The sequence below is a fragment of the Bartonella sp. CR84HXZ genome, from assembly GCF_042194535.1.
GTDB lineage: Bacteria > Pseudomonadota > Alphaproteobacteria > Rhizobiales > Rhizobiaceae > Bartonella > Bartonella grahamii.
Genome location: NZ_JBHIMY010000004.1, coordinates 57,672 through 140,754, shown reverse-complemented (window position 1 = coordinate 140,754; position 83,083 = coordinate 57,672). Strand labels below are relative to the sequence as shown.

At 36.7% G+C, this 83,083-nt stretch carries 69 protein-coding genes and 1 tRNA gene (1 of these 70 running past the window's edge); 28 read left to right on the top strand and 42 right to left on the bottom strand.

The window, feature by feature from the left end; all coding sequences use genetic code 11:
- Positions 1-561 precede the first annotated feature (561 nt).
- The 5 genes from ACFIKD_RS03330 to ACFIKD_RS03310 all read left to right on the top strand — a co-directional run bounded on the left by ACFIKD_RS03330 (position 562) and on the right by ACFIKD_RS03310 (position 3,150).
- The gene (locus tag ACFIKD_RS03330; RefSeq protein ID WP_375647220.1) at positions 562-807 is read left to right on the top strand and encodes a hypothetical protein; all 246 of its coding nucleotides are present in this window, start codon (positions 562-564) and stop codon (positions 805-807) included.
- Positions 804-1,346, top strand: coding sequence for a hypothetical protein (locus tag ACFIKD_RS03325; RefSeq protein ID WP_375647219.1), 543 nt, complete (start codon positions 804-806; stop codon positions 1,344-1,346). The genes ACFIKD_RS03330 and ACFIKD_RS03325 overlap by 4 nt, the downstream gene beginning before the upstream one ends.
- Entirely contained in the window at positions 1,343-1,783 is a 441-nt protein-coding gene (locus ACFIKD_RS03320; protein ID WP_375647218.1) for a hypothetical protein, read from the top strand. The genes ACFIKD_RS03325 and ACFIKD_RS03320 overlap by 4 nt, the downstream gene beginning before the upstream one ends.
- Positions 1,784-1,858: 75 nt before the next feature.
- Positions 1,859-2,107: a hypothetical protein gene (locus ACFIKD_RS03315; RefSeq protein WP_015857131.1), complete on the top strand. Its 249-nt coding sequence runs from the start codon at positions 1,859-1,861 to the stop codon at positions 2,105-2,107.
- A gap of 2 nt (positions 2,108-2,109) precedes the next feature.
- Entirely contained in the window at positions 2,110-3,150 is a 1,041-nt protein-coding gene (locus ACFIKD_RS03310) for a tyrosine-type recombinase/integrase (protein ID WP_375647217.1), read from the top strand.
- Positions 3,151-3,206: 56 nt separating this feature from the next.
- On the opposite strand, the gene ACFIKD_RS03305 is transcribed toward ACFIKD_RS03310, so the two are convergent.
- The 3 genes from ACFIKD_RS03305 to ACFIKD_RS03295 all read right to left on the bottom strand — a co-directional run bounded on the left by ACFIKD_RS03305 (position 3,207) and on the right by ACFIKD_RS03295 (position 4,080).
- Complete coding sequence (locus ACFIKD_RS03305; protein WP_026500666.1) at positions 3,207-3,506, bottom strand: HigA family addiction module antitoxin; 300 nt, start codon at positions 3,504-3,506, stop codon at positions 3,207-3,209.
- An 18-nt stretch (positions 3,507-3,524) separates the two neighbouring features.
- Entirely contained in the window at positions 3,525-3,806 is a 282-nt protein-coding gene (locus ACFIKD_RS03300) for a type II toxin-antitoxin system RelE/ParE family toxin (RefSeq protein WP_004865366.1), read from the bottom strand.
- A gap of 199 nt (positions 3,807-4,005) precedes the next feature.
- Positions 4,006-4,080 (bottom strand) — tRNA-Gln (locus ACFIKD_RS03295).
- Positions 4,081-4,970: 890 nt separating this feature from the next.
- Between ACFIKD_RS03295 and ACFIKD_RS03290 the strand changes: the two genes are divergently transcribed.
- A complete protein-coding gene (locus ACFIKD_RS03290; RefSeq protein ID WP_375647215.1) occupies positions 4,971-5,573 on the top strand; it encodes a superoxide dismutase in 603 nt (200 codons plus the stop codon).
- 83 nt (positions 5,574-5,656) lie between these two features.
- On the opposite strand, the gene ACFIKD_RS03285 is transcribed toward ACFIKD_RS03290, so the two are convergent.
- Entirely contained in the window at positions 5,657-7,750 is a 2,094-nt protein-coding gene (locus ACFIKD_RS03285) for a S9 family peptidase (protein ID WP_375647214.1), read from the bottom strand.
- 864 nt (positions 7,751-8,614) lie between these two features.
- Between ACFIKD_RS03285 and ACFIKD_RS03280 the strand changes: the two genes are divergently transcribed.
- The gene (locus ACFIKD_RS03280; protein WP_012754848.1) at positions 8,615-9,052 is read left to right on the top strand and encodes a MucR family transcriptional regulator; all 438 of its coding nucleotides are present in this window, start codon (positions 8,615-8,617) and stop codon (positions 9,050-9,052) included.
- A 98-nt stretch (positions 9,053-9,150) separates the two neighbouring features.
- Here the strand turns inward: ACFIKD_RS03280 and ACFIKD_RS03275 are convergent, their stop codons facing one another.
- Together ACFIKD_RS03275 and ACFIKD_RS03270 are read right to left on the bottom strand one after the other, a co-directional pair.
- Positions 9,151-9,561 carry a SufE family protein gene (locus ACFIKD_RS03275; RefSeq protein ID WP_012754847.1) on the bottom strand — a complete coding sequence of 137 codons (411 nt, stop codon included), beginning with the start codon at positions 9,559-9,561 and terminating at the stop codon, positions 9,151-9,153.
- Between the two features lie 166 nt (positions 9,562-9,727).
- A complete protein-coding gene (locus ACFIKD_RS03270) occupies positions 9,728-10,045 on the bottom strand; it encodes a DUF5330 domain-containing protein (RefSeq protein WP_375647213.1) in 318 nt (105 codons plus the stop codon).
- 1,134 nt (positions 10,046-11,179) lie between these two features.
- Here ACFIKD_RS03270 and ACFIKD_RS03265 point away from each other — a divergent pair.
- Positions 11,180-12,004, top strand: coding sequence for a peptidoglycan-binding protein (locus ACFIKD_RS03265; RefSeq protein ID WP_375647222.1), 825 nt, complete (start codon positions 11,180-11,182; stop codon positions 12,002-12,004).
- Positions 12,005-13,753: 1,749 nt separating this feature from the next.
- Here ACFIKD_RS03265 and ppdK read toward each other — a convergent pair.
- The 3 genes from ppdK to ACFIKD_RS03250 all read right to left on the bottom strand — a co-directional run bounded on the left by ppdK (position 13,754) and on the right by ACFIKD_RS03250 (position 17,837).
- On the bottom strand, positions 13,754-16,420 hold the full coding sequence (ppdK, locus tag ACFIKD_RS03260; protein ID WP_375647212.1) for a pyruvate, phosphate dikinase: 2,667 nt from the start codon (positions 16,418-16,420) through the stop codon (positions 13,754-13,756).
- Between the two features lie 171 nt (positions 16,421-16,591).
- Entirely contained in the window at positions 16,592-17,254 is a 663-nt protein-coding gene (locus ACFIKD_RS03255) for a DsbA family protein (protein WP_375635754.1), read from the bottom strand.
- A gap of 82 nt (positions 17,255-17,336) precedes the next feature.
- Entirely contained in the window at positions 17,337-17,837 is a 501-nt protein-coding gene (locus ACFIKD_RS03250; RefSeq protein WP_375635755.1) for a DUF721 domain-containing protein, read from the bottom strand.
- Between the two features lie 142 nt (positions 17,838-17,979).
- On the opposite strand from ACFIKD_RS03250, the gene mutY reads away from it, so the two are divergent.
- Positions 17,980-19,038, top strand: coding sequence for an A/G-specific adenine glycosylase (gene mutY / locus ACFIKD_RS03245; protein WP_375647210.1), 1,059 nt, complete (start codon positions 17,980-17,982; stop codon positions 19,036-19,038).
- Positions 19,039-19,811: 773 nt separating this feature from the next.
- Here the strand turns inward: mutY and ACFIKD_RS03240 are convergent.
- Complete coding sequence (locus tag ACFIKD_RS03240; RefSeq protein ID WP_372440009.1) at positions 19,812-20,900, bottom strand: site-specific DNA-methyltransferase; 1,089 nt, start codon at positions 20,898-20,900, stop codon at positions 19,812-19,814.
- Between the two features lie 371 nt (positions 20,901-21,271).
- Between ACFIKD_RS03240 and ACFIKD_RS03235 the strand changes: the two genes are divergently transcribed.
- The 7 genes from ACFIKD_RS03235 (at position 21,272) to ACFIKD_RS03205 (ending at position 31,018) form a co-directional block, all read left to right on the top strand.
- The gene (locus tag ACFIKD_RS03235; protein ID WP_375635757.1) at positions 21,272-21,967 is read left to right on the top strand and encodes an HAD family hydrolase; all 696 of its coding nucleotides are present in this window, start codon (positions 21,272-21,274) and stop codon (positions 21,965-21,967) included.
- 913 nt (positions 21,968-22,880) lie between these two features.
- Positions 22,881-23,237: a hypothetical protein gene (locus ACFIKD_RS03230; RefSeq protein WP_375644573.1), complete on the top strand. Its 357-nt coding sequence runs from the start codon at positions 22,881-22,883 to the stop codon at positions 23,235-23,237.
- Between the two features lie 181 nt (positions 23,238-23,418).
- Positions 23,419-23,781: a hypothetical protein gene (locus tag ACFIKD_RS03225; RefSeq protein WP_375635759.1), complete on the top strand. Its 363-nt coding sequence runs from the start codon at positions 23,419-23,421 to the stop codon at positions 23,779-23,781.
- Positions 23,782-23,998: 217 nt separating this feature from the next.
- A complete protein-coding gene (locus tag ACFIKD_RS03220; RefSeq protein ID WP_375635760.1) occupies positions 23,999-24,361 on the top strand; it encodes a hypothetical protein in 363 nt (120 codons plus the stop codon).
- 615 nt (positions 24,362-24,976) lie between these two features.
- On the top strand, positions 24,977-26,374 hold the full coding sequence (gene thrC, locus ACFIKD_RS03215; protein WP_375635761.1) for a threonine synthase: 1,398 nt from the start codon (positions 24,977-24,979) through the stop codon (positions 26,372-26,374).
- Positions 26,375-26,457: 83 nt separating this feature from the next.
- Positions 26,458-27,732 carry a M16 family metallopeptidase gene (locus ACFIKD_RS03210; RefSeq protein ID WP_375635762.1) on the top strand — a complete coding sequence of 425 codons (1,275 nt, stop codon included), beginning with the start codon at positions 26,458-26,460 and terminating at the stop codon, positions 27,730-27,732.
- Between the two features lie 400 nt (positions 27,733-28,132).
- A complete protein-coding gene (locus tag ACFIKD_RS03205; protein WP_375647209.1) occupies positions 28,133-31,018 on the top strand; it encodes an EAL domain-containing protein in 2,886 nt (961 codons plus the stop codon).
- A gap of 42 nt (positions 31,019-31,060) precedes the next feature.
- Here ACFIKD_RS03205 and ACFIKD_RS03200 read toward each other — a convergent pair whose 3' ends face one another.
- Complete coding sequence (locus ACFIKD_RS03200) at positions 31,061-31,645, bottom strand: YqgE/AlgH family protein (protein WP_012754832.1); 585 nt, start codon at positions 31,643-31,645, stop codon at positions 31,061-31,063.
- Between the two features lie 71 nt (positions 31,646-31,716).
- On the opposite strand from ACFIKD_RS03200, the gene ACFIKD_RS03195 reads away from it, so the two are divergent.
- Positions 31,717-32,595: a protein-disulfide reductase DsbD domain-containing protein gene (locus ACFIKD_RS03195; protein WP_375635764.1), complete on the top strand. Its 879-nt coding sequence runs from the start codon at positions 31,717-31,719 to the stop codon at positions 32,593-32,595.
- Between the two features lie 27 nt (positions 32,596-32,622).
- Here ACFIKD_RS03195 and rnhA read toward each other — a convergent pair whose 3' ends face one another.
- From rnhA to cyoE, 4 genes are all read right to left on the bottom strand, one after another.
- Complete coding sequence (gene rnhA, locus ACFIKD_RS03190) at positions 32,623-33,090, bottom strand: ribonuclease HI (protein ID WP_375647208.1); 468 nt, start codon at positions 33,088-33,090, stop codon at positions 32,623-32,625.
- Between the two features lie 5 nt (positions 33,091-33,095).
- Positions 33,096-34,055 (bottom strand): homoserine kinase, encoded by a 960-nt coding sequence (locus ACFIKD_RS03185; RefSeq protein WP_375635766.1) that lies wholly within the window; start codon positions 34,053-34,055, stop codon positions 33,096-33,098.
- On the bottom strand, positions 34,055-35,110 hold the full coding sequence (gene ispH / locus ACFIKD_RS03180) for a 4-hydroxy-3-methylbut-2-enyl diphosphate reductase (protein WP_375635767.1): 1,056 nt from the start codon (positions 35,108-35,110) through the stop codon (positions 34,055-34,057). Before ispH ends, ACFIKD_RS03185 begins: the two co-directional genes overlap by 1 nt.
- Before the next feature lie 182 nt (positions 35,111-35,292).
- Positions 35,293-36,228, bottom strand: coding sequence for a heme o synthase (gene cyoE, locus ACFIKD_RS03175; protein WP_375635768.1), 936 nt, complete (start codon positions 36,226-36,228; stop codon positions 35,293-35,295).
- A 308-nt stretch (positions 36,229-36,536) separates the two neighbouring features.
- On the opposite strand from cyoE, the gene ACFIKD_RS03170 reads away from it, so the two are divergent.
- Entirely contained in the window at positions 36,537-37,118 is a 582-nt protein-coding gene (locus ACFIKD_RS03170) for an invasion associated locus B family protein (RefSeq protein WP_375647207.1), read from the top strand.
- A gap of 109 nt (positions 37,119-37,227) precedes the next feature.
- Entirely contained in the window at positions 37,228-38,652 is a 1,425-nt protein-coding gene (tldD, locus tag ACFIKD_RS03165; protein ID WP_375644568.1) for a metalloprotease TldD, read from the top strand.
- A 541-nt stretch (positions 38,653-39,193) separates the two neighbouring features.
- Here the strand turns inward: tldD and ACFIKD_RS03160 are convergent.
- The 8 genes from ACFIKD_RS03160 to ACFIKD_RS03125 form a co-directional block, all read right to left on the bottom strand.
- On the bottom strand, positions 39,194-40,447 hold the full coding sequence (locus tag ACFIKD_RS03160; RefSeq protein ID WP_375647206.1) for a class I SAM-dependent RNA methyltransferase: 1,254 nt from the start codon (positions 40,445-40,447) through the stop codon (positions 39,194-39,196).
- Positions 40,444-41,187: a TlyA family RNA methyltransferase gene (locus ACFIKD_RS03155; RefSeq protein ID WP_375647205.1), complete on the bottom strand. Its 744-nt coding sequence runs from the start codon at positions 41,185-41,187 to the stop codon at positions 40,444-40,446. Before ACFIKD_RS03155 ends, ACFIKD_RS03160 begins: the two co-directional genes overlap by 4 nt.
- Positions 41,188-41,203: 16 nt before the next feature.
- Positions 41,204-43,111 (bottom strand): 1-deoxy-D-xylulose-5-phosphate synthase, encoded by a 1,908-nt coding sequence (dxs, locus tag ACFIKD_RS03150; protein ID WP_375647204.1) that lies wholly within the window; start codon positions 43,109-43,111, stop codon positions 41,204-41,206.
- Between the two features lie 236 nt (positions 43,112-43,347).
- A complete protein-coding gene (locus ACFIKD_RS03145; protein WP_375647203.1) occupies positions 43,348-43,602 on the bottom strand; it encodes an exodeoxyribonuclease VII small subunit in 255 nt (84 codons plus the stop codon).
- Positions 43,603-43,609: 7 nt separating this feature from the next.
- Entirely contained in the window at positions 43,610-44,713 is a 1,104-nt protein-coding gene (ribB, locus tag ACFIKD_RS03140) for a 3,4-dihydroxy-2-butanone-4-phosphate synthase (RefSeq protein ID WP_375635775.1), read from the bottom strand.
- 15 nt (positions 44,714-44,728) lie between these two features.
- Positions 44,729-45,817 carry a chorismate synthase gene (aroC, locus tag ACFIKD_RS03135; protein ID WP_375635776.1) on the bottom strand — a complete coding sequence of 363 codons (1,089 nt, stop codon included), beginning with the start codon at positions 45,815-45,817 and terminating at the stop codon, positions 44,729-44,731.
- A 148-nt stretch (positions 45,818-45,965) separates the two neighbouring features.
- The gene (gene fabI / locus ACFIKD_RS03130; protein WP_273787904.1) at positions 45,966-46,784 is read right to left on the bottom strand and encodes an enoyl-ACP reductase FabI; all 819 of its coding nucleotides are present in this window, start codon (positions 46,782-46,784) and stop codon (positions 45,966-45,968) included.
- Positions 46,785-46,912: 128 nt separating this feature from the next.
- Positions 46,913-47,815, bottom strand: a complete 903-nt coding sequence (locus ACFIKD_RS03125; protein WP_375647201.1) for a DnaJ C-terminal domain-containing protein — start codon at positions 47,813-47,815, stop codon at positions 46,913-46,915.
- Between the two features lie 293 nt (positions 47,816-48,108).
- Here ACFIKD_RS03125 and pdxH point away from each other — a divergent pair, with 293 nt between their 5' ends.
- On the top strand, positions 48,109-48,732 hold the full coding sequence (pdxH, locus tag ACFIKD_RS03120; RefSeq protein WP_273787902.1) for a pyridoxamine 5'-phosphate oxidase: 624 nt from the start codon (positions 48,109-48,111) through the stop codon (positions 48,730-48,732).
- 252 nt (positions 48,733-48,984) lie between these two features.
- Here the strand turns inward: pdxH and ubiA are convergent, their stop codons facing one another.
- Complete coding sequence (gene ubiA, locus ACFIKD_RS03115) at positions 48,985-49,989, bottom strand: 4-hydroxybenzoate octaprenyltransferase (protein WP_375635778.1); 1,005 nt, start codon at positions 49,987-49,989, stop codon at positions 48,985-48,987.
- 90 nt (positions 49,990-50,079) lie between these two features.
- Here ubiA and purD point away from each other — a divergent pair, with 90 nt between their 5' ends.
- The gene (gene purD, locus ACFIKD_RS03110; RefSeq protein WP_375635779.1) at positions 50,080-51,354 is read left to right on the top strand and encodes a phosphoribosylamine--glycine ligase; all 1,275 of its coding nucleotides are present in this window, start codon (positions 50,080-50,082) and stop codon (positions 51,352-51,354) included.
- A 1,162-nt stretch (positions 51,355-52,516) separates the two neighbouring features.
- On the opposite strand, the gene ACFIKD_RS03105 is transcribed toward purD, so the two are convergent.
- The 7 genes from ACFIKD_RS03105 to ACFIKD_RS03075 all read right to left on the bottom strand — a co-directional run bounded on the left by ACFIKD_RS03105 (position 52,517) and on the right by ACFIKD_RS03075 (position 59,377).
- Positions 52,517-53,044: a DUF6101 family protein gene (locus ACFIKD_RS03105; protein WP_012754813.1), complete on the bottom strand. Its 528-nt coding sequence runs from the start codon at positions 53,042-53,044 to the stop codon at positions 52,517-52,519.
- A 144-nt stretch (positions 53,045-53,188) separates the two neighbouring features.
- Positions 53,189-54,598: an FAD-binding oxidoreductase gene (locus tag ACFIKD_RS03100; protein ID WP_375644562.1), complete on the bottom strand. Its 1,410-nt coding sequence runs from the start codon at positions 54,596-54,598 to the stop codon at positions 53,189-53,191.
- The gene (locus ACFIKD_RS03095; RefSeq protein WP_375635781.1) at positions 54,583-55,563 is read right to left on the bottom strand and encodes an L-threonylcarbamoyladenylate synthase; all 981 of its coding nucleotides are present in this window, start codon (positions 55,561-55,563) and stop codon (positions 54,583-54,585) included. The genes ACFIKD_RS03100 and ACFIKD_RS03095 overlap by 16 nt, the downstream gene beginning before the upstream one ends.
- Positions 55,560-56,201: a ribonuclease HII gene (locus ACFIKD_RS03090; RefSeq protein ID WP_375635838.1), complete on the bottom strand. Its 642-nt coding sequence runs from the start codon at positions 56,199-56,201 to the stop codon at positions 55,560-55,562. Before ACFIKD_RS03090 ends, ACFIKD_RS03095 begins: the two co-directional genes overlap by 4 nt.
- Before the next feature lie 198 nt (positions 56,202-56,399).
- Entirely contained in the window at positions 56,400-57,308 is a 909-nt protein-coding gene (locus tag ACFIKD_RS03085; protein ID WP_375635782.1) for a 4-(cytidine 5'-diphospho)-2-C-methyl-D-erythritol kinase, read from the bottom strand.
- Between the two features lie 240 nt (positions 57,309-57,548).
- Positions 57,549-58,397, bottom strand: coding sequence for a S49 family peptidase (locus ACFIKD_RS03080; protein WP_375635783.1), 849 nt, complete (start codon positions 58,395-58,397; stop codon positions 57,549-57,551).
- A 191-nt stretch (positions 58,398-58,588) separates the two neighbouring features.
- A complete protein-coding gene (locus ACFIKD_RS03075; protein WP_375647200.1) occupies positions 58,589-59,377 on the bottom strand; it encodes a tRNA1(Val) (adenine(37)-N6)-methyltransferase in 789 nt (262 codons plus the stop codon).
- Between the two features lie 180 nt (positions 59,378-59,557).
- Here ACFIKD_RS03075 and ACFIKD_RS03070 point away from each other — a divergent pair, with 180 nt between their 5' ends.
- The 4 genes from ACFIKD_RS03070 (at position 59,558) to glyS (ending at position 65,680) form a co-directional block, all read left to right on the top strand.
- Positions 59,558-60,634 carry a polyprenyl synthetase family protein gene (locus ACFIKD_RS03070; protein ID WP_375644561.1) on the top strand — a complete coding sequence of 359 codons (1,077 nt, stop codon included), beginning with the start codon at positions 59,558-59,560 and terminating at the stop codon, positions 60,632-60,634.
- A gap of 95 nt (positions 60,635-60,729) precedes the next feature.
- Positions 60,730-62,424: a tetratricopeptide repeat protein gene (locus ACFIKD_RS03065; RefSeq protein WP_375647198.1), complete on the top strand. Its 1,695-nt coding sequence runs from the start codon at positions 60,730-60,732 to the stop codon at positions 62,422-62,424.
- 92 nt (positions 62,425-62,516) lie between these two features.
- Positions 62,517-63,458, top strand: coding sequence for a glycine--tRNA ligase subunit alpha (locus ACFIKD_RS03060; protein WP_375635787.1), 942 nt, complete (start codon positions 62,517-62,519; stop codon positions 63,456-63,458).
- On the top strand, positions 63,458-65,680 hold the full coding sequence (glyS, locus tag ACFIKD_RS03055) for a glycine--tRNA ligase subunit beta (RefSeq protein WP_375647197.1): 2,223 nt from the start codon (positions 63,458-63,460) through the stop codon (positions 65,678-65,680). Before ACFIKD_RS03060 ends, glyS begins: the two co-directional genes overlap by 1 nt.
- Before the next feature lie 119 nt (positions 65,681-65,799).
- On the opposite strand, the gene ACFIKD_RS03050 is transcribed toward glyS, so the two are convergent.
- From ACFIKD_RS03050 to ACFIKD_RS03015, 8 genes are all read right to left on the bottom strand, one after another.
- Positions 65,800-66,294 (bottom strand): F0F1 ATP synthase subunit B, encoded by a 495-nt coding sequence (locus tag ACFIKD_RS03050; RefSeq protein ID WP_375635789.1) that lies wholly within the window; start codon positions 66,292-66,294, stop codon positions 65,800-65,802.
- A gap of 11 nt (positions 66,295-66,305) precedes the next feature.
- Positions 66,306-66,872, bottom strand: a complete 567-nt coding sequence (locus ACFIKD_RS03045; protein WP_012754801.1) for a F0F1 ATP synthase subunit B — start codon at positions 66,870-66,872, stop codon at positions 66,306-66,308.
- Positions 66,873-67,003: 131 nt separating this feature from the next.
- Entirely contained in the window at positions 67,004-67,234 is a 231-nt protein-coding gene (locus tag ACFIKD_RS03040) for a F0F1 ATP synthase subunit C (protein WP_005773968.1), read from the bottom strand.
- 54 nt (positions 67,235-67,288) lie between these two features.
- Entirely contained in the window at positions 67,289-68,047 is a 759-nt protein-coding gene (locus tag ACFIKD_RS03035; RefSeq protein ID WP_375635839.1) for a F0F1 ATP synthase subunit A, read from the bottom strand.
- Positions 68,048-68,054: 7 nt separating this feature from the next.
- The gene (locus ACFIKD_RS03030) at positions 68,055-68,489 is read right to left on the bottom strand and encodes an AtpZ/AtpI family protein (protein WP_375635790.1); all 435 of its coding nucleotides are present in this window, start codon (positions 68,487-68,489) and stop codon (positions 68,055-68,057) included.
- A 1,078-nt stretch (positions 68,490-69,567) separates the two neighbouring features.
- Entirely contained in the window at positions 69,568-70,992 is a 1,425-nt protein-coding gene (gene der, locus ACFIKD_RS03025; protein ID WP_375644557.1) for a ribosome biogenesis GTPase Der, read from the bottom strand.
- 4 nt (positions 70,993-70,996) lie between these two features.
- Positions 70,997-71,668 carry a tetratricopeptide repeat protein gene (locus ACFIKD_RS03020; RefSeq protein ID WP_012754797.1) on the bottom strand — a complete coding sequence of 224 codons (672 nt, stop codon included), beginning with the start codon at positions 71,666-71,668 and terminating at the stop codon, positions 70,997-70,999.
- Between the two features lie 583 nt (positions 71,669-72,251).
- Complete coding sequence (locus ACFIKD_RS03015) at positions 72,252-74,024, bottom strand: SLC13 family permease (protein ID WP_375647196.1); 1,773 nt, start codon at positions 74,022-74,024, stop codon at positions 72,252-72,254.
- A gap of 364 nt (positions 74,025-74,388) precedes the next feature.
- On the opposite strand from ACFIKD_RS03015, the gene ACFIKD_RS03010 reads away from it, so the two are divergent.
- Complete coding sequence (locus ACFIKD_RS03010; protein ID WP_375647194.1) at positions 74,389-76,095, top strand: hypothetical protein; 1,707 nt, start codon at positions 74,389-74,391, stop codon at positions 76,093-76,095.
- A 146-nt stretch (positions 76,096-76,241) separates the two neighbouring features.
- The gene (nhaA, locus tag ACFIKD_RS03005) at positions 76,242-77,600 is read left to right on the top strand and encodes a Na+/H+ antiporter NhaA (protein ID WP_375635794.1); all 1,359 of its coding nucleotides are present in this window, start codon (positions 76,242-76,244) and stop codon (positions 77,598-77,600) included.
- Between the two features lie 2,850 nt (positions 77,601-80,450).
- Here the strand turns inward: nhaA and ACFIKD_RS03000 are convergent.
- Positions 80,451-81,707 carry an aspartate kinase gene (locus ACFIKD_RS03000; protein ID WP_375647193.1) on the bottom strand — a complete coding sequence of 419 codons (1,257 nt, stop codon included), beginning with the start codon at positions 81,705-81,707 and terminating at the stop codon, positions 80,451-80,453.
- Positions 81,708-81,896: 189 nt separating this feature from the next.
- Between ACFIKD_RS03000 and ubiG the strand changes: the two genes are divergently transcribed.
- Positions 81,897-82,640, top strand: coding sequence for a bifunctional 2-polyprenyl-6-hydroxyphenol methylase/3-demethylubiquinol 3-O-methyltransferase UbiG (gene ubiG, locus ACFIKD_RS02995; protein ID WP_375628238.1), 744 nt, complete (start codon positions 81,897-81,899; stop codon positions 82,638-82,640).
- Positions 82,641-82,660: 20 nt separating this feature from the next.
- Here the strand turns inward: ubiG and grxC are convergent, their stop codons facing one another.
- Both grxC and ACFIKD_RS02985 read right to left on the bottom strand, forming a co-directional pair.
- Positions 82,661-82,915, bottom strand: a complete 255-nt coding sequence (grxC, locus tag ACFIKD_RS02990) for a glutaredoxin 3 (RefSeq protein ID WP_273787883.1) — start codon at positions 82,913-82,915, stop codon at positions 82,661-82,663.
- A 47-nt stretch (positions 82,916-82,962) separates the two neighbouring features.
- A protein-coding gene (locus tag ACFIKD_RS02985; RefSeq protein ID WP_012754790.1) for a ComF family protein crosses the window boundary here: on the bottom strand, positions 82,963-83,083 show its 3' portion. The gene runs 665 nt beyond the window's last position; only the last 121 of its 786 coding nucleotides appear in the window; its start codon lies off the right edge, out of view; its stop codon occupies positions 82,963-82,965.

Sequence of the window (83,083 nt, the reverse complement as noted above, 5' to 3'; positions counted from 1 at the left end):
GCGGTCGAAATCTTTTTAGGGGAAATAGAACAAGAGATGCAAAAGATTTTGGCAAAAGCTGCTTAAACCTATGGGGGTGCTCTCTCCTCCCAGCACCCCCACCCTTTTCTAACACTTTCAACACATGCGTGATTCACGCCACGGGTGGATTGTACGCAAATCAAGGAAATAAACCATGAAAAATAAATATGAACTGACTGATGAAACAACTGAGGTTGATGGCAAAACTCTCCACCGCATTCGTGCCTTACGAGACTTTGGTGGTATTAAAGCAGATGACCTAGGCGGTCTTATAGAGCATGAAGGCAACTTATCCCATGAGGGCAATTGTTGGATTTGGTATAAGGCTTGTGTTTTTGGAGATGCCCGTGTTTATGGCAATGCACTTGTTTTCGATGAAGCAAAAGTTTCCGATAATGCACATGTTTACGGTTATGCATATGTTTCCAATAAAGCAGAAGTTTATGGCAATGCAAAAATTAAAGACGGACATGTAGGCGATAGTGCAAGAATTTATGGTGATGCTAAAATTTATGATCATGCACACGTTTACGGTGAGGCATGCGTTCCCATAATGCAGAGGTTTATGGTTATGCCAAGGTTTTTGGTGATGCCTTGGTTTTTGGCAATGCACATGTTCATGGGCGTGCAAAAGTTTACAATGATGCACGCGTTTACGATGAAGCACGTGTTTACGATAAGGCAGAAATTTACGGAGAAGCAAAAGTTTACGGTGATGCAGAAGTTTACCGTAGCGCACACGTTGATGACTATAACGCCATATCAACTGGAGAAAAGACCAGATGAAAAAATATGAACTGACAGATGAAACAATCGAAATTGGGCGCAAAACGCTCCGCCGCATTCGTGCATTGAGAGATTTGGGGGACGTCAAGAAAGGTGATCTTGGCGGCTATATCGAGAAAGAAGACAACCTATCGCATCATGGTAATTGCTGGATTGGGGGTTATGCCAAGGTTTATGATGATGCTAAGGTTTACGAAAATGCACAAGTTTACGGTTATGCACATGTTTACGGCAATTCTCGTATTTATGGCAAAGCAGAAGTTTTCGATGAACCATGCATTTACGGTCATGCAGAAGTTTACGGTGATGCATATATTTGCGGTGAACCGCATGTTTTTGATAATGCAGAAGTTTATGGCAATGCACAAGTTTACGAAGAGGCATACATTTACGATAGGGCGCGTGTTTACGGCAATGCGCAAGTTTACGGTGATGCGCATGTTTACGGTCATGCAAAAATTTACGGTGAAGCATGTGTATGTTGGGACGACTGGATTGATGACGATAGAAGAATCTCAACTGGAGAAAAGACCCGATGAGAAAATACGAACTTACTGATGAAACAATTAATGTTGATGGATTTACGCTTCACCGAATTAGAGCATTAAGAGATTTTGGTGGCGTCAAGAAAGGTAACCTTGGGGGCTTTATAGAGGATGAGGACAACCTAAGTCATGAAGCCGACTGTTGGGTTAGTAATGAAGCTATGGTTTATTGTGGTGCCGAAGTTTACGACAGCGCTAAAGTGTTTGGTAACGCGAAAGTTGCTTATTTTGCACGCGTTTATGGCAATGCACAAGTTTATGATAACGCAAAAGTATATGGGGGGGATATTTTTGGGGACGCACAAATTTACAAATATGCAATTATTGATGGTAATCCAAGAATTTATGGCGACGCACAAATTTATGCCGATTACAAAATTGTTTACAAGGAAAAGACAGAAAACTTAACAGGGGACGACGTCCCTTTCTAACCACACAAACAAACTTTTAACACCAGCGTGATTCACGCCACGGGTGAATTACATCTAAAATGAAGGGGAATAAACATGCCACACCGCCCACCCACTATCACGCAACCAGCTATTGCTCGTGCTTTAAGAGAAGCTAAAAAACAAGGATGTGAACTCATAGAAATCAAACCTACAGGGGAATTATTAATTCATATCAATAAAACCATAACACCAACAACGACAGATAATACTTATAGCATTGATGATTTTCCACCGCTTGAAAATGAACAAGAAGACTACGAGACCAGCAAAAGCTGCCCCTCTGTCGACGGTATAAAGTTTTAGCCATGTCAAAACGCCGTCCACCGCATCTTGTTCGTGAACGTACACGCCATGGTAAAGTTATATGGTATGTACGTATTGGTCATGGACCACGGTTTCGGATTGAAGGAACCTATGGAACGCAAGAGTTTGTTGACAATTATACACTGGCTATTAAACAAGCGCAAAATGGCTCCTCCAAAACAAAGAGGCGTACCAGACTCACAGAAGGGTCTTTCGATTGGTTGTTGCATCAGTATTTACAAAGCATGCAATGGCATAATCAATCAGAATCTACTAAAAAAGTTAAATATCGAATTCTGAATAATGTTTCTAAACATATCGGTGATCGTGCATATAAAAGCATAAACAAACAACACATTCTTGACGCAGTAGAAAGAAGACGAGAGACTCCCGCGGCGGCAAGACATTTTTTAACGGCTTTAAATGGTCTTTTCAATTGGGCAGTTGATAACGATCTTTTAAATAGAAATCCTGCTTTTAATATAAAGCCGCCAAAATCCTTTAACGCAGAAGGATTCATACCATGGTTAGAAGAAGATATTGATAAATATTATTACCGTTGGTCACATGGTACACATGAACGTGTATGGATTGACGTCCTTTTATATACAGGTTTACGTCGTGGTGATGCCGTTCGTATCGGCTGGAAAGATATCACAACAGATAATATTATTCATTTAAAAACAGAAAAGAGCCAATTTAAAACAGATGTTTTTCTCCCGATTTTGCCTGAACTCGCAGAAACACTTAAAATTGGACCTATTGGAGATGAAATATTTATTTGCGGTAAAGAAGGTAAAAAACTGACCAAAGAAAGTTTTGGTAATCTGTTTCGTAAAGCTTGTAATGCAGCAGGTATTAAAAAATCAGCGCACGGATTGCGAAAATTAGCAGCAACACGTGCAGCAAATGCAGGTGCGACAGTTTCGCAAATGAAAGCGCTTTTTGGCTGGACAGAAGATAACATGGCATCCCTCTATACCAAAACAGCCGACAGAAAACGACTTGCAATAGAAGCAATCAAAAAACTTCAAAAAAGTTAGGACAATGAGTGGCTGCTAAAAAACAAACTAAAGCCCCGTCAAAATTATGAATGAAATTAATGCGGCATTTGAGGTGCATCAGAAACCAGAGGAGAAATAGGTGGTTGTGTCTGTTGCATTGTTTGCCATAAATTATAATTCGTTTGCATATCCAGCCAAAATTTTGCTTTACTAAAACCAGCTAATTCTAATTTCACTGCAAGTTCGGTACTCATAGAGGCATGTCCGTTAATCACTCTTGATAGAGAAGCTCTTGTCATATGGAGATGATCAGCTAACTTTTGTATTGTTATCCCCATTTCTTCTAAGAAAGCTACTTTTAGAACTTCGCCCGGATGTGCGGGGTTATGCATCATTTGTTTTCGTTCCTTTCATCAATGGTAATCTTGATAATCAACAAGCTCCACATCTGTTCCTATAAAGCGAAAAGTAACACGCCAATTTCCATTCACCCATATAGAATAGTATCCTGTAAGTTCACCTTTAAGAGGATGCATTTTAAAGGCAGGCGCTTTCAACATTTCAGGCGTCGTAGCACTTGTTAAAGCCGTCAAGATAACGCGTAATTTTTTCACGTGATCTGATTGAATAGCTTTTGTAGAACCTGTTGTATAAAATAATTTTAAGCCCTTATGTTTGAAACTCACAATTGCCATTACCGCCCCTTATCGTATATCATCACTATACGATCAATAAAAATAAGAGTCAAGCGCCCTGCTAGCAAATCCAGTTATCTAGATAAAATGATTGGGTATAAGCTATAAAAAAGTTAGGGATAGGTAGAAAATAAGTTAAAAGAATCAACGGAATCAAAATTCCCGAACTTTTATATAACCTATTGATTTTACTAAACATTGGCTGGGGTACCTGGATTCGAACCAGGGAATGCCGGTACCAAAAACCGGTGCCTTACCGCTTGGCTATACCCCAAAAAAACACGCTCTATAGCGACTCTTGCACCTTATAGCGATTCCTGTGATTGGACGCAATATCTGAAAATCAAAGACCTTACTTTTTTATCATAAAGTGCCTGATTTATCATAAAGTGCCTGAATCTTGTATGGCATTGCATCAATACAAATTCGTAGCAGAAACTGATATACAGTTGTGCTTTTAACACAAATAGAAAACATTTATCCACCAATTATTTTGCTCTTTGTATTGATTTTTTAGGAACAGAAAATGAAAATCTTGTAGTTTACTCATGTATCAATAAATTAGCATATGATTTACTTTTCTTGATATATTCCAATCTCATCTTGCTTCATTAAGATAAAAGCTGTCACCATATTGGAAACTGGTAAAGTATGTGATAGTTGCTGTGCTCTTTCATTAAGCGTAAAGATGATAATGTCCACTGGTTTTTACATTATATTATTCATGAATAGCGTCATAAAATGAAATCAAGCACATTGAAAAATATCTCCTAAAAATAACACTTAAATATTCTATTGCAAACACTATGATACACCTAAACAGGTTAGAAGAGTTTTGCAAAAATTAAAAATATTTTATCTGGTATTTGAAAAAATAAAGATATAAGAACGAGGGATAATAGCTATTTCTATTTACTTTTTATTCAAAAGATAATGATATTTTTATCGGTTCATAGATGTAAAAAATCTTCAGAAACAATCTTTATATAGACCAATGCCTTTTTTGATTGATTAGCATACATTTCCTAAAAGCTCCTTTTACAAAAAGAGAGATATTAAAATTAATTTCACACAAATAGGTATTCAACATTTGCTTTTCAATTCTGTAAATGGCAAATTAGACTTATGAAATAAGCTTAACAATTAGAATCGAGGAGATTTTTAATGGCTTTTGAATTGCCCCCGTTGCCTTATGATTACGATGCCCTTTCACCTTATATGTCACGCGAAACGCTTGAATATCATCATGATAAGCATCACCTCGCTTATCTTAACAATACCAATAATTTTGTGAAAGAGTTAGGCTTAGAAAATGAAAGCCTTGAAGATATTGTTAAAAAAAGTTTTGGAAAAAATATTGGTTTGTTTAATAATGCAGCACAGTATTACAATCATAACCACTTTTGGCTTTGGATGAAAAAAGATGGGGGTGGCCAAAAACTTCCTGAAAAGTTAGCAAAAGCTATTGACACTGATCTAGGTGGTTACGACAAATTCCGCGCTGATTTTATTGCTGCTGCTAGTGCCCAATTTGGTTCTGGATGGGCATGGGTTGCTGTTAAAAATGGCAAGCTTGAAATTATGAAAACGCCTAATGGCGAAAATCCCTTAATTCACAATGCTCGACCTATTTTGGGTGTCGATGTGTGGGAACATTCCTATTACATTGATTATCGCAATGCTCGACCGAAGTACCTCGAATCCTTTGTAGACCATTTAATTAATTGGGACTATGTTTTGAAACTTTATGAAGAATGTGAATTTTAAGCTATCTAGATAATTTTTTTAGTGTATGAAAGTCCCTATAATCCAATAAATTATCGGGGACTTTCAAACAAAGATATTATGGATTAGCAACAGCCTTTTCCTGCTATCTTGAGAATATATGCATAGATATAGGCAACTTCTTCTAGCTTTGAAAAACGTCCAGCTGCACCAGCGTGCCCCGAATCCATATTAATACGTAATAAAATTGCATTATCGTCTGTTTTTAAGTCTCGTAATTTTGCCACCCATTTTGCAGGCTCCCAGTAAGTTACACGAGGATCTGTTAATCCTGCCATCACAAGTATAGGGGGATAGTTTTGAGCTTTGACATTATCGTAGGGTGAATAGGAAGCAATAAGCTTATAATCTTCTTCTGATTCAAGAGGATTCCCCCATTCGGCCCATTCTGGAGGTGTGAGTGGCAATGAAGCATCTAACATTGTCGCTAAAACATCAACAAAAGGCACATTCGCTACGATTCCAGCAAAATCCTGTGGAGCTATATTGGCAATGGCTCCCATCAACATCCCCCCTGCTGAACCACCATAAGCAATAAGCCGGTTGTGAGAAGTGAATTTATTGTTTACAAGGTAACGTCCACAAGCAATAAAATCTGTAAATGTATTGTGCTTAAAGAGATGTTTTCCTTTCTCATACCATTCTACTCCCTTTTCTTTTCCTCCGCGAATATGAGCAATCGCGTAAATAAACCCCCTGTTTACTAGAGAAAGTACATTACTATTAAAACTGGCAGGAATAGAGATTCCATAAGCACCATAACCGTAAAGAAGACAAGGCGCACCACCATCAAGAGGAGTGTTTTTGTGATAAAAAAGTGAAATAGGAATCTTCTCACCATCGTCTGCTATTGCTGTAATACGTCGTGTTACATATGCATCTTTATTATGCCCAGAGGGAATTATTTGCGTTTTTAAAAGCATTCGTTTACGACTTTTCATCTCATAATCAAACACTTGATCAGGTGTTGTCATAGATGAATAGGAAAAACGAATAGTTGGACTGTTATATTCTGCAACCCCTTGTAGACCTAAAGAATAAGCCTCTTCAGTAAAAGCAATGGAAGTAACTTTTTTAGTGGTACGTTCCATTACTTTTATACGTGGAAGCCCCTCAAAACGTTCGATCCAGACAAGAAAATCTTGATAAGCATCATGGGATAATATTAGGCACCCAAGCTGATGTGGGACAAACTCAGACCAATTTTCTGATTGTGGAGATGTATATGGCGCTACCATAATTTTGAAATCTTTTGCATTATCTAGATTGGTCAGAATATAAAAGACATCACCACCTTCTGTAAGTGAATATTCAATACCTTTTTGTCGTTTCCGTACACATTGGGGAATAGTAAAAGGCGCCTCAGCAGGAATCAACCAGATCTCTGATGTTTCATGATCATGAATATTAATATAAATAATATCATTAAGCTTAGAGCCGCTTACATCTAAGAAAAAACCTGGATTGTCTTCGCGAAAAATAAGCTTATCTTGTGATTGATCAGTGTTTAATCGGTGATAATAGAGCTCTGAAGGTCGGTGATTTTTATCCATTTTAGTATAGAAAAAACCTTCAGATCTAGCATCCCATACAATTTGACCAGATGTATCAGTAATTGTATCCATACAGTCAGACAATGTCTCAAAATTACGAATTTTAGCTGTATAGAATTCTGATCCTTTGTCATCATAGGTCCATACCACATGTGTATGGTCAGGAGATTCTTGAACTGAACCAAATTTGAAATATTCTTTGCCTTCTGCCAAGACATCACCGTTAAGGTAAACGGTTTTTTCTCCGCCATTCCTTGGTGTCCGAAAATAATGCGGTTGTTGACCTCCGGTAACATAAGAGAATCCGTAAGCAAAAGGACCATGTTTTATAGGAACAGAACTATCATTCTCTTGGATCCTGTTTTTCATTTCGGTAAAAAGCAAATCTCGTAATGGTTTTGTATCAGCCATTTGAGCTGATTGATAAGCATTTTCTTTTTCAAGATAATGTCGAATATTTGGATCAAGACAGTTAGGATTTTTAAAAACATCTTGCCAGTTAGACGCACGTAGCCAATGATAGGGATCATCACGAAAAATACCATGATATATTTCCTTATGAGTGATTCTAAATGCTTTGGGAGGAATTGCAAAAGTGCGGGTCATACACAATCCTATATTAAAATATGTTAACAGCTTCGTTTATTCGTTTATATGTTAGAATCATAATTATTGATGCAAGTGTAAAAATCTATAAGTTCTATTCACTTGTAAAAATAGCGCCATGATAATTTTTAAAACTAATACCTTTCTGTCCATTACATATCACAGCTATTGTTTTCTAGGGATATAATACCACTTTTATAATGAAAGTGATTGGTAAGACAATTAAACTATGAGAAAAAGAATTGATTTTTTTTGAAACAGTATAATCTTATAATTTTATAGAAAGTAATAACTATATTTAAAGTATTTTTATTAATGTATAAAACATAAAAATATTCTATGTCGTTTTAATGAATAGTTTTATATTATAAGTAATGCTGTTGTGTCTTATTTATAATATAGTATGTTCTTTATTATTAAATTTAATAAATATAAATAATAAAAACAAATTTAAAATTTAGTAAAAATAAAATTACTAAATTATAAGTATTCAAAATAAAAAATACTAATTTATATATTATATTTTTATAATTAGTAATTTTATTTTTACGTTCTCAAAAAAAAATAAATAAATTTTATCCTATATTTTTTTATATTTGTGATGTATTATATGTCATGTATGATATGTTATAGGATAAAAATATATTTTAGCATGTAATAATTTCGTTTTTCTTATTTTATATTATGACAAAAAAGAGGTATTTATTTGATTTTTTTGTGTTTTGGCAATTTTATAGAATAATTGAATTGACAAAAAAGATTTTTGTACAATATGAAGCTCATGTGCATGAGATCTTTATATCATGAGTATATGCACTATATCTCGATTTTGAATTACTCAATTTTAAATTAAAGGAAACAAGAATGGAACATCGTGCAGTCTTAGAGACTGAAAGCAATTTAGTTATTACATTGGTTGCTGATATTGTTGCTGCCTACGTGAGTAATAATTCTATTCGACCGACTGAAGTGCCAAGTTTAATTGCTGATGTCCATGCTGCTTTTCGTAAAGCAGGGAATTTAGAGTTAACAGAAGTCGAAGTTGAAAAACAAAGGCCTGCCGTTAATCCAAAGCGTTCAGTATTTCCTGATTATCTCATTTGCCTTGAAGATGGGAAAAAATTTAAATCTCTAAAGCGTCATCTCATGACACATTATGGAATGTTGCCAGAGGAGTATCGTGAAAAATGGCAGTTAGATAGTTCTTATCCTATGGTGGCGCCTAATTATGCAAAAACACGATCAGCTTTGGCCAAAGAAATGGGTCTTGGACGCAAAAGTAAACGGAAAAAAACTAAATAATCTTATTTTGCGAAAAAATGGTTTCGTGTATAAATTTGATTTCAGTATACATGTTTTGTGTGAAGCTTTTGTATATATAGCAATTTCTATCAAGGGGATTATACATAGCTTTCGTTACGAATCCGTTTAATCATTGATTTCAGACCATTTGATCGTTGTGGTGTAAGATTTTCATTTAAACCAAGTTTTTCAAAGAGCTCTTGAGCATCGGAATTGCGAATTTCAGAAGCTTTTTTGCCTGAATAAAAAGCAAGAAGTATGTAAATGAGTCCACGCACAATATGAGCATCGGAATCACCTTGAAACGTCAATATTGGATCTTCTGAGTTATTACGTGAAGATAAAAGCCACACTTGGCTAACACAACCAGGAACTTTGTGAGCATCGTTTCGAGCGCTTTCCGGAAAAGGTGGCAATTCATGGCCAAGCTCAATGACATAACGATAACGGTCTTCCCAATTATCCAAAAGCGAAAAGTTCTCTATGATATTACCGATTGTTTCCGCCATTATTTTAGTCCTGTTTTGTTTGAATAATCATTCTTAAATACACTTATAAAAAATAAATATTTATTCTTCCTAACATAAATAACACGAAGAACGTTAAAAATCCTTATTTCAAGATAACATTGTATGGTTTTGTAAGAACTCTTGTATTGCGATTTTGCAAGAAACATTAAGGGAAATCTCTGATATTATTGTTGTTCCCTAATATGTTGCCTAAATATTCATAAGCAGCTCTTGCACCGTAATATGCGCGTTCACCAAGTGAACTTAAAAATGATTTTCCTACTTTGCAGGTTTCTATATTACGGTCACAAAATGCTCCTAGGTCATTTAAAGCTTCTTTAAATGACCTAATCACATCGCTCGTTGTTGTCTCATTATTTTTGGGGCTAGAAGAATAGTCACTGCTTGGATTTGCTACAAAAAATGAAATAATGACAAAAATAAAAAATAAAAAAAATGATAATTTGATTAAAAAACGTATCATGGGCAATCAATGTACCGCAGTGGTAAATACAATAAAAGAAGCATTTTATACACTGTTTCTTTATAAACAATTTATAAAATTTGTTTTTTATAAAATTGAGTATTCATTTATTGGATCTATATCATTGGCTTTTTTATAAATATGGCACAATGCCGCTGTATAAAATGGGATACATTGTCTATTCAGTAAAAATTTAACATCCCAATTATACACTTACAGGCTGATCATATTAATGAACATACCATGATAAAAAATGAGAGATATAACCATGATCGTGCATAAGAGTTAAGAAATGTACCCCCCACATTTATAATCTTTTATTCCACAAGAAAGTGTAGCAATGAGATAAGGATTAAACACAGAGTCCAATTTCTTTTCCATATTGTGTACATACTTATTTTAAATAATAGTTCATCATCTTAGCTTAGTTGAAAAGGCTAAAAAGAGTCAGACTCTGTTATTCTGACTCTAGTAGTGATAAAATATTTATATTATCTATAAAATTTTTACTAGAACATCACCAACATGATCAATATGTCGATCAAAAGATCAAACAATAGCTTCATCTCTTATAACTCCATCTCAAGATCTCAAGACAAGTTTTTCTATAACATTGTAAACATCAATTTAATTGATACAAAAGTAGCTCCACTAAAATATAATAACCTTAAGAGACCACTATTCTCACCAAACCGTTTACAGAAAAGTAACCCTATATATGTAAATTGTAAAGAATATAATGACTCTTATCTTTTTAACGTTATAGAAAAATAGTCTCTAACTTGTTTTTAAATGATAGGCAAACATCTGCGCCAAAAATGAAGAATAACGCGATATTATTATTGAGATGATTATATGTGATAATGCAGTTTGCAAACACTAAAATGCTCTTGAACGTTAATCATTCGATGTTCTCTTTATACATATTGAAAGATTTGTAAAATCTGAAATTAATAAAAATTGATAAGAGCTCTTGTTGATTGATCAACTTATACATTGATAGAATGAAGCTGCTTATTCTAGGAGTTTGAAAGGAAAAAACAATAATGTAAATGCATTTCTCTCTAGCGAAAAGTAAGAACTAATTTGCATTCGTTTCTTTGTGAAACATAAACGCAACTGAAAATAAAAATGATGACAACAAAACGAAAGACGACCCGAAAAAAAACTGTAAAACACCGTAAATACTATAGTAGTATTGTTATAACACTTCTTCTTATAATTTTTCATTTTATTTTTTGGATAGCAAAAACTCTTTATTTCTATACACGAAAAAATACTTTATTTTTTGTTGGATCTCTTCTTTTTAGCATTAGTTTTTTATTTATTTCATTTAATGCTTTATTTTCGCAAATGACAACGCATCAAAATATTTTAACTCAAATGAAATTTTCCTCCGTTCAAAGTATAGGGAAGAGCTCTACTTTATTGGAAAAAGAAGCAAAATCACAAGAACTCTCTCGTGTAACTTCTCTACATTCTCCAAGTCATCACCATACAAATTCACCTTTACCTCCTCAATCAGCAAGCATTCTGGAAAAACAAAAAGAACTAGTAAAATTAGGACTTTATGATGGACCTTTAGATGGACTGGAAGGACCTAAAACACGCCGAGCTATCACTTTATGGAAACAACAAACTGCTCAGAGAATGCAAAAGAATGCTCTATCTAATCCCGCAACAGATGAAATTGCGATATTAATTAAGCAGAGCGAAATAGAAACAAAAAATATGACGCACTTAAAAGAAGCTATTTCAGAGCCTTCTGTCGAAGATATTATACAAGTGCAAAAAGCTTTACATATTTTTGGGAATGAAGAGGTTATTATCACCGGAATAGAAGATCAAAAGACGATAGAAGCCTTAAAACAGTTTCAAAAAATGTTTGATCTTCCTGTAACAGGTAAAATTAATCACACAATTTTAATGAAAATGCGCGAAATTGGTTTATTAAATTGAGGCTAATCATCTATACTATAAAAATAATCTCTTAATTTATAATGATAATTCATCTTTCGCTTGTTTAATGCCCCCCCCAAACATTCCTTCATCTCAAGCCCTCTTATATTCAATCAATCAGAATGGTTTTCTTACACATTATATATTGCGCCATACAATCTGCTGTAAGAAAACCACAACCAATTGCAGAAAAAAGAAATATTGCAAAATAACAAACGCGCTTGTTCTAGCATTTTTATTACTTCTGATAATAAAAGGACACGAAATTTTATTGTAGTATCATGTAAACCTTTCATATTCTCGAGCCACGAATTGTCCACATCTTATCGTCAATTTGATCTTTATAAATATGACGCAAAGAATTTGTGCAAACACCTGTAAGGATAAGTAGATGTAAAGCTAGTTATGTTATGCTTGTTGTTTCGCAAAGTGTCTGATAAAAAACCGGCACTTCTCTCCAATCTATTGCTGGAAAGTTTTGTGTTTTATGACGTTGTTTTCTAAGAGAGCGTGTGCTTTTGGTGTCGTCTATAAATCAACATCCGAACCTAACGCAGCAGTATGTTTGAAGCAAATGTTAAGACAGTGTAGTGCTTTCTCAACTGTTATAGCTTTTGTATGCCAAATGGAGGCAAGGGCATTGCGCATCTCTGTTTATATAATCTCTGCAACAGAGAGACAGTCTAATTTGGGAAGAATATGAAATTTTAAGGGTAGAAACCAGTTTTTATCTTTGCCATTTCCTTTTAATTCAGCTTTACGACTTTTAAAGACATCTAAAACAATGTCTTTAAAATAATGGAGATTACCTATTGCCTCATGCCTTTATTTAGCTCGTGTATTTTTGGGCTTCCCCCTCACGTAAAACAAAATGTCCTAAACGGAATATACGTGGATTGCCATTCACGATCTTTCTTAAAAAAACATTTTTAAAGCACCCAAGCCCATTTCGCAACAACGGCCCGTGAATAATAATAGCAGCCTTCTCTGTGCGCTATCATCTTTACGCTTGTGAAGAAGCAAACCAGCACCATTACACACTACCTACCTTCAATTTGTGACAGCTCTTGACACTTGAAGAAGCATATCCTTGCTTTATTTTTTTATCCATAGACGCTAATTCCGCCTGTAATATGCAAAAAACATGGTTTTAATTGATTCATTATCAAAGAAGTTGAAATGAGACAATCTTGTGATATTTACAGCTTTCGTTCAATATGAGAAATAAAAAATTATCATTATAAATCAACATATTGTATAACTTTGATATTCCTTCAGGAATGTAAAGATGATAGCGCATAGTAGAGTTTATATACTTTGGGAAGATTTTTATAAACTTACGGGGAGTTTTACATAATCCCCATTCCACGAATGTCAATGTGAAATGGGGCATCCACTGAGAGATGTCTATCTCAAACAGCATAATGTGCAAAAAAAATGCATTTGTTTGGAGCATTCTATTTTGCGTGAGGAGTCCATTACCCTATAAAAAAGCAAACGTGTAAATTGACTGCACAATAACACGTTTCTCTCTATCAAGAGGTTCGTCAATAGAAAGTGTATTAATAATACATCTTTGTCTATCCTGCTTTATATTTTCTCTCATAAACCTCTCAAAAATACACTTTCTCGCGTAACACAACTTATCGTGCATTTTAGAAGCAATTTTATTTCCTTTATTAAAGAAAATAAAAGAATATATAAAAAATTATTTCAGTAATAACTATACAACAAAAAAATATTAACCCATTATATCCTTTTTGCTATTGCGGCCTGGGCTGCTGCTAAACGAGCAATTGGTACTCGAAAAGGAGAACACGAAACATAATCTAGGTTATTTTCTTCGCATAAAGCAATAGAGGCCGGATCGCCTCCATGTTCACCGCAAATTCCTAATTTTATTTTTGCACGCTTTGATCGTCCACGCTGTGCAGCAATGGTAATAAGTTCTCCTACTCCATCACAGTCAATAGACACGAAAGGATCTTGCTCTAAAAGACCTTTTTGAAAATAGGTTGCCAAAAAAGGAGCAGCATCATCACGGGAAATCCCAAAAGTGGTTTGTGTCAAATCGTTTGTTCCAAATGAAAAAAATTCAGCAGTTTCAGCAATTTCATCTGCTCGAAGCGCCGCCCTTGGAAGCTCAATCATCGTCCCAACCATATATTGAATAGTGCTTCCCTTTTCTTTCATCACTTCCTCAGCAACCTGATCAATACGTGCTTTTACAAAATCGAGTTCAGATTTAAGCGCAACAAGTGGCACCATAATTTCAAGCATAACAGGAGATCCAGATTTTTGGGCAGCTTCTGCTGCTGCTTCAAAAATCGCCCGCGCTTGCATTTCTGCAATTTCAGGATAAGTAATAGCTAAACGGCATCCACGTAATCCAAGCATAGGATTAAATTCGTGCAACTGCTGAGCGCGTTCAGCAAGCACTTCAGCAGAAACACCCATAGCTGTTGCAACATCAAGAATTTCTGTTTTCGTTTTAGGTAAAAATTCATGTAATGGTGGATCTAGCAAGCGGATAGTAACAGGTAAACCACACATAATTTCAAATAATTCACTAAAATCTGAACGCTGCATTGGCAAAAGCTTATCTAGTGCTTTACGACGACCATTTTCATCATGACTTAAAATCATTTCACGCATGGCAACGATACGTTCATCAGAAAAAAACATATGCTCCGTACGGCAAAGACCTATACCTTCAGCCCCAAAGGAACGCCCCATACGGGCATCAGATGGTGTATCAGCATTAGCGCGAACTTTGAGACGCCGCATTCCATCAGCCCATTCCATTAATTTTGCAAAGTCTCCGCAAAGCTGAGGTTGCAACATTGCAACTTTCCCTTTGAAAATTTCTCCACTTCCACCATCAATTGTAATAATATCACCTTTTTTAAAGCTTTCTCCTGAAGCAAACAGCGTATTTGTGTTATAATCAATCCGCACACTTCCAGCACCAGAAATACATGGTTTCCCCATCCCCCGCGCAACAACAGCAGCGTGACTTGTCATACCGCCACGCGTTGTTAAAATTCCTTCTGCAGCATGCATACCATGAATATCTTCTGGGCTTGTTTCTACACGGACCAAAATAACTTTGCGACCTTCCGCCGACACCGTTTCTGCCTCTTCTGAAGTAAAAACAATTTCACCAGTTGCGGCTCCAGGAGAAGCAGGTAAACCACGTCCTATAATAGAACGTTCTGCTTTGGGATCAAGTGTTGGATGCAAAAGTTGGTCCAGCGACTTTGCATCAATACGCATCACAGCCTCTTCATGGTTTATTAACCCCTCTTCAACCATTTCAATTGCTATCTTGAGAGCCGCACGAGCCGTGCGTTTTCCTGAACGAGTCTGAAGCATCCATAATTTACCTTTTTCAATGGTAAATTCGAGATCTTGCATATCCCGATAATGCTGCTCAAGCTTCTGCGCTATCTGACATAATTTCAAAAAAGCCTCAGGCATAATTTTTTCTAATGACGGCCTATTTGAACCAGCAACAATACGCGCATTTTCTGTAATATTTTGAGGTGTTCGAATGCCCGCCACAACATCTTCCCCTTGCGCATTAACTAAAAATTCACCATAAAGTTCTTTTTTCCCTGTCGATGGATTGCGTGTAAAAGCAACACCTGTTGCCGAATCTTCACCCATGTTGCCAAAAACCATAGCTTGCACATTAACTGCCGTTCCCCAACTTTCAGGAATATTATGTAAACGGCGATAGGTAACTGCACGTGCTGTCATCCAACTTGAAAAAACGGCTCCAATTGCTCCCCATAACTGCTGTTCAGGATTTTGTGGAAAAGGTTTTCCTAATTTTTCTTCAACATATGCTTTATAGGAAGTAATAATATTCTTCCAATCACCTGCTGTCATTTCTGTATCAATAGTGTAACCATTGCGTACTTTTGCTTCATCAAGAATTTCTTCAAAATACGCATGATCTAACCCCAAAACAACGTTAGAATACATTTGGATAAAACGCCGATAACTATCATAAGCAAAACGTTCATTATTAGCTTGTAAAGCAATGGCTTTTACAGTCTCATCATTCATGCCAAGGTTAAGCACTGTGTCCATCATCCCTGGCATAGAAGCCCTAGCCCCTGAACGAACAGAAAGCAAAAGTGGCTTTTGCTCACTCCCAAATTCACGTCCTGTTTGTTCACCAATGCGTCTTAGTGCTTGATTAACAGATTCCTGTAGCTCTTCTGGATATGATTTGTCATGGGCATAATAAAAATTACAAACTTCTGTTGTCAGCGTAAATCCGGGTGGTACGGGCAAACCAAGATTACTCATTTCTGCCAAATTAGCCCCTTTACCTCCGAGAAGATTACGCTCACTTGCACTTCCTTCTGCCTTTCCATCTCCAAAACTATAAACCCATTTTTTCATTGTACAAATCCTCCCATATCAGCATCAAAACATCATTCAACCTAGGCTCACTTAAAAGCAATGACTTGATTCAAAATCGGCTCAACAAAAAATATTGCTTCATAAATGCATAATATTAATCCTTCCAAAAGCGATAATGACTAAAAGTATCACTATCTATCTTCTGGAAGATTAAGATTCATTTTTAAGAAAACTATCAATCACCGAAAAAAAGTCTTCTACTTTCATGGCACCTTCATATTTACTACCATTAATAAAGAAAGTAGGCGTTGCTGTAACACCAAGTTTTTTACCACGCTCAAAGGATGCATTCACTTCATCTAAAATGGCTTGATTTTTCAAACATGCAGTAAAACTTTCATCTGTAAAACCAGCCATTAAGCCAATTTTTTTCAATGGTGTTAGAGCATCTTTTCCGAAAGCCCATTCATTTTGTTTTTGAAATAAAACTTCTATTAAAGGAAAATAGCGATCTTCTGGTGCACACTGTGCCAACATAAAACCTGCTGTTGCCCGAGGATCAAAAGCATAATCGCGGAAAATCAGTTTTACTTTTCCTGTTTTGATATATTTTTTACGAATTTGAGGAAGTATATCATTATAAAAATGCGCACAATGGGTACATGTCAACGAAGCATACTCAACAATGACGACTGGTGCATCCGCCTCTCCCTCAAAGCGATCCTTTACTTTACCCGATTGGAGAATCTCTTCCATATCAACAGTTGCCACTGGTTTGGGATCACGCGCTAAAGCAACTGTTACACTGTTTTGTACAATCGTTATGAAGAGAAAAATTATCCCGAAAGATAAAAAAGAACGATATTTTACCATAAATAATACTTTTCTGTTGTTATTAACGAATAAGAATCCAACGCTTTCTCATATATTAAAGAAAAATATATAAAATATCTTGCTATTTATTATTTTTTTCCAAAAAAATGCAACAGCCAAGTTTATAAAGTGATTGGCGCAAGCTTTTATCTTCAATTCCTTCAAGCATTTCTCCCACGCATTTTTTGTCTTGTTCACTCAAAGACGATTTTAGAGGCAAGTGATTCATAAAAACCGTCATACTCCTTTGCTCAATCTTGATGCGATCAATAGCAATATAGCCAAAAAATCCGTTAATTCTATGAAGTAATTCCTCTGTTTCATGCATCAATTTTAACGCAGCAAATCCTTCACATGCGACAACAAGTGTTGCTGGCTGAAAAACATCATCTTGATCTGCACGACGTTTCCAAATAATTTTAAGCGGCATTGTATGTTCACTGATATCATAGCCCGCAATTTGTGGCCAATGTTCTATAAGCGCTACATTAAGCCCTGTCCGTTTGCGTAAAACTGGATCAAGTATTTTGTATACCGTCTCAGAAAGAGAATAAAAGATATGTTTTTTAAGTTGTTTTCTCATTTTTAGATCATTGTTCAATCGCTTACTAAATTAAAATCATTTGTTTCATCTAAAAATTATTGCCTCCTCAATTTATGAAAGATCAACAAAATAAATAATTTTTTCTTTTGCATTTTATATCTTCCTATGCTTGAAAACAATCATGTATGAAATTTCTTCGCACCTCCTTGCTTGGTACGATCAAAATCACAGACATCTCCCATGGCGGATTACCCCCGAAAAGCAAAAACAAGGTATCCGTCCTGATCCTTATCAAGTTTGGCTTTCTGAAATCATGCTTCAACAAACAATCGTTGAAACAGTTAAGCCTTATTTTAAAAAGTTTCTGAAACTATGGCCTGATCTTTCCTCTTTAGCAAAAGCCTCACAAGATGACATCATGAAAGCATGGGCTGGACTTGGTTATTATTCACGCGCACGTAATCTTAAAAAATGTGCGCAACAGCTTGTTGAAAACTACGCGGGACAATTTCCACAATCTGTAAAAGAATTGCGAACTCTAGCCGGTATTGGAGATTATACTGCCGCAGCCATTGCTTCAATTGCTTTTAATCACCCTGTAGCAGTGGTTGATGGTAATGTCGAACGTGTGGTAGCGCGCCTTTTTGCTATCACTTCAATATTACAAAAAGCAAAAGTTGAAATTAAAGAAAAAACACAAAAAATTACTGCTTTAAATCGTCCTGGTGACTTTGCTCAAGCAATGATGGATTTAGGAGCAACAGTTTGTACTCCACGCAAACCATCTTGTTATACCTGCCCTCTTCAATGTTTATGTAAAGCAGCAAAGACGCAACAACCGGAATCTTTTCCAGTCAAAGCCCCTAAAAAAGAACGCCCTTCAAAAACAGGTATTGCTTTTGTGGCTCTTAATAAAAAGAGACAAATTTATTTGGAAAAACGACAGACGCAAAAGCTCCTTGGTGGAATGACCCAAATTCCTAACAATATTGGCATAAACAACGAAAATGGGCTCCAAAATGCACCCTTTACTGCCAATTGGCAATTCAAAGGACAAATTACGCATGTTTTTACTCACTTTTCTCTAAAACTCGATGTTTACTATACTGAGGATATTCATGAAATGAATTGTGAAAATGGTTGGTGGTGTAACATTCAACATCTTGCCGAAGAAGCACTACCTACTGTTATGAAAAAAGCCATTTCCGTAGCACTTCCCAATTCTTTCAGATTTAAATAACCTTCCCTATTCGTAAAAATGTTTTCTAACGGAGACTTTTGTATCTCTAACGATCATTTATTAAGTCATTTATTAATCTGTAAAAGAAAAACTTAAAAAAATGAAATAACCAATTTTTTCTACAGATAAGAATTAAGGAGGGGTAAAAAAGCTTAGAAAGCTTAGATTTAAATTTCAGAATCTATCCTTTTTTGCTTATGAAGGAGCAAGTCAGCACCATCATTATATTTACCAGTCCCCTACAACAACCCTTGGCACTTGAAACGGTTCATAAAAGGTACTTTTTAGTTCTTTCTTTAACAATTTTATTCACACGCCAACCCCGCTTATGACATGCAAGCAAGTAAATTTTATTGATTCAATATGAAACAGGTCTGAAATAAGAAAATTTGACGATATTCGGGGGGAACTCAATATGAATAACGCTAAATTATCTTGATAAACCAATACATTTTACGCACTTTATAGATGCACATATTACCTCAAAAAAGCACTTAATTTTGAGCTTCTGAATGAGCCTTTTAATTTTGATATTTCATTTTTATAAGATTATATTAAAATTTTACTGTTTTGGAACTAAAATCAGAACATAGAGTGAAAGTTTCTCATTTTAATTTCTTCTACAAGAAGCAAAAAATACTCGCTTGCCGCTTACAAGCGAGATTAGTGTGTTAATAAAAAACATCTAAGAAAGGCATAAAATGCCCTCACGTCCATCTCAATCAAGATCAGGTACATTGATGATCACTCTAGAATGAAGCGATCAGCTTAGTTCATAAAACACCCGTTTTTAACATTTGTGAACGTATGATCATTCTTAAATGATCTATGGACTTCAACCGTCCATTTTCCTCATAATACCAAAATGTCCAACCATTACAACTCTGCGAATCTTGAGCCTTTCTTCCCATTGCGTGAATTGAGCCCGCTTCACCACCATGCATAATCGTACCATCAGCTCTTACAATAGCAGACACTTGCTTCTTACGATCATAAAGAACTTCTCCAGGATAGAGTAAACCTGCTTCAAGCAAACTGTTGAATGCTACGCGCGGTTCTGCTTTTTTTCTATCCAAAATCGCTAGTTCTGGTTGCGCTAAAGGTTTAACCGCTGCAATTCTCTCACATGCTGCATCAATGTAATCTTGCTCGCGTTCAATCCCAACAAAATCACGCCCTAAAAGCTTGGCAACAGCACCTGTTGTTCCCGAACCAAAAAACGGATCAAGAATAACATCACCAGGTTTACTAGAAGCCATAATAATACGCGCTAATAACGCTTGCGGTTTTTGTGTTGGATGTAATTTACGCCCTGAATCATCCTTTAAACGTTCAGCTCCAGTGCAGAGAGGGAAAAGCCAATCTGAACGCATTTGTAGATCTTCATTGGCCGCTTTTAAGGCATCATAATTAAATGTGTACTTTTTATCTTTTTGATCTCGCACGGCCCAAATAAGCGTCTCATGAGCATTTTGAAAACGGCGCCCTCGAAAATTAGGCATCGGATTATTTTTGCGCCAAATAATATCATTAAGCATCCAAAAACCTAAATCTTGTAATGCCGTCCCAACTCGAAAAATATTATGGTAAGATCCGATAACCCAAAGTGTTCCGTTGGGTTTTAATACACGACGACAAGCAAGCAACCATGCACGGGTAAAAGCATCATACGCAGCAAAACTCTCAAACTGATCCCATGCATCATCAACCGCATCAACAAGCGAATGATCTGGACGGTATAAAGCTCCGTCCAATTGCAAATTATAGGGTGGGTCCGCAAAAATCATATCAACGGAATGTTTTGGAAGTTTTTCTAGAACGGAAACACAATCTCCTTTAAAAATTTTATTGCGCCATGGCATCTGTGAGGGAGTACGAAGAAAATCTTTTTGAAGCTGAATAACTGTCATGAAAAACCCAACAAAATTAACTGAATTTGCCCTATAATCAACCAAAATAGTTTATAGGCCCGCATTACCAATCCATATTTACAAAATAGCGTAAACGTATCGTTAAATTTCTACAAAATTGATAATTGTTTTTGTTTTTTTAAGTAAAAAAACTTTCATATGAATGAAACCTTATTTTTCTTTTTTTCAATGTACTGTTCCCATATCATTTATTTCGTAAAAGAATTAAGAATCATTTTCAAAGCGTATTTTTATGAAATAAGATCTTCTCAATATCGTTTTCATAAAAGTTGTCCATCTCGTAACATGTAAAGGAATATCTTATGCCTCAGATAGATCTTATTATTTTTGATTGTGACGGAGTTCTCGTCGACTCTGAATATCTTGCAGCAAAAATTGGATCTCAATTGCTCAAACAAACAGGATATGAAATATCATCCGAAGAATTGAGTGAGCGTTTTGCAGGACTTATCTTTCCCGATATTCTTAAACACGTTGAACAGGAAACAGAAAAACCAATTTCTGCTCATCTCATAGATCAGATGACTAATATTTTTCGTACACAAATAAAAACTAAATTACGGGCTATTGATGATGTAAGAGAAGCCGTAGAAATTATTCAAACACGCTATCCCTACTGTATCTGCTCTAATGCAAAAAGCGTAGATATAAAAGAGATGCTCACCACGGTTGATCTCTATGACCTTTTTGAAGGTAAAATATTTTCAGCACCTGAAGTTGGAACAAAAAGAACGAAACCAGCCCCTGATGTTTTCCTTTTTGCCGCACAACAATTACAGGCAGAGCCCCAAAACACTATCGTTATAGAAGATTCACTTCATGGTGTACACGCAGCCATAGCAGCAGGCATGCGTGTCATCGGCTTTACGGGAGGATCACATAGCTATCTTGGCCACTCCAATGCACTTGCAGAAGCTGGAGCAGAAACAGTTATCGCAAAACATGCTCATTTAGGAGAAGTCTTAGAAGCAATGGCAGTATGGCGAGATCTATTATAAAAAATCTCTTGAATATATCAGTTTGTAAACTCTTGTAAGAAGCATTTTTACTCAAATGCCCTTCTCTTCTCGCTACTTCTTTTATAATAACTTTAGTAAATGCGTAATTCAGGACATCTTTCTTCTTTATAAACGTCAAAGATTCTGATGCCCTAAGAATTTTATATTATGGGGCTTTATCATCATATCTATTAATTGCAAAATAGACTTGAGTACCTTGAGAAGGATTTCTTAAAAAAGCACATAAATATGAAACATAGAACAACGTAAAGAGATACCTGTAGTTGCTCAAAATTTTCTGAAAGCACTTGTATAGATTTTTTAAATAAGCAATGAAATCAGATCTTTTCAAAAGTAATCCAACTTTAGGAAAGGCATCCTTTCTAAAAATAAAAGTGGCTTTTCGGTTTGGAAAGAAGAAAATGTTGAAAAATATTATCTAATGCCGATCTTTCAGCACTCATAAATGTCTCTGAATTGATATTCTGCTATACACTGCTTTACATCACAGTAATATGCTGTTCACATTGGCGAGAAAATGATAATATCATTTATCTCTATCCAATTCGAGCTCTACTTTATACTATGAGCGAAATGTATATTTTTAGTATCTATAAATGTATTTAAAAAAATAATATTAATATCATTTTATAAAAATTATGCGATCACCACATGTTATTTATATATAACACATAACGAAATATTTCATAAAATTTTAAAAAATATTTTTGTAATTATTACTGTTACATTTTTACAATAATGTTTATAAAAAATTATATTTATATTTTTATATGTATTTTTATTATTGACTAAAAATACATATTGAAATATCTAAATTATATATAGTGTGAGATATATAAACATTATGTATATTTTCTTACATATATAACTTAAAAATATTTGAGGTAAAGTTATGGTCAAAATATTTAAAAATTATATCTTAAGCACTTTTATAGCGAGCACTTTTTTTATTTCACAAACTGTAACTGTTAATGCAAACTATTTGAAAAACGATACTCCAAAAGAGGAACTTTCTGTTTCCCCAATGGAACAAGTAAAGTATGCGAAATCTGATGTAGTTTCTACGACTGCTTTCTATGTTCCATCTGTAAATTATCAAACAGAAAATGGAACAACAGGTGAAGGGAAAATTGAAAAGGTCGTTGAGCCTATGACTGTAGGAGTGGGACTATTGTTTGCTGGATATGCAATGAGCTTTATAGGATCGATAATAAGTTGGATAAAGGACATAGTGTTGATGTTCAAATAATTCAACCTCGTCTAGAACTCTAGAACTATAGCTTCATAATGAAGCTATAGTTCATTGTAAGTAATTACATAATGGAGCTTATCTTGCTACAAAATATAAATGTTGTAGATTATATCCAAATATCCAAAGTATAAATTTACGCATATATATATTGAATAGTATAAAATATTTGAGGTAAATTATGATTAAATTGTTTAAAAATCATATGTTAAGTATTTTCATTATGTCTGCCTTTTTTCTTTCACAGGTTGTAAATGTGCATGCAAACTATTTGCAAAATAATACTCATCGTGAAAATATTTTTGTTTCTGCAATAGAGCAGAAAAAACAGGATGCAGTCCATACCGTTTCTCTCTATAGCCCCATTCTAAGTCGTGGAGTGGATAATGAACCTACTATTGAAGGAAAATTTGAAAAGGTCGTTGAACCTCTTACACTCGGAACCTTTGGTGTTGGGATGGCAATTGGATATGCATCAAGTACGATAGGCATGTTTTTAGGATGGATAATAGGTAAAATAATATCGTATTTTAAATCTCGTTAAAATTGAAATCTTATCAGAATAAAACCTTCTCATACGAAATATAAACTATGGATATATTCTGTGTTTATCCATTGTTGATGACAAAAAACTAATGAATTAGTGCACATTAAGAATGAAAAAGCTTTAAATGCTTCTGTTTCTCTTAATGCGCACTAATTCTGCCGATGCATCTATTCAATTCAGAGTAAAATAAAAGTAAAAGTATTGGTGATAAATTATGATTAAAGTATTGAAAACTTACGTATTAAATATTTTTATAGCAGTTTCTTTTTTGCTTTCACAAGTTATAAATGTTCATGCCAATCATTTGAAAAATGATTTTCAATGGGAAACTGTCTCTCTAATAGAACAAGGAAAGAAAAAAGCTATCAATATAGCTACTCTTTATGTACCAAGTTTCACTCATGGAGCAAAAAGTGAAACTGCCATTGAAGGAAAATTTGAGAAAGTGTTTGAACCAATTACGTTAGGAGTTTTTTCTACAGCAGGAGCTTTGGGTTTTGGATTCTTGACTGGATCTATTATGGCCATATTTAGCGGGATAATCGGATGGGCAATAGGAAAACTTAAAGGCAAATAATTCAAAGATACTCAGTTATTTTTTCTATTTAAAATAAGAATATTTTACAGCCTGCTTCACATCATTTAGCAGGCTGTCGTATGTTTTCTATGGATAAAAGTTAGGTTACCATACTGTATAGAACAAATATAATATCTATAATAATAATTAAGCTAAACAAAAATTATTCAAAGTATAGATTTGCGCACGCAATGCCATAAAATTACCTTACAAATCTTCCAGTGTGAATTTTGATCTGTATCATTTCAATATTCATTTTAGCAGATTTAATTGTTACAAAGTATAAGAGCATAAAATAACTATAAATGATTGAGTTTTACAAAAAAAAGTTCTTCAATAAATACCATTCTATCTATTTGATTTTATTATTTAAGAAGATGCACAAGTGAAGATACGTTGTAAAATTTAAGTAAATGAATAATAGAGGGAAAATTTTCGACTTTAACAGATTTTCTGTGAACATTTGACGTTTATATCTCAAAAATAAAAATGCTTAAGAATATTTCCTTTCATTATTGAGTTAAAAACTCTATCCATTTAATAATTTAAATATTATGAAAAACGTGAAATAAATAACTTCACCAATTTGCCAGAAATAAAAAAAGGATAAAACGTATGGAATATATCAGCACGAGAGGTGAAGCTCCTGCTTTAAGCTTTACGGAAACGATCATGACAGGATTGGCAATTGATGGGGGACTTTATCTGCCAGATAAATTTCCTCAGCTATCATTTGATGCGTTACGAGCACTTCGTGGTCAGTCCTATACAACAATTGCTAAAACTATTCTGTGGCCCTTTGTGAATAACGAAATCGAATATACAGCTTTTGAAAATATGATCGCTGAATCTTATGCAACCTTTCACCATCCAGCAATCTGTCCGTTACGACAAACTGGAGCAGATGAATTTATCCTTGAACTCTTTCATGGTCCTACTTTAGCTTTTAAAGATGTCGCAATGCAGTTTCTTTCTCGACTGATGGATTATGTTTTGACTGAAAAAAATAGATGTGCAACGATTATTGCTGCAACATCAGGTGATACAGGAGGGGCTGCGATACAAGCTTTTGCTGGAAAAGAACACTCAGATATTTTTATTTTATTTCCTAAAGGACGTGTATCACCTGTTCAACAACGGCAAATGACAACCAATCAATGTTCAAATGTTCATGCCATTGCCATTGAAGGAAATTTTGATGATTGCCAAGCTCTTGTCAAAGCAATGTTTAATGACCACAATTTTCGTAAAAAAAGAGCGCTTTCAGGTGTTAACTCTATAAATTGGGCGCGTATCATGGCGCAAATTGTTTACTATTTTTCATCTGCACTTTCCTTAGGGGCTCCTGATAGAGCTGTTTCATTTACTGTTCCTACTGGAAATTTTGGTGATATTTTTGCAGGTTATGTTGCAGCCCGTATGGGATTACCCATTGCTCAACTGGTCATCGCAACGAATGATAACGACATCCTTGCACGTACATTGACCAGCGGTACTTACGAAACACAACCAATAGTCCATACAACATCACCTTCTATGGATATTCAGGTCTCTTCTAATTTTGAACGTTTGCTCTTTGAAAGTGGTAATCGTGATCCAATGTGGATTCGCAATGCAATGGACAACTTGAAACAATCAGGACGTTTTACTCTTGATGAAAAGCAACTCAAAAATATTCGTTCCCTATTTTCTGCTGGGAAAAGCAACATGGCTGCAACAGCTCAAACAATTAATAGTGTCTATAAGGAAAGTGGCTATCTTGTTGATCCACATACAGCCGTCGCTCTTCAAGTAGCGCGTAAAAACAAAAAACCGCATATTCCAATGATCGTCCTTGCCACGGCTCATCCAGCTAAATTTCCTGATACTATTAAAAGTGCTTGTGGACTTCATGCCCCATGGCCATCTCATCTCAATGATGTAATGAAACGCAAAGAACACTTTATAAGTCTTGCTAATGATGAAAAAATAGTAAAAGATTATATCTCTTTAAAATCGCATGCATCTTATTAAAGTTAGCTGCATTAACTTAAATCAAGAATATTCTAATACCCTTACAATGAGGTATTTAACTTATTTAATGGAGTTGTAAATACATGGATGTAGATATATGTCGCCTTAGTAATGGCTTGACTATCGCCACACATACAATGCAACAAATTGATAGTGTTGCCCTCGGAATATGGGTTAAAGTGGGCTCACGCAATGAAACCTCCACACAGCATGGTATTGCTCATCTTCTTGAGCATATGGCTTTTAAAGGAACCGAAAACCGCACTGCTTTTCAAATTGCAACCGATATTGAAGATGTTGGCGGTGAAATCAATGCCACCACCAGTATTGAAACAACAGCTTACTTTGCACGTGTACTTAAAAGCGATATCCCACTTGCTATAGACATTTTAGCCGATATTTTAATGCATTCAAAATTTGACGACAATGAACTAGAACGAGAAAAACAAGTAATATTTCAGGAAATTGGTGCCGCTCATGACACTCCTGATGATATTGTTTTTGATCACTTTACAGAAACAGCCTTTCGTCATCAATCCCTTGGACGCTCTATTTTAGGAACAGCTAAAACTATCCAATCATTTACATCTACTGATCTCCATGATTTCATCAATAAACAATATAGTGCAGATCGTATGATTGTCGTTGCTGCAGGAGCTGTAAAACACGAAAGTTTCTTGCGAGAAGTTGAAAGTCGTCTTGGTACTTTTCGCTCCCATTCAACCGCACCTCTTACTAATCTTGCAAATTATGTTGGTGGCGACTTTCGTGAATATCGCGATTTAATGGATACACAAGTTGTTCTGGGGTTTGAAGGGCGTGCTTATCACGCGCGTGATTTTTATGCGGCCCAAATTCTTTCAATCATTCTTGGTGGTGGTATGTCTTCACGTCTTTTTCAAGAGGTAAGAGAGAAACGTGGATTATGCTATTCTATTTATGCTTTTCATTGGGGATTTTCAGATACTGGTCTTTTTGGTGTTCACGCAGCTACCGGACAAGAAGGGCTCAAAGAACTTATTCCCGTGATTCTTGATGAACTTTCCAAGGTCAGTAAAAACATTCACGCCAATGAACTGCAACGAGCACAAACGCAATATCGTGCGAATCTGACAATGTCACAGGAAAATCCCTCTAGTCAAGCACATCTCATTGCTCGCCAAATACTCCTTTATGGTCGACCAATTCCAATATCGGAAACAATTGAACGCCTCAATCTCATCACTCCTAAAAGATTAACTGATTTAGCACATCGTCTTTTTACAAATTCCACTCCAACACTAACTGCTGTCGGACCTGTAGGACCCCTCATAAATTTTGATGATTTAACGTCAACTCTTTCATACAAGCTAAAGTAAAAAACTTCTTTTCAAAACAGCATCACAATAACATACACATATTTTATCGTAAAATTTACCACAAAAGCTCTTCTCATTAAATAAGTTTTGGAAATATTGGGCAAAGAAGCGTACAAAACTACCCAATTCATACTTCATGTGATAAAGATTCTAATGAGTGAAGGTATATCCATGAAATCTGGAAATTCATGGTTTAACTTTGCCCTTTTAACATATAAAACTTCATTCGCTTCAAGTTCCATTGAAGCAAATGGACATGTGGTCTATTTGTATACAAAACCACATAACTTAAGAAAAAGTGATAACAATTTATTATGTAAATAAATTATAAAAGGTGGACGTTTTTTCTCAAAAATCGAAATGAAAATTAAACATCCTAAAATATTGAGAGTGGGACATTGTGAAGAGTTTGCGTAAAATAATTGATATCATTTTCATTGTAGTCGTTAGTTTTCTTGTCCATCTTACATCAGCACAAGCAATTGAGCCAGTTAAAATTTCTTCTCAGGATGCTGCTCTTGATCTCTCAAAAGCAATTGAAATTCACCATACAAACAGCTCTATTTTTCAAACAAGTACAGCGCCAGGACCAGATGGTATTGTATGGCGTATTGAAGTGCAGGCAAAAAATGAAAAATTTTCCGGAAATTGGGCAGTCTTTTCTCTTGCAAATCCAACAGATGAACAAGTCGATCGTCTCATCGTTGCCCCCCATTACCGCATGGCGCGTTCTGGATTTTTTTGGCCAGATCTTGGATCAGAAAGGATTCAATCCATAACGCCAAGCGAAGGGTTTTCCCTCGATCGTCAACTTAGTGCAAACTCTGACATCTTTCGTATTACCCTTAACCCTGGTGCTGTTGTTACATTTGTGGCCGAACTTAACTCTGCAAATCTACCGCAAATCTATTTATGGCAACCTGAAGCTTATAAAGATGCAATTAATTCTTATACGCTTTATCATGGTATTCTTCTTGGTATATCTGGTCTCTTAGCGCTTTTGTTAACTGTTCTCTTCGTCGTCCGTGGAACAGGGCTGTTTCCTGCAACAGCAGCTGTTGCTTGGGCTGTGCTTTTTTATATTGGTATTGACTTCAACTTTTTAAATAAATTCTTTGCAGTTACACTCACAACACAACCAATCTGGCGTGCTGGTACAGAAGTAGCACTTACTGCTACACTCTTCATTTTTCTTTTTACCTATCTCAGCCTTAACCGCTGGCATTATCATTTTAGTTACGGTGCTATCGCTTGGACCATTGCCTTTTGCAGTCTAGGAGCCTTTGCTATTTATGATCCAATCAGAGCAGCTGGAATTGCGCGTTTGTCTTTTGGTCTTACCGCTGTGCTTGGTATAATATTAATCATCTATTTCTCAATCAGAAGCTATGACCGCGCCATTATGCTTATCCCAACATGGTTGCTCATTAGCTTTTGGTGTGTTGGAGCCTATGCCTGCATAGCTGGATATTTAAACAATGATATTATCCAGCCAGCATTAGCGGGAGGATTAGTGCTCATTGTTCTTCTCATCAGCTTTACTGTCCTGCAACAAACTTTTTCTAATGACGCTTTCCATGAAGGAATATTTTCCGATCTTGAACAACAAGTACTCGCAGCAAAGGGAGCTGGAAATATTATTTGGGATTGGAATATTGAGCGTGACCGTATTGTTGTACATCCAAACATGGCAACCCTTTTTGGTACTGAAATTCATAACCTCAATGGACCTATGCGCAACTGGATTTCAGCCTTGCACCATGATGATCGTGAACGCTTTCAAGCCGTATTAGATATCATTCTTAAAAATAAAAAAGGGCGCATTGATCAAATTTTTCGGCTTTCTTCCGGTGGTGGTTATTATCATTGGTTTTCTCTTCGTGCACGTCCGGCTATGCAAAAAGATGGGAAAATCACACGTGTCATTGGAACCATTGTCAATATTACTAACCACAAAAAATCCGAAGAACGCTTATTGCATGATGCAATCCACGACAGCTTAACCGGCCTTCCTAACCAACAAATTTTCTTCGATAGACTACAAAATTATACCTCTTTGGCGAAAGCAAATATCAAAATTAGACCGACTGTCTTTATGATTGATTTTGACAATTTTCGCCAAATTAATCGCAAATTAGGCATAGCAGTTGGGGATACTGTACTGCTTATAATCGCACGTCGTTTAAACCGTCTCATTAATTTTCAAGACACCTTATCGCGCCTTTCAGCAGACCGCTTTGCAATTATTTTACTCAGTGAAACTGAACCACAAAAAATTGCAGCATTTGCAGATCATTTGCACAAAACAATTTCAGCACCTATTTCACTTTCAGAAAACAAAATAATCCTTTCAACGTCTATCGGATTGGTTACATGGAGTGAAAGCCGATCGACGGCTAAAGATATTTTTAATGATAGTGAATTAGCGATGATTCGTGCAAAACAAATGGGTGGAAACCATATTGAACCTTTTCGTCCTAATTTTCGCACTTTGGGTCTCGAACATAATACTCTGGAGAAAGATGTTCATTATGCCATAAAACGTAATGAGATAAAAATCCTCTACCATCCTATTCTTAATTTATCAGACGGACATATTATTGGTTTTGAAACAATTGTAGAATGGCATCATCCCACTTATGGAAATTTAAATGTCTCTGATTTCATAAAAATCGTAGAAAACGAAAAAATTGTTATGAATTTGTCACAATTTATCATCGATAATGCCATTATCGATCTTATAAATGTACAAGAAAAGTTTTCCCAACAATCTTTCTTTATTTCAATTAATTTACCAAGCGCAGAAATGATTCATCCTCGTTTTATCAGTCAATTGCGCGCCGCTTTGCTTCGTCATCCGCTCCACAAAGGACGTTTGATGATTGAAATATCTGAATTTGTCTTAAGAAATAATCCTGAACAATCAGCGCACTTTCTCGAACAAATTAAAACACTTGGAATGAATCTCGCACTCGATAATTTTGGAACAGGTTATTCGTCTCTGACCTATCTCGTACGTTATCCATTTGATATGGTTAAACTTGATCGTTCACTTATTTCAATCGACTCCCTTAAGAAGAAAATTGTTCTCAAGTCTATCATTAATATGGCAACAGATCTTAATTTGCAAATTATCGCAGAAGGTGTTGAAAATGAAAAAGAAGCGATCTTCCTCCGTCAAGAAGGCTGTAAATATGTTCAAAGCACACTTGTAACGAAACCGATTGCCATAGAAGAATTAATTACGCTCGTTCAGAGCCATTTCCCTTATAAAGTAAAAACATAAGGGATAAAATAACGTGTAAAGTTAAAAAGCTTAGAAAAAACTCTATGCGTGTCCCATTTCAGAAGCAAGATAAGTTGGATCGATACCCATGCGTGTTAAACTTTTATCATACTTGCAGCTTAAATCGCTTTCAAAAAGAAAACTAGGTGATGTAGAACTGATTAGCCAACCATTTGTAGAAATTTCTGCCTCAAGTTGCCCCGCTTTCCATCCAGCATAACCTAATGCTACCAGTGCATGTTGCGGACCTTGTTCGCAACTGATCGCTTTTAATATATCAATTGTCGCAGTAAAACAGACCTTATCTGCAATAAAAACAGTTTCTTCACAAGCATAATCATCTGAATGAAGGACAAAACCACGCGAAGGATCAACAGGACCACCATAGCGAACTGGAAACTGTTTTATTGGTTCAGAAAGACTTTTTTTTTGGCCACTGTCTATGACTCCCAAGTGAAGCAAAAGCTCTGGAAAATCAATATGATGCAATTGATTGAGAATAATGCCCATCGCACCGGCATCAGAATGCGCGCAAATGTAAATAACAGAACGAATAAAGCGTTTGTCATTCATCCCAGGCATTGCTATGAGTAATTGTCCACCTAAAAAGCCATTACACCGCTTCATTAATTTGTTATTCTCCATAATTTACATGATAAAAGTTTGTTCATTTAGTACACTAGGAAAATAAAACTCCAATGAAAAAAAGTCATATATTTACAAATTTACAAAATATCGCAACTTTCTTTTATAAAAATCTTTTAGTTACTTTAAGCTTAACATTCATAGTTTTAGAATTACTTAACATTCCTGTAAATGCTCAAAAAGGACAAAAACTCCAGCTTTTCGCAACATCTTGGTATGAATCAGATGGTGGTCGTATCCGATTAGCGATCACCGAACCTTCTCTTTCTGGAATAAGAGAAGGCATTATTGAGATTGTGCTTAAACCAGGATGGAAAACTTACTGGCGTAATCCAGGTAATTCTGGCATGGCACCGTTTTTTAATTTCAACCAACAGGTTTCTTATGAAATCTTTTATCCTACCCCACAGCTTTTTGAAACAGAAAATGATTGGTCATTAGGCTATAAAGATAAAGTAATATTGCCCTTCAATCTTTCTGGTTCAAGCAAAAATTTAAGTGGTGCTTTCACTCTTGGATTATGTAATAAAATCTGTCTTCCATTTACTGTTAACTTTGATTTTTCGCCATCTGCTCTTAAAAATAAACATCTTCCTGCTTCCTTCTTAAAAAATGCCCAAGATTCTTTGCCCCGCATGATGCAGAATGCACTAAAAATAAGTGCCGAAAAAAATAACAGTACCCTTCTTATAAAAATACAAAATAACAACAAAACCACTCCTTCCTCTCTCTTTTTAGATGGAGGAGAAATGCAAATTGGAGCAGCAAAAAAAGTCAGTGATAACGCAGAATATACACTCTTCAGTGCTCCACTCTATTTCGCTCCAGAAGAAATAAACCAAAAAATTTTTTATACAGTTTCTTTTAAAGATTACGCCTTAAGTGGAACATTCATATTCCATACGCAGCCAACCCCTCTTGTGACTCCGTAATAAAAGAAAAAAGCTATCAAACAGCAATTATGCTGTAAAATGTCCATTTTCGCGATATTGAGTAATTGCTTTGCGAGCAAGGCCATCTGCGCGTTCATTTTCTGGATGTCCCGCATGCCCTTTTACCCAGTGCCATCTGACTGTATGACAAGAACAAGCATCCTCAAGAGCTTGCCATAGCTCCATATTTTTAACAGGCTTTTTTGATGCGGTGCGCCAATTATTCTTTTTCCAATCTTCAATCCACTTAGATATACCGTTACGCACATAAACTGAGTCTGTATAAAGGTCGACCAAACAGGGCTCTTTAAGCGCCTTTAATGCACAAATTGCCGCCATGATTTCCATTTGATTGTTTGTCGTATGGACCTTACCACCATAAAGCTCACGTTCATGACCATTCCAGCGTAAAATTGCTCCCCATCCTCCAATTCCAGGGTTCCCTGAGCAAGCACCATCTGTATAAATTTCAACGACTTTTTGTTGAGTTGCCATAAAATTTAAAAACCTAATTCACTTAGCGAATTTACATTACTGAAAAAACAAAGCTTGTGCCAATACTCCCATGGATCTTTCTTAATAACAAAGCTATTAGGCGGTGTATTAAACCAATCATAAAGACGTGTGAGTAAGAAACGTAAAGACGCACCACGAGCTAACAAAACAATCTTGTCCAATTCTAAAGGGATCAATGGTCTTATTTTTTGATAATTTTCCAATAACTTACGTGCTTTGGCCAGATTATAGGAATGATCAGGCTCAAAGCACCAAGCATTTAAACAGATCGCTAAATCATAAGCAAAAAAGTCATTACAAGCAAAATAGAAATCTATCATCCCAGAAAGACGATGATTCACAAAAAAGACGTTATCATTAAATAAATCTGCATGGATAATGCCTATTGGTAAATTGAGCGGCCAATTTTCCTGTAAAAAAGCCAATTCAAACTCAATTTTTTGTCCAAATTCTTTTAATAATGCATCTTCTTTTGTTTGACAACGTTGCCACAATACCTGCCAATCCATAACAGAAAGAGTATTTTTACGACTGAGTGTAAAATCCTGTCCTGCTAAATGTAATTGTGCGAGCCCCGTCCCCACTTCACCACAATGATCTATAGTGGGCTGGCGGACCCACTCTCCTTCCAGAAAAGTAATAATAGCAGCAGGGCGTCCTGCTAATTCACAGATCATCATTCCATCATTTTGAATAACAGGTTGAGGACAAGGAATTCCACGCTGTCCTAAATGCTGCATCAAGCGACAAAAAAAAGGTAAATCATCTTTTGAAATACGTTTTTCATAAAGTGTTAAAATAAATCGCCCTTGTGTTGTCTCTAACATAAAATTAGAATTTTCAATCCCCTCCTCTATACCTTGATAAGACAAAAGTGACCCTATTGCATAACGTGTTAAAAACACTTTTAAATCATTTGAATGAATATCTGTATAAACGGCCATTATTCTGCTTTCGTTGTAGACATGTCTGTATTCTGATTTTCATTTTTTGCATTATTTGCTTGACCATTGACGAAAGCCATATCTTGAGACGTTAAAATGACGTCACGTAATTCGCGACTCACTAAAAATTTTTCCGTTTCTACCGCTGTTTCAGCTAATTCTATTGTGACATCATAACGCTCACGAAACGCTGAAATAATTTCATCAATAATAATTTCAGGAGCCGAAGCCCCTGCTGAAAGACTGACAATAGAAAGAGCTTTTAGGTTTTCAAAATTAATTTCATCAGCGCGCTGAACTAAAATAGCTTGCCGCGCACCAGACTTTTCGGCAACCTCTACTAAACGTCGTGAATTAGAAGAATTTGGCGCTCCAACAATCAAAAACAAATCACTCCCCTTTGCTGCTGCCTTAACCGCATCTTGTCGATTCGTTGTAGCATAGCAAATTGACTCAGCCGCTGGGGCCGCTAATGTAGGGAAACGTTGTTGTAATATATCGAGAATTCCTGCAGTATCTTCAACAGAAAGCGTTGTTTGTGTAACAAATCCTAATTTATCTGGATCATTGGGTTGGTAATGCAAAGCATCTTCTATCGTTTCAATAAGCGTCACAGCCCCTTCTTCAAGCTGTCCCATTGTCCCTATCACCTCAGGATGACCAGCATGACCAATCAATATAACATGACGACCATGACGTTGATGTCGTATCGCTTGTTTATGAACTTTCGAGACCAACGGACATGTTGCATCGAGATAAAACAAATTATAGCATCGTGCTTCTTCTGAAACAGATTTTGGTACACCATGAGCAGAAAAAACAACCGGTTGATTGCGATGTTCTTCTGGAATCTCATCAAGTTCTTCAACAAAAACGGCTCCCCGTTGTTGTAATCCCTCAACCACGTAGCGGTTGTGTACAATTTCATGACGAACATATACTGGAACACCATATTTTTTTAATGCAAGGAGAACAATCTGGATAGCACGATCAACCCCTGCACAAAATCCACGTGGACCACAAAGACGTATCGTTAAAGGGGGAAGTCCAGACATAAATCATCCTTAATCTCTACAGTTTTAGCTATATATTCAAACAACCTATCGTTATACACGAATAAGCAATGTAAAAAAACTGGCAATACCATCTTTTGCATAAGAACACACTCTATCGTGTTTTCTTACAATATGTTCTTGCAACAAAGCTCTTTTAAAATTTGTTCTTTCATTTTACGCGACTAAAGAGCGATAAAATACCAAACAAGAGATTCAATCAAAAGAACTCCAAAGATAGCTGCCAAATAAAGTAATGAAAAGAAAAACAGTTTTTTTGCCATCAAAATAGTTTCATTATGTGTATCAGCTTTCCACAAACGATAGGCAAAATAAACAAAGATAATGCTTAAAATTGTTGAAAAAATACCATAAAAAATTCCACCAAGACCAGTAAAGCAAGGAGCAGCTGCGCATAATGCCATCAAAATAGTATAAAATAAAATCTGTTTTTTTGTTGAATGTTCACCTCGTACATTAGGCATCATAGGGATACCTGCTGCCTCATAATCAAGAGATGAAAATAAAGAAAGAGACCAAAAATGAGGGGGGGTCCACATAAAAATGATTAAAAATAATAAAAAGCTATCAATACTCACTGTCCCTGTTGTCACGGCCCATCCAATCATTGGTGGAAAAGCCCCAGAAGCACCACCAATAACAATATTTTGTGGTGTGATACGCTTTAACCAAATTGTATAGATAACAACATAAAAGAAAATCGTAAACGCAAGAAAAAATGCCGCAAACCAATTAATGAAGCTCCCCATAACCAATACCGAAAGCATAGAAAGAACCATGCCAAAAATAAATGCTTTTCGGGAACTGATTTTACCCATAGGAATAGGACGCTTTTTGGTCCGTTCCATCACGGCATCAATGTCAGCATCATACCACATATTCAGTGCTCCCGCACCGCCACCACCGATAGCAATACATAAAATCGCTAAAAAACCATACAACGGATTGATAGGAACAGGCGATACAAGCAAACCAACCAGAGCCGTAAAGACCACAAGAGACATAACACGTGGCTTTAATAACGTGATATAATCACCAATACCGGATTTTGGTGGCGTTGATTTACCATTCACAACCGATAACTCTCCTGAAACTGACATTCCGCTCAAAGCCCTTTTCCATTTCTGTCATTCACAAACCAATATTATCTGACAAATATTATCTAGCGTATGGAAATGATCAATTAAGACCAATCGTATTTTTGAGAAAATATGAAACACCTCGTTCGCACGTATCCCCTAAAAATAGACGGAAATATTGGCAACAAAAATACATTTTTTCAATCAACATTCTCTCCTACATTACAAATGTATCATAAAAATATATCCTATGGATTAATATATTTGGGTAAATACTGATTTTGTGTTATAGTTTTTATGTGGGGAATTCATTTTTTTTATGTAAATCTATGCATGGTTGTGTGTGTTTGTTGAGTCGGATAGGATTTTCTGTGATACTTCATAAATTACTCAAAAAAAGTTTTGTTATTGGTGCTGTTCTTTACACACTTTATAGTAGTTTTATCAATCATGCATTTGCACAAACACCCTATGCGCAAAATGTCCCTGCTCCACAAACCTATGGTGCATGGACAAAAGTTTGTGCTCTACCGCCAGGTACACCTAACATGCAGTGTGAAGTTGTACAAAACGTTCATACACAAGGTCGTCATGATATTACCTTGCGCGTTACATTTTATAAACTTCCTCAAAAGCAAGGTGCTTTGATGCGTGTTTTTGTTCCAATTCGCGTTGAATTACGTCCTGGCGTTGGAATTAAAATTGACGATAAAAATATGGGCAGAATGGAATATCGTCGTTGTCTTGGTGATAATTGTGTTGCTGAAGCCTTTCTTAAAGAAGACATATTGCAGCTCTTTTTAAAAGGAAAAATGGCAACCTATTTTATTTTTACAACTCCTGAACAAGGGATTGGAGGTTTCGTTGACCTTCATGGTCTTGCCGACGCCTATACAACCTTACCTACATGAATGAAATCGATACACTTTAGACGATTAAAATCTCATTGTATATTTTGAAAGCTTCTTAAATTAGATTAATAAAAATCTTCTAAGTCCCCATAAAAATAGGATAATTCTTATGAAATCGCTGATTGATCATTTTGATATTACTTCCTCTAAAGTGCAATCACTTGTACAAGAAACGCTTCATCATGCTGATGACGGTGAGCTTTACCTTGAGTATACAGAAAGCGAAGCTCTTTTATTTGATAATGGACAGCTTAAAAACGGCTCTTTCCATCAAGATATGGGATTTGGTCTGCGTGTCGTTGCTGGAGAAGCTACCGGATATGCATATTCTAGTGAATTATCAGCTGCTGCACTCAAACGTGCCAGTGAAGCAGCTAAAGCTATTACCTATAATAATCATGCAGGGACTTATAGCATAGCACCTCAACAAACAAACAAGAGACTTTATCAACCGCATAATCCCCTTGATGCTCCATCATTTGAAGAAAAAAGTGCTCTTTTGCAAAAAATTGATGCCTATTTACGTGCTAAAAATGATAAATTGCATCAAGTGACTGCTTCTCTTTCCGGCTCGCTACAACATGTTGAAATTTTACGTGCAGATGGTTATTTGGTTCGTGATATTCGTCCCCTTGTGCGACTTTCTATCTCTGTAGTCGCAGCTGAAGGCAATCGGCGTGAAAATGGTTTTTATGGATGTGGAGGGCGACAAGCATTTGACCAATTTATTCATGAAGACAATTGGAAAAAAGCTGCGGATGAGGCCTTACGTATGGCTTTAACAAATTTAGAAGCAGAAGCAGCACCTGCAGGATCTTTTGATGTTGTCTTAGCCAATGGATGGCCTGGCGTTATGCTCCATGAAGCCGTAGGTCATGGTTTAGAAGGTGACTTTAACCGTAAAAAAACATCCGCTTTTGCTGGACTTTTAGGACAACAAGTTGCAGCAAAAGGTGTTACAGTTGTTGATGACGGAACAATTCCACAATGCCGTGGCTCTCTCACTGTCGATGATGAGGGGACCCCTTCAGGATATAACGTCCTTATTGAAGATGGAAAGCTCGTTGGTTTTATGCAAGACAGGCTTAATGCACGGCTTATGGGAGGTAAATCAACTGGAAATGGACGGCGTGAATCTTATGCTCATGCACCAATGCCACGAATGACCAATACAATCATGCTAGGAGGAGATAAAACACCTGAAGAAATCCTTTCTTCACTCAAACATGGTATCTATGCTGTTTCATTTGGTGGAGGACAAGTTGATATTACTTCTGGAAAATTCGTCTTTGAATGTACTGAAGCATACCGAGTAGAAAATGGTAAAATTGTAGCACCAATCAAAGGCGCAACTCTTATTGGAAATGGACCGGATGCTATGAAGCGTATTACAATGATTGGTAATGATAGTAAACTTGATAATGGTATCGGTCTCTGTGGAAAAGCTGGCCAAAATGTCCCTGTTGGTGTTGGTCAACCTCATCTTCGAATCAATAATATGACAATCGGTGGAACTGCGCTTATAAAGGAATAAGCGTTCTCATTCCTTCCCAATATTGCCTCCTTCTCGTCTATCACGACCACTTTGTGAGGGGGGTACAATGCGTTGATTTATAAAGATAATCTATCGTTTTTCATATTGAATTAGAACCTTGAATACCATAAGATTCTCTCATTTCAAATCTGTTCCATGTTGAATCAATCAAAATCTTTCGTTTGTACGTTACAGGTGGGGGGAGTTATATGAATAAAAACTGTAAAAGACAGGACCAAAGATTCCTCTTATGTCCCCTCTCAAGTACCAAGAGTTGTAGAAACATTGAGAGATGGCAAATATAACACTGGCACCGGCTTGTTCAGATACATCTTCTTCGTAATACATTAGTCTTTTGTGTGGGGTAATTTACCTTTTATATTTCATAATAAAAAAGTTTAAAATAAAAAACACTTTCTACATTCAGTGCTCTTAATTCAACGAGCAAAAGGTTATTATTATAGAGAAATTTTGGAGAGATTTTTATAATAATACTCAAGTAAACTTTAAAAAAATCTTCATGGCATTAAAAAATTTTAGGCTAAAGCTTCCAAGCTTTCTTTTTTTTCTTTTTGCTCAAAACAGCAACAATTTCGACATGTGGTGACCATAAAAATTGATCAATCGGTATGATTTTTTCTACTGTATACCCCCCTGCAACAAGAAGAGATAAATCACGAGCAAATGTAGTAGGATTACAGGAAATTGCCACAACACGTGATACTGTTGTCTTCGCTAATTCACGTACTTGTTGCTCTGCACCAGCACGGGGAGGGTCAAAAACAACACTCTCAAAACCCTCAAGTTCCTTTACAGAAAGGGGATGTCGGAAAAGATCACGTTTTTCACAAGTGACCGTTTTTAAACCAGTTGCAAAACGTGCTGCTGTATTTAGATTTCTTAATGCATCTTCATTATTTTCTACTGCATGAACATTCATCTTTTTTGCCATGCGCAAGGTAAATGTTCCTATCCCTGAAAACAAATCAACAGCATTCTTTGCTTTTTTTAAATGAGTCAAAATAATATTGCCCATTATATTTTCAGCTTCGCAGGTTGCTTGAAGAAAACCACCAGAAGGAAATTCAACACAGACATCTCCAAAGTAAATCTCTGGTTTTTCTCGTTCAACCAAAACTTCACCGTCAACAGATAAACGTATAATCCCATATGAAAGAGCAGCACTGATCATTTTCTGACGAAGTGATTCATGGTGTACAATGCAACCGCTTAAAGCAACATCTAAACCATTTTCAACACGTGTTATTGTAACATGAAACCGTTTGGCAGAGCTGCTTAGAAAAGCACAGAGCTCTCTGATATTATGCAACTGAGAAATAAGCTCTGGACGGCTTACTGGACATTCCTCAAGAGCTACAATCTCATGAGAGAGATAACGGTTAAAACCAACTTTTTGCCCCTGTGGGGTCATAGATGCTGTTAGAGTAATCCGCCGTCGGCTATAAGGTTTACATTCTATTAAAGGCGCAACAACATTATTAAGTCCATACTTTTTAAGCGCATCAACAACCAATTGTTGTTTCCATACGCGATAAGCATCCATATGCCAATGCTGAAGAGTACACCCTCCACATTCTCCAAAATGCTGACAAAGAGTATCAATGCGTTCTAATGATTTTTCTTTTAATGCTATACATGTTGCATATTTTCCATGAACAGTAATTTCAGCACACTCTCCTGGTAAAGTAAAAGGAACATAAACGAAGCCGTGAGACGTCCTAGAAGTACCATACCCATTTGCTCCGATATGGTCGATTATGACATTGTCACTCACTCTTGTTTTTCTCCGAATAGTAAATATTCCACGTTGCCATCACCACCTGTAATAGGGGAAGAAATTAAACCTTTTGCACTCCACCCTGTTTGTGTATTTAACCAAACAAAAAGCGCCTCAGCAGTTTCTTTAGCTATTGATGGATTTAATATTCCCCTCTTGCTAAAGTGTTTACGACCAACCTCAAACTGAGGCTTTACCAGTAAAACAGCTTGGGCACCCTTCTTGGCTAAAGACAAAACGGGAGGCAATGCAAGTTTGAGAGAAATAAAGCTAACATCTGAAACGATAAGATCAATTTCTCGCCCACCTAAATGTTTATGTTGAAAATCTCTAACATTCAAGCCTTCTAATAACGTTATAGCACTGTTGCCCAATAAACGTTTATCAAATTGATGATGCCCAACATCAACGGCAATTACATGAGCCGATCCACGCTCTAAGAGAACTTGTGTAAAACCACCTGTTGATGCGCCAACATCAATGGCCGTCACTTTATCTGTTATAATCGGAAATGCATCAAGTGCAGCAATCAATTTTAACGCTGCCCGAGAAACATAATTCTGCGCTGGATCATAAACAGCAATCTCTGCATCATCAAAAACGATTTGCCCAGCTTTAAAAACGATTTCGCCGTTAACTTTAACGGTTTGACGCATGACAGCATCACGTGCGCGTGAACGTGTCGTAAAAAAGTTTTTTTCAACTAAGAGAATATCGAGCCTTTTTCTGGCAGCCATATCATACTCGAATTTTTTATCCTGTTCGAATCTCGCGGCCTAAAGCAGCAAAAACCGTGTTGACAATACCCATAGCATCAAGCCCGATACGTGAAAGAACTTTTTCTGGTGCACCATGATTCAAATACTCATCAGGAAGTTTTAGTGTACGAGCTTTCAAACCATGCTCTAAGAGCCCTTCTTGCGCTAAAAATTGTAATATGTGCGCTCCAAAACCACCGATTGCCCCTTCTTCAATTGTCACCAATACTTCATGCTCACGTGCCAAACGACACATCAAATCCTTATCTAAAGGTTTCGCAAACCGTGCATCTGCAACCGTCGTAGATAATCTTTCAGCCTCCAATGCATCAGCAGCTTGTAACACTTCTGACATCCGCGTTCCAAAACAAACCAAAGCGATCCTATTTCCTTCACGCAGAACACGCCCTTTTCCAATTTCTAATAACTCACCACGTTGCGGTAAATCTATACCAATGCCCTCACCACGTGGATAACGAAAAGAAATTGGTCCCTGATCATAAGCTGCAGCTGTACGCACCATATGCATCAGTTCAAGCTCATCAGAAGGTGCCATAACAACAAACCTAGGAAGAGTGGACAAAAAAACAATATCAAAACTTCCAGCATGTGTTGCACCATCTGCCCCCACAAAACCTGCACGGTCAATAGCAAAACGTACCGGTAATTTTTGAATTGATACATCATGAATAATTTGATCATAAGCACGCTGTAAAAAAGTAGAATAAATTGCAACAAAAGGCTTGTACCCTTCACAAGCAAGACCTGCCGCAAAAGTTACGGCATGTTGCTCAGCGATACCAACATCAAACATTTTTTCAGGAAATTTTTTCGCAAAAGAATCAAGACCTGTCCCTGTTGGCATCGCTGCTGTTATGCCAACAATCTTATCATCATGGCGAGCTTCTTCTATTAAAGCTTTAGAAAATACCTTGGTATAGGGTAGAATATTACTTGATGCTTTAACCTGTTTTCCTGTCATGACATCAAAACGATTAACACCATGATATTTATCAGGTGAGGCTTCTGCAGGTGGATATCCCTTTCCCTTATGTGTGACAACATGCACCAAAACAGGACCACTAGGATATTCACGAACATTTTTTAAAACAGGCAATAAATGCCCCAAATTGTGCCCATCTATGGGGCCAAGGTAATAAAAGCCAAGCTCATCAAATAAAGTTCCCCCAACCAAAAGTCCACGCGCAAATTCCTCTGAACGACGCGCCTTATCCAAAAAAAACTTTGGCAATTTTTCGCTCAACATCTTTACGCGTTCACGCAAATGACGATAAGAAGGACGAGATACTAATCGTGCAAGATGTGCTCTCATAGCACCTGTAGGTGGTGCGATAGACATATCGTTATCATTAAGAACAACAATCAAGCGTGCATCCAAAGCACCAGCATTGTTCATTGCTTCATAAGCCATGCCCGCAGACATTGCACCATCACCGATGACAGCTATGATATTGCGTCTTGTCTCTGCTTTCAAAGCACTTGCCACCGCCATGCCAAGCCCCGCTGAAATAGAAGTAGACGAATGACCCGCTCCAAATGGATCATACACACTTTCTGAACGTTTTGTAAAACCTGATAATCCGCCCTCTTGACGTAATGTGCGAATTTTTTCTCTACGCCCCGTTAAAATCTTGTGTGGATAGGTTTGATGACCAACATCCCAAATAATCCTATCCTCTGGTGTATTAAAAATATAATGTAATGCAACAGTGAGCTCAACAACACCAAGTCCCGCCCCAAGATGACCACCTGTTACAGAAACCGCATCAATTGTTGCAGTCCGCAACTCATCAGCCAACTGTACCAAATCAGACTCAGGCAATGCCCGCAAATCTTGCGGAAAACAAATACGGTCAAGCAATGGTGTTAAGACCTGAGACAAAAAAAACCTTTCTATTATCTTAACTCAAGAAAACGAAACGATAAAAATATATCTTCTCTACTCTTATCTACAGTTTTGCATCTTTTTTACTGAAAAATGCTCTTTTCTATTTGAGATGAGCTATACTTTTCTCATTTTTTACTTATTTTATAAAAAAGAAATCAATCGATTTAATTTTCTATAAAAAAGGTTATTATATCTCCTCGTTTCACAATAAATATCCAAAATATTTAATATTATTTAGCATCAAGTGGTTCTACTCCTTCTGGAAAACCGTCTTCTGAAAGCTGTATTTTTTCAACTTTAGCTTCAGCAACTCTTAAGAGTTTTTCACAATGCTTTTTAAGCGCTTCACCGCGTTCATAAATATCAATGGATTGTTCCAAAGGCACATCGCCACGTTCCAAATTTTCGACAATAACTTCAAGTTGCTTAAGCGCTTGCTCAAAGCTTAAGGTCGTAATATCCCCCTCTTGTATCTCTTTTTTCATATGAACCTCAAAAAATATCTGTTCTAGATATACGAATTCCAAAACCTTCTAAACCTACATGATGATGCTCTTTAGCAGCATAAACAATAACAGAGCCTATTCCTAGATATTTTAAAATTTGTGATCCTAAACCAATTTTGCGCCATTCTTCTTCGCGTTCAATCGCCTGCACATGGTTTTCTGAACTGTCTCTTGCCATATTTTGAATATCAATAGTTGATTGCATAACAGATCCTTTACGCAAATAAATAAATACGCCACGTTTTTCTTTTTCCATCATACGCCGCATCACCACCATAATATCTGAAGATTGACAAAAAACGTCATTTATAATGTTTTCATGATGTAAATACACAGGAATATCCTCACCCTCACGGACATCACCAAAAACAATTGCAATATGCTGAACGGCTTCCCAAGGAAATTGATAACTTTGAACAATAGCGGGACCTACAGATGTTTCAATAGGCATTTCTCCAACATGCTTGATCAATATTTCCTTACGTTGGCGGTAAGCAATTAAATCTGCAACCGTTATCATATGTAACCGATGTTCTTGTGCAAATTTCATGATCTGATCGCCATGTTTAACGCTGCCATCATCATTGACCAACTCACCAATAACACCAACTGGTGGCAAACCAGCTAATTTACATAAATCAACAGCGGCCTCCGTGTGACCTGAACGCATGAGCACCCCCCCTTCATGCGCAATCAAAGGAAAAATATGTCCTGGACGGACAAAATCGTGAGCACCAGCATTTGGATTAGCAAGATTACGAACTGCCAATGTGCGGTCATGTGCAGAAATACCCGTTGTTATCCCATGTTTAAAATCCACAGTAACAGTAAATTGCGTCCCATGTGCAGAGTTATTATCTGGTACCATAGGAGCAAGATTAAACCGTTGTGCTTCTTTTTTTGGCATAGGTGTACACACAATACCTGTTGTGTGACGAAGAATAAACGCCATCTTTTCTTCTGTACAATACGCTGCAGCAACAGTTAAATCACCCTCATTTTCACGGTCATCATCATCTGTCACCACAACAATTTCACCGCGTTCAAAAGCTTTAAGTGCAGAAACAATTTTTTTTTCATCATACGCCATTGTTCACCTTTTCAATCACCCAATTTGACCGCGATGTCTTAGATAATGGTCAGCAATAGCACAAGCAACCATCGCTTCACCAACAGGAACGGCACGAATCCCAACACATGGATCATGACGTCCCTTCGTTATAACATCTATATCATGACCATCAACATCAATGGAGCGACGAGGCGTTAAAATTGATGAAGTAGGCTTTACAGCAAAACGTGCAACTATTGGCTGTCCACTCGATATTCCCCCTAAAATACCACCAGCATGATTGGATAAAAAAAGCGGTTTTCCATCATTTCCCATTCGCATTTCATCGGCATTTTCTTCTCCCCTCAGGCGGGCTGCCGCAAAACCATCACCAATTTCCACACCTTTTACCGCATTAATCGACATAAGTAACGATGCAATATCTTGATCAAGCTTTGCATAAATAGGGGCTCCTAAACCTGCCGGAACATTTTCTGCAACGATCTCAACAACCGCACCAACAGATGTTCCCTCTTTACGGAGTTTACTGATATAATCACTAAAAATGGGAACCATCTCTGCATCAGCTGTAAAAAAAGGATTATTATCAACCTCTGACCAATCCCACCGATCACGATTAATATTATGAGGACCAATTGCTATCACTGCTCCTCGTACAATCAAACCAGGAACGATTTTACGAGCAAATGCACCAGCTGCAACACGTGCTACCGTCTCCCGTGCTGAAGCACGTCCCCCACCTCGAAAATCACGAATGCCATATTTAATATCATAAGTATAATCCGCATGTCCTGGACGATACTGATGAGCAATCGAGCTATAATCCTTCGAACGCTGATCTGTGTTTCGAATCAACAGAGAAATTGGTGTACCTGTCGTCACCAATGTTGTCCCATCGTCTTGAACAACAACTCCTGAAAGGACCTCTACTTCATCTGGTTCTCGGCGCTGCGTTGTATATTTTGATTGTCCTGGTTTGCGTTTATCAAGATAAGCTTGAACTTCTGCAAGAGTAAAAATAATTCCAGGTGGACAACCATCAATGACACAACCAAGAGCAGCACCATGACTTTCACCCCATGTTGTTACACGAAACAAATGACCAAATGTATTATGCGACATGAAAAAAGATCCGTTTCTCTGTCAAATATATACAACGACAACGTATGTTGTGTGCTATACACAAGGTAGCTCGTTGCTCCCAAATACCCTTAGCCACTTTAAATTTGGTCAAATTACTGCTGTCCAATAAAATCCCATAAACCAAACTTTATTCTTTAACGACAGAAATGTCTGGTGCATCAACTGCTTTCATACCTATGATATTATAACCCGAATCGACATGATGGACTTCACCGGTAACAGAACGAGACAAATCTGAAAGAAAATAAAGCGCAGAATCACCAACCTCTTCAATTGTTACCGTACGACGTAATGGAGCATTATATTCATTCCATTTTAAAATATAACGAAAATCACCAATACCAGAAGCCGCTAACGTTTTAATTGGTCCAGCAGATATAGCATTAACACGAATATTTTGAGGACCTAAATCTACCGCTAAATATTTCACGCTCGCTTCAAGAGCTGCTTTGGCAACCCCCATTACATTATAATTGGGAACAACCTTTTCTGCACCATAATAGGTCAGTGTCAAGATTGACCCACCATCTGGCATCAATTTCTCTGCACGCTTCGTTAGAGCTGTTAGGGAATAAACGGAAATATTCATGGTCATCATAAAATTTGATTCGCTGATATCAATATAACGACCACTTAATTCGTCTTTATCAGAAAAACCAATAGCATGAACTAAAAAATCGAGTTTTCCCCATTTCTTCTCTATTTCTCTAAAGACCGTATCAATAGAGACACTGTCAGAAACATCACAATGTCCACAAACAAACCCCTTTAATTCTTCAGCCAAAGGCTCAACACGCTTTTTCATTGCTTCACCCTGATAGGTAAAAGCAAGCTCTGCCCCTGCGCTACTTGCCGCTTTAGCGATTCCCCAAGCGATGGAGCGATTATTGGCCAACCCCAAAATTAAACCACGCTTACCGTACAACAAACCATTACCCTTAGCCATCAGCACTGCCCCATTGTTACTTAAAATTAATATTATTCATCTGCCTATGACACAGGTCAACTTTTTCTTCAAGCAATTGGTTTAAAATCAAACAAAAACTACGCTTTTGTATATAAAAATTTTTAAAATTAATCTTGTTGCATTTGCAAAAACTGTTCTAGCGCGGCATTTTCACCTTCCGGCAACATAATGCGAACATGCACATAAAGATCATCTCTTGTACCATTTTTTAAACGAAGCCCTTTTCCTTTCAACCGTAAAACGCGATCAGAACTTGACCAAGCAGGAATCGTTAAAACCACACGTCCCTCCAACGTCTCAACTTCTTCTTTTGCTCCCAAAACAGCATGTTTAAGAGAAACTGGTAAATCAAGATGAAGTGCTCTTCCTTCAACCCGAAAACGAGGATGTTTTTGAATCTGAATGGTTATCAACGCATCTCCTGCTTGCCCGAGAGGTACCTCTTCTCCCTGACCTTTTAAACGAATAGTCTGTCCGTCTTCAATATAATCTGGAAGTTTAATTTTTAACTTTTTTCCATTTGGAAAAACAGCTTCCACCTTTTCTGCGCCAACCATCTGCTCTAATGTTATGGCAAGATTAGCACGAACATGTGCTCCTTGTTGGGAACGGTTATAGTGTGTGGAATTCGAAAAGCTACTACCTCCTCCAAACAGATCCCGAAAAATATCACTCGCATCAAAACCTGAACCACCTGAAGAGGAAAAATCAAATCCCTTTGCTCTTCCTGAAAAGGGATTTTGTTTATTGCTAAAATTTTCACCAGTACCATAAGCTTGATAAAGCGGTTTTCCTTCCATATCAATTTCACCGCGGTCAAATTGTGCCTTTTTATCCTTATCACCTATAATTTCATAAGCTTGATTAATTTCAGCAAATTTTTCTTTAGCCTTTGTATCATCTTTATTATGGTCTGGATGATACTTCTTTGCTAATCTTCTAAATGCCGATTTAATCTCTTGCGATTTTGCGGTACGTGCCACACCCAGAATCGTGTAGGGATCACGCATATTGCCCTCTTTTCAATTTTTTCGTTTTCAAAATATCAACTGATCCGTTGCTCAATATCCCTTATATCTTCATCAGTCTATTCTAGAGAATAATTTCTTCTTTCCTTTTTATATGTCTATCAATAAACTAAAATACCAGATAAAATGAGACATTTATTTAATATAGCTCATTGTAGCCTATGCTAAAGTAAAAATAATTAAACTACCATAGAAATACACAATAGCATTGGCTTTTTGATGATAAAGTAAATGAGAAAATGCCTCGCCCATACTCACTGATATTTGGAGAAACTATGAGCAACAAAATACCAACAGATGATCATTTTATGAAAATGCAAAAACCTTTTGAACTTTTCGCAAAGTGGCTTGAAGAGGCAACGATAAGTGAAATAAATGATCCAAATGCTATGGCATTAGCAACAGTTGATGAAACAGGACTCCCTAATGTTCGTATGGTTCTCCTCAAAGACTACAGTCCCCAAGGCTTCGTCTTCTATACCAATTATGAAAGCTGTAAAGGACAAGAAATTTTAAAATCAATGAAAGCATCTTTAGGTTTTCATTGGAAATCGCTCCGTCGTCAGGTCAGAATTAGAGGAATTGTTGAAAAAGTAAGTCAACAGGAAGCCGATGCCTATTTCCAATCGCGACCACGTGGTAGTCGAATTGGTGCATGGGCATCTAAACAATCTCAACCTTTAGACAATCGTTTTGTGCTCGAAAAAGCAATTGCTCAATATACTGCGCGTTATGCTCTAGGCAATATTCCACGACCACCTTATTGGTCTGGGTTTCGTGTTAAACCCCTTTCTATAGAGTTCTGGTGCGATCGCCCATTTCGTTTACATGATCGTCTGCTTTTTACACGCGATTGTGTTGAACACAGCGATTGGAAAAGACAAAAACTTTATCCCTAATCCTTCAAACTTCATCGTTATAAAGATTTTTTCTTCCCAACAGTTAAACAAGTATTTTTTATTTGAAAAATTCTAAAAGAAGATGATTTATTTTATTTAAATAGAAGAAATTCATTTTCACTGTAATTCATTTTCACTGTAAAAGTTGATTGGTAATATTTTCTACTGTATTGCTTAAAACAGATTAGCAACAAGCTTATTTAAAAGAAAATACTGTATTCAGCAGAAACTATGATTTTAGCTAACTTATTTTTAGACCGCAGGATAAAATATCGTCCATATACCCCCACATACCAAACCAGCAAAAATCACAAAACCAATAAGCGAATTAGATTTGAAAAGCCTGAGGCATTGTGAACTGTCATCTATATCAATGACTTTAATTTGAATAAACATATGGATGCTTGCCACAAAAATCCCCAAAAAACTAAGAACAGGGACTCCAGCTAAATAAAATGCTAAACTAACGAACACCACAAAACCACCATACAAAAATACTAAAGCACGCTTGGTTCCTTTACCAAAGAGAAGGGCCGTAGAACGGACACCAACAGTAGCATCATCTTCTTTATCTTGATGTGCGTAGATTGTATCGTATCCTATGGTCCACAAGATTGATCCCACATAAAGCAAGATTGGTGCCCAGCTTAAACTTCCAAAGACAACAGCCCACCCCATTAATGCCCCCCAATTAAACGCAACGCCTAAAAAAAACTGCGGCCAATATGTTACGCGTTTCATAAAAGGATAAAATGCAACAGCTATCAATGACGAAATACCTAGAAAAAAACTAAACCTATTAAATTGTGATAAAACGACTAAACCAACCAAACATTGCATAAGTATAAAAACTCTTGCTTGAAACCGACTCACATGACCTGTCGGCAATGGGCGAGAACGTGTCCTTTCTACCTGAGCATCAATTTTATGGTCAATAAGATCATTCCAAGTACATCCTGCCCCTCGCATAGCAATAGATCCCAGAAAAAAAAGAAAAAGATACCAAACCCAGTGAAGAAACATTGATAAAAGAGTATCGTAATGCATGTTATAAGAGAAAAAAGCCATTGTTGTTGACCAAAAACAAGGCCACATCAACAATTGCCATCCGATAGGCCGATCCCAACGCGCCAATTGCGCATAAAACCATAAAGAACAGGGAAGGAAATTGTAGACCCATTGTTTGGAAGATGCATCCATAACCCGTCCCTGACTCTCACAGGATTGAACATGCGCGATATTTTTATTTTTTTTCATCAAATGATTTACCTTTGGTCTTGCGATAGAGACATTTCATTCTTATGAGAAGGAGATGAGATTAATCATCTTTTATGAGAGGAGCAAGCAATGAATATTCTTCTTATTGGCTCAGGTGGACGAGAACATGCTTTAGCATGGAAAATAGCTGCATCACCACTGCTAACAAAGTTATATTGTGCTCCTGGAAACCCTGCAACAACAGAATTTGGTGAAAATATTAATTTAAACATTGATGACCATCCCCTTGTTATTGATTTTTGTAAAAAACATTCTATTGATCTTGTGATTGTAGGACCAGAAGCACCATTGGTTGCGGGTATAACAGACTCTCTTAATAGCGCTAACATCTGTGTATTTGGTCCTACTCAAAAAGCTGCTCAACTAGAAGGTTCTAAAGCTTTTACAAAAGATTTATGTCGTAAGAATAACATTCCTACAGGAAGTTACCAATGCTTTAATGATGCCTCTAAAGCTAAAGCTTACATTCATCAACAAGGTGTTCCCATTGTTATTAAAGCTGATGGCTTAGCAGCTGGCAAAGGTGTCGTGGTTGCAACAACTATGGAAGAAGCATTTAACGCAGTCGATGCCTGCTTCAAAAGTGCATTTGGAGATGCAGGAAACAAAATTGTTGTAGAATCTTTTCTTGAAGGTGAAGAAGCAAGCTTCTTCTGCCTTTGTGATGGTAAAGTTGCTCTTCCTTTTGGTTCTGCTCAAGACCATAAACGTGTAGGTGATGGCGATATTGGAGCAAACACCGGTGGTATGGGTGCTTATTCACCAGCGCCCATCATGACCCAAGAAATAGTGAATCGTACCCTCAAAGAAATTGTTGAACCAGCTTTAAAAAGCATGAAAGAAATGGGCGCCCCCTTTAAAGGTATTCTCTTCGTCGGATTAATGATAACGCAAAAAGGACCCGAATTAATTGAATTTAACGTACGATTCGGTGATCCTGAATGTCAAGTTTTAATGATGCGCCTCAAAGATGACATTTTGCCAATTTTTCTTGCTGCAGCTCAAGGAAAACTTGAAAATAAGCCTCTTCGGTGGTCTGAAAAAACTGCTCTCACCGTTGTTATGGCTGCCAATGGTTATCCAGACTCTCCCCAAAAAGGTACTGTTATCCGTAACGTTGATAAAGTAAACAATCTTCCCGATGTGAAAGTTTTTCAAGCTGGTACAGTATTGCGTGATGGAGAACTCATTGCAAATGGTGGACGTGTCCTCAACATAACAGCAACAGGAAAAACGATTACGCACGCACAAAAACGTGCTTATGAAGCTGTTGATTGTATTGATTGGCCAGAAGGTTTTGTTCGTCGTGATATCGGATGGAGAGCCATTGCGCGAGAAAACTAAATCCTTTGAATATTCTTTTTTCCGATTTGATTATTTTATATAAGAGCATGATACACAAATTTTCTTACTGTTTTACGTTGACCATAATTTTGAAAAAATGAGTGTGCTTTCCTTTGAACAATCAAATATTGTAAATAGGATATCTACTCATGATAAAATAGGAAATTTCTCTGAATATAACACTGTGATATAAACTGATCATTTTACTGTTGTATTTAATTTAAACGTATTTTCTCATCATCTTTATAAATACTTTCTTTCTTATAAAACCCTGAAGAAAAACATATATACTATCATTTCTCTTATTTATTGCGTTTTTTAATGAAATTCCGCTTTTACGAAAAATAAAATGCCAAAAAAAAGATACTGATGTTATTCACGTACAAATTCTTAAACAATATCTCTCATGCTCGTCACTCCCATTTTACGACACTACCTGCAAATAGTATAAATCCATTCTGCCATCTTTCTGAAATAAAGATAAAAACCGATACTATCATTGTATTTTCCAACTCCCAATATTACGATAACCCTTTCTATCTAAACGCTTTATCAGAGAGTGTTTACTCTTTTTTAATGATTTTTATCCACACTCTACCCCTTCTTATAACGTGCAAAAAAATGATTTTGATTATAGGAGAGAGATGAAGTAAGAATATTTTGCAATATTCAAAGCTCTCATTCAACATGGAGAAATGATTTATAAAAAAGTAAAAAACACTTCCAGCAATCTGCTCGTGTTTTAATGATGTGGCAAAAACCAAAAATTACACCGCCAAAAAAACGGTTTCTATTGTTATGAAAGCCGTTTTTACCTCTCCGAGAAAAGCGTTTAACATAACCGATTCCTGCTGCCAATGTATGGTGTCAAAAAACTCTCATTTACAATCATTGACTTCCTCTTTGCCTTAAAGAACCAAAAGTCACACCAAATCCCATCTGTAAACGTCCGGATTCTCATTGAGCGGGTTCCTCTTGGTTCCTACTCATATGCTTCACTTACACAAAGATCGACAAGCAAACTTAAGAATATTCGCCATGTCCTCTAAAAATACTTCATGTGTGAAGTTTACACGCCTTATATTACCGCCCCAAACAACGATGTTTTACGGCACAACAAGATAAATGCTTACGGTAGTACAAAAATGAATGCATATTAATATTACTGGAGTGCAATTCGATTCGCAATCACCAAACGCAAGCCTAACGGATTGCTATAACGAAGTAAAAAACGCTTTTGTTTAGAATGTGCTGTTGTACCAAAAAAACGATGTAAATCAGAACGATCTTTTACAACCAGAATGCGATTATCTTCATTGATCATAAGCATGGGGAGTCCATAAGTATCCGCCCATAATCGCCAATCCAGAAGAACATTATTCAAATCTCTGGAAACCAAAAGCGGTATACAAGCTTCCTCATCGGCATGAAGTAATTCTAATGCAACAGCTCTTTCTCCTGAACGCGTTTTCACGGTACGTGCTGCAATTCCTTGGAAATGATAAGGGGGTATTAAATGCGATAAGCTTGAAGGCATATCCGTTTTAAAAGAAACACCACGCTCATTTAACGAACAAATAACCTGATTACCCGTTTTGGATGAAAAATATGTCGTCGTTTGTGGCAAATGGCACGGATCTAACCGAAATTCAAGCACCGCTTTTGCCTGATTAAAGCATTGATTAGCCATATACATTATCCCAATTTATCTTAAATAACATACACCCTTTAGCAGCTTTTTCTCATTGGATTATTAAAAGTTTGAATAAAAAACAACTGGTTTCTTTTTTGGTTATTAAAATCTAAACAAAAATACATGATCACTATTCTTGAATTATAATACTTTTCCGGGATTCATTATCCCTAAAGGATCGAGCGTTTTTTTAATCCCTTGCATAATATCCAATGCGACAGGCGATTTAAAAGAACGAAGTTCTTCGCGCTTAAGCTGACCAATTCCATGCTCAGCAGAAAATGCACCTCTATAGTCCATCACTAAACTATGAATGCGATGATTCATTTTTGACCATAACTGCAAGAACACCATCGTATCAGCTCCTACAGGTTGTGTAATGTTATAATGTAAATTTCCATCGCCCATGTGTCCAAAACAAATCACCCGTGCTCCTGGAGCAATATCTTCAACAATAAGCGCTGCCTCAGCAATAAAATCAGGAATAGAAGCAAGTGGGACCGCAATATCATGCTTAATGGACCCTCCTGCTAACTTTTGTGCATAGGATATACTTTCACGCAACTGCCAAAAAAAATCTTGCTGTTTTAAAGATTGTGCAACAATTGCATCTTCTATCACCGCATTCTTTAAAGCTTCTTCTAAAATAATACTCAGTACTGATAACGCCTCATCATCGCCTTGCAATGATGAAATGTTCATTAATACATACCATTCATGCTTCCGCTGAAGAGGAGGCTTCTCACACATCTTATAATCTAAAGCCATTTGCAAACTGAGATTTCCCATGAGCTCAAAACCTGTCAACATCCCTCCTCCATATTTTTGAGCCAGAGATAAAAACTCTAAAGCCTTCGCCGGACTATATAATCCCACCAAAGCAACAGCTTTTCCTTTTATTTTTGGAAACATCTTCAAAACGGCTGCGGTTATAACACCTAATGTGCCTTCTGCACCAATAAAAAGATTTTTCAAATCGTAACCGCTATTATCTTTTTTAACAAAACGCAAATCATCTAAAATACGGCCATCCGGTAAAACAACTTCCAAACCAAGACAAAGATCACGCATATTGCCATAGGCTAAAACAGCTGTCCCTCCAGCATTCGACGAAAGATTTCCCCCTACTTGACAAGAACCTTCAGAAGCCAAAGAAAGAGGGAAAAAACGACCTGATTCATCCACTTTTTTCTGTAAATCCTGTAAAATAACACCTGCCTCTACAACAACAAAATTTCCCTCAAGATTTATAGTTCTAATCTTATTTAATCGTTCCATGGATAAAAGAACGCTCCCTCCTCTTTCATCTGGTTGTTGTCCCCCCACAAGCCCTGTATTTCCACCCTGTGGCACAATCGGTGTGCGTGTTTTGCTCGCTAGCTGCATAATCGATGAGACCTCTGCGCAAGAAGATGGACGTAAAAGTAAAGGTGTTTTTCCATGAAAAAGCCCACGCTCTTCAAGCAAATACGGTGCAATCAACGCTTGATCTGTTATAGCATGCTTAGCACCAACAATTTCTCTAAACCCCTCAATTAATTTCTGCTCCATGTTTGTTTCTCCTTTGGAGCCGCAGCCCGTATAAGACGATCATTGATCGCCTCCCCTAATCCGTATGATGGAATAGGTTCTACTGCGATACATCTCACTTTAAATGAATCTAATTCCTTCATATATTGAAATAAATGAAAGGCTGCCTCTTCCAACTTTCCATCTTCGCTAAGATTTAAAATAGAAACGGCATTTTCAGCCCCCATAACGCGCTTTGAACCAAATGCTAAAAGCGCTTCACCATTTTCCACCTTTTCTACATTCAAACGAATCGTAGCATTGGGAGCATAATGCGACTTTAACATCCCTGGAGCTTCAATCGCCGCCCTTTGATCTATCCGTTTTAAAGACTTCCCCACAATTTCTTCAATTTTATCAGCCGCAAGCCCCCCTGGACGCAAAAGATAAATATTTTCATCACAAATCTTAATAATCGTTGATTCAAGCCCTATTTTAGCAGGTCCTCCGTCCAATATCAAAGGAACAGATTCCCCCAAAGATGCAAAAACAGCCTCAGCTGAAGTAGGGCTAAGACGCCCCGACTGATTCGCACTAGGAGCAGCAAGTGGTCGGCCAAAATGTTGTACTACTTCCGCAAAACGACTGTCTGGAAAACGAACAGCCAAGGTATTCAAACCAGAGGTTGTTAAAGGATGAATATTATGCTGTTCCTTTAAAGGCAAAACCAATGTCAAAGGCCCTGGCCAAAATTCCTCCATTAATTGGCGTGAAAGAAAGTCAATTTTCACATAACGTTCCGCCATTTCGATGCCGCTGACATGCACAATAAGAGGATTAATTTGCGGACGACTCTTTGTAGAAAAAATAGAAGAAATTGCCCTCCCATTTGTTGCATCGCCCGCTAATCCATAAACAGTTTCCGTTGGTAATGCTACTAACTTCCCTTGTTTAAGAAGCGCTATTGCCTCTCTTATCGAAGCACTATTGAGTGGTAGAATCGTCATGACACACCATTTCTATAACACTCTTTTAGTGGTGCAAAACTATAACGATGTAATCCTATAATTGGTCCATATTTATCAAGAGCTGTACGATGCGCTAGTGTTGCATAACCTACATGCTTCTCTAAACCATACCCTTTATAAACTTGTCCTGCACACTCCATCATCCTGTCACGCGTTACTTTCGCAATAATAGATGCGGCTGCAATTGAAACCGAACGCTGATCGCCCTTAATCAACGCCATTGCAGGACAGGACAACTCAGAAGGAATATCACGTCCATCAACAAGGACATAGTGGGCTGGAATGGCTAACCCTATAATACAGCGACGCATTGCTTCTAAAGTTGCTTTTCTAATATTAGATTGATCAATTGTACGAGCACAAAGACTAGCGACTGAAACCGCTAATGCACTTTGCAAAATTTCATGATAAAGTCTATTTCGTTGGAGAAAAGAAAGTTTTTTTGAATCATTTAACCCATTAGGAATATGGTCTTTATCCAAGATAACTGCTGCCGTTACCACAGGTCCAGCGAGAGGCCCCCGTCCTACTTCATCAACACCTGCTATATGAAAAAAACCCTGTTTTTGCAAATCCAATTCGCACGAAAAATTTGGTTGAAGCGGAACATTAAACATCTTTGATAAATCACAATACAACAAACATACATCTATTTCTGTAGCCTGATCATTTTTTGCAAGCATTACAGTTTTAAATGGCTCTCCAAACATTATGCGAATTCTTGCACAAAAGATAAAAAAATACATTTCTTTGGTTACCCTCTTTCACTGTGTATAATAAAATCAGGACGAAATAAAAGCTTTTATATTTATTTATCAAATATTTCCTAAAGTCATGATAGGTTTTACAAACCAATTTGGGTGCATTGATTTGATAAAAAGAGCTGCTTGTTGCGCTGTTTGTTTATTTTTAAAAATGCCAAAGCAAGTTGCTCCCGTTCCAGATATACGGGAAAAAAGAGCCCCACATTCATCTAATACAGATAACACTTCAGCTAACTGAGGTGCTATTTTTAATGCAGAAGAAAAAAGATCATTACGCGTTTCTTGTAAAGCTTCAACCAATGAATCAACACTCTTTAAAGAATCTGTATTAATTTTTAAAGAAGGATTATGACGCTTCTCTAACGCTTTAAAAACAGTTTGTGTTGAAATCTCTTGTCCATGATTAACCAATACTATTGCAAGAGAACAGGCTCCTTTTAGTTGTATCATCTCTTGACCAATTCCTTTGACCAAAAGTGGCTGCTGATATTCTAATGCATAAAGGCACATGGGAACATCAGCACCAAGAACTAAGCTCATTTTTGCTAATTCTTGGTAAGAGCAATCAAGATTCCACTGTTGACGCAACATGCTTATAACCCCAGCTGCATCACCTGAGCCACCACCAATGCCTGAAGCAACAGGTAATGTTTTTACAAGCCGAAAAAAAGCAGGTTGAGCACATTCAGGAAAAGTCTTATGCATAAAATCCCGTGCGCGAATAACCAAATTATCTAAATGAGACACAAGGCCTTTTGCAAACGGTCCCGTCAAAACAAATTGATTATTTTCGCAAGGTGCATAGTGTAGACAATCACCGCTAAGACTAAAATAAACCAAACTTTCTATTAAATGATACCCATCAGAACGTTGCCCCACAACATGTAGAGCTAAATTCAATTTAATAGGTGTAAATAAATAGGAATGTCCTTGGAACGAAGCTTGTACATTTGATATCATATGACGTAATATTCACCTACATAGGGTTCTTTTACAAATTCCCCCTTTTATCCATACTTTTATTAGCACAAACCCTATAAACAGCTTGGAATATTCTTAATCGTTTTCTAAACAAACAATAAATATAAAGAGCACTCATACAAAATAAACGACATGTTCTCATTCGTATCATTTCAAGCCTTTTTTCTTCTAGAATCTGTTTTTAGATAACAATCCCTCTGGCTTGAATAATCCTTTCCATTACAAACCATAACGCTGCCAAAGTGCTCGCTCTTCTGCTGCCATCAATGCACTGTCAACGACTGTATAAACCGTATGTGCCGTCACTCCTGAAGGCGTTTTAGGTCCTAAGAAACTTTTTGGAGGCATAATAAGTCGAAGTTTTGCATCATTACCAAAGCGCTCCTTAATAACAGAACGTACATCATTCAATCCATCAACCAGACCAAGCTCAACGCTTTGTTTTCCACTCCAAAACATTCCTGTAAAGAGATTCGAATCATTTGATAATTTTTCAGCACGGCGTTCTTTAACCAAATCGATAAAAGTTTGATGCACTTCAAGTTGGAGAGATTTCAAATGCTCGATATCCGCCTTTTTTTCTGGCTGAAATGGATCTAATGTAACTTTGTTCTTTCCTGCTGTGTATACACGCCGTTCGATACCAATTTTCTTCAAAAGTTCCGGAAAACCAAAGGAAGCTGAAACCACTCCAATGGAACCAACAATTGAAGAAGGATCTGCAAAAATTTCATCCCCCGCACAAGCAATCATATAACCACCGGATGCTGCAATATCTTCAATAAACACAAGAACCTTTTTATTTTTTTCTTCTGCCAAGTCACGAATACGCTTGAAGATAAAACGCGATTGTACAGGTGAACCACCAGGAGAATTAATAATAAGTGCAACAGCCGGTGACTTTTTGTGTGCGAAAGCCTTCTCTAAAAGATTTGCACACCTACTGAGGGAAAGGGTACGAGATATAGACGCTGATGAATCCATAATTGCTCCTTGAAGGCGCACCACAGGAATTTCAAGTTTATCGGAAGAAAAACGACGTGGAATAAAACTTTTAATAAAATCCATCAAAACAAAATCTCCTTATAAATTAAGAACAATTAAATAGGAAAGGACAACAAAGAGGAAGAACGCGATAATATCCAAAAGCGCCAATCAATCCCCACATTACAAGCAGAAATATAATTTCACCCAAAGTCAAACCTCCCTAACAACAAAGTTTCGACTTTAAATAATAAACTAAAAAACACAAGATACTATTAGAAAAGTTCCCACAAGCTTATATATCCATTATTAATTGCATCAACTTGGGGTGAAAAAGTATGGTCATTACCTTCATGTATAACCAATGCCGGTAAAATAGATAAAGCTGCTCTGCTTCCTCGTTTTGCGTAAAATAAAAGACGAATTGCAGCTGTTTTCGCACGTGCATGCACAGGAATTATACAAATATCACCAAAACGCCCTTCTAAAGCACGCAAGATATCTGTCAGCGATTGTGGACGTGCAATGAGCCCTAAGTATCCACCTGGCTTAACAATGGCCGCTGCACTCCGCAACCAATTATCAAACATCGCTTCAGACATAACATGTGCTTCAGATTTTTGTTTATCAGGTGTCTTGCGATCAGTAGGATTATTAAAAGGTGGATTCATAATCGCAAAATCAAAGCTATTATCTATCAAACCTGCTTTTATACGGGCATTCCCTTTGAAGGTAACATCTGCTTCTAGCAAACAAATTCGGCTAGCAAATTGTTTATTTAGTTCTAGCATAAGCGTTTTTTGAGCGTAAGATACCATAAAAGCTGAACGTTCAACTAAAGTAACATGAACTTTCAGACAACGCGAAGCAACAGCCAACCCTGCAGCTCCAGCACCTGCGCCTAAATCAACAACCTTGCCCTTTAAATTACTTGGAACCAAACTAGCCAATAACATCGCATCCATTCCAGAACGATGACCATATTTATGGGGTTGAACCAAATAAAATTTTCCGCGGTGAAAACTATCAATTGTTTCACCACTCTGATTCGTTGTTTTATCCATTTAAAAGCCTAATGTTCACCTTTATAAACTGCATTTTTGCCATTCAGCTGCTATTTTAAATTTTTTTATTATTTCATAACAACAAGATTACACTCACTAAAGAACATTTATTGCCAATAACATTCCAAGCTTACACTTCAAAGCGCCATCAAAAGCTTGAGTCAAACACAAACCCCCTTTATGCTAGTAAATAAAGTAAATTTTATATATGTCCATTGCAATACTCTAGGAGTAAACACATTGAGCGCAGCTATCAAACCAGAACAAATAAGAAATAATCAAATTTCTCTTCAATCTCTTGTCAATCTTACTCAAAAAGATATGGAGCGCGTGAATCAATTTATTCTCTCTATGGCAAAATCAGAGGTTGAGATGATCCCTGAAATTTCCAACCATCTTATTTCATCAGGTGGAAAGCGATTACGCCCAATGATTACGCTCGCTTCTGCTCATATGTTCGGTTATCAAAGTGACGGGCATATAAAACTCGCAACAGCTGTTGAATTTATGCATACAGCAACATTACTACACGATGATGTGATTGATGAAAGTAATTTGCGACGTGGAAAATCCACGGCACGGATGATTTGGGGGAATCAAGCAAGCGTACTTGTTGGTGATTTCCTGTTGGGTCAGGCTTTTAAAATGATGGTCGATGTCGGTTCCATAGAAGCGCTCTCTGTCCTAGCGAACGCTGCTGCAATTATTGCTGAAGGAGAAGTTATGCAACTTTCTGCTGCAAAAAATATCAAAACCAGCCCTTCAGACTATCTCAAAATCATCAATGCCAAAACAGCCGCACTTTTTTCAGCAGCCGCTGAAGTAGGACCGATTGTTGCTGGCTATGGACATAAAGAGCGTTCTTCATTACGTGAATATGGAACATCTTTAGGTTTAGCTTTCCAATTGATTGATGATGCACTTGACTATAGCGGTAGTGCTCAAAGCTTAGGAAAAAATATAGGGGATGATTTTAGAGAAGGAAAAATAACAATGCCTGTTATTATCGCATATGAACGTGGAAATATAGTAGAAAAAAATTTCTGGAAACAAGCACTTGAAGATGGCAATAACAATAATGAAGCCTTCGCATACGCGCAACACTTAATAGAAAAGTATGATAGTATCACAGATACAATAGAACAAGCACGCATCTACGGAAAACATGCAATTGATGCTCTTATTCCCATGAACGAAAATCTTGCTTACAATGCTCTCGTTGAGACTGTTGAATTTTGTATTGCGCGCGTAAACTGAATTCTTTGCAAGAATCGCAGTATTTCTCAATAAAGTAATGAGATATGATCTATAAACAACACCATCGATTGATTATCTTGAAAAGGATTAGCTCCATGTGCTCTGCAACGGTATCCCGAATTTTTACCCTCTTTATCGTGGGTATCATGCTGATGCCATTCCCCACCTACAGTAAAATAAGCACCGCAATTCATACAAGCTCATTTACAGGTGCTTATTTAGCTGGAAGGGTTGCAAATCATGAAAATAAAACAGAACTTGCTATCAATTACTTTAAACAAGCACTCGTTTATCAGCCTGATAACATTGAAACACAAAAAGAGCTCCTTGAAGCTATGCTCTCGGTCGGAAACTTTAAAGAAGCTGTCCAACAAGCCCAAAAACTCAAAGAGCAAGATGTTATAACTCCCTTTGTTTCCTTAACTTTGTCAGTAGAAAGTCTCATCAAAAAAGACTATAAGAATGCCAATTTTCTTCTGCAATCAAAAGAACCTCCGAAATCCAATAATCCAATACCTGAACTCATCGGTGCTTGGATTAAATTTGGATCTGGACAAAAATCTCAGGCAATCGCTGATCTTAAGAAACTCAAAGGTCCTGTCTGGTATGACCTTTTTATATCTTATCATCTAGCACTTATGAGCGACCTTGCAGAACAGCCAAAGGATGCAAAAAAATATTTCATTAAAGCACTTAGTAACAAACAGGGGACTCTTATCGCTCCTAATACCTATGAACGTATTATCATAGCCTATGCCTCATTCCAATTGCGCCATAATATGCGTAACCAAGCTATTCAAACAATCCAAAATGGCGAACAAATGTTGTCAGGTCGAGAAGTCCTTAAAAACTTTCGAGAAAAAATTGAAAAAAATTCTTTCTTAGAGAGAGTTATTAAAACACCTCAACAAGGAGCAGCTGAGGTATTATATAATTTTGGAACAGCCCTCAACCACAAAAACTCAGGGCGAATTGCACGTATTTTTAAGCAATTATCTTTCGCCTTATACCCTCAAAATGACGCAACACTGTTTCAGCTCGCACACATTTCTGCTAAATTGAGTGATCCTCATAAAGCAATTAAACTTTATCGCGCTTTATCCCCTAAATCTCCTTATTATAAAGATGGACAACTTCATCTTGCATTCCTTCTTGCCAATAACAACAATTACAAAGAAGCAATAAAATTACTCACATTGTTAAATGAAAAGTTTCCCAATGATCGTAATATTTTGATAACGCTCGTTGCTTTTTATATGCAGGACAATAAATTCCTTGAGGCCATTAAAACTCTAGACACCGCTATTGCCCAGATAAAAAACTTTCAGCAGGACGATTGGAAACTCTTTTATCAGCGTGGTATTGCTTTCGAACGTTTAAAGCAATGGCCAAAAGCAGAAATTGACTTGAGAAAATCGCTTGAATTTTTTCCAAACCAGCCGCAGGTTCTTAATTATTTAGCCTATTCCCTTGTAGAACGTGGTGAGAAGCTTGAAGAATCGCTCCGTATGCTGCAAAAAGCTTCCGCTTTGCAAACTCACAACAGTCATATTCTCGATTCTTTAGGGTGGGCTTATTATAAACTAAAAGAATATAATAAAGCAGTGCAAATATTAGAAAATGCTGTCAGATTACAACCTGAGGACCCAACACTGAATGATCATTTAGGTGATGTCTATTGGAAAGTTGGACGTAAACGTGAAGCAATCTTTCAATGGAACCACGCAATTGACGGAAAACCAGAAAATTCTGAACAAATTCAAGAAAAGTTGAAATTTGGTTTGCAATAAACGATGCTTAACCATAAACCACATGAAATAATAAACAGAGAAACTAAAATTACTTTGGTTTTTTGTTTAGTCCAATATAAAGAGTATAAAGCGTGAAACTGCCTGAACATCTTAACCCTAAACGTTCTTTTCAGGGACTAATCTTAACTTTGCAAAATTATTGGGCACACTATGGATGTGCAATTTTGCAACCTTACGATATGGAAGTCGGAGCTGGGACTTTTCATCCAGCAACAACATTACGCTCCCTAGGTCCACGCCCTTGGAAAGTTGCTTATGTCCAACCCTCCAGACGTCCAACAGATGGACGATATGGTAAGAATCCAAATCGTTTACAACACTATTATCAATTCCAAGTACTTCTCAAACCCTCTCCGCTCAATCTACAAGAACTTTACATAAAGTCGCTACAAGCTATCGGACTTGATACAAAACTGCATGATATTCGCTTTGTTGAAGATGATTGGGAAAGTCCCACCCTTGGTGCTTGGGGGCTTGGATGGGAATGCTGGTGCGATGGGATGGAAGTCTCTCAATTTACTTATTTTCAACAAGTTTGTGGCATTGAATGCGCTCCAGTTTCAGGGGAACTCACATACGGTCTTGAGCGTCTAGCGATGTATATCCAAGGGGTTGATAACGTCTATGACCTTAACTTTAATGGTTTGGAGGGAGAAAACAAAATAAGTTATAGAGATATTTTTTTACAGGCAGAACAGGAATACTCATATTACAACTTCGAATTTGCTGATACAAAATTGCTACATCAGCATTTTATCGATGCAGAACGCGAATGCAGGGCACTTCTTGATGCTGGAAAACCAAATAAAGAAAATATATTACATCGCTGTGTTTTTCCTGCCTATGATCAATGTATTAAAGCGAGCCATATCTTTAATCTTTTGCAAGCACGTGGCGTTATTTCTGTAACCGAACGACAAAATTACATTCTTCGCGTTCGTGATCTCGCGCGCCGTTGTGGGGAAGCCTTCTTACTCACAGAAGCTGGACAAATATATACTGGAGAAGCCTAATGTCTGATCTTCTTCTTGAACTTTTCAGTGAAGAAATCCCCGCACGTATGCAACGAAAAGCTGCTGCTGATCTCAAAAAATCTGTTACAGATCAACTTGTGAATGCTGGATTGATCTATGAAGCTGCTCGTGAATATTGGACACCTCGTCGGCTAACATTGGACATACGCGGACTTTCCATACGCTCAAAAGATATCCATGAAGAACGAAGAGGTCCTAGTATAAAATCACCACAGCATGTAATTGATGGTTTTCTACGTGCAACAGGATTAAACGATATTTCTGAAGCACATATTGGACATGATGATAAAAAAGGTCATTTTTATATTGCTAAAATTGTTAAAAAAGGTCGAGCTGCAGAAGAAATTATTGCCGATATTTTACCGAATATTATCCGCAACTTTCCGTGGCCGAAATCTATGCGTTGGGGAAAAGATTCAGCACAAAGTGGTGCTCTGAAGTGGATTCGACCCTTACAAAACATTCTTTGCGTCTTCGGACCAGAAATTGGTGAAACACATGTTATTCCGTTTACAATTGGTTCTCTTAAAAGCAATAATTTAACTTATGGTCATCGTTTCTTAAGTGATGGAAAGCCATTTCAAGTGCGCCGCTTTGATGATTATGTTACTCAACTTGAAACCCATAAAGTCATTCTGGATGCCGAGAGACGAAAGAATATTATTTTAGCTGATGCCCAAAATCTCTGCTTTGCCAACGGTTTAGAACTAGTTCAAGACAATCCCCTCCTAGAAGAAGTTGCTGGTCTTGTTGAATGGCCTGTTATCCTGATGGGTGATTTTGACCAATCATTCCTTGATATTCCTCCAGAAATTATTCGCTTGACCATTCGAGCTAATCAAAAATGTTTTGTTACCCGTAAACAAGGAGAAAAAGTAAAACTTTCTCATCATTTTATTCTCGTTTCTAATATTCTTTCAAATGATGAAGGCAAAGAAATTTCAAAAGGAAATAGTAAGGTTGTCCGTGCCCGTCTTTCTGATGCACTTTATTTTTGGCAAACCGATCAGCGTGATTTGCCTGATATTCAACAATTAGAATCTTCTATAAAAAAATTTGATCTTGATATAAAAAAACCTCTCGATCAAAGAATGGCGCGACTTGATCATTTGAATGTAACTTTTCATGCTAAATTAGGTACGCAAGGTGCAAGAATAGAACGCATTGCTACACTCGCACAAGAAATTGCACCTTTGATACAGACAGATCCTCTTTTAGCAAAACGTGCAGCAATCCTTGCAAAAGCTGATTTGCAAACAGAAATTGTCGGAGAGTTTCCTGAACTACAAGGGGTTATGGGGCAAAAATATGCCCTTCTTCAAGAGGAAGATCCTCGCGTAGCTGTAGCAATTGAGGACCATTATAAACCTCAAGGACCAACAGATCGCCTTCCACAAGAACCGCTTGCTATAACCGTTATGCTCGCCGACAAAATTGACATGCTCGTTGGCTTTTGGCTCATTAATGAAAAACCAACGGGCTCAAAAGATCCCTATGCGTTAAGACGAGCAGCACTGGGAGTTATTAGGCTTGTACTTTCGCGAGATTGGAAAATCAATCTTATGCCACTGTTTCAGTTAGCAATGAATCTTTTCTTACAACAAAAAAATAAATATGAAATCTCTCAAAGAGAAAATTCACAATTGCTGAATCTGCTTCCAGAAAAAACAGAATATATTTTATCAGACCTGTTATTCTTTTTTCATGACCGTTTGAAAATCTATCTAAAAGAGGAAGGTGCTCGTTACGATGCCCTTGAAGCCGTTTTAAATAAAGATTCTGATGATTTTTTATTGGTTGCACGTCGTGTCGAATCGCTTATCGCTTTTATCAATACCCATGATGGAATGAACTTTGTAGCCTCTGTAAAACGTACTGCCAATATTCTTGAAAATGAATTTCAAAAAAGCACAACAATAGTGAATGAAATTAATCCTGAGCTCTTTGTCGAGAAAGAAGAAAAGCAGCTCTATCATGCAATTTGTGAAGTAGAAAAACAGGTTCTTGCTCCCATCAATGCGACAAATTTATCATTTGTACTCAGTGTGCTAGCGCCACTTGGAAAATTGATTGATATATTTTTCGAAAAGGTATTGGTGAATGATAAAAAACCTGATGTTCGTGCTAACCGTTTTGCTCTTCTCAAACGTATTCACATTATTACACAATCGGTTGCGGACTTTTCAAAACTTGTCATTTAGAATCAAAATGTCCTATTAATTGATAAAAATAATGAAGATAAATTTTTTTATGACTTTTATTAATGAATCTTGAGAAAATTATGCAACCAAAGAGGACATTTTTTATCTCTCAAATATCATTAATTAAGATATGTTTTCATTTTGATAAATGATTCTTTCTCAAGAGACTCTTTAATAAGTTCGTCTGCCTTGTCAGAATCTAATTCCTTTGCAATAAGGATACGTGCTGTAGAAATTGCCAAATCAATAGCCGATGAAGAAACCATGCGTATCGCATCCGCTTCTGCTTGAGCAATTTTTTGCTCTGCCAATTTATTGCGGTTTTTTACATATTCTTCTGCTTTTGTACGAGCCTCAGCAATAACAGATTCAACTTCATGTTTTGCTGCTGCAATAATTTCTTGCGCATCTTTTTCTGCTTCTGCATGTTTGCGTTGATATTCAGCCAATATTTCCTGTGCCTCTTCACGAAGACGCAGAGCCTCATCCAGCTCATCTTTGATACGCTTCGCGCGCGCATCAAGATGGTGTATAACCCTCTGTGGAATTTGGAAATAGACTAAAAGAGCTAAAAAAAGAACTAACCCAACAAATGCCCAAAAAGTATCAGTCATTTTTGTCTTCCTCAATAATCCGCTGTTTTAACAACTGAACGAACAGCCTCTTTGCTGATATCAACGTCAATCAATTTTTTCACAATTTCAAGAGCCACTTCTTCAGCGATAGAACCAACATTTTGCATCGCCTTATCCCGAATTTTTGCTATCTGTTTTTCAGCATCTGCGAGTTTTTTTTCTAAACTCTCTTCAATTTCTTTCCGTTCAAGCTCTGCTTTTTCTTTTAATTCTTCACTAGCTACCTGCGCTATAGCATGCGCTTTCAAACGCGCTTCTGCTAATTTCCGCTCATAAGTTTCAACAACAATGTCTGCTTCCTGCTTCATGCGCATTGCCTGATCTAAATCAGATGCGATTCGATCTCGCCGCGTTTCAATAACACCACCAATACGTGGTACAATTACACGAGAGATAAAAAGATAAAAAAGTCCGAAAGAAATCGCCAACCAGAAAAAATGCGAACCAAAATGTACAAAATCAAAAGGCGGAAACACGCGATTTGCATGTTCTGCCACCTTTTTAATATGTTCTATCGACGTTTCAGTGTTCTGTGCATAAGCGCTTGAAACAAACATCTTCTTTCATCCTTTAAATAGCTTATTAAAGCCCTCTATAACCGATGATAACTGACTGACATCTCTCTGGTTAAGAGCTAAAAGGGTAAATCTTTCCTCATGCAAGAACAGATATACCCTTTTGATGATGATTAAACCCCAAAAAGAAGTAGTAAAGCAATGAGCAGTGAAAAAATTCCCAAAGCTTCTGTTACAGCAAAACCAAAGACAAGACGTCCAAACTGACTATCCGCTGCTGATGGATTTCGTAATGCACCAGAAAGATAGCTACCAAAAATATTACCAAGTCCTAAAGCTGTTCCAGCCATACCAAAGCAAGCAAGACCAGCGCCAATATATTTTGCTGCAAGCACCATTTCCATGTTATTCTCCTTTAAAGCGAAATTGCATTATTCGACGGAAAACCGCCAGTTCTATTAATGTCCTGGATGAATTGCATCATTAAGATACATACAAGTTAAAACCGTAAAGACGTAAGCCTGAAGAAATGCGACCAAAAACTCAAGAGCAGTAATCGCTACAGTCATAATAAGCGGTAAAACCGAACCACCCACACCTACGAGTCCTACCCCAATCATTGAAACAACAAACCCAGAAAACACTTTGAGCGTAATATGACCAGCAAGCATATTCGCAAAAAGACGAAGAGAAAGACTAATTGGACGGGAGAGAAAAGAAATAACCTCAATCATTGTCACCAGAGGCAAAACCACAACAGGAACTCCACTGGGAACGAACAGTTTCAAAAAACTGACCCCATGCTTATAAAAGCCATAACCAATCACCGTCAAAATTACCACCATTGCTAACGAAAACGTGATCATGATCTGCGATGTAACCGTATAAAAATAAGGAAAAAGACCAATAAAGTTAGCAACCAAAATAAAAGTAAACAGAGAAAAAACTAAAGGAAAAAACTGCATTCCCTGTACACCAGATGATTCCCGCAGAGTCGATGCTACAAACTCATATGCCATTTCCGAAAGAGACTGCATCCGCGTTGGAACCAATCCACGACTTGATGATGAAATGAAGAGAAAAATAGAAGTTATAACAACCGTGAGAACTGTAAACAATGATACATTTGTAAACGATAAATCCATATTTCCTATGGAAATCTTAATCAGCCTTGAAACCTCAAACTGATGAATAGGATCTGGAGCGTGCGCTGTCACTTCAACCTCATTTATCGGACCTCTCATTGGCCCCTTTATCTTGTTTATCTTGGCGCAATACGCCTTTTTTTCCTAATTGACTGGAGGAAACATACCCCACAAACCGAAGAATACTCACTACACCAGCAGCAAATCCAAAGAAGAGAAAAAATACCAATCCCCAAGGATACGAACCTGCTAACTTATCAAACCCTAACCCTAAAATAACACCAACTATAACACTCGCCAGAAACTCACTGGAAAGCTTAATTGCATTTGCCATCCCTCCTTGTGATTTTTCTCGCTTATTCTTATGCTCCCGCTTCTTTAATGCCCGCTTGCGCACTAAAGCTACGCTTAAGTTCCTACTACGACATTCCAAATCCTCTGAATGAAGACACTCTCCTTGCTTTTCCTCTTCAGCCTCCTTACGGCTTATAACGGGTTTCTCGCCCATCGCCATCATTGGCTCCTTAATTAAAAAGCAAAGTAAGAATGCATTTCATAAAACCGTGTGCATCATATTGTTCCCGAATTTATTCGTCAAGATACTAAAAGAAATCTATCACAAATTATCGTATAAATTTTATTGTATAAATAACGTATTTTTTAATTTACATCTTTCTTAAAAAGATATTCTGAGCACCTAAACCGATTTCACGACAGCACCCGTGAATGTATAACGAAAAGTTCCCGTGAATGATATAAAACTCATAGAACAGCCACTTTTACGCTTAACAAAAGGTGTAAACTGATACCATCTTATTTTCCAGCTCCCAATGTTATATCAATTCTAGTTTTGAAAGAGAACATAGAAAGCTAAAAACAGTATGAGAGCGTTGTTTTGTTCCTTTTATTCAAATAAACTTGCACTTTTTATTTTATGAAAATGATCAATGGTTTTTATATGATCCTATTCGCAAAGTATTTTACATATGCCATCACAGAACCCATCACTCAATGAGCTTGAGGGTATTAAGAGAGGTTCCTTTAAATACGATAAATCTAAAATTTCAAATAGGTCAAGCCAATAGAACACAATAAAATTTAAATAAAATCACCATACTACTTTATACAATTTTAATCCACTTTTTTGAATTTCGCCCTTTACAATTGAATATCGGTAGATTCAGCAAATATTTTTGCTTTTTATTTAGACAAACTATCGTAAGCAAAAGCGCTTATTCATAATCTTTATTTTTATAAAACGATAATTTAATGCTTCTTTTCAAACGAGCATCATAATTGTATTTCCCTACCCTCATATTTGCATCTATTCTTGCATTTAAATAACCCATTAAGAGGATGATGTACTCTTTCTTAAATACTCCCTATTAAACTCTTCTCATAACATGCAAATAAATGATCTTTATCAAGATGAGAGAACTCTATTCAATAGCGCTCATGGTAAATGATTATCAATAAAATTAAAACTTTAGCAAATAAAAATTTTTTCTTTTATGAAAAGAACGATCATTGAAAAAACTTATTTTTAAGATTCTTAAGTATAGATTTCATCACTTAAAAAAATTAAAGAGTTATCATTTCTTTTTGGAACGTGTCGCAAAAGGATTATCAGAGGCTCGTAATGATATGCGAACGGGTATACCAGACATATCAAATGTTTCACGTAACCCATTGACAAGATAGCGCAAATACGACTGTGGCATACTTTTGGGGCGCGAGCAAGAAATCATAAATCCAGGAGGACGTGTCTTAACCTGTGTGATGTATTTAACCTTAAGTCGACGTCCAGAAACCGCAGGAGGTGGATGATGTGCAACAACAGTTCCAAGCCATTGGTTCAATTTAGCCGTCGAAATGCGACGATTCCATACACGGTGCATCATCATGACATTTTCCATCAGTTTATCAATCCCTTGACCATATTGTCCTGATAAAGGAACAGCTCTCAAACCACGAACTTGAGGAAGAAATCGCGCACATTTTTCATGCAAATCAATCAATGTGGTCTGACTATTTTCAATAAGGTCCCACTTATTGAAAGCAATAACTGGAACACGCCCTTCACGAATCACAAGATCAGCAATTTGTAAATCTTGCTTTTCAAAAGGTATCGTTGCATCAAAAACAATGACCACCACTTCTGCAAAACGAATAGCACGTAAAGTATCTGCAACAGATAGTTTTTCTAATTTTTCTTGAATTTTCGATTTTCGACGTAAACCTGCAGTATCAAAAAGTTTAATATGACGACCACGCCATTCCCAATCTACAGAAATAGAATCACGCGTAAGTCCTGCTTCTGGTCCTGTTAACAAGCGCTCTTGTTTCAACATACTATTGATAAGAGTGGATTTTCCTGTATTGGGACGCCCTGCAATTGCAATCCTAATGGGCTTACTTTCATCGTAAATAAGCTCTTCTTCTTCCAAATCGTTTACATCATCACCAACAGATGCAAGCTGTATCGTAATATCTTCTTCTTTGTTGTTGCCAAAAGCATGCTCTGACCCCACAGCATCTATAATTGCATCACGCAGATCACTAAGTCCCAAACCATGTTCAGCCGATATTAGGCACGGCTCCCCCAAACCTAATGACCACGCCTCATACTCTCCTCCTGTTGCCGCTCTTGACTCAGACTTATTAGCAACAAGCACAATTGGCTTTCCTGATTTGCGAACCAATGAAGCAAAATTTAAATCACTTGGTGTTATCCCGCTCTTTGCATCAAATACAAATAAAATAAGATCCGCTTCATCAATCGCAGCTTTTGTATGAGAACGCATACGCCCCTCAAGTGTATGATCACCTGCTTCTTCCAGCCCAGCCGTATCAATCACATCAAAACGTAGATCTTGAAGTTTTGCCGCATGAATACGTCGATCACGTGTTACACCAGGCTTATCATCAACCAAAGCCAATTTTTTCCCAACCAAACGATTAAATAGTGTTGACTTCCCAACATTGGGACGACCAACGATAGCAATGGTAAGGCTCATCGATTTATTCCTTATTTGCCTTGCCCTCAGCTTGTATCAGCTCAAGCATTATTCGAGCCCGATCTGTTATTTTTGAACCCAAAGCACCTTTTTCAGAAATTTTCTTAAAATAATAAACCGCCTCATCCATTTTATCCGCCTTATAAGCAGCTAAACCTAAAGCCTCTCTTGCAGACATATGCATAGGATCGGTATCACTTGTCATATCTTTGATACGCTTTTCAACATCAGCTAATGTCCCTGTATCAACTAGGATATAAGCCGCCCGAATTTTTGCAACTTTCTGCAAAATCTCTGGTGCTTTCTCATCCGCTGCAACAGAATCAAAAATCTCCACTGACTTAATAATGTCACCCTTCTCCATGAGTAAAGAAGCCTCACGTAAACGAGCAAGAAAAGGATACCCCCCAAAATGAGAGGTTTTAACAGTTTCTAATTGCTTTATCGCTTTATCAAAATGACGTGTATCCGCAAAATCAAGACTTTTTACAAATGCATCACCAATATAACCGGCTTTCTTTATTTGCTGATGATGGTAAATTTGATAAGCAACTATCATGAGTATAAAAAGAATAGCTGCTCCAATAATTGAAAAACCATACCGCCTCCAAAAAGCAAGCGCCTTTTCCTGACGAAATTCTGCATTCACTTCAGCAATAAAACTATCATACGACATATATCATACCTTGAAAAAAGTTACTTTCCCTGTGCTTTTACGCATAAATGGACAAAGATGGTAGTCCTAATTAACTAAAAATCTTTAAATTGCTCGTTTATTTATTTTAAATCAACATGTAGCCAAATCAATCGGATTTTTGCAACAGTCTTAATCGAAAATGATGTAACCGCCCTGTTTGCTCACATTACAGCTTTTATATATTGTTTTGAGTCTTATAAAAAATTCACTGTTTTAATATTTATCATGATTGCCTATCATCTCAAGCGGACTTTCTCCCCATTATATAGAGAGATAATCTTTTAAAGTCTTCAACGCAATCGTTGATAATATTGGATTATAGAATTATAATAGAAAAGACAATTCTTTTAAAAACTTGAACAAAAAATAAATTTCCACGAACACCTACTAAAACCAAATAGATGAATCTTATCTGTATCAAAAATACCGAAGTACCATAATAAAAGTGTGGTATAATTTCAAATCTTCAGTTAAAGCTCTTTATACAAAATGTATCCCTTCAACTTATCTTTATACGATTAACAACCTTTTGTAATTGATCCTTAAATTTTCTAAAAATATCCTATTGTAAGGGCCAAACCCACATAAGCATTGGAACAGCAATAATAACGATCAACACCGCCAATGGAGCACCCAAACGTGGATAATCACTAAAACGATATCCTCCTGGTGCCATCACGAGCATATTACTTTGATGTCCAATAGGTGTAAGAAACTCACAGCCCGCACCAATTGCAACAGCCATCAAAAAAGCTTCAGGCTTATAATGTAGGGAATGAGCAAAACTTGACGCAATTGGTGCTACCATCATCACTGTTGCTGCATTATTCAAAAATGGCGTGACCAACATAGCTGTCACCAACATAAGTGCTAAGGCACCAGATGGCGGGAAAAATATTGCCAATTGGCTCAGCCATTGACCAATGAGATCCGTACATCCTGTTTTCTCTAACGCTTCACTTACTGGAATAAGAGCCGCTAATAGTACTAATATTTGGCCATCTAATGCCTGATACAGATCACGCGCGGGCAAAACGCGAAAGATAACCATTGCAGCAGCAGCAGAAAAAAAAGAAAACGCAACGGGAACAATATGAAAAGCTGTAAAAATAATTGCTATAAATAAAACAGCTACCGAGATGAAACCATGTCGTAAATTTCCAAACACAATATTTCGTTTTGCTAGGGGCAGGCATTTCAATTCTCTTAATAAATTTGGAATAACTGCATCCTGTCCTTGCAAAACAATCACATCGCCAAGATGGAAAATAATATCATCAAGTCTTCCCCGCACCCTTTCATGTTGACGACTTAATGCAAGCAAATTTACATTATAGTGATCAAATAGGGAAAACTCTTTCGCACTAATACCAATAAGAGGTGAATTATGGGTGATGACTGCTTCAATAATATCGATGTCACTGTCCTTATCACCTGCAGCAATAGTTCGCCCCTTAGAAAACTCTAAACGAGCAGAGTTCATCACGCTATCTAACCCTGTATGCGACCCTTCCAGCAAAATAATATCATTTTCAGACAAAACAAAATCTGGTAACGGTGAAATAGATACTTTGTTTCTGATGATTTGAATCACCATAACGTCACCACTTGATGGCTTAACCAAATCAACAATATTTTTCCCTATAATCGGTGAATTTATTGGAATACGCACTTCTGCAACATAATTACGAATATCAATGGCATCATCAAATGATACACCTGAACGCACACGTACAGGCAAAAGCCAATAAAAAAAGACTAAATATACAACACCAGCCGCCGCAATAACCGCACCAACTGGTGTAAAATCAAACATAGTAAAAGGTGTTCCTGCTAAACGTTCTTGCATCGCTGAAATAACAACATTGGGAGATGTTCCTATCTGTGTCATAAGCCCCCCCAACAAAGAACCAAAGGCCATGGGCATCAAAAAGACAGAAGGAGAAACCTGAGAACGACGTGCAAACTGAAAAGCTATCGGAAGCATAATAGCCAAAGCACCAATATTTTTAACAAACATTGATAATACAACAACAGAAAGAACTAAAAAGGCTAATTGAAGACGCACAGATTTCACATCTGGCCATATCCGTTGAATAATAAATTCCATTATACCAGAGCGCGATACGGCCGTACTGACAACAAACACACTCCCCACGATAATAACAATATCATTACTAAAACCGCTAAAAGCTTCCTTCGGACTGACAAGACCAAGAGCACAAGCTATTAATAACGTACAAATAGCAACAAGATCATAACGAAATCGATCCCAAATAAAAACAACCATCATGAGACCAATGATCGAAAAAGCCATTATTTGATTTTCTGTCATAACACTCACCTCTCCCCATTAAATTATAATGCACAAAAACATATTTTTTATGTTTTAAATATTCCTATAAACAGCAGCAAGATAAAAACAGACATCGGAATATTTTAGGATAATTTTAAAATGATAAAAAATTATGATGCGCATAAACTTACCTCTCCTTATTATGCGTTATTATGCGTTCTTTTCTATAAAGAGCTAAACTCAAAGAAAATTGATAAAAGTTGATAAAGCTCTATTGCAAAAAAGATGAGAATAACTCTAATATAGAGAGTAGATAATTGTTGAAACTGGTACACGCTATATTTAAACCTTTGTCGTTGCTTAAAAGAATTTATCTTCACTCTCAATTCAAAGAGTGATAAAAATGAAAGAAGAAAGAATGCTCAATCTTAATAGTGGGTATCAAAGTAACCTCAGATATTGGCTCACTTGCATTATTGGATTTGTTGCTATTTTGGCAATTATAATTGTTGGTGGATTTTATATCGCAAAACCCTATCTTGACAGTTTTGTAAAACAAGAAATAGCCCGTCGTGGCATAAAAGCCCGAACATCTGAAGTAAGCATTCTAGGTAGAGTCAATTTGAAGAATGTGACATTACCTGTTCCAGCTGGTACATCACTTAGAATTGGTGCCATTTCTGCCCGTCCTCCCCTTTCCTTTATTCCCGGAACTTTTACATTTTATAATGTTGATTTAAAGCATAATAATATTCATGTGCAAATTCCCCAAATTTCTCTTCGGAGTGTATCCTTAAAAGAAAAAGATAGAACGATAACATCACGGCTTTTACAATCAATGATGCGTATTGAGCTTTCCTCAATTATTGCTCCCAATATACAACTTTCTATAGAAAATAAAAACAACCGAATAGAAACGGTTGAAGTCAAGAATTTCCAGCTTTCTGATTTTAAAAATGGCCATATCCATTCAGTTAGTATTAAAAATATGGATCTTAAAACAGTTGCAGTAAATGGTGCCAAACAGATGCAGCTTATGGCTAAAAGTGATACAATAAAAGCCCATGATATCGACATCAACTATGCCTATTCTATCATTTTTGGAAAAAACAATGCTCTCAACCAAGGTAAAACCGTCACTGGCCCCATTTCTCTGAATAATGTAAGTGTCGATGTTTTAGAAGAAGCGGAAAAAAGCAGTTCTTTCTTCCTCGGACAGTTTAAAACATCTGGTTTAAAAATGAAGCCGCTTGAACAAACTCCTGAAAAATTGATCAAAGCTTATCTTAATGCAAGAAAAGAGAATAATAAAATCGCTGAAAAAATAGCACAAAATGGTCTTCTTCTAAACATACTGCTCGCCATTACCTCAGCGGATGCCAAAATTGATAATATCACCGTTGATATACCGCAGTTGAAAGCAACACTCGAATCACTCCAATTTAAACCAACCTTGTGGAAACAACCTATCCCCAAAAAGCTTTTTCTTTCTCTCAATAACCTTTCTGTTTTACCTAAAAAAATGAATGAAAAAGACTTAGAGTTCTTCAAAAATCTGAACTTTGAGCGCTTTGACATTTCAGGAAAAATTGATATTTCTTACGATGAAAAAAAACGTATGCTCCTTCTTGATGCAATGTCTTTCAATATGAGAGACGTTGGATCTGGGAACATATCAGCTAAGGTTATTGATGTTGATGAAAAGCTTTTTTCTGGTCAGCAAAATGTAATGATTGCTGCTTCTCAAGACTTTGGCATCAATGAAATTGATGTGCAATATAGGGATGCAGGTTTCATTGAGAAGCTTTTTTCTTATCTTGCGCAAAATCTTAATGACAACCAACATGATCTTAAAAAGGAGCTCTATGACGATTTCTATCTAATGATGACGCAGACCCCAAAAATGCTTCTAAAAAATCATGACGAAGCAGAAAAAATTTCAAAATCCTTAGGGGAATTTGCTAAAAATCCACAAACATTGATTGTTAAAATTAAAGCAAAAGATAATAAAGCGCTCACGATGGTTGATCTCGAATCTGCTCTACAAAATGATCTATCCAAGGCTTTAAACAAAGTACATCTCACTATTAAAAATGAAGCATCACCTTAAACATTTTGTGCTTTAAATATGATGATTTTGTCTATAAATTAAGAACTTTATTCCTCTTTTTGCTTTTATATGATACAGAAGGTATCATATAAAGTCATTTACACAGAGAATATAGAATCTAAAATTGTCGATGCTTGGAGTTGTTCATGTCTGATTTATCTTCAAATCGCCTGCCTAATCGCGCTTCTCGTGTCACCAATCAAGCGCTTTCTGCGATCGAGCGTTTTCTCCATATTGAAGCTCTTAGTGGTATTGTTCTTTTATTAGCTGCTGCTGCTGCACTTATTTTTGCCAATTCTAAATATGCTGCTTTCTATGAATCTTTTTGGCATACACCTCTTGGCTTTAATTTGGGTCATTTCACTCTTTCATGGGATTTACATTTCTGGGTTAATGATGCTCTTATGACTATTTTCTTTCTCGTCGCAGGAATGGAAATTCGACGCGAAATTCATGAAGGTGCTCTTGCCGATTTTAGACAAGCAATCTTACCAATTGTTGCCGCAATAGGAGGCGTTTGTGTTCCCGCAATTATTTACTTTATCTTCAACTTTAACGAGGGACATATACGCGGTTGGGCTGTGCCAACAGCAACAGATATTGCCTTTGCTCTAGGTATTCTTGCTCTTCTTGGAAAAAAAATTCCTTCTAATCTTCATATTATTCTTCTATCATTAGCGATTATTGATGATATTATCGCTGTTCTTATTATTGCTTTTTTCTACTCAACAAACATTGATCCTAGCGGTTTAATGATTGCAGGAGCAGGTATTGCTTTGGTGCTATTTTTTCAGTGGATCGGACTTGCATCAGCATGGCTTTACATTTTACCTGGTGCAATCATCTGGTGGGGTTTAATGGTAACAGGTGTTCACCCATCACTTGCTGGTGTAATCTTAGGAATGATGACTCCCGTTCTTCCTACCCGTACTCTTGTGGCGCCACTCACCATGCTCAGTAACGCTATGCAAATTCTTCAAGAAAAAAATACAAAAACAGATCTGCATCATATTTCAACCGCATTGAAAAAAATGCGCAAAGGACAACGGGCCATGATTGCTCCAGTAACACGCGTTCAAAAAGCGTTGCATCCATGGGTTGCATACGGTATCATGCCGGTCTTTGCCTTCGCAAATGCAGGAGTAAGTTTTGCAAACTTTGATCTTTCTTCTGACAAATCATTCTTGATTGTTTTGGGTGTTGTCATTGGTCTTTTCGTTGGTAAGCCTCTTGGTATTATCACAGCCAGTTATATAGCCGTAAAATCAGGGCTATGCCGCCTACCCCCTCATATGACATGGACAGGTGTTTTACTCATTGGTTTTTTAGCAGGAATTGGCTTTACAATGTCTATCTTTGTTTCAATGCTCGCTTTTAAAGATATTATTCTGCTTGATGCTGCAAAAATTGGGGTCCTTTGTGGCTCTGGTTTATCTGCTCTTATCGGTCTGGGATATGGATTTATTTATATTAAGCGCAATAAAGGAATTTCTCATAGTTCCTAACAAACTAACTGAAAATACATTTTTATGCAAAACTCTTAAAAAGTGATTTTGCTCATTTGTTGGATTCGGACAATATTTAATGTGAAATCCGTTGTCTCACCTCATCTTTACACTTATGAAGGAGAAAACTAATATCATCATACTATTTACTAGTCTCTAATGTCGCAACACCTTTGACACTTAAGAAGATTCATAAGAAATATTTTTATTCCTTTCTTCAATAATCTTTTATTCATACACTAACTCCAATCGTGATATACACAAGAATGATTTTAATTGTTTCAATATAAAAGGCTTCGTGGTTTCAGAGAAGCGGCCTTTCGTCGGGAAGTTATTCACTATAAAGAAAAATTTAATTATTATAAATCAATATCTTATCTTTAATTATACGAAACAGATAAGAATAAGCAAAATTCCGTAATCAGTTAAGTAATTCCATGGCTTATTTTTTCCCAATAAACCACCCTCCTCGTTACTGATTATTGCCGGTATTCTAAAAACTTTAATTTTTATCTTCTTAAAAGGCACATTATTTTTTGGTAAAAATATTCGATTTATAATGATACTTTATCATTATAAATCTTGAATGGACTCCAAATATCGTAAGATTTGCTCATTTCAAATCTGTACATGATCAATCAATCAAGACTATTCCCTTACACGTCACCAGCCAAGGAGGAATATGGAGTCACATTATTTGAAGAAAGAAATAAGAATGCTTCATATCAACACAAGAGCTGTTCAACACGAAAACTAAAAATAAAATGATGACGACCAACTGACACCTTTGATCTAAGTAAAGGAGATGGTCCCCAATAAATTTTACGTTACGCCATCCACAAGCGCCGTAATGGGCTTGGGGAGAAATATTTATTTAAAACAAGCGCGTAAATTGGCAATATAATAGCGTTTTGTTTTACGTGAAAGGCATATACGATTTAAATAACGCAATAAACAAAACGTGAATCAATATATAATATCCATTATTTCAAAGATATTTCTGTCAATATCTTTGAAAGTTGTAAAGCAGAATTAAAAGGAAGTTGTAAAATGGAAACTGGTTTTCACTTTTATGGCTTCATATTCTCCCCCAATTAGGTTTTATCTCCATTTCAGAGGTTCCCCCAACAAGTATACGCAACACCCTTGTTCCTATCTGGCATACAAAAACAGGAGTTGCTCGTAGTCCCCTTATCCGTCTCAATATATATATCATCAAACGTGCATCTGCGCTGACATTAGATATTGATACAGGTAACAAAAAACAAAAGATTTATTTGGAATAACAACGTCATAAAATCACTACTCGATCGACAATGGAGAGAAAAAATATCCTCGTTTTTTATCATAGACACATCGCTTGTCTCCCTCCATGAAAGAATTAAACTTGAAGCATTCTTCCATAGGGAGCACTCTAGTTTACGTAATTAACTCGCGGGAAAAAAGAAAACCCTAGTCATTTAGACTATTCTAAAACATACAATCAGTGGAAAAATAAAGCATATATATCGTTGCACTCCCCTTTTCCCGCTCTTAGTTGATATTTATTTTCTTTTTGTTTACAGAGTTAGCTCTATATTTCTTAATACCATAAAATACTCTTTACAGATAATTTAAAAAACAATATTTCCGAGACTTTCGAATTATACAACGCCACATTAAATACAATAAGAGTAAAATAATATTTATAAAAATATCTTTATTGGGAATAAGTGTATTAATTACTGCACTTTGATAACATATCTTATATTCACTTCAAATGGATATCCCCATTCGAATGCATTATGCTATTAAAAAGTAATTACAAAACAAGAGAATACGTTTCACATTCATATACTGAATAAAAACAAATTGTGAGAAAAAATATTTAACAAAATTAGAATAATAAAAATGGCTATATTTCTTACAAGAAGAGTTTTACTTACAAAAACAACCATTTGAAAAATATGTAAATATGATAAGAAACTAGCACGATATACGGCACAAACGAAAGAATGTATTTCATGCGTGAGTGGCAGTATGACAAAGAAAATACTTGTAATAGAGTAGTTAAGGGAAGAAAGTTAACCTAAAGAACATATAGAGGTATCGAAAACTCTGAAAATCTTAGTCATAATTCAAAAAAAGATAAATAGACATGAGAAAAAATTTAAGTAATGAAATCATGAAAGCAGCACACTATAACATTATCATTTAATTTTGATCTATCGTTACATGATTTTATGAAAAGTGCTTCTGAAGAGCTATAAGCCGTAAACGCATAAGATATAGTAATTCTACAACTTATAGCGCAACATAAATATTGTCTATAGAGATATATTTTTATTGCCTCATAATACGGAAAAAAATAAATTTACAAGATACACATAAAGCTATAAACAACCATTTGAGACAAGCTAAATATCTCTAGGAAATACATCTTCGATTCTATTTTTGATAATTCCGTCACTAATCCAATGAGCTCAAATTTCTCTAAGATTTATAATATTAAATCTGTATTCACAAGGCTGTCCCTCATGTCACATGCATCCTTTGAATAAACGCAGTGCCATTTTGTTCCTTATTCTATTAAAGCTTATTGTGAAGACTTCACTATCCCTCTCTATAGGCTTTAAAACGTTTATAGACGGCATATTTTATATCCCTTCTTAAACATTTTTTACCTAAACATCTTTCTCTTGTCATGTATAAGCAACCATTTTTAAATTCATCATGAACAAGTTTAAAATGAGAGAGTTTTGCTGTATTAAATATTCTATTTAAGTTAAAAATATAAATTTTCCTTAACAAAAATTATTAATATATATTAAAGCTTTATGTTATTGAAACTTTGTTAAAACTAAAAAATGCTCATCCCTTATCAAGTGCATAAACAGCATGTAATGTTCTAACCGCAAGTTCAGTGTAAGCACTATCAATCAAAATAGAAATTTTAATTTCTGAGGTCGTAATTGCTTGAATGTTAATACCCTTTTCAGCCAAAGCCTTAAATGCTGTAGCGGCAACACCTGCATGGCTACGCATTCCAATACCAATCACAGATACCTTGGCAAGATCACTTTCAAATTGGAGAACATCAAATCCAATTTCTTTGCGATTCTTCTCAAGTAGTGCAACGGCTTTTTCTACATCTGATGATGGTACAGTAAAAGTCATATCAGTTTTTGAGCCATCTTCAGAAATATTTTGCACAATCATATCAACATTAATGCGCTCTTCAGCCAAGGGACCAAAAATTGCTGCCGAAATCCCTGGACGATCGGCAAGCCGACGAAGGGAAATTTGCGCTTCATCCTTAGCAAAAGCAATACCAGTAACATTTTGTTGTTCCACGATTTCATCCTCATCGCAAATAAGTGTTCCAGAAAAACTCATTGGATCCTCCATGCCTAACGCATCAGGATCCTCAAAACTTGAACGCACAAAGGTACGAACCTTATGAACCATTGCCAATTCAACAGAACGAACCTGTAAAACCTTTGCACCAAGAGAAGCCATTTCCAGCATTTCTTCAAAAGCTACTTTTGGTAAACGACGCGCTTTCGGTTCTATACGTGGATCCGTTGTATAAACACCATCTACATCCGTATAAATATCACAGCGATCAGCTTGTACAGCCGCGGCTATAGCAACAGCACTTGTATCTGATCCCCCACGCCCTAAGGTAGAAATCCGGTTATCTGGAGCTAACCCTTGAAAACCAGCAATAACGGCAACCTGACCTTCCTGAAAACACTCGATTAAAAAAGATCCATCAATATCAGTAATACGTGCACGTCCATGCGCATTGTCTGTATGAATAGGAATTTGCCAACCAAGCCATGAACGTGCATTCACACCCATTTCTTGAAGTGTCAAAGCCAACAAACCTGAAGTAACCTGTTCACCAGAAGCAACCACAACATCATATTCACGAGCATCTCTATGCTTGGAGGAAGCATCACACGTCCACTGAACAAGCTCATTGGTTTTACCAGCCATCGCAGATACGACAACGGCAACCTCATTGCCTGCATCAATCTCTCTTTTGACATGCCGTGCAACATTATGAATACATTCAATATTTGCTACAGATGTTCCACCGAATTTCATGACAATGCGCGCCATTAATAACACTCTTACCTTTACATCTTTTATCTCAAACGGTAATGAGAATTAGATGCTGTATCAACTAACCATTTTCTCGACATAGCGAATATCTATCATTTGTGCAAGTTTCATTATGATTATATTAATTTCTCTTGACTTTGTATAAAATCTACTGGACTTGATCATTAAAAATAAAAGGCAGGCAACATGATAGATGAAACACAAACAACTATTGATCAAAGTGAAATTGATCATTTTTCACGTATTGCTACAGAATGGTGGAATCCACAAGGAAAATTTCGACCTCTTCACCAATTTAACCCAACACGCCTTGCTTACATCAGAGAAAAAATCTGTTTAGAGTTTAATCGTGACCCTTGTTCATTTACGCCCTTTGATAATTTGAAAATTCTTGATATTGGCTGTGGAGGAGGCTTGTTATGTGAACCAATGGCACGTCTTGGCGCTATGGTCGTAGGCGTTGATGCTGCACAAACAAATATTGAAGTCGCAAAAACCCATGCAGCTCAAAATGATCTTTCCATTGATTACCGCACGATGACAGCAGAAGCTCTTGCCAATGAAGGAGAAAAATTTGATATCATCCTTAATATGGAAGTTGTTGAACATGTCGCTGATGTTAATCTCTTCATAGCAGCTACAGCAAAAATGTTGAAACCACAAGGGTTAATGTTTGTCTCAACACTCAACCGCACGTGGAAATCATGGGGGCTTGCTATTGTAGGCGCTGAATATATTCTACGTTGGCTTCCTAAAGGAACACATGATTATAAAAAATTCCTAAAACCTCTAGAACTTAAAAATTTCTTATCAAAAAACGCCCTAACTATCATTGATGAGATAGGGATTACTTATAACCCATTAAACGACAGCTGGAATCGCTCAAAAGACATGAGCGTTAACTATCTCCTTCTAGCAAAACGGTCTTAAGGATATGTAATTTACAAATATTATACGCCTTGTAATAAAGAATTGAGCTTTCCCTCAGCCTCTAAAGCATAAAGATCATCACAACCGCCAACGTGATAATCACCTATAAAAATTTGTGGAAATGTATTACGTCCATTTGCACGCTGTACCATTTCTTGGCGAAGGGATGTGGAAGCATCAATATCTGTATACTTTACGCCTTTTTTATTAAGCAAATCACGTGCTTTTGTGCAATAAGGGCAGTTAGGGCGTGTATAAATTATTATCTCTTTCATAGTATTATCCTCCAATATTTTTTAATAATATTCACTTTAAATTCCTCTTACGAGGAGGGAAAAATAGAATCTTCTTTGAGAACACGCGAAAATGTTAGCACATCAACCTGTCGCGCACCTGCATATTTTAATGCAGCAGCTGCTGCTGTAACTGTTGCACCTGTTGTA

What these genes read in the sequence shown, in the direction of transcription:
- ACFIKD_RS03330 (WP_375647220.1), top strand. Translation starts at nt 562, where the DNA reads ATGCGTTCCCATAATGCAGAGGTTTATGGTTATGCCAAGGTTTTTGGT.
- ACFIKD_RS03325 (WP_375647219.1), top strand. Translation starts at nt 804, where the DNA reads ATGAAAAAATATGAACTGACAGATGAAACAATCGAAATTGGGCGCAAA.
- ACFIKD_RS03320 (WP_375647218.1), top strand. Translation starts at nt 1,343, where the DNA reads ATGAGAAAATACGAACTTACTGATGAAACAATTAATGTTGATGGATTT.
- ACFIKD_RS03315 (WP_015857131.1), top strand. Translation starts at nt 1,859, where the DNA reads ATGCCACACCGCCCACCCACTATCACGCAACCAGCTATTGCTCGTGCT.
- ACFIKD_RS03310 (WP_375647217.1), top strand. Translation starts at nt 2,110, where the DNA reads ATGTCAAAACGCCGTCCACCGCATCTTGTTCGTGAACGTACACGCCAT.
- ACFIKD_RS03305 (WP_026500666.1), bottom strand. Translation starts at nt 3,506, where the DNA reads ATGATGCATAACCCCGCACATCCGGGCGAAGTTCTAAAAGTAGCTTTC.
- ACFIKD_RS03300 (WP_004865366.1), bottom strand. Translation starts at nt 3,806, where the DNA reads ATGGCAATTGTGAGTTTCAAACATAAGGGCTTAAAATTATTTTATACA.
- ACFIKD_RS03290 (WP_375647215.1), top strand. Translation starts at nt 4,971, where the DNA reads ATGGCTTTTGAATTGCCCCCGTTGCCTTATGATTACGATGCCCTTTCA.
- ACFIKD_RS03285 (WP_375647214.1), bottom strand. Translation starts at nt 7,750, where the DNA reads ATGACCCGCACTTTTGCAATTCCTCCCAAAGCATTTAGAATCACTCAT.
- ACFIKD_RS03280 (WP_012754848.1), top strand. Translation starts at nt 8,615, where the DNA reads ATGGAACATCGTGCAGTCTTAGAGACTGAAAGCAATTTAGTTATTACA.
- ACFIKD_RS03275 (WP_012754847.1), bottom strand. Translation starts at nt 9,561, where the DNA reads ATGGCGGAAACAATCGGTAATATCATAGAGAACTTTTCGCTTTTGGAT.
- ACFIKD_RS03270 (WP_375647213.1), bottom strand. Translation starts at nt 10,045, where the DNA reads ATGATACGTTTTTTAATCAAATTATCATTTTTTTTATTTTTTATTTTT.
- ACFIKD_RS03265 (WP_375647222.1), top strand. Translation starts at nt 11,180, where the DNA reads ATGACAACAAAACGAAAGACGACCCGAAAAAAAACTGTAAAACACCGT.
- ppdK (WP_375647212.1), bottom strand. Translation starts at nt 16,420, where the DNA reads ATGAAAAAATGGGTTTATAGTTTTGGAGATGGAAAGGCAGAAGGAAGT.
- ACFIKD_RS03255 (WP_375635754.1), bottom strand. Translation starts at nt 17,254, where the DNA reads ATGGTAAAATATCGTTCTTTTTTATCTTTCGGGATAATTTTTCTCTTC.
- ACFIKD_RS03250 (WP_375635755.1), bottom strand. Translation starts at nt 17,837, where the DNA reads ATGAGAAAACAACTTAAAAAACATATCTTTTATTCTCTTTCTGAGACG.
- mutY (WP_375647210.1), top strand. Translation starts at nt 17,980, where the DNA reads ATGTATGAAATTTCTTCGCACCTCCTTGCTTGGTACGATCAAAATCAC.
- ACFIKD_RS03240 (WP_372440009.1), bottom strand. Translation starts at nt 20,900, where the DNA reads ATGCCATGGCGCAATAAAATTTTTAAAGGAGATTGTGTTTCCGTTCTA.
- ACFIKD_RS03235 (WP_375635757.1), top strand. Translation starts at nt 21,272, where the DNA reads ATGCCTCAGATAGATCTTATTATTTTTGATTGTGACGGAGTTCTCGTC.
- ACFIKD_RS03230 (WP_375644573.1), top strand. Translation starts at nt 22,881, where the DNA reads ATGGTCAAAATATTTAAAAATTATATCTTAAGCACTTTTATAGCGAGC.
- ACFIKD_RS03225 (WP_375635759.1), top strand. Translation starts at nt 23,419, where the DNA reads ATGATTAAATTGTTTAAAAATCATATGTTAAGTATTTTCATTATGTCT.
- ACFIKD_RS03220 (WP_375635760.1), top strand. Translation starts at nt 23,999, where the DNA reads ATGATTAAAGTATTGAAAACTTACGTATTAAATATTTTTATAGCAGTT.
- thrC (WP_375635761.1), top strand. Translation starts at nt 24,977, where the DNA reads ATGGAATATATCAGCACGAGAGGTGAAGCTCCTGCTTTAAGCTTTACG.
- ACFIKD_RS03210 (WP_375635762.1), top strand. Translation starts at nt 26,458, where the DNA reads ATGGATGTAGATATATGTCGCCTTAGTAATGGCTTGACTATCGCCACA.
- ACFIKD_RS03200 (WP_012754832.1), bottom strand. Translation starts at nt 31,645, where the DNA reads ATGAAGCGGTGTAATGGCTTTTTAGGTGGACAATTACTCATAGCAATG.
- ACFIKD_RS03195 (WP_375635764.1), top strand. Translation starts at nt 31,717, where the DNA reads ATGAAAAAAAGTCATATATTTACAAATTTACAAAATATCGCAACTTTC.
- rnhA (WP_375647208.1), bottom strand. Translation starts at nt 33,090, where the DNA reads ATGGCAACTCAACAAAAAGTCGTTGAAATTTATACAGATGGTGCTTGC.
- ACFIKD_RS03185 (WP_375635766.1), bottom strand. Translation starts at nt 34,055, where the DNA reads ATGGCCGTTTATACAGATATTCATTCAAATGATTTAAAAGTGTTTTTA.
- ispH (WP_375635767.1), bottom strand. Translation starts at nt 35,110, where the DNA reads ATGTCTGGACTTCCCCCTTTAACGATACGTCTTTGTGGTCCACGTGGA.
- cyoE (WP_375635768.1), bottom strand. Translation starts at nt 36,228, where the DNA reads ATGTCAGTTTCAGGAGAGTTATCGGTTGTGAATGGTAAATCAACGCCA.
- ACFIKD_RS03170 (WP_375647207.1), top strand. Translation starts at nt 36,537, where the DNA reads ATGCATGGTTGTGTGTGTTTGTTGAGTCGGATAGGATTTTCTGTGATA.
- tldD (WP_375644568.1), top strand. Translation starts at nt 37,228, where the DNA reads ATGAAATCGCTGATTGATCATTTTGATATTACTTCCTCTAAAGTGCAA.
- ACFIKD_RS03155 (WP_375647205.1), bottom strand. Translation starts at nt 41,187, where the DNA reads ATGGCTGCCAGAAAAAGGCTCGATATTCTCTTAGTTGAAAAAAACTTT.
- ACFIKD_RS03145 (WP_375647203.1), bottom strand. Translation starts at nt 43,602, where the DNA reads ATGAAAAAAGAGATACAAGAGGGGGATATTACGACCTTAAGCTTTGAG.
- ribB (WP_375635775.1), bottom strand. Translation starts at nt 44,713, where the DNA reads ATGGCGTATGATGAAAAAAAAATTGTTTCTGCACTTAAAGCTTTTGAA.
- aroC (WP_375635776.1), bottom strand. Translation starts at nt 45,817, where the DNA reads ATGTCGCATAATACATTTGGTCATTTGTTTCGTGTAACAACATGGGGT.
- fabI (WP_273787904.1), bottom strand. Translation starts at nt 46,784, where the DNA reads ATGGCTAAGGGTAATGGTTTGTTGTACGGTAAGCGTGGTTTAATTTTG.
- ACFIKD_RS03125 (WP_375647201.1), bottom strand. Translation starts at nt 47,815, where the DNA reads ATGCGTGATCCCTACACGATTCTGGGTGTGGCACGTACCGCAAAATCG.
- pdxH (WP_273787902.1), top strand. Translation starts at nt 48,109, where the DNA reads ATGAGCAACAAAATACCAACAGATGATCATTTTATGAAAATGCAAAAA.
- ubiA (WP_375635778.1), bottom strand. Translation starts at nt 49,989, where the DNA reads ATGAAAAAAAATAAAAATATCGCGCATGTTCAATCCTGTGAGAGTCAG.
- purD (WP_375635779.1), top strand. Translation starts at nt 50,080, where the DNA reads ATGAATATTCTTCTTATTGGCTCAGGTGGACGAGAACATGCTTTAGCA.
- ACFIKD_RS03105 (WP_012754813.1), bottom strand. Translation starts at nt 53,044, where the DNA reads ATGGCTAATCAATGCTTTAATCAGGCAAAAGCGGTGCTTGAATTTCGG.
- ACFIKD_RS03100 (WP_375644562.1), bottom strand. Translation starts at nt 54,598, where the DNA reads ATGGAGCAGAAATTAATTGAGGGGTTTAGAGAAATTGTTGGTGCTAAG.
- ACFIKD_RS03095 (WP_375635781.1), bottom strand. Translation starts at nt 55,563, where the DNA reads ATGACGATTCTACCACTCAATAGTGCTTCGATAAGAGAGGCAATAGCG.
- ACFIKD_RS03090 (WP_375635838.1), bottom strand. Translation starts at nt 56,201, where the DNA reads ATGTTTAATGTTCCGCTTCAACCAAATTTTTCGTGCGAATTGGATTTG.
- ACFIKD_RS03085 (WP_375635782.1), bottom strand. Translation starts at nt 57,308, where the DNA reads ATGATATCAAATGTACAAGCTTCGTTCCAAGGACATTCCTATTTATTT.
- ACFIKD_RS03080 (WP_375635783.1), bottom strand. Translation starts at nt 58,397, where the DNA reads ATGGATTTTATTAAAAGTTTTATTCCACGTCGTTTTTCTTCCGATAAA.
- ACFIKD_RS03075 (WP_375647200.1), bottom strand. Translation starts at nt 59,377, where the DNA reads ATGGATAAAACAACGAATCAGAGTGGTGAAACAATTGATAGTTTTCAC.
- ACFIKD_RS03070 (WP_375644561.1), top strand. Translation starts at nt 59,558, where the DNA reads ATGCTAGTAAATAAAGTAAATTTTATATATGTCCATTGCAATACTCTA.
- ACFIKD_RS03065 (WP_375647198.1), top strand. Translation starts at nt 60,730, where the DNA reads ATGTGCTCTGCAACGGTATCCCGAATTTTTACCCTCTTTATCGTGGGT.
- glyS (WP_375647197.1), top strand. Translation starts at nt 63,458, where the DNA reads ATGTCTGATCTTCTTCTTGAACTTTTCAGTGAAGAAATCCCCGCACGT.
- ACFIKD_RS03050 (WP_375635789.1), bottom strand. Translation starts at nt 66,294, where the DNA reads ATGACTGATACTTTTTGGGCATTTGTTGGGTTAGTTCTTTTTTTAGCT.
- ACFIKD_RS03045 (WP_012754801.1), bottom strand. Translation starts at nt 66,872, where the DNA reads ATGTTTGTTTCAAGCGCTTATGCACAGAACACTGAAACGTCGATAGAA.
- ACFIKD_RS03040 (WP_005773968.1), bottom strand. Translation starts at nt 67,234, where the DNA reads ATGGAAATGGTGCTTGCAGCAAAATATATTGGCGCTGGTCTTGCTTGC.
- ACFIKD_RS03030 (WP_375635790.1), bottom strand. Translation starts at nt 68,489, where the DNA reads ATGGCGATGGGCGAGAAACCCGTTATAAGCCGTAAGGAGGCTGAAGAG.
- der (WP_375644557.1), bottom strand. Translation starts at nt 70,992, where the DNA reads ATGAGCCTTACCATTGCTATCGTTGGTCGTCCCAATGTTGGGAAGTCA.
- ACFIKD_RS03020 (WP_012754797.1), bottom strand. Translation starts at nt 71,668, where the DNA reads ATGTCGTATGATAGTTTTATTGCTGAAGTGAATGCAGAATTTCGTCAG.
- ACFIKD_RS03015 (WP_375647196.1), bottom strand. Translation starts at nt 74,024, where the DNA reads ATGACAGAAAATCAAATAATGGCTTTTTCGATCATTGGTCTCATGATG.
- ACFIKD_RS03010 (WP_375647194.1), top strand. Translation starts at nt 74,389, where the DNA reads ATGAAAGAAGAAAGAATGCTCAATCTTAATAGTGGGTATCAAAGTAAC.
- nhaA (WP_375635794.1), top strand. Translation starts at nt 76,242, where the DNA reads ATGTCTGATTTATCTTCAAATCGCCTGCCTAATCGCGCTTCTCGTGTC.
- ACFIKD_RS03000 (WP_375647193.1), bottom strand. Translation starts at nt 81,707, where the DNA reads ATGGCGCGCATTGTCATGAAATTCGGTGGAACATCTGTAGCAAATATT.
- ubiG (WP_375628238.1), top strand. Translation starts at nt 81,897, where the DNA reads ATGATAGATGAAACACAAACAACTATTGATCAAAGTGAAATTGATCAT.
- grxC (WP_273787883.1), bottom strand. Translation starts at nt 82,915, where the DNA reads ATGAAAGAGATAATAATTTATACACGCCCTAACTGCCCTTATTGCACA.